The sequence below is a fragment of the Bacillus cereus genome, from assembly GCF_002577405.1.
Classification (GTDB): Bacteria; Bacillota; Bacilli; order Bacillales; family Bacillaceae_G; genus Bacillus_A; species Bacillus_A cereus_AU.
In genome coordinates, this window is the sequence record NZ_NULR01000003.1 from 287,987 (window position 1) to 400,900 (window position 112,914).

Here is a 112,914-nt window from a genome sequence, read left to right on the forward strand (position 1 = left end):
CAGTATCTAGATTCTTCCTTAAATAGATTACAGCATCTTTCCTTTTTTAAAAACCACTAAGGTGTTTGATTTTTTTATGCTTTATTATAGTATTTATACACTTTATAAGCTCTATATGCACATACGAGAAAAATTCCAATTTCGATACTGACATTAGAACTAAGCCAATTACGAAAACATCTTCTTCCATAAAACAAAAAAAGAGTCCTAAATTAATAGGATTCTTTTTTTACTTTCATTTTTCACTTATGAAATCTTACAAAATTGTCATCTTTACGTAAGGTTAGTAGATAGTTTATTTACTATTGCAATGTAATAATAAAAATATAATAAATCAGGTTTTGTTGCAATATTTTCCCATCTCTTTATGTCTTCGGAAACTTTGCAACAGAACCTGAAATATACACTTTGATAGTAACAATGATGAAGGAGAATAGAATAGAAAATGAAAATAGCAAAGAAAAGTAGGAACATACTTATAGTATTTGTTGCTATTTTGTTGACTTTATATACGTATCTGACTTTTATAAAAGAGCCCGTTATAGAAGCTGAGGCTGCTATATTAATGGATGCGCAATCAGGAAAAGTTATTTATGGTAAAAATGAAAATGTGCCCCTTGCTCCAGCAAGTATGTCAAAGATGATGACCGAGTATATTGTACTAGAGAAAATTCATAACGGTACATTAAAATGGGGCGATTCCGTCAGAATTAGTCCGAATGCTGTAAATAGCATTGGAGCTAAGATCAATGTAAGAGTTGGTAATCGTTTGACTGTTAGAGATTTATTTCATGCAATGGTAATATCGTCAGCCAATAATGCTGCTGTTGCTTTAGCTGAGCATATTTCTAAAAGTGAAGAGAACTTTACAAAGCTTATGAATGCGAAAGCAAAACAATTAAATTTATCTAATGAGACTCATTTTGTTAATGCTACAGGACTACCAAATGCTCAACATCAAGAATCAAAAATGACTGTTTTTGATGTAGCAACACTCGCACAACATTTGTTAAAAACATATCCCGAAGTTTTAGATATAACCAAGCTAACAAACTATACATTATCGTATAATGGTGCAACTATAATGACTACAAATAAGATGCTCGATACATCTAATGATGAATTGTATTTCCAAGGAATTGATGGTTTGAAAACTGGATTTACAGATGCAGCAGGATACTGTTTCACAGGAACAGCAAAACAAGGTGAAAAAAGAATGATCGCTGTTGTCATGGGAACTAACGAAGATACTAAGAGATTTATAGAAACAAAAAAATTATTTTCATATGGATTTAATAAAATTGGCTCAACTTTTTTGAATTGGCAGCACTAATCTTTAAATTATAATAAATAACTAAAATGAATTATATAGAGATGTAAAAACAAGTTATTAGTTAGTTTTATCACAATACGATGCAAATTATAAAATGGATCACTGTAAGGAGTAGATAAAATGATTAGAAAATTAATAGGTAGCTTAGTAGGAGGAGCTGTTTTTCTCTTTCTATGCATATATATTTTTTCACCTAGCATCACTGACATTGCTAAAGGTAAAGGCGATATACAAAATAATGATGGATCTATAACTATTGGATCCCCAGATACTGTGGATGTAATAGTTAATAAAAATAGGAAGCTTCCAAGTAATTATAGACCTGACGATTTAGTTGTGCCTAATGTTAAGTTTGCATTTGATGGGATTCAAGAAAAAAGTCATTTGCGAAAAGAAGCTGCTATCGCTTTGGAAAAGTTATTTGCCTTAGCGAAACAAGAAGGAATCGTATTACATGCTATATCTGGATTTCGTTCTGAAGAATATCAACAAACTGTTTATAGACGAAATGTAGAGAAACAAGGTCAAATCCAAGCTGATAAAGTTTCTGCAAAGCCAGGTCATAGCGAACATCAAACAGGGTTAACGATGGATGTTTCTGCGAATAGTGTCAATAATACACTAGAAACGCAATTCGCAAATACGATTGAAGGAAAATGGCTTAAAAACAATGCTCATCGCGCTGGCTTTATTATACGTTATTTAAAAGGAAAAGAGCACATTACAGGTTATTCATATGAACCATGGCATATTCGATACGTAGGTGACATTGCAACAGAAATATATGAAAAAGGTATCACTTTAGAAGAATATCACAATGAAAAATAACCCATTACCTTGTTAAAACTACCTTAGAAGGTATATGATGAAAAAATTATATAATGTATCCTACACCTCTGTACCTATAGAATTATCAGGTAATAAAAACAGCGCAGTGGAATTTATTCGTAAATTAACTCAAATAGTTTCCAAATGAATATAAATCTAAAATTGAGAAGTACTGATTAAACAAAAGGCTAAAGGGGATACCTTTAGCCTTTTTATACTATATTAATCTAAACCCGTTCCTATTTTAAATTTATAATTATTCAGAAACGCGGTCTAGTTTTCATTGTCCAAGCATTCTCTTAATAAACACATATACTATTTATAGTAAAGACGGTCACTAATTTATTGAGAAACCGTCATTTATATAAAAATGATAACTTCAGAAGGAAGGTAAGAAGAAATTGGAAAACGAACAACCTGAAAGAATTGAAAATCAAGTGTATTCTAATCGAGTATTAAGATCGGAATTTGATAAGAATTGGGCAACTTGTATTTCGAAAAGTGGATATGTAATATATACGGCTACGAATGACGATGCGGAAGTAGTAGTGTTACTTTCTGATGGTTCAAGAAAATTATTAATCTTTAATAAAGGTGGAAAAGTAATAGTAGGTGGTGGTGGAACGAGTCATTATAGTAAACCGCATATTGCAAGAGATATTATATAAGGTAAAAATGTTAATAAAAAGACGTTGGCAGTCCCATAATTTTTAATCCGTATATATGTGTTTCTTTTTGTAACGGAAATAAGATAAATGGGAAATGTCGTTATAAATGTAGAATCACACAACAAATCATAATACATGAAGTGTGTGTCGCTTTTAAATTAAGTCCCTTTTTTATAAAAACCAAACTTAAATCTACTGAGGGAGAATCCATTTTGATCAATCCTTTCAAAAGGGATTCTTTTTATTTATCGTAAAACTTTTGGTTATGAGGTATTTTTGAGTAAACTTTATTGTAAAGCTACAGAATACTACTAGGAGAGTAGCCCTTTTTTGCATAAGAAAAATACATAATTTGATAGAGTTAATAAAGATGTAAGCAGAGAGAGATGACCAACTTGCATCTTTTTTTATTTTTTATCAAACCAATTAAACCTTTCTATCGTTACCTTAAATATAAATAAAAAATTGAAGGAGGAATCAGTATGAAAGCATGGCAATGTATTGTGTCCATATTAGCAAGCCTTTTTTTATTAACAGCGTGTAATAGTGATCAGAAAGAAGATTCTCAAAGTAAGAAAACGGGTGGAGAAAAGGTGAGTGAAGTTAGTAGTGATAAAAACGAATCTCCTAGTTTACAAGTATTAGAGAACGATAAGGTTGGAAAATACTTAACAGATTCAAACGGAAAGACACTCTATTATTTTGCAAAAGACACATCTAAGGTAAGTAATTGTAGTGGTGACTGTGTAAAGCTTTGGCCGCCATTTGTTGCGAAAGATTTTGAAGTTCCAAAAGGATTTGATAAAAAAGACTTTGCTACGATAACAAGAGAAGATACGAAAGAAAAACAAGTAACGTATAAAGGCTATCCCCTTTACTATTTTGCTAATGATAAATCAAAAGGGGATATAAATGGACAAGGGGTTAAAGATATATGGTTTGTACTGAATAGTGAAACTACATTTAAACAGTGATGGGAAGCATGTTGAATGGGGCGCATGCCAGCAGTTATCCACCATCAATTTTCTTCGCTTTTCTCTGAATCTTGAGGTGGGAGTCTTACTGCCCGCGAATAGCGGGATAAATATTCTGCTAAAAGGAGCGACCAACGTTGTTGGTGGTTCCTTTTTCTCTATTTGGATTATATAATTAAGTTAATTTAGAATTATTAGAAATCAAAGAAAAACAATAGGGAGTGCAGGTGAGAATGAAAGAAAAAAATGATTATGAATTAATGCAATTGGTAAAAGAAAACTATCGTCCTGCATTAGAAGAAATATATGAACGATATATTAAGTTGATATATAGCTTCACTTTTAAATTTTTCCAAGGAGATGAAGACAAAACAAAAGAAGTTGTTCAATTGATTTTTTTGAAACTTTGGACAACTAAAAGTATGTATAATCCTTCAAAAGGTGATTTCGTAAATTGGATACTTACAATTACGAGGAATATATGTATTGATTATGTCCGAAAAGAAAATAAAGAACTTATGTATAGAAACTTTCATAATATTTATGATTCTGAAAAACATATGCATATAACAGATTCAGAAAATCAAATCGAGAAAAGGCTGCACAGTGTTGAAATTCAAAAGGCAAAGCAGAATTTGTCTATACCTCAAAAAAGATTAATCGACTTGCTATATTGGAAAGGTTATTCCCTTAGTGAGATTGCTAAAATGGAAGGTGAACCATTAGGAACCACTAAAAGTCGTCTTCATCAATCTTTAAAGCGATTAAAAAGATATCTAGAATAGAGGGGATAGTATGGAGAGAGAATGTGACCATTTATTATCTTACGTTACGAATACATTTGATGATAGAGAACAAAGAAAGTTTCAAGAACATTTAAAGACATGCCCGAAATGTCAAGCTGAGTATTCATCAATGCAGGAAGCTTGGGAAGCGTTACATTTCGATTTTGAAGAGAAAGAAGTACCAGCAACATTAAAAGCGGAAGTGTTTGATTTTATATTTGTTCACGAACAAACGAGTAGAGATAACATAGTAACAGCGAAATTGAAAGAATGGACGGTTTTACTAAGAAAACAATTTACACCGTTGGCAACGGTATTATTAGGAATAATGGTAGTGATTACTGTAGCAGTAACAATTGAAAATTCGCAATTAAAAATACAATCTGAAGCTAAGCATGAATTAAACAGTGATCCGATTAAAGTAATCTCTACTCGTCCATTAGTATCAAGCGATCAAAACCATGAAAATACAAAGGGCAATATATTTGTTATGCAACAAGGAGATAAGAAAAAATTAGTTGTACAAGCTGATCATTTGCCACAAGTAAAAAATTCAGAAGTGTATCAAGTTTGGTTATTAAAAGATGGAGAAAGAAAAAACGCTGGAATATTTAAACCTGATGAAACTGGTTCTGGACTTCTGACATATGAAATCTCACAAAAACAGTCCTTTGATAACATTGGTATTACAATTGAACCAGATTCGAATAGCACGAAACCTCTTGGTAAAAAAGTACTAGGGACTTAAAACATATGTTACAGTGAATTAATAGCAGTTTCCAGCATGGTCAAATCGTATGAACGTGTTGGAAAAAAGGATTGAAGGAGTGAGATTTACTTAAATATGTTACCAATACATCAGGATGGCCAGGAAATTTAGGGGGAGAATGGACAGATAATAATATGAAATATAATATAGGGCTAGAACAATCATACCAATTATATAAATAAGAGAGATACATATAAAAGGCATTTCCAATTTGGGGAAATGCCTTTTATATGTTATAGTATAATAGTGTTTTGAGATGATGTTATTTTAATATACTTCAAATTTTGTTATGTATTATTTTTATATTAAATAATCATTTAACGTATTTTTTTATATAAGGAGTAAGGATTAGAGAAATGAAAAATATAGACTTTATACTAGAAAGTGACGAGGGATTAAAACCGTCTGAACGATTAGTACTATTATTGTTAGAGAAGCATAGAATGTTATATACAAACGATCTATTGGCGCTTTCTAATTTATCATATAAAACATTAACAGATTCATTAACGGCACTTGTTTTGAAGTCGTATGTGTTAAAGGAAACAGGTAAGGGTAGAAGACAGAATTGTTATAGATTGGTATGATAAGGTTGCTAACTTTAGAGAGCTTTATACATGTTTTTTCAGATGTAAGGGTAAAATGCATTTTTGTTTTCAATTGATAAAATATATTGGGAGATACATGAATATATTTGAATTTCATTTTTATTAATGTATTTCTACCGGAACTAAAAATAAAAAAATAAAATAAACTGCATAAAAAAGAAATAAAAAAACAATCCGATTTTTAAAACGGATTGTTTTTTTATTGGAATACTATTATTTTATAAATTGAAAGGATGAATGATTATTCTACCTCACTTGTATACTTTTCAGGTAATAATTCCATTACGTTACATTTTACAAGTTCACCATTATAAGAAAGGATAACGTTCGTATTTTTTCCATAATCACTTATTAATTCTCGACACATGCCACATGGAGCAACAACCCAACATTTTTCTATATCTTCATGAGGATGTGGGTGAGCAACTGCTACAATGGTATCAAATTCATGATCACCTTCTGAAATAGATTTTCCGATTGCCATAGCTTCACCGCATACCGTTATTCTTCCAACATTCGCTTCAACATGTACTGCTGCATAAACATTTCCCGTTTTAGTTCGTACAGCTGAACCGATATGATGGCGACCATACTTATAGTTTATTTTGATTACTTTTTCAGCAGCTTTAATTAAATCAGAGTCTTCAGTGTTTAAAGGCATTACTTGTAACATGATCTCTCCCCCTTAAAATAAGCATAATACTATTATTTTGACAGAAAATTTTAATATTTAAAACGAACAATAAAGTTTAGTCAAAATGAATCATGTAATATTATTATGTAAACTATTGATTTTAAAATGAAAACGAGCAATTAAGATAACAACTGGAAGTAGCTTACGTCGATATTTATAAAAAGTGTTAGAGCATTTCTTTACATGAGGAATGCTTTTTGTTTTCACTTAAAACAAAATAACGATAAAAAAAACGTTTTAATTAATAAAAATTTATTGTAAAACGATAAAATATGTATTAAAATCAGAATAAGCAAGTGAGGTTCTTTTTATGGGAAAAGTAACAACTCGTAGAAGGTTGGAATAACAATGACGAACCTTTCTATATTGAAAAATGGAAAGGAAACAGCGATTCGATTATCCACTTTAGAGGGAATTTGTAAGGTTTTAGAATGTCAGCCTGGAGATATTTCAGAATACAAAAGTGATGAAGACAGTTAAATGTCTTGGAGGAAACTTAATATTACAATTATTAGAGGAGGTATAACTATGGAAATTAACAATTTGATTGTTGAAAATATTGATAACCCTCATGAACTGGAGAGAATGTATAGAAAAGACCCGAAAGCTTTTAAAAAATCATTCTCACACGCATGGGAACAAAATCCTGATTCTCAAGTTCTGGGTATTTGGTATGAAAGATTACATTTCAAGGAGACGGAAAATACAGGGAAAACGTCCTTGATTCAAAAAGGTTTCTTATTCATGGGCATTTTAGCTATTCTGGCCGGGATAAGCACCAGGATCATTTTCCATTTTGTCGAACAGGAAGTAATTGCTCCAATTAACCTGGCTTTTGGTATAATTCCCTTTATTGCTGCCTATTTTGTTTACAATAATACTCCGAAAAAAAGTGTTATTTATTCCATTGTTGCGTTGTTCCTAATTTCTGGGTTTTATCTTAATATGCTGCCATTAAATTATAAAGACAGTACTATCCTTGCTTATTTACACCTTCCCATATTCTTATGGGTATTGGTAGGGCTTGCATTTACAGGAAATGAATATTCAAAAGGAAGTAAAAGATTAGCCTATATTAAATTTAATTTAGAATATTGCATTCTTTACGCCAGCATGGCAGTTAGCGGAATGATACTAGCAGCATTAACCATGCAGTTATTTAGCTTTGTTGACTTGGATATAGAAGACTTCTATTTTCGTAATGTCATTTTATTTGGTGCTGCCGCTCTAGCTATTGTGGCTACATATTTGGTATCAATGAATCTTAAACTTGCTAAAAATATTACACCATATATAGCTAAAATTTTTAGTCCTTTGGTCCTGATCACATTGTTGATCTATCTTATAACGGTTATATGGGTCGGAAAAAATCCATTCTTGGACCGCAATTTCCTGATAGCCTTCAACGGAATACTCATTGGTGTATTGGCCGTTACCATATTTTCCATTACCGAGAGCGATTCAAACGAGCAAAAGAACATTTCAGATTATATAAATTTTGCCTTAATTGTTCTTGCGCTTATCATTGACAGTGTAGCTTTGTCAGCTATCGTGTTCAGACTTTCTTCTTATGGGATTACGCCTAATAGACTTGCTGTTTTAGGAGTAAACATACTTATTTGGACAAATCTAATTTGGATTATGTTCTCCTATATGCGTTTTCTACAAAACAAATCTGGACCTTGGGCAATCCAAGATGCCGTTACTAAGTATTTGCCGGTCTATGGACTTTGGGCAGCTTTCGTTATATTTACTTTTCCAATCATTTTTAATTAGAAAGATTCTGTAAATGTAATGAAAAGTTAATCTTCTATAACGTATAAAATTATTAGAGCCGATATTATACAACGTTGTGTAATATCGGCTTATTTCCATTACTAAAGTTAAAAAAGAGGATATTCAAACTAGAAGACATAATATATTGTCGCAAATGGATTCTTTAAAATATATCTATATGGATTTTTAACTTGAAAAGGGTGCTTATGTTGAAGTTTATAGTTGCTGGATTGGTGAGGAAAAGGACATTACATATTAGTCATGTAATGTCCTGTCATTTATCTATATTTATTTTATTGTGTGGAAAAACTCTTCTACAATAGTAGAAAAAGAATAACATAAACTACTATTTTATTGCAGCATACATAAAAAATTTTAATGTAAATATGGAAATGTCGTCGAATGCTATCTTTAATTGGTTAATTTATGAGATATTTTTGTGAAGGAACTTATTTTCTAAGAATAGAATTTAGTTTAATAAGAAAACGTGCCGATGGTAGTGAAAAATATGGGTTAGGGGGATTTGAAATGAGGAAACTCAAAAGAGTAAATGTTCCTAATATACCAGAGCAACAATCACAGCCTAGTCACAATCGTAGTATAAACAAAAAGAAGTTAAGACGACTTATTTTAATGGTTCTTTTTATTGCTGCGGCTACTTTGTACGTCCAATATATTTTAACGAAACAGCATGAGATAATAATAAATAAAAAAGATACGATTACAAATCAAAAGAAACAATTAGTTTCATTAAAGAAGGATCAATCGTCCTTAAAGACTAATATCGAGAATTTAACGGATAATGAAGAGGAAATTTTGAAGTTTGCGAGAAAAGAATATCAATTTTCTAAATCAAACGAAACAATTTTCGTATTACCAAAGTAAAATAATGAAACAGTTAGCCCGTAGCTAACTGTTTTTTTATTTGTGAAGAAAGTGCGGAAAAAGAAGGCGTTCAATAGCATGTTACAAGGGATAGTGACATATTTTTAGATGAAGAGTTAGAGATTTTTCCAGTTAAATGTATGGATGTTTAATTATGGAATATATGTGAAAATAAATGTTGTTAAAATTCTGATAATTTTATATAATATGTGCAAGCGGATACATTTCTTAATCAATGCTGAGTTTACCACTCATACGTCTATTAAGAAAACCGTTATCCTCGTATAGGAAAGGAAGATAGTTGTGTACGCTTCAAATACAATTTATATTGTAGGGGATGCGAAATCTCCTCAAAATAATCCAATTACAGAGAAGTTTAAAAGTTATTTTATAGCATTTGTAATCGAAAAGGATACAGGGAAAATTGTTGATGCAGATTGTTCCGCAACAATTGCATTAACATCGCAGTTCGTTAAATATTTATTCTTACATAAAAATATTAACGACCTAGAGCTATTCATGGAAATTAAAAATCGTTATTTCGGTTCATCTCAAAAGGCGCTACTTGTAGCGCTAAAAGATGCACAGAAAAAATATAATCAGATTGCTGCTTTGTCTACTCAATCATAGACAAAATCCAGCCGTAAGCATGTTCTTACGGCTGGATTTTTTATTGGACAACGAAAGGATGATCGACATGAAAATTACGGATATAAAAGTGAAGCGCCGACATGTAAAGCTTCATACTCCTTTTAAAACAGCACTTCGCACTGTAACAGAAATTGAAAGTATAGATGTATATATTCATACGGACGAAGGCATTGTTGGAAAGGGTGCCGCGGCTGCAACACCAGTTATTACAGGTGATTTTGCAAGTGGGATTGAGGAAGCGATATTAGGGCCGATTCGTTTATGTTTAATTGGTCAAGATATGATTCAATTTCAACAATTGATACAGTATATTCAAATGAGTTGTATTGGAAATACAAGTGCGAAAGCAGCGGTAGATATCGCTTTATACGATGTATATTGTCAATATCAAAACGTTCCACTTTACGCATTATTAGGCGGGAAGAAAGAAATTTATACAGATATTACAGTGAGTGTAGATGAACCTTTCATTATGGCGAAAGAGGCAAAGCAACATGTAGAAAAAGGATTTCAAACTTTAAAAATTAAAGTTGGTAAATCTGCTCATTTAGACTTAGAACGAATTGAGGCGATTCGAAATAGCGTACCCAAAAGTACGACGTTACGATTAGATGCAAATCAAGGATGGAGTCCAAAAGAGGCAGTTTCTATTATTAAAGAGATGGAAAAGCGTAATTTAAAGATAGAATTTATTGAACAACCGGTACACGCGAAGGACTGGGATGGATTAAAGTACGTGAAAGAAAATGTACAAACGCCAATTATGGCTGATGAAAGCATCTTTTCAGCAAGTGACGCCTTAAAACTCGTTCAAGGAAGGTATACAGACTTAATCAATATTAAATTAATGAAATGTGGTGGCATACGTGAAGCATGGCGTATTGCAGATATCGCAGAAGCAGCTGGGATAAAATGTATGGTTGGTAGCATGATGGAATCTTCACTTTCCGTTAGCGCTGTTGCACATTTAGCGGCAGCTCATCCTAATATTCATTATTTTGATCTTGATGCACCACTGTGGTTAATGGAGGAGCCTGAGGGAATGACGTATTCTGGTTCAAAGGTAAACCTCCATTCTACAGTGAATATTTAATCTTAGAAGAAGTGACTAGTAAACTATCTTTTAAGGAGGATATATATGAAAAAAGTAGGAACTGCATTTTTAACAACTTTATTTATTTTTTCATCGTTTACATCGGTAAATGCTGAAGAAAAAAAGGATCGTAAAGGGTTTATAGATGTATCTGCTGCAACGCTTTGGACCACGCCTGATTCATTACGACCAATCGATGCACCAAGTGCAACAAATCCAGTTGATTTATGGAAGTGGACGAAATCAATGACACTTGATGAGAAGTTATGGTTAACAAGTGCGAATAAATTAGAAACGCAAGCACTACTCGGTCAAGAAGTAACGGTTGTTGATAAGAGAGGTGGCTGGGTGAAAGTGTTAGTCCATGGTCAGCCAACACCACGAAACGAAGAAGGTTATCCGGGATGGATGCCTGAAAAACAATTAACATATAATCAGGAATTTGCTGATAAAACAAATGAACCTTTCGTATTAGTAACGAAACCGACAGCGATTTTATATATTAATCCTTCTGAAAAATATAAATCACTTGAAGTTAGCTATAATACGCGTCTGCCGCTACTTAGTGAAGATACAATTTCATACCGTGTGTTGTTGCCAAATGGTCAGAAGGCGTGGCTACGAAAAAATGATGGAACTGTTTATCGTTCTCAAAATGATATTCCGGCTCCGACGGCCGATGATTTAATCAACACAGGAAAAATGTTTTTAGGATTACCATATATATGGGCTGGTACAAGTGGTTTTGGATTTGATTGTTCTGGATTTACACATACGATTTATAAATCGCATGGAATAACTATTCCGCGAGATTCTGGACCGCAATCTAAAGCAGGAATTGCGGTTGATAAAGAAAATCTTCAAAAGGGCGATTTAATATTCTTTGCACATAATCAAGGAAAAGGTAGTGTTCATCACGTTGGGATGTATATTGGTGACGGAAATATGATTCACTCTCCAAAAGCTGAAAGATCGGTAGAAATTATACCGCTAAATACACCAGGATATATAGAAGAATACGCTGGTGCTCGTCGTTACTTACCTTAAAAAATAGAGGGGGTTTTGAAATGAAAAAAGTAGTTCGCTACTCATTAGTTAGTACTCTATTAGTTTCTTCATTTTTAGTTGGCTGTGCAAAAGAAAAAACAACTACAACGCCGAAAGATGAGAAGAAAGTATTACAGCTACTAGAAACGGGTGAAATCCCATCATTAAATTCAGGAAAAGTAACAGATGCGGTATCGTTTAACGTTTTAAATAACGTAATGGAAGGGCTATTCCGTTTATCGAAAAATGATGAAGTGATTCAAGCAGGGGCACAAAAATATGAAGTGAGTAAAGATGGAAAGACATATACGTTCCACTTACGTGATGCAAAATGGTCTAACGGAGATCCAGTAACCGCTCATGATTACGTATATGCTTGGAAGCAACTGATTAACCCAGATACAGCTTCTCAATATGCATATATTGCGTACGATGTGAAAAATGCAGAGAAAATAAATAAGAAACAGCTAGGAATAGATGAATTAGGAGTAAAAGCAAAGGATGATAAAACGTTCGTTGTAGAGCTAGAACATCCTGTACCGTATTTTACGAAACTACTCATTTTACCATCGTTCTATCCAATCAATGAAAAGTATGCGAAAGAGCAAGGTGATAAATACGGATTAGAAGCAAATAAAACGATATATAATGGGCCATTTACATTATCAGAGTGGAAGCATGAAGCTAGTTTTACAATGAAGAAAAATGATAAGTATTGGGATAAAAAAGAAGTGAAATTAGATGAAATCAACTATCAAATTGTAAAAGAAATTTCAACTGCGGTAAATTTATATGAAACTGATAAGGTAGATAGAGCTGTCATTTCCACAGAATTCGTAGATAAATATAAAAATAATAAAGAACTAAAACAATATACGGATCCAGTTATGTATTTCTTCCGATTCAATGAGAATGTGCCGATTCTACAAAATAAAAATGCACGTTTGGCGCTGAGTACAGTGTTTGATAAAAAAGGGCTCGCGACTTCATTTTTAAATGATGGTTCGGTTGCAGCGAATTATTACGTACCAAAAGGGTTTTTAAAAGGCCCAGATAAGAAAGATTTTAGAAGTACAGCAGGTGAGTTTAATAAGACGGACGTAAAACTGGCGAAAGAATATTGGGGAAAAGCAAAACAAGAGACAGGTACAAATGAAGTGACATTAGAACTATTAAACTATGACTTAGAAAACTTTAAAAAAGTAGGAGAGTACATTAAAGAGCAGCTTGAGAAAAATTTACCAGGCCTAAAAGTAAATGTGAAATTACAGCCACATACCCAAAAATTAGCACTTGAGAAGAAGAAAGAATATGAAATGTCATTATCACGCTGGTTACCTGATTATCCAGATCCGATGACATACTTAGAAGTCTTCCTTTCTGGAAGTACTGTCAATAATACAGGATATGCAAATCCAGAATACGATGCGTTAATTAAGAAGATTAAAACAGAATTAGGTAATGATGAAAAAGCACGTTGGAAAGCACTGCAAGATGCTGAAAAAATACTTCTTGATGATGCAGTAATTGCACCGGTATTCCAGCGTGGTCTATCTTACTTGCAAAAACCTTATGTGAAAGATTTATACGTACATCAATTCGGTCCAGCAACAAGTTTAAAGTGGGCAGATGTACAAAAATAAAATGGTAGAAAAACAGACTTCACAAATGTGATAGTCTGTTTTTTTCTTTTATATTCAAATGAATTATAGACATTTATTATGTTTTTTCATCTTTGATAAATAAAATTGTTACAAAAATTCCAGTGTGAAATTTATGTAGAATCTTGTATAATTAACGTGTTTCTATGGAAACATTTTCTTGCGCTATTTATATAGGATTTAATAGAACAAGGAAAGAAATACATACATGTATATAATAGATAAATAGAATGGAACATGTATAGTGAAAAAGGAGAAAAAAATGACGTGTCAAAAACAAGGGTTACAATTTAATAGCGAGAGAAAGAGGAATAGACGATGAAGATGAAACATGCTTTTGGTCCAATTATTATAGCATGTCTACTCTTTTTCATTGTCGTGCTTATTCCATCTAAAAGTTTAGTATCACTTATTAGCGATAAGAAAGTTGAAGATGCGGCAACTTCCTTACAAAAAGAAAAATTGCAAAGTGTTTTCTTACAGCAAAAAATGTTAGAGAATTCGCAGTATTTACCGATGTACGGTTCATCAGAATTTTTACGAATGGATGCATATCATCCGTCTAATTATTTTAAAGTAAATCCGGCAGGTTTTACTCCATTTTTAATAGGAACTGGCGGTACGCAAAGTTTAGCTCATATTTTAAATATGACGTCTACGATGGATGAATTAGAAGGTAAAAAGGTAGTCTTTGTTCTTTCACCACAATGGTTTACAAAAACCGGTGTATCACAAGGGGATTTTACAAATAATTTCTCCAAACAACAAGCCTATCATTTTATTTTTAATGACGAAATAAATCCTGAAATGAAGAAAAAAATTGCGAAACGTTTGCTAGATTATAAAGTTGTTCGTAAAGATGCGATATTAAGTAGTTCTCTAGAAAGTATTGTATATAACGATACAAAACATAATATAAAAGCTGGGCTAGCTAAACCGCTAGCATATATGTACCGGAATATTTTAGATCATAGAGATTTATTTAATTCCCTATTTAAGATCGAACCGATGAAAGAGAAAACAAATACGGGACTACGTTCACTTTCTTGGGAAGATGCACGTAAACAAGCGGAACAAGAAGGTAAAGCGGAATCTACAACAAATACATTCGGAATTGAAAATCCGTATTACTATAAACATAATTTCAAGAAAAAATTAAAAGGTCTAAAAAACTTTAGAGCAAATGAATCGTATGATGAATCACCAGAATATGATGACTTACAAATTGTTTTAGATCTTTTCAAAGAAAAAAATGTCGAACCACTCTTTATTTCTGTTCCTGTAAATGGACCTTGGTATGATTATGCTGGTTTCCCGAAAGAACGCCGTGATGTGTATTATAATAAGGTTCGCGAGCAAGTCGAGAAAGCTGGATACCCAGTAGTCGATTTCTCTAACCATGAATATGATAAGTATTTCTTAAAAGATACAATTCATTTAGGTTGGAAAGGTTGGATTTACTTTGATGAAGCGGTGCAGAAGTTTTATTCTGAGAAATAAAGTAGAGAAACCGGAATGGCTATTAGCCGTTCCGGTTTTTTAGTATAGAGGATTTTGGTGCGGACAATTCGGAAATGCATGTATATCTTGAATTTGTCTAAAATCATAATGTTTCATGGCGAATTGTGCTTGGTACAGGTATTCATATACATATAATTGGCCATCATGTGCTGAACATAATACACCAGAAGTTCCTTGCCCGTTAATGAAGGAAATGCCGATAGGGCGTCCAATTAAGTATGGTATTTTTTGTTGCCAGTGCATAGGAAAATCACTCCTTTTTGAGATAATATACGAAATGAATGAGTGAATTGTAGCTTATCCACATAATTATGGAGGCTTTTTATACAATTTCTAGAAGATATTAATATGAATGAATTATAAGTACGAGAAAGGAATGAATAATGAAGAAAGAGAATATTTTGGAAGAAAAATTAAATTTAATAGAGTGGTGTCAAACATTACAGCGAGTGCCTGATGATATATGGTTTCAGGCATTAAAAAAAGGTTCATGGGCAATTGCGGATGTGATTTCACATTTTATCGTTTGGGATGTGTTTATAATAAAGGATAGAATTCCATACTTTATAAGTGGACAATCTGTACCAAATGTTCCAATAGATGTTGAGGAAATGAATATGGGAGCAATTAAATATGCGAGATCTGGTATTTCAAAAGAAGAACTATTAAATCAATTTAGTGTTACTCGTAAACAATTAGTGGATGAAATTGAGCGAATTCCTACCAAATATTTTTATAATGACTACCAATTTGACACTAAAAAAGTGAAATTAAATAATTACTTTTCATCACTCATTCAGCATGATTTAAAGCATAAAGAAGAAATAATACAATTTCTAATATATAATCAAGCCTATAATAAAAACCGCTAACATTCGTAATGAATATATAGCGGTTTTTATTTATATTTTTACGCAAGATTTTTACGCTTTTTTGTCCATTTTTTTATGACGAAGTATAAAAGAATAAGTATGACGCCGCCAATTGCGAACGATTTCACATATGGTCCAGCAATATCATTAATATTCTCCCAGTTTTCGCCTAGTTTTTCACCTAAATAAATGAAAATGATAGACCAAGGGATGATTGCAAGTCCTGTTAATGTAATGAAACGTGAAATTGGCATTTTTGTAATACCAGCAGGAATTGAAATCGCATGACGTACTACTGGAATGAAGCGTGCTGTGAAAATTACACCTGTTCCATAACGATTAAACCAATCTTCAGCAGCATCGATTTGTTTTTTATGAATGAAAATATATTTTCCGTAACGTTCTAATACAGGGCGACCACCGTATCGACCAATCCAGTAAATAAAGACTTGGGCAATTACACCGCCAATTGTACCGAATATAACGGCACCTACAAATGAGATACTGCCATTTGATACTAAGTATCCCGCATAAGCAAGGACAATTTCACTTGGAATAATTTCAATCATTAGTCCAAGCATAATGCCCCAATAACCTAATCCTTCAAAAAATGTTAAAACTGAATGAATAAAACTACTTAACATTGTTGCACCTTCTAGTTTATGAATTTTTGAATAGATAAACCTTTTTGTTAATAAAGTAAAAGGTTTATCATGTGTAGATTATACCTTATTTACATAGGGGATTGCTATTTCAATTCTTTTATGTCTCTCTTAAATATTATAGTAAAGCATATAAGCTGATTTTTCATGAAGAGATAATGAAAAGATTATTAAGAATTTCTCATATATTAATGATAATAAACTGAAAATTAAGTATAATTATGTGAGCTTTTATTTATAAAAATAGGAGGAGAATATATGCAAATTAATGATCCGATTTATGGAACAATCTTTATTCGTGATAGAGAAATCCTTCGATTGATAGATACAAAAGCATTTCAAAGGTTGGCGTATATTAAACAACAAGGACATACATACTTTTTACACGAAAACGCAATACATACTAGGAAAGATCATTCAATAGGTGTATATGTATTAGTGAATAAAGTGATAGAATACCTTACAGATATTGGTGACATTCATTTATCAGAATATGAGAGGAAATTATTATCTGTTGTAGCTCTCCTACACGATGTTGGACATGGCCCATATTCGCATTGTTTTCAGCAAATATCGGGTGAAGATCATGGTGAGTGGACGGTACGAATCATTCAAGAGGACGAAGAAATACGCACGATTTTAAATCAGGCTCCTAGATTATTAGATGATGTAACGAAAGCTTTAACAGAAGATGGAGTTTTTCCAATTATAGATGAACTATTATTTAATTCATTAGGAATGGATCAATTAGATTTTTGGAATAGAGATTTATATTACTCATCGCTTGAATTAGAAGGTTTACGGATAGAAGAATTGATTACTTATATGCGTTTCATTAAAGGTAAACTTGTAATTGAAGAACCGGGAATCCCTTTAATCGAACAACTAATGAAAATGAAAGAAGGGTTATACCATAATGGATTTGGCCACCCATTTGTGGTAGGTAAAGACTTATTGTTGCAAAAAATTTTTAAAAAGATAGAAGAGAAAAATCTTTCATTCTATACTCCTGAGCTTCAAAACTTCTTTTATAAAAGAGAGAAGTTAGAAGTAGAGGGTTTTCTTCCGTTACATGATGGAATGATCTTCAATGAATTAAAGTGTTTTACAAAATCAAACGACGTAGAAATAGCAACATTAACCCAGCTATATTTTTCAACATCTAAAAGTTTAGCATTTGAAAAAGGAACAGAGGGTGACTTTAATAAGGAAAATAGCAGCTTAGCCGTAATCACTGAAAAAAAGGCGTACAGTTCATATGTGGGTGGTATTTATGTTTATAGTAGAGATGAGTTAGAAGATATTATAAAGCAATCACCTTTCATTCAAGAGATAGTAAAATTGCCAAAAAAAGAATATGCATATTCAATTTAAGTGGGTTTAAAAATAAACATGGATGAGGGGGAATGTGGATTGGAAAGAACGGCTATTTACATATATGGCAGGTAGATGCTTGTTTTCATTATCAAAAAACAGGAGCAAAATTGCTCCTGTTTTTACGGTTTCACATCTAAATTTTGTAAAAATAACGTTGCTGTTACGTAACGTTTCGCTAGCATTTGTACATAAGCGGTATGTACAGAAAGCGTGGCGATAATAATAGCGTTACGAATTGCTTCGCGTTGTTCATTATTAACTTGATCGAACTTGCTTGCAATTTTATCAGCTTTTTCTTTTACAATATTTTCAATCGTATGAATTGTATCTGTTGCATTTAGTTGTAAGCAATTCCCTTGATTTAGTTCTTCAAATAGAGAAGAGTATGCTACATATAAATGAACAGGATTGATTAAATCATCACTTCGATCAGCTGGGTCATTTACGATAAGGCGCAATAGCTTACGAATTGATTCAAAATCCAGTGCTGTTTTTAAATCTTCGACAATGAATAGTAAGGCTGCTTGTTCGATTGAGTATTTCTTCCCTTTTTGAGGGGAGCCGATCATTTCTTTTATATCTCGCTTCACCCAGTTTTGCATAGCGGTTACAGAGAAACTCGTGTTTTCAATCTGATTGCCAAGCGCAACTATTTCATTTAAAGAAAAACCGACATCCGTATCATCGATTTTAATTATTTTTTCAAAAATAGGTGAAAGTGCGGTTGTAATAAAAGCTGTAACGCTTTGTCCGCTTTCAATATCTTTTTTATGTGACTTTGCCCAAGCTTCTTGCAAAATGCTAAGAGGCTTTTTCGGATTCCATCCTCTAAGTGATAGAAGGAGTGTTGCCATTTCGTTTCGTGTGAGATGAAATGTTTCCATCTTTTCACCTCCAAAATTATAAAAAGTTCTTATGAACTTATAATATGTTTTGTTTCATTTAAAGTCAATTCCGTTTTTCTTAATTTTTCCTTTGTTATGGAATTATTGTCTTAAGTAAATAATACTTGCATATTTCGACAAAAGTTCATATAATAAGTTCATAAGAACCTTTAAAATGATTTTAAAATAAATCTATCATTCTGAATTTACTAGAAAGGTAGATTTCACATATATCTATATAAAAGGAGAATGGATATAATATGTTGAAAAAACTTGTAGCAGTAATGACAGCATTCATGGTTATCTTTGGGGCTAGTAGCTTTATGTTCGTAAATCACGCGGAAGCGAAAAGTTACAAATCTGGTAAAAAATCATATACACCAAGTTCTGGTCAAAAGTCTAAGGTGGATTTAAACAAAAAAGATTCTAATGTAAATTCACAAAAAACGACAACAGATTCAAAAACAAAAGCAACAAACACAGCGCCAAAAAGTAATAAAGGAAGCTTTATGAAAGGTTTATTACTAGGTGGTCTTGGTGGTTTACTAATGGGTAGCTTATTTGCAAATATGGGAGCTCTTGGTTCTGTATTAGCGTTTATGGTAAATATGTTAGTTATGGCTGGTATCGTAATGTTAGCAGTTCGTGCATTTAAATACTTCAAAAATCAACGTAAGAAAAAGGCAGATGAAGTTGCATGGAAACAATAAAAATTTCTGAACAAGAATTAATAAATGCGCTTTGTATATATATCGCTGAAAAAAGACAAGTTGGTCCAGAAGCGGTTTTAGTTGAACTGATGTATGATGATGACTACGGTTTCTCCGCAGAAGTAGAGGTAAATGGTCGTAAGCAAATATTAATTCAAGCAAACTTAATTGAAGCATTGCGCTTATTACTTAATCGAGAATACAACGTCAATTCATTTGCGGCAAGATTACAACTTGAATTAGACGATGAAGAAGGCATTTACGCATTAGCGAAATTTAATAACTCAGATGAGTAGCGAAAAGAGCTGTTGAGAGTACTCTCAACAGCTCTTTTTAGTATGTGCATATGTAGAAGAATAATCATGCCAAAGTTCATTCATTTTTCGTCTGCCAGCATCAATCATTGGATTAAATTGAAGCGCTGCTTTCTGACGAACGGAGTGAACAGTTTGAATGGCTTGTTGCAAGTGTTGTTCAATCGAATTAGATTTTATATTAGCGTGTTTTACAATTGAGTAGCCAGCAACTGTTCCTTGCGCCATTGCGATTTTTCCGCTTTCAATTCCTGTAATATTTCCAGCTACAAATAAGCCCGAAAGAGGGGTTTCCATTGTTTCGGAATGAAGAGGGACGTGTCCGCCTAATTCCGGGATGTAACGGAAAGGACAACCAGCTACAGCAGCAAGCTCTGCAAGCGGGTATAAACCACCTGCAATACAAACGAAGTCTGCCTCTAATATTTTTTCTGATCCATTAATAATATTCCCTATAGAATCAATGTTAGCAACGCGAACACCTTCAACTTGATCTGTTCCAATAATTTCAAGTGCGGCTTTACGGAGATGAAGTGGTGTCCCATTTATTTTCATCCCGTTATTTGGGTAGAAGGTTAACCCAGCTTTTCGAATCCAATCATATTTCATAAAGCGGCTACCTATGCGTAGAAAAGCAGAAGGAGCAAGATGAGCTGCATTTAAAAGAGAGTTTAAAACTTCTTCTGGTTCACCAGCTTTTTGGCTTAATTCACTTTTTTCAGGAAGTACAATATGATCCACTTGAATTCCAGCTAATTGCAGTTCATTTAAAATCGCAAATGACAAAATGTTAGCACCAATAATGATTCCTTTTTTCCCAACTTGCACTCGGTGAACATTTGTCATAACTTGAGCTGCTCCAATTGACATAACTCCTGGAAGTGTCCAGCCAGGAAGGGGAATAGAATACTCAGCGGCACCAGTAGCAATTAGTACAAACGGTGCTTCTAACGTACCGATATTTGTATGTACGAACCAATTACTTTCATCTTTATCTAAATTAAAGACGGAAACACCGCACTGAATATCGACTGAAAGGGATTTTGCTTCTTCGTGAAGGCGTTTTGACTCTTCTATTCCGTTCCACCATTCTCCATTAGGCTCTTGATGTAACTGTCCTAACAACCTCCCACCTGGCTTCATAAATTCATCTATAACAAGTACGTTAAGTCCAAAGCGTGCACAAGAGATGGAAGCTGATAATCCTGCTGGTCCTGCGCCAATAATAATTACATCAATCATCGTTTTTTCACCATCTCTCTCACGATATTCGGGTGCTGTTTTCCGCTTTCCACAACCATATTGTTTTCAACTACAGTTAAGCAAGCTCGTACGTTCGTTTGATTGTTTACAGTTACGCGGCATTCAGAACAATGCCCGATATTACAATAAATGCCTCGCGGACTCCCGCTATCTTCATGGACTCTTAACGTTCGAATTCCGTTTGCAAGTAAAGCGGCCGCAATCGTTTCATGTTCATATGCTTCATATTGTTGACCATTAAATTGAAACGTGATGCGCTGACTACTATTTAAACTACCTAAAATAGGGTGATGTGTAATTCTGCTCATTTACTTTCACCTACCGCTCCGAAAGTAACTGCCCGCACAGGTGGCTGATATTTTAATGGGATTTCATTAGAATTTATATCAGGATTTGCATTTTCAATCATCCGATCTATCATCATTCTACACGTGCGGCCACCGCAAAATCCCATGCCAGCACGTGTTCTTAGTTTTAATTCTCTTGCCGAGCAGTTATATTCAGCAATTGTCGATTGAAGTTGTCCGTATGTAACTTCTTCACAACGACAAACAATTAAGTTCTCTTTATTCGTCATATGTATTCCTCCTCTAGTTCGGTTTGCACAAATTATTATGCAAAAACTATGCCAATATAGAGGAGGAAAAGGATTAGTGTAATCCAAGTCTTTTTAAACGGTTATATAAAGTGGCCCTCGTTACGCCAAGTTGTTTCGCACATTCTAATTTATTCCCATTTAAAATTCGTAAAGCTCTTTCAATGACTTTTTTCTCATGTTCATCCATCTCTTCTTGTAAAGAAAGAATCGCGTTATTGTTGCTTAGTAAAAGGGAATGAGACGTTTCGTTTTCTAAAGTATCATTTGTGTGAAATGGTAAATATTCTTGTTTAATAATACCGTCCGTCGCGAATACGACGAGTCTTTCAACTACGTTACGAAGTTCGCGAATATTACCAGGCCAATTGTAATGAAGTAGTTCATGCATAATGATTGAAGGTAAGTCACGAATCGGCCTGTTATAGTTAATTGAAAAATCGTTTAAGAATGAGTATGTTAATTCAATAATATCTTCTCGTCTTTCTCGTAGTGGCGGAATATGCAAACTAACTACATTTAAGCGATAATATAAATCTTCTCGGAAAGTTCCTTTTCTCATTTCTTCTTGTAAATCACGATTTGTAGCAGCGATAATGCGGAAATCAATATTTATTTCTTTCTCTCCACCAACTCGGTAATACTTTCGTTCTTGTAGTACACGCAAAAGTTTCACTTGCATATCAAGTGGCATTTCTCCAATTTCATCAAGGAATAAAGTGCCTCCTTGTGCGAGCTCGATTTTACCTTTCTTTCCTTTACTATTTGCTCCAGAAAACGCCCCACGCTCGTAACCGAATAATTCACTTTCAAATAATGCTTCAGGGATTGCACCACAGTTGATCGAAATGAAAGGTGACTTTGCTGTCTCGCTTGCTTCATGAATTGCTTTCGCAAATACTTCTTTTCCAACACCACTTTCGCCGAGAATTAAAACAGTCGATTTTACGGAACAAACCTTTCTAGCTAATTGTATCGTTCTTTGTATAACAGGGCTTTTACCATTCATTGCAAGAAAAGGATCGGATGTATCTTTATATTTTGCTACTTCTTGTTCTAATCGGTGCATTTCATGTGACATAGTAAATAGTTTTTCATTTAAAGCGACTTGATTTGTAACATCAGTTTCAGAGACGACTGCGCCGATAATTTCATCGTTACAATAAACTGGGTTTGAATTAATTAATACGAACAAATCAGGGCGAGGCTGATGAAACTGCGCGATTATGCTTTTTCCGCTATGTAATGATTGCAAAATTTCCAAATCTTTATAATCAAAAAAACGAGTAATCGGTTGCCCGATAATTTCATTATGGTGGACTGAAAAAATCTTTTCGGCGCCATCTGTCCATGTCCGAACGCATTCTTTCTCATCGATGACTGTAACAGAAGAATCAGACGTTTCAATAACAGTGTTATAAAACGCTTGTAGTTCATTGTAATACTTATAAAGAAAAGGAATCATTTGCTTAGTAGTAATACAGCATATAGGTTCTTGGTTTTCGTTAATGATGACAACGGCTAGTTCATGAGAAAATGCGTCGATTAAAGTAGTGAAAGAATCATCTTCATATACAACTGCACAATTCCATTTTTCAGTAGGTGAATGAATGTAATAAATTTTTTCGTCTACTTGCTTGATGTGTGGACCGGAATTTTTAAGATCGATTGACAAAATTTTTATAAACTCTTTTATTGTTGGAAATGAAAATGTCATATTGCCCTCCTGTTATGTATAAAAGTTTAGACAGTGATAAAGAAATAATACACTTATTTACGATAAATTTAAAATATTTTTACAAATAAATTTATTTTATATAAATAGTTCTATATGTAGAGTTGGCACACCAATTGCATAAAAGAAAGTGAGAGATTTAGGAGAAAGGAGGAGTGCTATGTGAGACACTGTGACGTTTTAATAATAGGCGGTGGTATTATTGGATGTTCGATCGCTTATTACACTTCAAAATATGGAAGAGACGTAACAATCATTGAAAAAGGGGAATTTGTCAGCGGGACGTCTTCACGGTGTGATGGGAATATTTTGGCTATTGATAAAGACCCAGGGTTTGATAGTCAAATGTCGTTAGTAAGTCAAAAATTAGTAACGGATTTAAGTGAAGAGTTAGAGCACTCATTTGAATATAGGGCACCAGGAAGCATTCTCGTTTGTGAATCAGACGAAGAGATGGAAGCGGCGCAGCAATGGGTCAATCGGCAAAAAGAAGCTGGTTTACCGTTTCGTATGCTAGATAGACAAGACATAAGAGAGGAATCACCATTTTTTGCAGATGATTTATTAGGTGGTTTAGAATGTGCAACGGATTCGACTGTAAATCCGTACCTTCTTGCTTTTTCACTTCTCGCAGAGTCAAAAAAATTTGGTACGAAAGCTTTTAATCATACAGAAGTAAAAGAAATGAAAAGAGATATAGACGGTTCCTTTATTGTAGAAACAACAAATGGGACGTTTACTGCGAAGCAAGTGGTAAACGCGGCCGGTGTGTGGGCTCCTAAAATTGGACAGATGTTAGATGTGAATATCCCAATCGAACCGAGAAAGGGACATATTATTGTAGCTTCAAGGCAACAACACGTTGGCTGCCGTAAAGTAATGGAATTTGGTTATTTGATTTCTAAATTTGGCGGAAAACGAAAAGTGGATGCTTTAACTGAAAAGTATGGGGTGGCACTTGTATTTGAACCGACAGAAAGCCAAAATTTTTTAATTGGTAGTAGTAGAGAATTTGTGGGCTTTCATACGAAGATAAATAACGAGGTTATTAAATGTATTGCGAACAGAGCAATTCGTTTTTATCCGAAAATGGCAGATATGATGGTGATTCGTTCATATGCTGGATTACGCCCATGGACAGAAGATCATTTGCCAATTATTTCACGAGTGGAACATATCCCAAACTACTTTATTGCAGCAGGACATGAAGGTGATGGAATTAGTCTTGCGGCAGTTACTGGGAAAGTGATTGAAGAGTTATTAAATGAAAAAGAAACAATCATTCCTATTGAACCACTTCGTTTGAGTCGTTTTACAGAAAGGGTGTTAAACGGATGAGGTCACAAAGAGTCTTTACGACGATTGATACACATACTGGCGGGAATCCAACGAGGACATTAATTAGCGGACTTCCTAAGTTAATTGGAGAAACGATGGCAGAGAAGATGTTACATATGAAAAGGGAGTATGACTGGATTCGCAAATTGTTGATGAATGAGCCGCGTGGTCATGATGTAATGTCAGGAGCATTGTTAACAGATCCGTGTCACCCTGAAGCTGATATAGGTGTTATATACATAGAGACAGGTGGATATTTACCGATGTGTGGCCACGATACAATTGGTGTATGTACAGCTTTAGTCGAATCAGGTTTAATTCCAGTAGTTGAACCGGTTACTTCTTTAAAGCTAGATACACCAGCTGGCTTAGTTGAAGTAGATATTTCTGTTCAAGATGGGAAAGCGAAAGAAGTCTCCTTTTGTAACATACCAGCTTTTTTGCTGAAAAACATTACTGTAGACGTTGAAGGAATTGGAACCGTAGAGGCTGATATTGCGTATGGAGGGAATTTTTATGCCATTATTGATGCGAAATCAGTAGGTTTAGAGTTAGTACCAGAAAATGCTTCTACAATCATCGATAAGGCTATTCATATTAGAAATACGATTAATGAGAGATTTGAAATCATTCATCCAGAGTATTCGTTTATAAGTGGATTAACACATGTTGAATTTTATACAGATCCTACTCATGAAAGTGCACATGTGAAAAATACAGTTGTTGTACCACCAGGCGGGATTGATCGATCTCCATGCGGTACAGGAACATCAGCGAAGTTGGCTGTATTATACGCTCATAAAAAAATCGACATCGATGAAGAATTTGTTCATGAGAGTATTGTAGGTTCTTTATTTAAAGGGTGTGTTATGAATACAACATATGTGGAAAATATTGAAGCTGTAGTAACAAAAATTACGGGATCAGCTTGGCTTATGGGTATGCATAGATTTTTTTACAATGAAAAGGATCCACTTAAAGAAGGCTTTTTGCTAATTCCGCCGATGGAGCATGAAACGGAGGATGTAAAATGAACATTCAAAAAATGTATACAGCAGTAGATGTGCACGTAGCTGGCGAAGCATTTCGTGTAATAAAAGATGTACCATGCAAATACTACTACAGTTTAGAACATTTAAATGAACAGTTTTCTGGGGAATTAGCAGAAGAAATGCAGCTTTTATTAAATGAACCACGTGGTTTTATCGGTTTAAATGGATGTATTGTCGTTCCTTCTATTCATAAGGAAGTGGATGCAGCAGTATTGTTTTTTGATCATGAAGGATCTATTCCTCTTCATTATGGCGGTATAGTAGCGGTAATAACAATGTTATTAGAAAGTGGTTATTTAAAAAAGAGAGAGTCTGATCAATACAAAATTGAAACGTTGTCTGGAATTTTTTCAGTTCACGCCTATGTAGAGCATGATGAAGTTGTATCTGTTTCGTTTGAAAGTAAACTTTGTTATATGGTTGAGAAAGATTTGAAAATTGGTAATATAAATTACTCTCTCATACAAGCAGATAAAGTTTATGCAGTTGTAGAAAAGGATACGTATTCGCCTGAAATTTCTGTTGAAAATATATCTGAATTAAAAAAATGGGGAGAAGCTACACTTGAAGCTATACAAAAACAGTCACTTATAAAAAGACTTATTTTAGTAGATTCTTCGCAAAAAGAAAAGAATCATATAAAGTCGATCACATTTCATGAAGATAACTTTATCGTACGTTCACCAGGTTTTGTTTCTACAATTGTGTCTTATGTTCATGCTTTATTTAAAAATAATTATATAGCGGATAAACCTTTTAAAAATGAAAGTATTTTTAATAGCTTTATAATAGTGGAACAAGTGAAGAAAGAAGAATTAGGATACATTTTCCGTTTTGAAAGTAGAGGGTTTATTACAGGAATGCAGACATTTCTATTAGACCCTACGGATCCGTTTCCAGCAGGTTTCTTATTAAAATAAAATGTTAAAGGGAGAGATAAATATGCAAACAATTAAAGGTGCATTTCCAGTATTAATAACACCGATGGATGAATATCAAGAGATTAATTGGAATGGTGTAAAACAAAACGTAAACTACTTTATTGAGCAAAAAGTAGCTGGAATTATTATTAATGGAAGTACGGGAGAATTTGTTAGTTTATCAAAAGAAGAACGATTTAACATGGTAGAAACTGTTTTGAAAGAAGTTGATGGCCGTATTCCAGTCATTGTTGGAACTGCAGCGGAAACGACGAAAGAAACGATTGAATATACGAAACATGCAGAAGCGCATGGAGCGGATTGTGCATTAATTATAAACTCTTACTATTGTAAACCGAAGGAAGAGGAAATCTATTTTCATTTTAAAGAAATCTCAAACGCTGTAAATATACCAATTATGCTATACAATAACCCATTTACTTCTGGTGTTGATATGAGTACAGAGCTTATGCTTCGCATTGGTAAAGAGTGTGAAAATGTTACACATATTAAAGAATCTAGCGGAGATATTCGAAAAGCGAGAGATTTAGTAAGACAAGGCGAAGGTGCGTTTCAAGTCTTCTGCGGATCTGAAGATTTAGTTATGGAATCTTATTTAGTTGGTGCAACAGGATGGGTTTCAGTAGCTGGAAATATTGTTCCAGGTCTCGTTACGAAAATGTATGAGCATTTTCAAAATGGTGAACTAGAAAAAGCGTGGGAAATAAACGATGCTATTTTACCTCTTTGCGAGTTTCTTGAAGGATCAGGGAAATATGTACAAATCGTTAAACGTTCAATGGAATTACACGGCCAAGCTGGCGGACCTTCTCGTTATCCGCGATTAGGATTAACTGAAGAAGAAGATCAAAAGCTTCAAACGATTTTAGCAGAAATTGCAGCTCATGCAGCTGTTTAAATAAGGAGGAGAGCATGTATGTTAACGACAAACATTGAACTGAAACCAAAAGTGAAAGCGTTTTTAAATGAAGAAGTTAAAATGTTTATTAATGGTGAATTTGTTTCTTCTATGAGCGGTAAGACGTTTGAAACTTACAATCCAGCAACAGAAGATGTTCTAGCAGTAGTATGTGAAGCGCAAGAAGAAGATATTGATGTCGCAGTAAAAGCAGCAAGATCTGCATTTGAATCGGGTCCGTGGGCAGAAATGACTACTGCTGAAAGAGCGCATCTTATTTATAAATTAGCAGACTTAATTGAAGAGCATAGAGAAGAATTAGCACAGCTTGAAGCTTTAGATAACGGAAAACCATATCAAGTAGCACTGGATGATGATATTGCAGCGACAGTAGAAAACTATCGTTATTACGCGGGATGGGCTACAAAAATTATCGGGCAAACCATTCCGATTTCAAAAGACTACTTAAATTACACACGCCATGAACCTGTTGGCGTTGTAGGTCAAATTATTCCGTGGAATTTCCCGCTCGTTATGTCTTCTTGGAAAATGGGAGCTGCACTTGCGACAGGGTGTACCATTGTATTAAAACCGGCAGAGCAAACGCCTTTATCTTTATTATATACAGCGAAGCTATTTAAAGAAGCTGGTTTTCCAAACGGTGTTGTAAACTTTGTACCAGGTTTCGGCCAAGAAGCAGGAGCGGCAATTGTAAATCATCATGATATTGATAAAGTAGCTTTCACTGGTTCAACAGTTACGGGAAAATATATTATGCGCCAATCTGCAGAAACAATTAAACATGTCACATTAGAACTTGGTGGTAAGTCACCAAATATCATTTTAGAAGACGCTGACTTAGAAGAAGCAATTAACGGTGCGTTCCAAGGTATTATGTATAATCACGGACAAAATTGTAGTGCAGGATCTAGAGTATTCGTTCATCGAAAGCATTATGAAACAGTCGTAAATGAACTTGTAAAAATGGCAAATGAAGTCAAGCTTGGAGCAGGTATGGAGAAGGAAACTGAAATGGGTCCACTCGTATCTAAAAAACAACAAGAGCGAGTGCTGAATTACATTGAAGAAGGAAAAGCTGAAGGTGCAACTGTTGCAGCTGGCGGTAAACGTGCATTTGAAAAAGGTTATTTTGTACAGCCAACAGTATTCACAAATGTTACTGACGATATGACGATTGTTAAGGAAGAAATTTTTGGACCAGTTGTCGTTGTACTTCCATTTGATTCGACCGAAGAGGTAATTGAAAGAGCGAATAACTCTTCATATGGGCTTGCTGCTGGGGTATGGACACAAAATATTAAAACTGGACATCAAGTTGCCAATAAATTAAAGGCAGGAACAGTTTGGATTAATGATTATAACTTAGAAAATGCTGCTGCCCCGTTTGGTGGATATAAGCAATCTGGTATTGGGCGTGAGTTAGGCTCATATGCGCTAGATAATTATACAGAAGTGAAGAGTGTCTGGGTCAATATTAAGTGAAACTCTATTTAGTAGAAGTCTATAGCCCGTAAATAACGGAATAAATAAGAGAAGCGGACAACTGGAATGCAAGTCAAAGGTTGTCCGCTTTCTATATATAAATATTCTTTTTCAAAATACTTAAGAGGGGGACTTTGATGGAGCAGTTAGTAGAGTGGTTAGTAGGGCAAGTATGGAGTATTGGTTTAGTTATTTTCGCATTAGGGGCAGGCGTATATTTCACCATTGCGACTCGTTTTTTACAGATTCGTTATTTTAAAGAGATGATTAAGCTACTTTTTGAAGGGAAAAGCTCAGAGACTGGGATATCATCCTTCCAAGCATTTTGTTTGGCCTTATCAGGTAGGGTTGGAATAGGTAATATCGCAGGGGTAGCGACAGCTATCGCTTTTGGCGGACCTGGAGCTGTATTTTGGATGTGGGTAATGGCCCTTTTAGGAGCAGCTAGTGCATTCGTTGAATCAACATTATCTCAAGTATATAAAAGTAAAGTAGGAAATGAATACCGCGGTGGTACACCATATTTTATTGAAAAAGGTTTAAAAATGAAATGGTTTGCGGTCATTGTTGCGGTAGTTGTAACACTTTCATATGGCGTTTTATTACCAGGTATTCAATCTAGTAGTATCGCAGTTGGATTTGAAAACTCTAATGGCATTAGCAAGTATATAACTGGAATACTATTAGTTGTGCTGTTAGCAGCAATTATATTTGGGGGCGTAAAAAGAATTGCTGGTGTGTCTCAAATGTTAGTACCTTTTATGGCAATTGGATATGTAATTGTTACATGTATCATTTTAATTGCGAATATAGCAGAAATTCCAAGTATGTTTGCTTTAATTTTCTCAAGTGCATTTGGTGTAAATGAAATGTTTGGTGGTATCGTTGGTGCAGCTATTGCTTGGGGCGTAAAACGTGCTGTATTTTCAAATGTTGCTGGTGTTGGAGAAGCGACATATAGTTCGGCTGCTGCTGAAGTGTCACACCCTGCAAAACAAGGATTAGTTCAAGCGTTTTCCGTATATATTGATACAATTGTTGTATGTACAGCGACTGCTCTTATGATATTAATAACAGGTATGTATAATGTAATACCTGAAGGGAAAAGTGCTATTGTAAAAAATATAGGAAATGTGGAAGCTGGACCACTCTATACACAACAAGCAGTTGAAACTGTAATGGCAGGATTTGGTCCAATATTTATTTCAATCGCAATCTTCTTCTTCGCATTTACAACTTTGCTCGCATACTACTATATTGCAGAAACGACACTCACTTATTTAGATCGCGAATTAAAATATGGCTGGTTAAAATCAGTTTTAAAAATTGGATTTTTAATTATGGTTTATATCGGTAGTGTAGAATCAGCTTCGTTCTTATGGAACCTTGGGGATCTTGGAATAGGTAGTATGGCATGGTTAAACCTTATAGCAATCCTATTGTTAAGCAAAACCGCATTAAAAGTATTAAAAGATTATGAAACACAGAAAAAAGAAGGAAAAGATCCGGTTTTTGATCCTAAAAAAGTAGGAATTGAAGGTTTAACGATTTGGGAAGAGCGGAGTAAAGAGGTTGAAAAGAAAGGTTCTAAAGAAAAAGTGCCAGTAGATGATAGCGTTAAATTTTAAATATGTAAATTTTCGTTATTAAAAAACTGAAAATTCACTCTTTTATTAAGGTTATATACAGAATTTGTTTAGTATTAAACAGAAAGCCCTCCTTAAAATATTATTTTAAGGAGGGCTTTCTAGTTTATCCTAATTTTTATGAAAGAGTTTCAATTGTTTCATATAGTTATCCTTTCTCTAAAAAATCATATTTTAAATAATTTCATCTTAGAATTTAATTATTCCTTCTTTAAAAGTTGTTACAATGAAACAAAAGGGGGAAATGTAATGCGAAATTTAGTAATTGAAGAAATTAAGCAACTAGAAAATGATATTGAAGAGCTTTCTAAACTTTTGAAAACTGTAGTAGATGATGGGGCGTCAATTGGTTTTTTACCTCCACTTGAACAAAAAGAAGCAATGCAGTATTGGAAAACTGTATTAGCACCAGAAGTAATCTTGTTTGTCGCTAAAATAAATAATGAAGTAGCAGGAAGTGTTCAATTGCATTTAGTTACAAAGCCAAACGGGATCCATAGAGCCGAAATTTGTAAGTTAATGACTCATCCAAACTTTAGACGTAACGGCATTGGACGTTTGCTTATGCAAAAAGCAGAGGAACGAGCAAAACAAGAAAACAGGTCTCTTATAGTGCTAGATACGAGAGAAGGAGATCCTTCCAATAGACTGTACAAATCATTAGACTACCAAGAAGTTGGGAAAATACCAGGGTATGCGATTTCTCCGAATGGTGAGTTAGATGCAACGGTAATTTATTATAAAATGATTTAGTTTTTTATTGGAAAAGGAAGATAATTTAAAACAAAGTTTGATAAAACCCTATATAATAGGGTTGTTCTTTTGATCCTGTAACTTCATCTGGAATGTTCAATTAAAAGACCAGTTTGTAGAAGGCTTTAATAGGTTTTTTAGAGTTATTATTTAAATAGGGATTTTGAAGTCTTTTGGTGAATATTAAATGTTAATCTAAAAGATGGAGGTTGCTGTCATGTTGAAACTGTTTCAATATAACTGGCAAGTTCGTGATGATTGGTTTACATTGTGCGAAGACATGCCGGATGAAGAACTATTAAAGAAACGAGTCGGTGGGTTCGGCAGTATCTTACATACCTTATTTCATATTGTAGATGTGGAATATATGTGGATCTTAGGTTTGCGCGGTGAACCAGTGCCCGATGAGCCATTGTTTGAAGAGTATGTCAGTTTACAAAAAGTAAAAAATCTTTCAGCTCAATACCACGAGAAAGTGAAGCCATTTGTGACATCTTGGACAAATGAAATGGATTCTCGGAAACTTTCAGAAACTGATTTCACTGAAGAACCGATTAGCTCTAGAGACGCACCAATTAGGCGCAGAGTCACTGAATGTACACACGGAGAGATAATACGCCATGTCATCGTCCACGAAATCCACCATATCGGCCAGTTATCTATATGGGCACGTGAAATAGGAAAGGAGCCTGTTTCCGCAAATTTGAGAGGAAGAGGGCTATTCGATAATTAGACTGCCTATGCCAATTTCGCATTTAACAACGTAGTGCAAGTTCCATCTTTATTTTAACGAAAAGATAATTTTTGACCATCTAAATTATTTTAGATGGTCTTTATTTGTGAAAACGATGAAAAATATAGAAGAAAGTGCAATTATTTATAAAAAATTCGGCTTTAAATATTGTCATATTTGCTTCTTTAAGATATCCTTTTCATGAAGAGGTGGAAAACATGGAAAAAGTACTAGTTTTCGGGCATAAAAACCCAGATACAGATGCAATTTGTTCTGCAATTGCTTATGCAGAATTGAAAAAAGAATTAGGAATGAATGCTGAGCCTGTACGTTTAGGCGAAATCAGCGGTGAAACTCAATTTGCGTTAGATTATTTTAAAGTAGAAGGACCGCGTTTTGTTGAGACAGTTGCAAGCGAAGTGGACAACGTTATTTTAGTTGATCATAACGAGCGTCAACAAAGTGCTAACGATATCGAATCTGTTCGTGTGTTAGAAGTTATTGACCATCACCGTATTGCTAACTTTGAAACAAGCGATCCTATATACTACCGTTGTGAGCCAGTTGGTTGTACAGCTACAATCTTAAACAAAATGTACAAAGAAAATGGAGTTACAATTCGTAAAGAAGTTGCAGGTTTAATGTTATCTGCAATCATTTCAGATTCTTTATTATTCAAATCTCCAACTTGCACAGAGCAAGACGTAGCAGCAGCTCGTGAATTAGCTGAAATCGCTGGTGTAGATGCAGATAGCTACGGCTTAGAAATGCTAAAAGCTGGTGCTGACTTAAGCGGAAAAACAATGGAGCAATTAATCTCTCTTGACGCTAAAGAATTCCAAATGGGTAACGCGAAAGTTGAAATCGCACAAGTAAACGCTGTTGATACAAACGACGTTCTTGTACACCAAGCGGAACTTGAAAAAGTTATCTCTGCAGTAGTAGAAGAAAAAGGTTTAGACCTATTCTTATTCGTTGTAACTGATATCTTAACTAACGATTCTGTAGGTCTTGCGATTGGTAAAGCAGCAAACGTTGTTGAGAAAGCTTACAATGTATCTCTTGAAAACAACACAGCTACATTAAAAGGTGTTGTATCTCGTAAAAAACAAATCGTACCAGTACTAACAGAAGCATTCCAAGCTTAATATTATTGAATACGGATAAACAGGAAGGACAAGTAGTCAGATTGGCTGCTTGTCTTTTTTTTATAGAACTACAGATCTACTTAATAAAGGGGAATAAAAAAGGATAGCGATTGCTATCCTCCTAACCGTTTATTCATAAGATCGCTTCTTGTTTATATAAAATGTAACAATAGCAACAATAATGAAAATAGGTATTGCGTACGCTTGCCCAACAAATAATTTCCATCCCACAGAATTATAGCCGTCAGATGCTGGAATGATAATTGCGATGATACAAACAATGATATAAGCTAATAATGCTGGGAGTATATTTTTCATATTTATTCACCTCCTGCTAACAATATATTTATATATTATACTATTGAGTGGGGATTAGAAGATTAAGTGTACTTGATTTTACGAAACCTTAACAAATGAATTAAAGGATGAGGTATATGCATGTTGTATGAAATTGACTTTAGTACGGTGTGTTTATGTAATAATATATATGTTTAATCGACAGTTCTAAAAGAAACTAAACTAAATATGGGATATAATGTAATTTTATCTTTTGAGATTATTATATAGTATTTTGCAAAAAAATGTACTGAAAAATTAATATTTCATAAGTAAGATAGAAACGAGGTACGAAATAACGATGAAAAGGCTATGCATAATTCCATGCGGAAAAAAGAAAGTTTGGGATAAGTACCCAGATTACGGAAAGGCAGAGGCAAAAGACGTATATATTAGCCCGTTTGGAAAAGCATGTCAGGCGTACGCGACTGAGTTTTTTGAGAACTGGGTTATCTTATCAGCGAAGCATGGGTTTTTAAGACCAAATGATATTGTACAAGAAAACTATGATCTTGCATTTGACTCTAAAAGTAATGAGATTATTAGTATAGAACAATTACAAAAACAGATGGTTGAAAAAGATTTACTTCAGTTTGATGAAATCTTTTTACTTGCAGGAAAAAAGCATAAAAAAGTAGTGACGAAGTTATATCCAGAAGAAATCATTACATATCCGTTAGAAGGATGTAAAGGGATTGGGTATATGTTGCAGAGCTTGAAGAGGGCGGTGCAGGAAGGAAAGGAATTATAGTTTTGGTTTACTCTTTTTAATTGGTCACAAATGTGGTCACATTTTAATAATCTTTTCGAGTTCGTCAGATATTGACTTATCTATACTCGGTAACACGTGAGAGTATGATACCGAGCGTTGTTTTAATTGAGCTATGCCCCAAGCGTGATGATATTTGATGGATAATTACATTGACTAATAAAAAGAAGGACGTTTATCCTTACTGCAAGGCGTTCTTCTTTTTTATTTTATTCTTCGTCTTCAAAATCGCGTAAGCTATCCAGCAATTCTGTAAAAGATGAATAAACAGGATAAGTGGATTCTTCCATTTCCTCTTCTTCGTGGGAATTGAAGTGTTGTCAGCCCTAGAAAACGCAGGAAACATTGTAATCCGATTTCTACAGCCATTAAAAGAATGTAGGCAAAATTTTAAACGGTAAGAGCAAAAAAGACAAGCTATGAATATGATAATAAAAAAAGGAGATGTTGAATAATGGGTTACATTGTAGATATTTCGAAATGGAATGGCGATATTAACTGGGATGTAGCATCACCACAATTAGATTTCGTAATTGCACGTGTGCAAGATGGTTCAAATTATGTAGACCCTCTATATAAAAATTATGTACAAGCGATGAAAGCGAGAAATATTCCATTTGGTAACTATGCATTCTGCCGTTTCGTTTCAGTAGAAGATGCAAAAGTAGAAGCTCGTGATTTTTGGAACCGTGGAGATAAGAGTGCTACAGTTTGGGCTGCAGATGTTGAAGTTAAAACAATGGATGATATGCGAACAGGTACACAAGCTTTTATCGACGAATTACGCCGGTTGGGTGCTAAGAAAATCGGCTTATATGTTGGTCATCATATGTATGAACCTTTCGGCATGGCAAATGTGAAATGTGACTTTGTATGGATTCCGCGATATGGAGGCAATAAGCCAGCATATCCGTGTGATATTTGGCAGTACACGGATACAGGGAATGTTCCTGGCATCGGTAAATGTGATCTCAATTCACTCATAGGAAATAAACCTCTATCGTGGTTTACTGGAACAGTACAACAACCAGTGCAAGTACAAGAAAATAAACAAAATATTATCCAATCAGGAGCTTTTTCACCGTATGAAACTCCTGATGTTATGGGAGCATTGACTTCTCTAAAAATGACAGCTAAGTTCATTTTACAATCTGATGGATTAACATATTTCATTTCTGATCCAACTTCAGACACGCAACTAAATGCAATGAAAGATTATCTTGAACGTAAAAAATGGTGGTATAAGGAAATCTAGTGATTTAAGTCTGTGTATTTAGAATATCCCTTATCTAAAGAACAGCTCCACAAAGAAGATATAATCGAATTTTCTTCGGAATTTATCCTTCTATTATGTATAAAATCTATTTTCGGTTTATAGAATGATAGATTACAAGTGATTATTTTACAGAAACTTTTAAACTAGATTAGTATTCATTAAATATGATTTATCTATTCTAATTCGTAAAAACTAGACTAGTAAACATGCTCTTCTATGATTTCAAACATAGAATATAATGAATTCTATTTAGGAGGAAGTATATTCATGGGGAATCATTGTCATTGTGGACGATCGTTTTGGGATGGTTTAATGTTTGGAGGATGTAGATGCAGGAATTGTCATGAATGCAGTTGCAAAGAGAAACCGAAATGTGATTGTGATGAGTGTCGTCGTAAGGAGAAACCGAAGTGTGATTGTGAAAAGTGTCATTGTAAAGAGAAACCGAAGTGTGATTGTGAAAAGTGTCATTGTAAAGAGAAACCGAAATGCAATTGTAAACATGAAGGGTATTAGTAATAAAAAAGAGTANNTACTCTTTTTTATTACTAATTTATATTCCATCTTGAATTGATTTGGTTTCAATTTCCCATGTATCTTTCTTTTTAATTTTTATAGGTACATAAGTTCCGTTTGATGCTTGATAAAAGATATAACCATTGTTTGATTTCACATATGTTAATGGTTCACCAATGCAATCTCGCGAACAGGCTGTATTAATAAGCTCGATTAATGATAGTTCACTTGGATCGGTTTTACTCGCATCTATAACGGTATCAAGGCTCGTTTTACGGTAACCTTGTAAGTTTACATGAAAGTTCTGTTCAATTTCTCCTGTAATGCTAGTATTCATTACTTCAACTGAATTTTTCTTTTCTTGCAGAAATCCATTTTCATAAAGGAATTTTGTATATCCAAGCCATGCGATTAAAAATAGCATGATAAACATCCCAGACATTTTTAGTGTTCGAAGCCGCTTACTTACAATAGTTTCTGAGTATTTCATTCAGTCTAATCCTCCAATGTTTTTAACTTAAAGTATGCTTGGATACATATATTTAGAAGAGGATGAAGGTAACGAGCTATTGATTAAAAAAGAAAGCATCTGAAGTTAGATGCTTTCTTTTTTTAGTTTCCATTACCTGTTAGTTACTTGTTGCATAAGCGGTCTTATTTCTTTAACAGGTGGTTTTTTATCATAGGCATCAACGTAGGAAAAGTAATAATTTAAGTTCCTAAGAAGACCTTTCCCTATTTTTGCGCTTAAGAAGGGGAATACTTGTCCAGTATAATCATCGAGAGACTTACAATAGTATTTTTCATCTAAATATATACTGTATTTACATGTTAGTTCTACTAATGGATTACCTTCATCATCAAATACTTCTTTAGAATCAATAATGTCTATTAATGCAAATTTTTCATTCAGATAAACTTTCTTTTTTTTCTCGTGTTTATTTGTGAGGATAAATACGAGACCAATGGCGTTAATCAAACTATTTCCTCCTATAAAAAACGGATATTAATAAAATATATCGATATAAACTAAATGTAAAGAGGAGAGGTAAAATATCATTGCTAGAAAGTTTTATAAGCCGATTTGGTTTTTCAAATCGGCTTATTTTTATTGAAAAACTTGTGGGAATTGTTTTACGATTGCGTCTGTTATCATGTCGGCCATTTCTAATGCTTCTTTTTCAATTTTATCGTACAGTTTTACACTTGCATCAAAATCTTTATTTAGAAAGGCAAGTGCCTCTGCTTTCGTTAGTGCTAAATGTTCATAAAACATTTTTCTAAATTCTTCTTTTTCTATATGTGGGTTGATGCTGTTAAGAAACTCAACAATTTCATCACCGTTAGCGTACCATTTTTTCTCTATAGCGGCAGCTGCATTTTGATCACCAGCTTTTGCGGCTTTAACAAGATCCGCTGCAATGACTAAGTGGTCTTTAATTAAGGCACTATATTTTTTTACTGCATTCTCACCATAGAATGGTTCAAGTGATAGTCCCATATGTGTTGCGTTTTGTAGAAGCCGTCCAACTGTCACGTTAACATCTGGTAAATTAAAGACGATGCTTATAATAGCTAACCTCGTCCAAGCGACGTGTTGTTCCCATAAAGAACGCATATAACCTTTTAAAAAGTTCTCGTTTTTACTAATTCGATAATTACGTACAGATACATCAAAGTTTACATAAGGATTATGATAGGGGGAGTAATACGATTGCCAATAAGAATACATAAATAGTAACACTCCTTTGAACATGTATAACTCAAAGTATGATAAAGATTTATTTTTAGTTACGTGTCCTAGATTATTTTCAAGAATTTGATAAGTGGAAGGTTAAAAAGGGAGAAAGTTTGAAAACACACTTGTGATATATATGAATTAATCGAATATAACGTAAAAGAGGCTCTGCAAGGGAAGTTGCAGAGCCTCAAAAGGGTATTGCCGAGATGTCGGACTCGACTACGTAATATTACCATAAAATTATTTTGAATAAACCTGGTAAATCTGTCCAAATGAAAGTGAATTTTTAATAAAGTGAAAGGGAGCTGCTTCCTGCGGCAGCCCCCTTTCACTAGATAATGTTGATGAGCAAAAACTCATCTGGAGTACTTTTATAGTAACAAGTAAAATTCGATTTGTGTATTGAGAAATATGAATTGCTTTCGTGAATATAACAAATTTATATGATACTTTTTTCGATTTTAATTATTTGCTTTGGCTGAAAAAGAGGCTCTAAAATAATTATACTTGCTGATTTAGGTTGTAGGATGTATAGATGGTAATATTGAGAAAGTTTTGTGATAGTCATATTTTAAGTGATAATATTATCGTTTAAAAAGGCGAAACAGGAAATTAAATAGCGTTTTGTAAGAAAATAATGGTTGATATTTGTAATAAGATTCATATTTCCATACGTCATTATTTGGAAATTCAAGTTGTTCACTTTTAGTTTTAATTTTGCTAGAATGATTTTTCATTCCCGTGACCTCCTCAAATTATATGTACACCATTTATATATTCGATAAGGCTATATAAAATCTCTCCTTAGAACGTTTTGAATAATTCATGTTCTCCACATTCATCACTTTTATGATATATAATATAAATAGATGAAAGATAAAGAAAAGCAGGTGACTCTTTTTTGTTTACAAAAGCACAAGAACTTTTAGCGTCTTATTTCGGTTATTCGTCATTCCGAAGAGGACAAGATGAAACAATTAAAAATGTTTTAGACGGGAAAGATACAGTTTGTATTATGCCTACGGGCGGTGGTAAATCAATTTGTTATCAAATTCCCGCATTAGTATTTGAAGGAACGACGTTAGTAATATCACCTTTGATATCACTTATGAAAGATCAAGTAGATACATTAATACAAAACGGTATTTCCGCTACATATATTAATAGTTCTATTTCTATTACAGAAGCGAATCAACGAATTCAATTGGCGAAACAAGGACATTATAAGTTACTTTACGTGGCGCCTGAGCGTCTTGATTCTATGGAGTTTGTTGATCAACTTATTGATATGAAAATCCCAATGATTGCGATTGATGAGGCACACTGTATTTCGCAGTGGGGTCATGATTTCCGCCCAAGTTATTTACATATACATCGCATATTAGATTATCTTCCGGAAAAACCACTTGTTTTAGCATTAACAGCAACGGCAACACCACAAGTACGTGATGATATTTGTAACACGCTTGGAATTAATCAAGAAAATACAATTATGACAACGTTTGAGCGTGAGAACTTATCGTTTTCAGTAATTAAAGGACAAGATCGAAATGCGTATTTAGCAGATTATATTCGTCAAAATCAAAAGGAATCTGGGATTATTTATGCAGCTACAAGAAAAGTAGTCGATCAATTATATGAAGACTTAGGGAAAGCAGGAGTTTCGGTATCGAAATATCATGCTGGTATGAGCGATCACGATCGAAATGAACAGCAAGAACTCTTTTTACGAGATGAAGTCAGTGTAATGGTAGCAACATCTGCATTCGGTATGGGTATTGATAAATCAAATATTCGTTATGTTATTCATTATCAGCTGCCAAAAAATATGGAAAGTTATTATCAAGAAGCAGGACGTGCTGGTCGTGACGGATTAGATAGTGCATGTATATTGTTATATTCTTCTCAAGATGTGCAAGTACAGCGCTTTCTAATTGATCAATCAACGGGAGAATCACGTTTTTCAAATGAACTAGAAAAACTGCAAAATATGACCGATTACTGTCATACAGAACAATGTTTACAATCATTTATTTTGCAATACTTTGGAGAAGAGCCGAAGGAAGATTGTGGGCGCTGCGGTAATTGTACAGATGACCGTGAAAGTATAGATGTGACGAGAGAGTCACAAATGGTACTATCTTGTATGATTAGGACGAACCAACGATTCGGAAAACAAATGATTGCACAAGTATTAACTGGGTCGAAAAATAAGAAAGTCATTGAATTTAATTTTCATACTTTGCCAACGTACGGTCTTTTATCAAACCGTAGTGTAAAAGAAGTCAGTGAGTTTATTGAGTTTTTAATTTCAGAAGAGTTAATTGCAGTTGAGCACGGAACTTATCCGACATTAAAAGTAACAGAAAAAGGGAAAGAAGTATTACTTGGGAAAGAGAACGTTTTACGCAAAGAACGAGTAGAAACGAGACAAATTGTTCAAGATCATCCTTTATTTGAAGTGCTTCGTGATGTGCGCAAAGAAATTGCACAAGGAGAAGGTGTTCCTCCGTTCGTTATTTTCTCTGACCAAACATTAAAAGATATGTGTGCAAAAATGCCACGAAATGATTCCGAGCTTCTTACTGTAAAAGGCATTGGGGAACATAAACTTGTGAAGTACGGTTCTCACTTCTTACAAGCAGTTCAGCACTTTATTGAAGAAAATCCAAATTATGCTGAAACGATTAAGACAGAAGTTGTTACAGAGCGCAAAAAGTCTGGCAAAGCTTCAGCAAATTCTCATTTAGAAACGTATGAAATGTATAAACAAGGCATTGATTTAAGTGAGATTGCGAAAGATAGAGGTCTATCAAGACAAACGATTGAAAACCATTTAATTCGCTCTTTTGAAGATGGTATGGAAGTGAATTGGCAAAGCTTTGTTCCAGCAGAGTATGAATCTCTTATTGAAACTGCCGTACAAAATGTAGAAGGTGGTTTGAAATCTATTAAAGAACAACTTCCAAATGAAGTGAGTTACTTTATGATTCGTGCATATTTGCAAATAAGAAAGTAGAGACATATAAAGGGGATTGGGATATATGCATCATATTTTCGTGTATGGCACGTTAAGAAATGGGCAAACGAATGCTCATTATATGCAAGGTGCAACCTGTATCGCAGAAGAGGCTTGGGTGTACGGTAAGCTTTTCGATACAAATGAAGGATATCCTGCAATGATTTGCTCAAACGAGGAAAAGGTACATGGGGAAGTTTATGAAGTAAATGATGATGTTTTGCAAAAGTTAGATGAACTTGAAGAATACACAGGCAATGCAGAAACTGATTTATATGATAGAATTACGCAAACAGTATATGTTGCTGATAGAGAAATACACGCGTATGTGTATATTGCCCAGGATAAAGAGATGTTAAAGAAAATCATTGATTCTGGGGATTGGCTCGTGTATCAAAAAGTATAATTAAAGTAGCCATAGATAAAAATTGGAAAGCAGATAATGGAATCATTATCTGCTTTTTAGTGTGTTTACAGTTGGATTTCTCAAAGTGATAGAGGATAGATTATATTATCTTGATAATAGTAATAGGGCGAGAATCTATTATGTTCAATCAATAATATAATGACACAATTGACAAAACATACATCAGTGTTATAATGATACCTTGTTATCTAGGTAACAAAATATCGTTTTTTTTACGATAAGGATGTGAAATTATGAAACAAAATAATGAACAAATAAATGAAAAGAATACAAGAATTAAAGTTGAACGTGTGCAAACTGGAATTAGAATGGAAAAAAGAATGGTAAAAGTTTTGAAAGCGATGGCAGAATATCATGATATTTCACTTGGTGTTCTTCTTGAAAGAATCGTTCTACATTCTTTTGAAAACAAACCTGTGTTTAGTGATGAAAGCCTTGAAAAAGTTAAAGCTATAAAAGAAGTTTACGATATGGATTATGGCCTAGAAATAAGTCGTAAGTGGAATGATTCGGATAACTAGAATATTAATAATACCATTTAGATTTTATGTAAAAGGTTTATGAAATATAGAAATGAAAATAAAGTATCAGGAGCGATATTAAATGAAATTCAGTACATTGACTATATTTGATAATTACCCCGATCAATTATCTCGAACTCCTAGACAATTCTACAATGAGGTATTGGAGCAAGCCGTTCGAACTGAAGAAATGAATTTTGATGGGGTATGGTTTGCAGAACATCATTTCTCAGATTTTGGTATTAATCCTTCACCAGCAGTTTTGCTCGCTGCGGTATCTCAAAGAACGAATAGAATTCGCCTCGGCGTGGGTGTTTCAGTACTGCCATTACACAACCCTATAAGAGTTGCCGAAGATTATGCGATAGTTGATCTTTTATCAAACGGAAGATTAGATTTAGGGCTAGGTAGTGGATATGCACAGAAGGAATTTGATGGCTATAATATTTCATTGGAGGACAAAACTGAACGTTTTAACGAGTCTCTAGAAGTGCTGCGTAAGGCATGGTCAGGCAAGATCTTTTCTCATCAAGGGAACTTTTATCAATACAAAGACCTTAAACTTAATGTTCAGCCCATACAAGCTCCTTTTCCGCCTCATTGGATTGCAACCTCTAGTGAAACAGGTGTTAGTCATGTTGCTAGTATGGGAAACAATTTCATGGGTCTTGGGTTTAGTAAATCACGAGATGAATTAGCAAAGCTGATTGATACTTACAAGAATACGTATCTAAAGTCAGGATACGGTAATCCAGAAGAACTGGAAATCCCTGTTGCATTTCATGTTCATGTCGGTGAAACATATGCAGAGGCTGAATCTAATGCGAAAGATCCATATCAACGATTTATGAATACTCCGCGTGGGACAAATATTTCATATGAAGACCTTACACATAAATTCAATCCAGTAATAGGAAGTTCTGATGAAGTTATTAAACAAATTCAGTCCTACAGTGAAATAGGTGTTACGAATTTTATGGCAGTAATGAATTTTGGTGGACTAGAACATCATAAAGTTCTTTCATCTTTGGACTTATTTGGTAAGTATGTAATTCCTGCATGTAAGTGACAAATTAATTGGTCACTTAACTAATAAAATGAATGTATTTTTTATAAATAAATATAAAGAGAAAAAAGTTATTTTGAGGATACTTCAAAATCTTAGATCGAAGGGCATGGTTTTTTATGCCTTTATTTATTTTGGAAAATTCTCACTTATTCTATTGACTTTACGAATGGATTTTTAATAAAATTATATTTCGACTGAAAAAATTGGAACGGACAGGAGGGAATCATCAAATGAGTAACATATTTGAAGAAGAATTACAGAAAATGAAAGATATTTTATGTACGATGGATGAGCAATTAGAGCAGCTTGAAAAAATCCCAGTTTATTATGGAGAAGATTTTAAAGAGCAAATTCTTGAAAGTATGAGGGAGTCTAATAGACAAAACTTACGTATCGGTGTGCAAGAGCCGTACTTTGGAAGATTAGACTTCCAGGAGGATGGAAAAGAAGATGTTATGCCGATTTACATCGGTAAAGTAGGTGTTTCAGATAAAGATACGATGAAACCGATGGTTATTGATTGGCGAGCACCTGTTGCAAGTATGTTTTATTCATTTACCGGTGGTGAAGAATTAGCATTTTATCAATCACCTGACGGGTTAGTAGAAGGCGATGTTTATTTAAAACGAAATATTTCTATTCGAAAAAGAGAACTTGAACGTGTTGTTGATACATATGTGAAAGGAAATGAAGATGTATCGCATGCTGATGATTTTCTTCTATATCGATTAGGTGAGAATAAAGATAATAAATTGAAAGATATCGTTTCGACTATACAATCGGAGCAAAATGATATTATTCGTGCGGAAAGAAACTTACCATTATTAATTCAAGGGGTTGCAGGGAGCGGAAAGACAACAATTGCTTTACACCGCCTTGCTTTTTTAATTTATGAATACCGTGAACAACTTGAAGCGGAGAGAATGATCGTATTCGCTCCAAACAGTTTGTTTTTAGACTATATTTCGAGCGTACTTCCTGAATTGGGTGTAGGCAATATTAGTCAAACAACGTTTCCAGATTGGGCATTGCGTACGTTAGAGGGTTCGGTGAAACTAAAGCAGACAGAAGAAAAATTGAAAGAAGCCTTTTCAATTAATCGTGATGAAAAAAAGGTTATGCTAGGTAAGTTTAAAGGCACGCTTGAATTTAAGTCATTCATTGAAGAGAGAATGGTTCAATTTGAAAAAGAATTAGTACCGACGAAAGATTTTGAGGCATGGGATAAAGCAGTTATTCCAGTGGAAGACGTTAAAAAATGGATGCAAGTTGAATATAAACATTATCCATTAAAGAGAAGAAGAGAACGTTTAGTCGGCCGTATGAAGCGCTGGATTGAAATTGAACTTAAAAAGTTTGGAGAAACAAACGAGAAAAAGTTACTAAAAAAAGAAGCGACAAAGAGATTGAACACCTATATGAATTTTTGGCCAAAGATGAGCCCGCTTTCACTATACAGTTCAATGTTGAAAAGTAAAGAAATACTCGACGTATTACCTGAAGAATTAGTGCAAGAAACAGAAAAGAATTGTCGTAAAAAAGAAGTGTATGTAGAAGATTTGCCTGCTTTAATTTACATACATCATCGCATAACAGGTATTGAAATCGGACAAAAGTTTCATCACGTCGTTATTGATGAAGCGCAAGACTTCTCGCCATTCCAAGTTTATGTACTAAAAGAAATTACACTAGGTAATTCTTTCACTATATTAGGTGATTTATCGCAAGCGATTTATGATTATCAAGGAATTGAAGATTGGAACGCTTTTAAGGAAGTATTCCAAGAAACAGGTTATTATGAACTGACGAGAAGTTATCGTTCGACAAAAGAAATTATTGAATTTGCGAATGAAATAATTAAAAATGCAGAAATTCCTGTAGGGCTCGCAACGCCAGTTTTCCGTAGCGGGGAAGATGTGAAAGTAATTGGTACAGAAGATCAATTCACTGAAATTGTGAAGACATTACAATATCTACAAAATGAAGATGTGAAAACAATTGCGGTAATCGGAAGAACGGACGATGAATGCCGTGAAATGTATGAAAAATTAACGAATGCAGGATTAAAAGTGAACGTAATCGAAGCGGATCAAAGCAAATATGAAGGTGGTATTTCAGTAGTACCTGTCTATTTAGCAAAAGGTTTAGAATTTGACGCTGTATTACTAATAGATGTGGATGAAGAACATTACAAAAACACAAAACACGATGCGAAGTTATTGTATGTCGGATGTACGAGATCACTTCATGATTTATGGATTTTCTATAGTGGGGAAGCATCTCCGTTAATTAAGAAATAAAAAATTCAAGAGGACTTTCTAGTAATAAACAGAAAATCCTCTTGTTTTTCTATATAAAAATAGGGGAGAGAATGAGTATGATTACAAAAGTAATAACGAAAAGAAATTGGGAAGTCGCAAAAACCACTGGAGAAATTAATGAAGCATCTCTTAAGGATGAGGGGTTTATTCATTGTTCATTATTAGACCAAGCTTTAAAAGTAGCTCAAAAACATTTTAATCATGAAGAAGAGGTTTTATTACTTACAATAGATCCATCTCTTGTAAAAGCAGAAATAAAATATGAACTTGCTTCAAACGGTCAAGAATACCCGCATGTATATGGAGTAATCAATGTTGAGGCGATTGTAGAGGTTGTCCCATTTCCTAAAGAAAAAGGAGAATATATATTACCAAAGGTACAAAGTTAAGAATGTTATAGGTATTTAAGTTAGCTAGAAAAGCACAAATCATATAGTTTGTGCTTTTAATTATGTATTTTTTTGGTAAATAATCATTGTTTTTGTCACAACAATACTGTACGATACATAGTATAAAACATATACTGTATGACATATAGTAATGGAAATGAGGTGAATAAATGGATGCTTTATTAAATTCATTAATTACTGAGCTTAGAAGAGGGACTTTAACATTGGCGGTTTTAAGCCAATTAAGAACGCCGCAGTATGGATATTCACTTGTCCAACTATTAGAGAAATCAGGAATCGTAATCGATCAAAGTACTTTATATCCACTACTTCGCCGATTAGAAAAGCAGGAGTTAGTGACGAGTAGTTGGGATAAAACGGAGAGTAGACCTCGTAAGTATTATGTTTTAAGTGAATATGGATCAGAGATATTTTTACAATTGAAAAAGCAATGGGTAAAGGATTCGAAAGAACTTTATAACTTATTAAAGGAGGAGGATGAAAATGAGTATGATTGATATGTACGTCCATGAAGTTGCGAAGAGATTACCTGAAAAAAATCGTGAAGATATTACACTTGAACTACGGTCAACAATAGAGGATATGTTACCAGACGATTATAATGAGGAAGATGTGAAGAGCGTACTCGAAAAATTGGGAAGTCCAGTTTCATTGGCTAATGGGTACTTGGATAGACCCATGCATTTAATTGGACCACGTTATTTTGATGTATATACGACGCTATTAAAAATGATTATACCAATTGCAGCTGTTATTGCGCTCATTTCAATGGTTGCAGAAAATTTTATAGGCTATAATGGTGATCAAGCGGTATTAAATGTTATTTTACAATTGATAGGTAAAGGTATTGGGGAAATTTTTGAAGTGGGTCTCCATGTATTTTTCTGGTTAACACTTGTATTTGCTGTTTTAGAAAGAACTGATAAAGAAAAGGATCCACACCCATTAACAACAAGCTTAAAAAAATGGACACCAGATGACTTGAAAAATGTTTCGTATATCCCGAAGAAAAAGGCGATCTCAAAGTTTGAAGTTTTTGGAGGGTTAATGTGGACGGCAATATGGGCTACACTTTACTTTTATGCGAATCATCTTGTAGGCGTATATCATGGTACAGAAAATGGGCTGAAGTTTGTCGCGCCAACGTTTAATCAAGATGTATTACTTCAATATTGGCCAATCGTTGTGGTTATGATCGTTTTGGAAGTAGCAATATCTCTTTATAAGTTAGTACAGGGACAATGGACGAAAAGATTAGCAATTGGGAATGCGATTCTTCAAGTAGTCGGAGCAATCATATTCATTGTAATTGTAGTAAATCCACATTTATTTAACGAAGGATTTATTACGTATTTGGCAAATGCATTTACTACTTCCCCAGAGGAATTTAAAACGTGGTTAATTGGCGGTGGAATTTTCATTTACTCGTTATCTGCTGCGATAAATATATTTGATGGTTTCCGAAAAGCTAGTATTCGTAAGTCGTTATAAGTCTGAAATTTCGGTATAATAAAACTACTAAAAAAGATAAGCATTTTGAAAGGAAGAAAACAATGATAAGGGAAGCAACGACAAAAGATTTAGCCTTTATGTTAGATATTTATAATGATGCGATACTGAATACAACAGCTGTATATGCATATAAACCTGTGACCCTTGAAAATAGAATAGATTGGTATGAACAAAAAAGGGCTGACGGTTATCCCGTTTTTGTATACGAATTAGATAATAAAGTAGTAGGATTTGCGACATTCGGACCATTTAGAGCTTGGCCTGCCTATAAATATTCAATTGAGCATTCTGTGTATGTTGATAAGGAATATAGAAAAAATGGAATTGGGACTTCTTTAATGAAAGAACTAATAGCAATTGCACAGGAAAGAGAATATATGACCATAATTGCCGGAATTGACGCAGAAAATGAAAAAAGCATTGCTATGCACGAAAACTTTGGATTTGTTCATTCAGGCACAATTAAAAAGGCCGGTTATAAGTTCAATAGATGGCTAGACTTAGTCTTTTATCAATTGGAGCTTAACGGGCCTGAAAATCCTACTGAGAAATAGATATATCAGTTATGCGAAATGAATTTTTTAAAAGATAGTGTGAAGAACTTTCATACTATCTTTTTCTTATTGTATTCAACAATATCATTTAACAAATAAAGGGTTTTTACATTCTATATCGAATTTTCACGGGGGTGATAAAACGATATAGAAAGAGGAATGAAGATGGAAACTGTCATACGAAAAATAAAAGAAATACAAACTGGCCAAGTCGGAATACTCGTTTATTCAACAAAGAATGGAAATATAGTTGCTTCCCATAACAATGAGCTATATGTTCCGTTAGCATCAGCAGCAAAAGTAGCAATTGGATTTGTAGTAGCAAAAATGGTAAAGGACAAACAAATTAGTTGGAATGATACACTTCATCACATTAAGTTTAATCCAAATGAGGATAGTGAGCAGTTATATCCTCATATACAGGGAAGAAATACATTAACACTTAATAAAGCGGTTGAAGTGATGATAGCTTGTCACGACAGTTATATTGCTAAGTCAATTGTTATGTATTGCGGAGGATGGGATACTGTCAGAGAATATATTTCAACATACTTTTCGAAGATTCATATACAGGAAAATCCTAGAGATGAGCAAAATGTAGGAGAGTTAAATCAACTTCTTTCACTTTTAGTACATATATTTCAAGGTTACAAATCAGAACCAGTAGCATGGGAGCCAATTATTAACGGAATGGTAAGACAGCAAGGCGAATATGAAGGAATACCTTCATATCATTTAGCTCATATGACAGGTGGATTGCCTACAGCTACAATAAATATTGGTATAATAGGAATGTTTAACGAATTCCCGTTTCTTTATGTTATTGGTGGGAAAGATTTACCTAATCGACGTGAAAATAAAGAGGTAGATGAAGAGTTTGCAGCAGCTTTGAAGCACATTTACAAAGAATATATTCAAAACATGCTAGAGGTGAACAATTGAAGAGAAACTTAAAAACTTCAACGATTATCATTTTAATTGTAACAATTATTGCTCTTGAAGTTGGAATCGCACTATATGATTACAATTTGTCATTAGATACAATTTACTTTGCCGCGATTCTTATTTGCATTGTATTGCTTTTTGGTACACGTATTTCTGAAGATAAAGAAAATACATCGAAACAGAGACGGAGAAAAACTGCTCTTATATTTTGGCCATCTATTTTATTGTCAATCGCTTGTTTTGCAGTTGTAAGTTACGTAAGAACAGGCTATGTCTCTATACCAGGGATAATTGGCTTTACATGCTTTATTACATACGGAGGATTTGTATTTATAAGTATTTTAAAGCGAAGAAATAAAAATTAAATGTAGCTTACTAAGCTGGAAGGATGGTATATATGAAACATATAGAGAGTGGTACTCGCAATGAAGGAGAATACATAAAAAATAAAGTAATTCAATATAACATGTCCATCTTAACAGAGGAAGTAAAACAACAGATGGAACAAGTAAGTTTTGTAGTGAAAGATGAAGAAGGGAAAATTTTTGGTGGTGTAACAGGAACGATGTATTTTTATCATCTTCATATCGATTTTTTATGGGTTGATGAATCAGTTCGCCATGATGGATACGGCAGTCAATTGTTACATAAAATCGAAGAAATTGCGAAGGAAAAAGGGTGTAGATTAATATTATTAGATTCATTTAGTTTCCAAGCGCCAGTGTTTTACAAAAAGCATGGCTACAGAGAATATGGTGTTGTTGAAAATCACCCGAAAGGTCATAGTCAACACTTTTTTGAAAAGAGATTATAATAATATTATGTAGACTAGATGACGGGAGTATTAAAATGTACACTTATAAATTGCAACATGAACAACCGATCTGTGTAGAAAAAATAAAAACACTTTATGATTCTGTCGGTTGGTGGCCAGAAAGAAAAGAAATAGATATTGAAAAAATGTTAAAGAATAGTATAGCAATTGGAGTATGGAAAGAAAATAAATTAATTGGATTTGCTAGAGTCGTTTCTGATGGTGTTTTTCGCGCGTACATAGAAGATGTTGTTGTACATGAAAGTGTAAGAAATAACGGCATTGGAGAGAAGATGCTTACAATGTTACTTGAAGAAATATCTCATATTCATATTGTTAGTCTATTTTGCGGAGAGAAACTAATACAGTTTTATGGTGAACAGCAATTTCAAGCGACGAAGCAAATTGTGATGCACCGTAATCAAATTGTGAAAGAATAAGAGGTGTCAGTAAGAATGAATACAACGAGAGAGTATTGTTTATCAAAAAGAAAAGCGACAGAAGATTCTCCAGATGGCTGGAGTGCCACTTGCATGAGGCTCAATAATAAAATATTTGCGATATTGAATCATGAAGAAGGTGAAAAAGCTGCGATTACATTAAAATGCGATCCAGAACTTGCGTTAAGAATACGAGAAGATTACCCAGAAACAATTATTCCAGGGTATCATATGAATAAAAAACATTGGAATACCGTGTATATACATAAGGGTGTAGAACAGGAGCAAATTAATAAGATGATTGATTGGTCGTATGATTTAGTACTACAATCATTTTCAAAGAAAAAGCAGCAAGAGTTAATGGATGAAATGCAAAGTGAAGTCGACAATAAGTAGCTAGTAAAATGATATTAATTTACTAGCTATTTATTGTTTCAATATATTTATTAGGAGATTTTGAAATGAGTATGCAACGAAACAGATTAATATATGCAATTTTTACTATCATCGTAATTATTTTAGGTCTCAGTTCCAGAAAGTTTGCTTTCGCGTTACCTGATTTATTAAATGAGTACTTAGGTGATGCTTTATGGGCATTAATGATTTTCATGGGATTTGGATTTTTGTTTCCTAAAATAGAAACGAAGAAATTAGCTTTTATTAGTTTGCTATTTTGCTATGGAATTGAACTGAGCCAATTGTACCATGCGGCTTGGATAGATAACATTCGTGCAACGACTTTAGGTGGACTTGTATTAGGGTACGGATTTTTGTGGAGTGATTTAGTGGCTTATACAATTGGTGTTGGGATAGGAATACTTTGTGAATTGATGTTACAAAAGAAATAAGAGGTTTGTAAAAGGGGCCCTTTATGAAAAAAATAATATTAATTGGTTCTGGTGGTTCAGGAAAATCTACATTAGCAAAGCAGTTAGGAAATAAACTAAATATTAAGGTGTATCATCTTGATGCACTATTTTGGAAACCGAATTGGCAAGGTGTTCCGAGAGATGAACAAATAACAGTTCAAAACAACTTAGTTAAAGGTGAGAAGTGGATTATTGATGGCAATTACGGTGGGACGATGGATATAAGACTTAAGGCAGCTGATACAATTATCTTTCTTGATATTCATAGAACAATTTGTGTTTATCGTGCTTTTAAAAGAATGATTCAATATAGAAATAAAACAAGACCAGATATGGGCGCGGGATGTGAAGAAAGATTTGATTTGCAATTTTTTAAATGGATATGGGAATATCCTAAGACGAAAAGACCTGCAATTTTAACAAAACTAGATCAATTAAGTAAGAACAAAAAAGTTATTATTTTAAAATCTCCAAATGAGGTTCAACGATTCTTAACAGAAGTAAGGTAAGGGTTGCTGTATTAGAAATTAAACTATGTTCCATTTTGAAATGGGGGATAATAATGAAAGAAATCATTCGCTCAATTGATTCTTATATGGTGAAAATCCCGGCAGGAGAAATAATATTAAGAGATGATCGAATTAAACAGCAATGGAATGTTCAAATTAAACCATTTCTTCTTGCAAAGTATGTTGTAACGATGGAAACATATTATGCTTTTACGAATAGTACGGCAAATGATTATAAACATAGCAACAAGCCAATTGTAAATATGTCATGGAATGATGCAATCGCTTTTTGTAATTTACTTTCAAAAAAAGCAGGATTAAAAGAGTATTATTTTATTAGTGATGGCGGTCAAATGGTTAGTTGTAATTTAGATTCGAACGGCTACCGATTACCTTCTGAGGCTGAGTGGCAATATGCATGTAAAGCAGGGACTACTGGATACATATATGGAGAACTTAATAAGATAGCTTGGTATAATGAAAACTCAGGTGGACAAATTCATGAGGTCGGTAAAAAAGAACCAAATGCATGGGGACTATATGATATGTTGGGGAACGTTTGGGAATGGTGCTATGATTTGTATGATGAAAAAGTGTACGGATCGTACCGGATTTTTCGAGGTGGTAGTTGGGCGGAAGCAGCCAGAGGTTGCGGAGCTACTTGTCGCCGTCGTAGCCATCCTACATTTCATATAGATGATCTTGGATTTAGGCTTGCTAGGTCAATTTAACAGAAAAATGATATATGAAAGTTGGCTTATATGTTGGCGATCATATGTATACGCCTTTTGGTATGGCGAATGTAAAGAGTGACTTTGTATGGATTCCTCGTTATGGTGGTAATAAACCAGTATATTCTTGTGATATTTGGCAGTACACGGAAACAGGAAATGTACCTGGCATCGGTAAGTGTGACCTGAATTCTCTTATAGGTAATAAGTCACTGTCTAGGTTTACTGAATCAGTACAAGAGCAAGTGCGAGCAACTAAGCAAAATATAATCCAATCAGGAGCTTTTTCAAGGGAGTACATTGAAGATGTTATGGGAGCATTAACATCATTAAAAATGACAGCTCAATTCATTTTACAACCAGATGGATTAGCATATTTTATTTCTGATCCAACTTCAGATGCTCAATTAAATGCGATGAAGAAGTACCTTGATCGTAGAGATTGGTGGTATGAGTATTTGAAATAAAACAAAAGGATAGTTTAATCAAAAATAACAGCCGACTCAATATAAATACGTCGGCTGTTATTCTTTTAACTATGACAACAACTCCTCTACTCTGACGCTATCTATTAACAGTGCTTTTAATGAAGGAGCTATTTTAATTGTCTCTTCAATATCTAAATCTCCAAAATCCACTGTATATAATCCGAATCCTTCTTTTCCAGCTACATATAGTAGTGCTTTTCCACCTTCATCATCACCAATTGCTAGTGAATTTGGTATATATTTTTGAATATCATGTGCTTCATTCATCTCTATGCAATCAGTTGGGCTCCAAATACGTATGTAAAGTTCATTTTGTACATTAATCTCTGCATTTGTACAATGTTAAATTACTTCTAAATAATCTAATGGTACATCTATTGATGAGAATTTTTGTAATTCTTGAATAGCCTCTTTACTCGCTGGTGATTCATAAGCTTCTAATGTGAAGGCCTCATTTAATCTTTCTAGAATATTCATTAATAATCAATCCTTTCATACTTTACTATTAGTTTATCAAGCATTTTATATTGCTGTTCTAAAGTTTCTGAAATGTTTTCTTTAGAAAATCCTGCGAGTTCAAAAGCAGATACTAGATTCTGATTCAGAAAAACAAGTACAAAAGGGTATTATATGAATCCATAATGTAGATGCATATAATACCCTTTTTATTACGTCAATACTTTTGTCATAAGAATATGAGGAATACCATCTTCCATAAACATATCAGAAGAAGTTTGATAGCCTAATTTCCCATAAAATCCTTCCGCTTGTGTTTGACCATGTAATTTCACTTTTGTTGCATCTTTGTTTCGGGCAATCTCTTCTAATGCTTGAATAATTACTTTACCTAGTCCATATTTACGATAGTCTTTTAAAATACAAATTCTTTCTAGTTTACCGATTCCATCAACAAAACGTATACGGCCAGTTCCTACAGGGAGTTCATTATGAAAAACTAAAATATGTTTACATTCTTCATCAATTTGATCAAATGTATCGAATTCATCTGCAAGAGGAACACCTTGTTCTTTTACAAATACTTCTTTTCGAATATGAAAGGCAGTTTCTAAATCTGTAAGTTCTGTTATGAGTTGGGATTGCAAAATGTTCAGTCCTTTCTAGTGCGATATGAATGTGTTTTCATAGTATATCATATTGTAACGTAATAGTAGAAAAAGGCTGACTTTTATAAGTCAGCCTTTTAACTCTTTTATGCCGTTTTCTGTTCCAATAATCGCTTTACTCGTCATATCTATAAACAATCCTGTTTCAACTACACCAGTAATCATTTTTAATTGATCGTGTAAATTGGTAGGATTAGATATATGATTAGGGAATACACAATCGATAATCATGTTATTGTTATCCGTAATAAATGTATTGTTATTTTTTAAACGTAATGTTGTTTGACACCCTAAAGATTGAATTTTATTTTCAGTTTGTTTCCATGAAAAAGGTGTGATTTCAACAGGTAGCGGAAATGCACCTAAATATGTAACGATTTTCGATTCATCAGCTATAATTATTAGTTCTTTAGAGGAGGAGGCAACGATTTTTTCGCGAAGTAATGCACCACCGCCGCCTTTTATTAGCTGTAAATTTGAATCAATTTCATCAGCTCCATCGATTGTAAGATCCAGAGTTTGTATGTCATTTAAGGAAATTAGCGGGATGTTTAGTTGCTGTGCTAATATTTCGGTTTCTTTTGATGTAGGTACAGCTTGAATGGATAAACCTTTTTGTACACGTTTTCCTAACTTTTGTATCGTCCAATATACAGTTGAGCCTGTACCAAGCCCAACTTTCATTCCATCTTGTACAAAATCAGCGGCGTATTCGCCAGCGAGCTGTTTTAAATTCATCATTTTACTCCGCCGGACGTGGTCCAGCATCAAGACCTGAATTTTCAACTGTAAGTACCGGACGAACGACTATGTCTTTATGTACGCGCATTTGACACGATAAGCGTAAATGATCTTCAATTCCTTTTTCCGTAATCGCATTTTTTTCATTTGCGCTTGCTTCCAAGAAATCACCCGCTATAATTTCTACTCTACAAGTTGTGCAACGTGCTTTTCCGCCGCAACGATGGAGAATATGTACACCGTTATCTTCAATAGCTAATACTAACTTTGTTCCTTCTGTCACATCAAAAGTTCCAGCACCTTCAATTGTTAATTTTGGCAAATTTGTTCCTCCTCACGTAAAATTGTACATAACATATTTATGACCGCGAATTATTGAACATAAACATTTTTTTTATAAGCCCCGTAACTTTTTCGTTTAATCAATCGTTTATTAAGTAAGCGCTGAAAAGGAGTGGTTATTTTGTGCACAAAAATAACTCAGGTTTTAAATAATCATATCGATATGAATCATTCAAATATAAATTTTTTAATTGAAAATCATGCAGAGTTAAAAAGATACTGTATGTTTTTAACGAAAAACAAATGGGACGGTGAAGACCTCGCCCAAGAAACAGTTTGTAAAGTTCTTCAAAAATACGGTAATAAAGATATTTGTATGACGCTTCTATATAAAATGGCCAGAAATAGTTGGTTAGACCAGATGAAGTCGAAATCAGTTCATGAAAAAATAAAGGAACAAATTACTTTTGAAGAACCACACGAGAAAATTGCTGATTTGCATGAAATGGTAGGAAAAATGTTATTTTCATTAAATGTAAAACAATCCGCAATTTTATTATTAAAGGATGTTTTTCAATATAGTATCGCTGATATTGCTAAAGTATGTTCTGTATCAGAAGGAGCAGTGAAAGCTTCTTTATTTAGGAGTAGAAATAGATTGAAAACTGTAAGTGAAGAAGGAATTGAGATAGTCGAATACACAGATGATATTGAAATTGTAGTAACATCTATTCGTGAAGAAAGGCCGGAATTGTTAACAAAGCTTCTTCCGACAATAGATTTTACTAAGTTACCATCTAAACAGCCAGTCTTATTATTTAATGCGAAAAAGCCTTCTTCCTACAGTTGTATGCTTTGCGCGGCATAACAATTATTGGAGGGATTAAAAATGAATACAATTCCATACGTCGTAGAACAAACGAAATTAGGAGAACGTTCCTATGATATATATTCAAGGTTATTAAAAGACCGCATTATAATGATCGGTTCAGAAATTAACGATCAAGTAGCGAGTAGTGTAGTGGCGCAATTATTATTTTTAGAAGCAGAAGACGCGGAGAAAGACATATTCCTGTATATTAATAGTCCTGGCGGTTCAACGACAGCAGGTTTTGCGATATTAGATACGATGAATCTAATTAAACCGGATGTGCAAACACTTTGTATGGGATTTGCGGCGTCATTTGGTGCATTGCTATTATTAGCAGGTGCAAAAGGAAAACGGTTTGCGCTCCCTAACAGTGAAATTATGATTCATCAGCCGCTCGGTGGTGCACAAGGGCAGGCAACTGAAATCGAAATAACAGCAAAAAGAATATTAAAGTTGAAGCATGATATTAATCAAATGATTGCAGATAAAACAGGGCAACCAATTGAAAGAGTAGCACATGATACAGAAAGAGATTATTTTATGACGCCAGAAGAGGCGAAGGAATATGGTATTGTTGATGCAGTCATTGAGAAAAAATAAAGCAAAATAGGCTAGAGAATATCCCAAATTCTCTAGCCTATTTTTTAATCTTTTATCCAGTCATCAACTAAAGTTTGATTCTTTTTAATCCATTTTCGTGCAGCTTCTTCCGGATCTTTCGTTTTATTTAACATGACCATTAACGTACCAAGCTGTTCATCGTTCATTTTCCATTTATCAAAGTATTTTACAATATCGGGATGATCTTTTTCGAAACCTTTACGAACAGAGTAATAAATGTCGTCTTTTTCACCATATACTTTCTTAGGGTCTTTTAAATATTTTAAGTCAAATTCTGAAAAGCCCCAATGCGGATTCCAAAGCGTAACTGCGATTGGTTTCTTTTTCGTATATGCCTTCTTTAGTTCGCTCATCATCGCAGCTTCTGAAGATTGGACAAGTTTTAATTTTATTTCATATGCCTTCATTGCTTTATCCGTTAAATTCATAAGGCTACTACCAGGTTCGATTCCGACAATTTTATTATCTAGTTCATCTTTGTGAGCGTTTAAATCTTCGATGCTGTTTATGTTTTTCATATAAGAAGGGACGACCAAACCAAGACCAGTGCCTTCATACCATTTTGATTTTAAGACAATGTCATCTTTATAACGATCATTTAGCGGTTTATCCGTAACAGGAAGCCATACTTCTAAATTAGCATCAACATCACCACGGGCGACACCAGTCCAAATCGCAGCTTTTTCTAAATACATGAGCTCAACTTTATAACCTTTTTCTTCTAATAAAACCTTCCACATGTTTGCAGTTGCAATATTTTCTTTCCAACTTGTTACACCAAGTTTAATTTTCCCTTTCGAATTTGCATTTGTTGCATTACATGAAGTGAAAATCATAGTAATAAATAATGCAAGGCATATAAGCCATATGTTCTTTCTCATTGAAAACCTCCCAAAAAACTTTTGCCTTTTTAAATACATGTATAAGTAAGCATTCTTATTATGAACGGAAACGAGAATTTTAAAGAAATCTTATGAATGTCATTTTTATCCCGCGTTAACGGGCAGTACAACTCCCACCTCAAAATTCGACTGGAGCAAAGCAGTTAGGTGGGAGATCAACTGCCTGTAAAATAACGATTGGTGAAGGTTAATAATCAGTGGGGGATGAACATCCCACACTGATTAAAGTTTCACTTTATGTAATATTTCTTTGTAAAATCGCAACACTATGTGAATAGATGGGTAGAAAAGGAGTAGTGACATGGATAATACAAAGGTGCGTGTTGAAAATGTAACAAAAGTATTTGGGAAACATCCGCAAAGAGCCCTTGCCTTATTAAAAGAAGGGAAAAGCAAATCAGAAATTTTGAAAGAGACAGGAATGAACGTTGGTGTGAAAAAGGCAACGTTTGAAGTGTACTCTGGAGAAATTTTCGTTATTATGGGGTTGTCAGGTAGCGGGAAATCTACGTTAGTTCGTATGCTAAACCAATTAATTAAACCAACCGCAGGTCATATATACATAGATGGTGAAGACATCGCAACGATGGGGAAAGAAGAATTACGAAGAGTGAGAAGAACGAAGATGAGCATGGTGTTTCAAAAGTTCGCTTTATTTCCGCACCGTACAGTAATACAAAACGTTGCGTACGGGTTAGAAATTCAAGGAGTTCCAGTAGAGGAACGAGAAAATAAGGCGTTAGAATCGCTACAGTTAGTAGGACTCGATCATCATAAAGATAATTACCCAAGTCAACTTAGTGGTGGTATGCAGCAGCGTGTTGGAATCGCAAGGGCACTAACGAATAATCCAGATGTATTACTAATGGACGAGTCATTTAGTGCATTAGATCCACTTATTCGAAAAGAAATGCAAGATGAATTGTTAGAGTTACAAGATAAAATGGAAAAAACAATTATATTTATTACACACGATTTAGATGAAGCACTTCGAATTGGAGATCGTATTGCATTAATGAAAGATGGAGAAATCGTTCAAATTGGAACGCCGGAAGAGATAATGATGAGCCCTGCTAATGAATTTGTAGAGAAGTTCGTTGCGGACGTTAATTTAGGAAAAGTAATTACCGCGGAATCTATATTAAAACGACCGGAGACTTTATTAATTGACCGTGGGCCGCGTGTAGCACTTCAAATTATGAGGAACGCTGGTGTTTCTACAGTATATGTTGTAAACAAAAAGTATGAGTTTTTAGGTATATTAACCGCAGATGATGCGAGTAAAGCAGTACAAAAACAGTGGCCGATTGCTGATTTATTACTTAACGATATTCCGCATGTTTATTTAGATACTTTACTTGAGGAAACGTATGCAAAAATGGCGGAGATGAAATATCCGTTACCCGTAATTGATGAGAAGAAAAGACTAAGAGGAATTATTAAACGTGAAAGTGTCATTCAAGCTCTTGCAGGTAACATTGAGGAAGAGGTGAAGGATGATGAATAATATACCGCGTATTCCATTAGGAGAATGGGTTGATTCATTTGTTGCGAGTTTATATGAGCACTTTGAAGGCTTGTTCCGAGGATTCTCTTATATTATTGGTGGATTCGTTGATTTACTCACTAATTTTTTAACAATAATACCAGCCATATTGATGATTATTATCTTGTGTTTCCTTATTTGGTATACAACGAGAAAATTATCTTTAGTCATTTTTACGCTTATCGGATTATTATTTATTTTAAATATTAACTACTGGGCACAAACGATGCAAACATTAGCACTCGTACTTACTTCCGTTATTATTTCTATTATTGTCGGAATTCCAATTGGGATATTAGCATCTCAAAATGAACGTTTCTCAAAATTTTTAAAACCGACTTTAGATTTTATGCAAACAATGCCCGCGTTCGTTTATTTAATACCGGCCATTACGTTTTTTGGTGTCGGTGTTGTTCCTGGTATTATTGCTTCAGTGATTTTTGCAATGCCACCGACAATTCGTTTTACTGACCTAGGAATTAGACAAGTTCCAGAGGATTTAATTGAAGCAGCGAATGCATTTGGTTCAACCGCATCACAAAAACTATTTAAAGTGCAATTACCGCTCGCAACTGGAACAATTATGGCAGGTGTAAATCAAAGTATTATGCTTTCATTATCAATGGTCGTAACAGCATCACTTGTAGGAGCACCAGGTCTTGGAGTCGATGTGTACCGTTCTGTTACACAAGTAAATATCGGAATGGGATTTGAGGCGGGACTAGCCATCGTCGTGATTGCGATTATATTAGACCGCATTACACAAGGATTTCATCAAAAAAGAAGATAAAAAGAAAACACACTTTATTATACAAAGTGTGTTTTTTTGTTCGGAAAAATTACATACGAACAATAACAGAACCGCCAGCTGGTGCGCAAACTTGATTTTGCTGTTGTTCCATTGATTTTATTAAATGATTATTCTCTTCGATTAATGAGATTAATTTCGCTAATTGGCTTTCAAGGCTTGCAATGCGCTGCATCATATACTGAGAATCATAATGCAGTGTATTCCTTGCAGCGTGGGGCGAGTAAACATATTGTTGATTTAGATTTGGATTCCAATGAGGATGCATTTGAATCGTTCCTCCTTCAATGAATTACTGTTCTTTCTTATAGTAAATGCCTATGTATATGTAATGGTGACTTAAAAATCCTTTCAAATGAAGAGGATTATGTAGGGGGAATGGAAAAGTAATAAAGTACATATTTTGGAAATTTTTAAGCGGGAAAGCAAATATATTAGGAGATAGTAACGTTCATGTAAATGGATATTATATGAGGAGAAATTATGAGAGGAGATGCAATTTTGGCTAATAATACAAAAAGAAATGACGCAATGACAATCGGTATCGCTATAGGTATTGTAATCGGTGTAGTACCTAGTTTATTTACTGATAATTTAGTAATCGGAATTGTCATTGGAATTTGTATAGGGATTATTGTGTTGAAGAAATAATCAATTGTAAATTTGAAATATGAAATTTGATTGGATCGTATATGATTTTAATGAGGAAATTGCTAACTCAAGAGATTGAATTTTCGGAATATAAAACCTGTTTTTCCTTTTTTTATGATATTATATATGAAAAGGATGGTGATGGATATGTCAATAAACAATCAAGCAGATAAAAACTGTTTCATTTGCGAAAAACATAAAGGAAACATTAAAGTTCCAGGCGGTGCTATTTATGAAGACGATCTCATATACGTTGGACATGTCCATTGGGAAAAGGAAGAAACATATCTTGGTTACGTAATGATTGATATAAAAAGACATGTACCTGGTCTAGCTGAATTAACTGAAGATGAGGCAAAAGCATTCGGACTCATAACAAGCAGAGTAAGTAAAACGCTAAAAGAAAGCGAAGGTGCAGAACATATTTACACATTTGTTTCAGGAAATGGTGTACCACATATGCATATGCACATTATACCGCGTTATCCGAATACACCAAAAGAGTTTTGGTCACCGACTGAGGTAGCAAATTGGACTGGGGCACCATATGGAAATTCAAATGAAATTAAAAAACTATGCGAAAGAATACGAAAGTATATGGTAGATGAGTATGCATACAACAAATAATACAAAATATTCATGGGTTGGAAATATAGAAATGTGTTTAGGAGAAATTTCAGTTAAACATTATGGTGATATCGTGCTCGGTAAATACGGTGGTAATATAAGTGCCGGAGCGAAAAAGAATGAAGATGGTGCGTTAGTTTGGTCAAGTGGTGACTGGGAATTCGCTGTTATATTAGACGGACACAATAGCGCAGAAAGTGTTGAACTAGTAGTAAATACAATCGAAAAAGAATATGAAAATATAAAAGCGATTATGAAAGAATCAATTGAAACAGTATTTCAATCTGTTGAAAATCATTTACTTACGATTTTTCAATCACAGTCATTTAAAGAAGAATGTGAAAAAATTAAAGGTGAGACAGCTTGTTTAATCTGTGTAAGAAAAGATAATTTTATATGGTGGCTATCTATTGGCGATTGTCTAGTGTATGTATTTCATGAAGAATTACATAAATTAGGACAATATACATTAAATCAACGTCATTTTTACGAGTGGATTGGTAATGTTAATACATTTGATTTACCTGTTCCTTGCTATTCATCAGGAATTCGTGAATTACGTACTGGAAAGAATCGAATTGTAATGGTGACAGATGGGGTATTAGAGTGTGGGGAAAGACGATATGAAACTCATAGAAATCTATATAGTGATATGAATAGAAATAATAAAACACTTAAAGAAAATATTCGCAATATTTTAGAACACGTTCATCATCAATTAGGGCGAGATAGTGCCACAATTATTAGTTGGGATATTGAAAACAAAGGGAATGCTACGTATCCGAGTGATCAGCCGGAGAAAATCCAAACGATTAAGTAAAGGAGGATACCTCTGTGTTTCATGTGAAAGTCATTGTAGTAGTTTTATGGATTCTATTCTTAGTTGTTTTAGAAAATATAGTGAGAAAAAAGATGAATATACCGAAACAAAAAGGATGGAATAATAAATATGTAAACAAATCTCATAAATGGGGAAACAGAATTATTATTTATTCTTATATAGTGGTTATTATTATATGTTCTTCTCTTTCAAACCCCCTATACATGAGCTTTCTACCTTTTCTGTTTTTAATTACGTTATATAGTTTTGATGCATATATGGAATGGAAATATGACAGGGAATCGAGGGAGTTCTTGATGTCCTTAGGTGGGGCTGTATCGTTAATGATAACAGGGCTGATTCTATATTTTTTTATTTAATACGTATTAATTACAGCCCTATAGCAATGTCATATAATAAGCAATTAAAGGGAGAGTAGAAATGAAAAGTCCTCGATTACGTGCAGAAGCAATGATTTTAAATGAAGATCATTCTAAAGTACTTGTTCAATGTGACGAGAACAAATCATTTTACCGTTTTCCAGGTGGCTCCATCGAATTTGGTGAAACGGCAAAAAAAGCAATAGCACGAGAACTATGGGAAGAATATAATTTAAAAGTTTTTGTTCAAGAATTAGCAGTTGTAAACGAGAATATTTTTGAATGGAACGGAGAAAAGGGACATCACTGTACATTAATACATTGGGGAACTGTTCGAGAAGTAGTTACAAATGAAATAAGGCACAAAGAGCATGAGAATATTATTTTAATCTGGAAAAGTATAGAGGAATTAAAGGCAAAGCCAACATACTCTGAAGGAATCTTAAGTTATTTAGAAGAGAATAACCGTAATATAGTCCACTTTATTTTAGATAATTCAATGGGGTAATAGGAGGAATGTTAATGGGAACTTCTACTTTTTGGATTATAAGTATTGTTTTTTGTATAGCTGTCTATTTTTTTGATAAGTTTTTAAGAAAAAAATTAAATATGCCAAAGATAGGTTTTTGGGGATATAAAAAACATGTAAATAGTTTACATAAAAAATTGGAAATAGGACTACTTTTTATTTATTTAATAACTAGCTTTATTTTTATCTTTAAATTCGAAAGTGTTAATATTGCTTATGTCATTTTCACTTATTTAGGGGGTACGTTGATCTTAAGAGCATGGATGGAATGGAAGTATGATAGAGAATCGAAAGATTATATATTTTCACTAATTGGAGTATTTACATTTGTTTTTATGACTTCGATGTTATTTTACTTCGTTCCACCTGCTGCATAAAAAATGAAAGGGATATAAGGGGGATGAATTAGGTTGGATTTAGATGTGATTTTAAAACGGATGCATGAAAAATATAAAGAGCAATCACTTATAATAATAGGCATTGATGGCTGTGGCTGGAAAAAGTGCGCTAGCCAATAAAATAAAAAGTAACCATTTATCTGCTAGGTGATAAATGGTTACTTTTCGTGTGAAAAATTACTATGTTATTAATCCTTAACTTTATTTAATATGCATTTAATGAAATTTGTTTTATCCTCTGCGTACTTATGTTTATCATTAGGATTAGCTTGTGAAAGTTGGATCTTTAACTGTTCATACTGTATACGAGAAGTTTTATTATCTATTAAGTAATCTCTGAATTTTAATTGTTCCATTAAATATTTATTCCCTTGTTCATACATATGAATTTGATGAGTTCTTGGTTCACCTTTATTGAAATAGTACCTTTCGGGTAATACATCTTTTCTATATGTATAGTGTAATTGTTTTAGACTCGGAATACACTTTAGACCATTTTTGAAATCTTTTAATTCAATCGCTATATCAATAATAGGCTTTGCGCTTAAATATGGAATGGAGGTACTGCCAATATGGTGTATTGCTAAAATATATTCGCCAATTTGTTCCTTGATTAATTGTTTCTCTTTTATAAACTCATTTTCCCATTCTTCGGTCCACGGAACTAAAAATACTTTACCATATGGTAACCCCAACATTTGATTAGCACCCCCGGTACATAATTTCCTAATAAAATTAGTTACATTTTCTTAAAACTCCTCAAAACAAGAAATTCCCACAATCTCCACGGAAAAATCTTCTTCGCAAAAATCATAAACTTTACACCTTTTCCAATTGGATATCGTAGATTAGTACGCTTAGATTCTGCAATTTTAACTATTTTTTGGGCAACATCTATTGGATTACCAAATGTATCGCTGCCACTATTAATATGTTTTTGTATTTTATCCATATATTCCTTATAAGGAGAGGTCGTATCAGATTGGTTTTCAGCTAGTTGTTTACCAACTTCCCAAATGTTCGTGTTATAAGAACCTGGTTCGATTAAAGCAACATCTATTCCGAAAGGTTTTACTTCTAAGCGAAGCGATTCACTCCAGCCTTCTAATGCATATTTTGAAGATACATAAGGGGATAAACCAGGGAATCCGACTTGACCGCTAATACTGCTTATATTAATGATTTTCCCGCTTTTTTGTTTACGCATATAAGGTAAGACAAGTTGTGTGATGGATATAGCTCCAAAAAAATTCGTTTCAAATTGCTTACGGTATTCTTCTACTGGAATTTCTTCTACAAAGCCTCCAGTTGCATATCCTGCATTATTAATGAGAAGGTCTACTCTATTTATTTTCTTTAAAAATAATTGAAAGTTATGTATAGAGCTTTGATCTGTTACATCTAATTGTTGAACTTTTATATTTTGTTGTAAATTGAGTTTAGTAGCTTGAGATAGTAAGTTTGCTTGTTTTTCAAGGTTTCGCATTGTAGCAATGACTATATAGTCTTTTTTCGCAAGTTCAAGTGTAGTTAATAGTCCGAATCCACTTGAAGCCCCTGTAATAACCGCGATTTTTTTATTCATTTGTCGCTCGCTTTCTTTTTCTTTTATCATAACGAGTTGTAAGGAGAAAATCTATTAATCTTACATATTGTTTCTATATATATTCGTTTTATTTCTATATTTCAGGAACTTATTTATTATTAAAGTGCTTATTGATTCTTAATTTGCATATGTATGGAATTGTTTTGAAAGAAGGGAATTGTACCGCATCACCGTATATAGAGTAGAGAGTATATTATAAAAGTTGATGAAATGGAGGAAGAAAAATGGTCCATGCGAAAGATGTATTAGCAGATCAGTTATTAGCAAATGCGAATGATCCGAGTTGGTATATTCCATTTTCAGATGCAGTTAAGGATTTATCTGAGAGAGAAGCTTTCTGGAAACCAAATGAAGAGAGTAATTGTATAGCTGAAATTGTACAGCATTTACTGTATTGGAACTCGACGTGGCAAAAAAGGTACAAAGAATCAAATGTTAATGCTGTACCCGCTATTGGAGATAATAACAAAAGTTTTATGTTATCGAATAATCAAACATTTGAAGAGTTAAGAGAAAAGTTATTAGAGAAACTGTTACAATGGCAAAATCTCATAAATGAAGAAAAGATTGAAAGTGATGTAGTTGGATTTCCTGTTTCTGCAAAGTGGTGGGAAGTGCTAGCTAATGTAACAACCCATAATGCATATCATATTGGACAAATTATTTACATTCGGAAATTACAGAAGAGTTTTGATAATGAATAAAGAAATGATTTTTTTATTAAGGGAACAATATGGGATATTCTCATTGGAGAATTCCCGTTTACAGTGAATGGGAAAGACCAGTCTTAAAATGACTGGTCTTTCTAACGGCTAAAGCAATATTAACAAAAGAAATTTAGAAAAACTACTATTCTTTCATATCTTTTAATCTAAGGGAGAATAGTGGTTTTGAGACATCTTCATTAGTTTAATTGAAATGCCCCGTCACTACTTGATTTCAATTGCTGAAGTTATATCATTCCAATCTGCAGCTAAATTAGCAGTTTTACCATACCATTCAGAATGTCTAAAGAAGACACCTTTTCCATATCCTTGTGTTGAAGTATGCTCCCAAAGCGTCGTTGAATAACTTGCAGAAGGTGATGCTGTACTTACAGAGGAAATTCTGTCGTTCCAGCTAGATGGTAAGTTTTTAAACCCGCTGCTCCAGTAAATATATTGTCCGCCTTTATTTTGATGTTCATAAAAATCAGTACTACCAGCACCACTACCTAAAGAATTAATTTGATTTTTAAGTATTTTTTTATCCTTTTCAATAAAAGCATTCATTGTTTCTCTGCTAGTAAAACCATAAGCTAACCAATCTCCATTTTCATTTTGCTTAGGTAAAACCATTGTAATTTGGATGTCTTTTTTTGCTTGATCACTTAATTTTGCAAATGTACTAACATTTTTTTCATCCACTTTTAAATAATCGAATGATTTAATTGTATTCTCCTTTTCTGCAGCACTTACGACTCCTAATCCTCCAGTTAATGCAAAACCCGCTACTAATGTGCTTGCTACTAATTTCTTCAACATATAACCATCCCTTTTTGTTTAGATTTTTGTACAGGTGAATCTTGTACAAGTTAAAATGTATTCTAATTCTGAAGTTTTGTAAATATTCTGAAGTTTTAGAAATAATAGGCAGAATATTTACAGTTTTACATCTTTTCTTTAGAAAAAATGGTTATTGGAATGATATAATAAGCGAATACATTGCTTTTCTTGGATGATAAAATGTTTTAGGAGAGGTGTCATTGAAATATTTTACAAGAGATTGGTATAAAGAAATGTAAGTATCTGGATTTTTAATTTTCTCAGAAACATTAGATGAATGGGAAGAGATTTTGCGAGAGAGCGAAAAGGTGGGAATGGATTATAAGCAAAGTTTGAAAGAAGATTTATTAAAGTTCCTTCCTAAGTCACTACATCGATATATTCATGACAACACAATTAATTCAGAATATCCATCAGAAAAATTAAAGAAACTTATGCTTAAGTGAACAGAGGATTATAAGAAAAAGATGAATGATTTAGAACAAGATTATACAGAACATAAACCAAATCCAATTTGAAAAAAGTTTAATTAAATTGGATTTGGTTCTTTTTAATAAGTTTCTTTGTTGGATGTTGCACTTGTTCTGACAGGAACTAATTCAACTTTTGTTTAATGTTAATAAAAACTATTTACGAGAAGGGAGGTACATAAGAATTATTTGGTTATGGTGTTTGACATAGCACCAATTGAGGATAATGCTTCATTCACAGGTACGTTCATAGTTGAAGAGTCTATATAGAATGAATTTAATGCCTCAATATAGAAATATTCGTTTTCTTTAACTGTATAACCGTTCTGGTTTAAACTGAATAACGCGTTTGAGATAGCATGAAATTTTTTATTGTCCGTCAAACTTACCCAATTTTGGCCGATCATTCCTTTAATATAAGTTTCCGTGTCAGAATTACTATTTGAAAAGCTTGAAGAACTATTTCCGTTTGCTGCACCAGTTGATGGCTGGAGCGCACCTTTTATTTCGCCTGAAGATGAAATAATTGTTTGTTTAATAGTTGGCTCGATTTTACTTTCTACTTGTGCAAGTGTACGCCCAGATTCTGTTCCAGACATAATTTGTGACTTATCCAACGTATCTAGTAATTGTAGTGTATCTTTTCCTGGTTGAGCACCTAGTTCTCGATCAATATTTATATTCATTGCTACAATATCAAAAGTTTTTAAATACACCTCATATGTTGGGAATTCTGTATTACTTAAATATACATTTAATGTACTTAGAAAGCCTAATTTAGGAAGTAACTCGCTATATTTCTTATTATAGTTTGCATAAAAATCAACCAAATACAGATATTGTTCACTAGTTTTCAATTTAGAAAAATCATCATTCATCTTAACAGTAAGGTAATCAAAGTCTTCGGAAGATGTATGTCTATATTCTCGGATGTATTTGTTGGAACTTAAGTATTCATCTCTGTCTTTCTCAGTTGGTTTCGTTTTCTTTGTCTCTTCTTTTACAGTAGTATCACTTTTATCAGCACTAGGAGAGCAAGCAGCTGTCGCCAGTAATAAAATCGATACGCTTAATAAATACTTTTTCATGTTTTTCCCCATTCCCTTAATTAAAAATAATTCAAATTTAGATTATTTTACCATGAATAAATGAAAAGAGCCTTCTTTTGTCAAGGGTTAGTGAAATTCAATCATCATAATTTTATTTAGCATTTCATACGTAAATCTCCCTGAATTTTAAAAATTCTTCAGTTAAATGTTAACATATACCTTTGATAGCTAGTTAGACTTGTCCGTTAGTGTAATAAGAAAAACAAGTTATAGATAATTACGATGCACCTTTTTAATAAACGGTACATCTTTGTTTCAAATCAAAACTATTAAATAAGAAATGGAAAGATGTTAATATTGGAATTTGATTAGTCAATGAGAAGCTGTTAAATTGGTAAGGCCTAATAAAACTATATGAAACATCAATAAAACAGCAGTGGTTCAGATGGAATACATTGTAAAACGGAAAAAACGTGCATATAATTGAACTAGAAATTAAGTTTCTGAATTTTCAATAACGGTGGTGGTAATATGTTCACTGAAGAACGTAGAGAGAAAATTTTGGAATTACTTAAAATAGAAGGAAGAGTAATCGCAAAGGACCTTGCGGAAAGATTCGATATGTCTATTGATTCTATAAGAAGAGACCTGTCAATAATGGAGAAAGACCGGTTATTAAAAAGAACGCATGGTGGTGCCATTGAACTTGCGCGAGTGAGAAACTTAGCTGTGGAACCAGCTAAACGTTATAGTCATAGTTCAGTATATGAGGACGCAATCGCCAAAATTGCTGCATCTTATATACAAGAAGGTGATTCAATTTTTATCGGCGGGACTTCTATTCATTATGCAATGTTAAAATATTTACCGGAAATATCATTTACAGTTATCACGAATTCTATAGAAATAGCTAGTAAGTTACGGAAATGTAAGAACATTGATACGTATTTAATAGGTGGCAAGGTAAAATCTTCAGGGAATATTACGGATACACTTGCCTCAGAAGCAATTAGTAGTTTTTCTATTGATCTTTATTTTTCTACAGGTGGTGGTATTTCATTGAAAGGTATAAGTACTACAACACCAGAGGTTGCCTATTTCAGCAAAAAAGTAAGTGAAATTGCACGTAGAAATATTTGCTTAGCTCCTCATAACAAACTTGGTGTGGAGTGCTTTATAAAAGGGGAGTCATTAAATGAAATTAATCTTATTATAACGGATGAAGAGGCAAGCAAGGAATTAATTCAAGTGTTTGAGAAACAGGGTAAGAAAGTAATAATAGCGGAGTCTACTCAATTTGAAAGGAGTTTACAATGATTATAAAAGAGCAAGAGTTTCATATAAATGGATTAGTTTATACAATTCGTTCAGCGGTTAAGACAGATGCTGATCAGTTGTCGAAAATACGAATACAGATTGATGGAGAAACTGAAAATATGGATAGAGAAGCTGGGGAAGGATTTATTGATATGAAGGGATTTCAGGAAATAATAAAAATAGATAGTGAAGAAATGAAGAATCTCTTTTTAGTTATAGAAGTACAGAATCGAATCGTTGGATTTTCAAGATGCGAAGGATCTAATTTGAAGAGATTATCTCATAAAGTCGAGTTTGGCGTTTGTATATTAAGAGAGTTTTGGGGATATGGGATGGGTAAGAACTTATTACAGCAATCAATTAACTGGGCTGACAAAAATAAAGTGAAAAAGATATCACTACAAGTGTTAGAGACAAATGAGAAAGCTATTAATCTGTATAAAAAATTAGGTTTTGAAGTAGAAGGTGTTCTAAAAAATGATAAAAGACTGTCGGATGGTAAGTATTATAATACGGTAGTAATGGGAAGGTTTACTAATACATTTCATAAAAGAGGTGAAGTGGAATGTTTTACAGAAGGAAGTACTATGTAGTAAAAAATGAATTTATAGAAATATTTAATGACCATTTCAGCAATACTAATTTACCTAATCAATTAAAATATGGTTCTCGTTTAATAGGACGTTGGATGAAAGATAATAATGATGGTACGACTGAAATATTTGCCATATGGGAATATGATAGTTATGAAAAGTATGAAGAAATTGAATCGAAAATTAGAAATGACGAGAAGCATGTTAAAAGAATACATGATTGGTATGAAAAACATGGCGGGAAGGAATATGTTTTACAGGAGTACATATTAGAGTTAAAAAATGAAGAGGTACTATGTACTGTGAAATGATGGGGATGAAGCCTAATGGAAATCAGAACAAAATTATATATTAGTTTAGCATCCACGATTTTATTTGCAATAGCGGTGATAGTTTTCTTTATAAATAACAATCCACAAAAGTGGTTGTGGTTATGTATTCTCTTTGGAGCCATTATACAAAATATAGTTCTACTAAAAAAGAGCAAAGAGTATCATTAAGATATTCGCATTTAAACATATTCGCGTTGTCTTTCTAGTTTTTATTAAAAACGCTTTTATCCACTATTTGTTCTGGCATTATCAGAAAGAATAGAAGATATTCCGTATTTCATACAACATTTTTGTGAGCAAAAGAAATGGAATGTGTAATTTCCAAAGAGTATTTGTAACGAATTCGCACCGTATAAATGGCCAGGGAGTATTCGAGAATTATTAAATGTATTAGAACGTATTTACATTTTGTCGCAAGGACGGGAAATAAGCGAAAAATAAATATTACAAGCGATGATGGGAAATTAGAAATAACTCAAGTTACAAACAGAAAATTGTACCCAGTAGTACATTTTGTCCCGCATTAACGGGCAGTAAGATTCCCACCTTAAAATGCGGTGAATGTGAAGGAATTAGCTGGGAAATCAACTGCCCATAAAAGCCCGATTAGTTGAACTTTATAAGCGAATGCAAAAATTTAGGATATAAAAGTAGATTTTTGTAATCTGCTTTTTCTTTTTGTGCTCAAGTTCTGTCGGAATGTGCGGTTGCCAGGGAAATAATAGAATAATTAGAAAAAAGATTTCCTGAAGGAGAGTTGAAAGTGAAGTATATTGAAATTGGTATCGGGAATAGATGGTTTGTTCGAACAGAGACCGAAAATATAGATGGTACTGAATTTGAGGAAAAAGGAATTGTGAAACCAATTTATTTTGAATCATTTTATGTCCGTGTTTGGTTTCGGAAAACATGTTTTATTTTTGATACGAAAGAGGGCTTTAAGAAAGTAAGGAAAAGTAGAGATGAGTATAAGTTTATTGTTGGAATTGTGAGTAGGTTAAAACAATAGAATAAAACAGGGGGTGTTCTTATAATTAGAATTACCACATATATACTCGCGATCATTGTAATGGGCTATTCTATTTATAGTTGGAATGATGATTCAAAGCAAAGCATGCTTATTTTACAAGTACTGTTAGGTGTTATGCTTGCTGGTATGGGGATACAACACCTTAAGAAGGATGAAAAAGAAAATAAGAATATGGGGCGTTTGCTTTTACTTACATCGTTATTTTGTATCATTATATCACTCATAAAATATTTAAAATAAACCGTTACTGTAACATATTGAGTAACGGTTTATTTTTTTGAAGTTTTCTGATTGAAAATTTCAGTAGCTGTTTGGTATATTTTCTTATCAATACAAAATTTTTCTGTTATCCAATAATTAAGTTGAGAAAGGCTAAGGATATGTTCTCTTTTCTTATCTTCGAAATACAGTTTTAGTGCATCACCATTAATTGAAGCCATCAATATAGCCGAAGATTTGAATTATAATAGGAGGGTGGATGCTATGCCAATGTCGTTATACTATGCAAAAATCCGTGAGAAATTAGGACATGAACTTATTTTCATGCCGAGTGTAGCTGCTGTTATAAAAAATAAGCAGGGTGATATTTTATTTCAATATCCTGGAGGAGAATACTGGAGTTTGCCAGCTGGAGCAATTGAACTTGGAGAGACTCCAGAAGAAGCAATAGTTAGAGAAGTTTGGGAAGAAACAGGATTAAAAGTGCAAGTAAAACAAGAAAAAGGGGTATTTGGAGGGAGAGAGTTCCGTCATACATATTCGAATGGAGATCAAGTAGAATATATTGTTGTTGTATTTGAGTGTAAAGTTATCGGTGGTGAGTTGAAATCGATAGATGGTGAATCTTTAAAACTAAAATATTTCCCTTTATCTGAAAAGCCACCTTTAGCATTACCATACCCAGATAAAATATTTTTATAGACGATACAATAGCACACTTATGTAAATGAGTGTGCTATTTATATAATCCTGTCGTATACATTTCCGTTAGTGTATACACTATTTCTTCTAGTTCTATTTCCTTATTATTTTGCACAATTGTCCAAAGAAACATTTCATTCATCGCGAACCAAGCGCGTGCTACAATCTCTTTATTTAATTCCAGCTGCGCCAATCCACTTTCTTGAGAGCAAGTAATATCCCGCATAATACTTTTTATAAAGCGTTCGCGAATCTCATCCCATTTTTGATGTATTTCTTTTGATAATCCTATCGCTTCTTCTACAACTTGTAAGATAGCCCGTTCTTCTTCAGCTAATTGTAAGAATGCTCTAACTTGATTTTGAATCAAATTATGTGCTTCTGCTTTTGATTGAGGGAAAAAAGAGCGCTCAGCAATATCATAAAAGCGATTCATGACATCTTCCATTAAAACGATAAGGAGAGCATCTTTGTTTTTAAAGTATACATATGCTGTTCCATAACCAGTTTCTGCATGTTTAATAATTTGCGTGATTGTCGTTTTCTGAAATCCATTTTTAATAAAAATAGTGTAACCGGAGTGTAATAGCTTCTTTTTCGTTTCTAAGGAGCGGTGTTTTCTTGTTGAAAGAGTAGAATTTTCCAAAGAATCACCTCTTTATACTGAAATATCTGAAAATATAACTGTATTGTAAAAGAAGTTTGTATATAAAGTCAACTGACATAATATCATTGACGTTATATCAACTAAGATGATATATTTCAATTAGTTAGAATAAAAAGAAAATTAAAAGAAGGTGACACCATGTATAAAGAACCATTTCAACCAACTTATGAGTATGCGCTTGAATGTGATAAACATGATGAACTGAAAGATTTTCAAACTGAATTTTATAAAAAAGAAGGAACAATATATTTAGATGGAAACTCATTAGGGCTGCTTTCGAAAAGAGCAGAGAAATCGTTGCTTACGTTGCTAGATTCATGGAAAGAGTTTGGTATTGATGGCTGGACAGAAGGAGAGCATCCGTGGTTTTTCCTTTCAGAGAAATTAGGTGAATTAACAGCACCTCTTATCGGAGCTTTACCAGAAGAAACGATTGTAACCGGTTCCACAACTGCAAATATACACCAAGTTATTGCAACTTTTTATGAGCCGAAAGGTATACGTACAAAAATTCTTGCGGATGAGTTAACATTCCCGTCAGATATATATGCACTTCAGAGCCAAATTCGTTTAAAAGGCTTAGATCCAGATGAGCATTTAGTACGAGTGAAAAGCCGAGATGGTAGAACACTTTCTGAAGATGATATTATTCAGGCAATGACAGATGATATCGCTTTAATTTTATTACCTTCTGTTTTATATAGAAGTGGACAAATTCTTGATATGAAACGTTTAACAGAAGAAGCACATAAACGCGGTATTCATATTGGCTTTGATTTATGTCATTCAATTGGTTCTATTCCGCACCATTTTAATGAGTGGGATGTTGATTTCGCTGTATGGTGTAATTATAAATATTTAAATGCTGGCCCTGGTGGCGTTGCGGGATTATATGTAAATAAAAAACACTTTAATAGACTCCCAGGATTGTCTGGTTGGTTTAGTTCTAGAAAAGATAAGCAATTTGATATGGAGCATATATTAACAGCGGCTGATCACGCAGGTGCTTATCAAATTGGTACACCTCACGTATTAAGTACAGCGCCGTTAGTCGGTTCTCTGGAAATTTTTAAAGAAGCTGGTATTGAGAAGTTACGTGAAAAATCACTTCATATTACGAGATACATGCTAGATTTAATTGATTATGAATTAAAAGATTTCGGATTTACAATTGGAAATCCGTTAGAGGATGAAAAACGAGGCGGGCATATTTATTTAGAGCACACTGAAGCAGCGCGCATATGTAAAGCGTTAAAAGCGAATGGAGTAATTCCTGATTTTCGGGCGCCAAACGGTGTGAGACTTGCGCCAGTAGCCTTATATAATACGTACGAGGAAGTATGGAATTCTGTTCGGATTTTAAAGGAAATTATGAAAGAAGAAGAATATAAGCAGTTTGAAAATAAGCGAGAGGTTGTGGCGTAAGCATGAAACCATCACAGTGGATTGATATTTCGCAACCGCTAAATAATGAAATCGCGACTTGGCCAGGTGATACACCATTCTCGTATGAGGTTTCATGGTCCAAAGAAGAGAGTGGCTCAGTAAATGTCGGAAAGTTAACGATGAGTATTCATACAGGTACTCATATTGATGCACCTTTTCACTTTGATAATGAGGGTAAGAAAGTAATAGATTTAGATGTCCAAGTATATGTCGGACCTGCGCGGATCATTGATGTTTCAAATCTTGAAAGCATAGGGAAAAAGGAATTAGAATGCTTTAATTTAGAAGGTGTAGAACGATTGTTGTTACGCACATCTTCACATGGTAAAGCAAATGAATTCCCAGATGTAATTCCGCATTTACGCGCTGATATTGCACCGTTTCTTTCAGATAAGGGTATTCGTTTAATCGGGGTGGACGTACCATCAGTTGATCCATTAGATGATAAAGAATTAGCAGCACACCATCAATTATTTAAACACGGAATTCACATTTTAGAAAATGTCGTACTAGATCACGTAACAGACGGTGATTATGAATTAATAGCATTACCACTTGCATTAACAGATGCAGATGGTAGTCCAGTTCGAGCAGTGATTAGACCAATATAAGTAGAAACATAAAAAAGGGGCGTTTGGCTAATATGAAAGAAAACGAAAAGGTAATAATGGAAAAAGGAATTCATACGGACTTTAAAGAGAATATGACGTACGGGGAATATTTACAATTAGATAGTTTACTATCTTCTCAAAAGAGATTATCAGACCACCATGATGAAATGTTATTTATCGTTATTCACCAAGCAAGTGAGCTTTGGATGAAACTAATTTTACATGAACTGAATGCGGCAATTGAATCAATTAAGCAAAATAAATTACAACCAGCTTTTAAAATGTTAGCACGTGTATCAAAAATTCAGTCTCAAATTATTCAATCTTGGGATATTCTTGCGACGTTAACACCATCAGAATATATTGAGTTTCGTGATTCACTCGGTCAAGCTTCAGGTTTTCAATCGTATCAATATCGTATGATTGAGTATGCACTTGGCTATAAAACGCCACATGCATTAAAAATTTATGAAAAGGATCCAGAATTACACGCTCGTCTTCATAAAGCGCTACATGCACCAAGTTTGTATGATGTGGCAATTCAAGCACTTGTAAAAGAAGGATTCCAAATTCATAAAGATGTGTTAAATCGTGATATTACGCAGCCTTACGAAGAAGATGCAACAGTAGAAGCAGCTTGGATAGAAGTGTATGCGGACGTGAAGAAATATTGGGATCTATATCAGCTTGCTGAAAAATTAATCGATATTGAGGACTGGCTACAACAATGGCGTTTCCGTCATATGAAAACGGTAGAACGAATTATCGGACATAAAATGGGAACAGGTGGCTCTTCTGGTGTATCATATTTAAAACGAGTACTTGATCAACAGTTCTTCCCAGAGCTTTGGAATGTTCGTACGAAATTATAAAAATAAACCTGTCAGTTTGGCTGACAGGTTTATTTTTATATTCGAGCACAATTATGTATTCAGTGAATGAAAAAGATATAATAAATTAAATAACTATTTAATTGGAGGTAAAGTTTTTGGATTTCAAGCAACTAGAAAATAAATTCGAAAAGAAAAAAGTGAATACATTTCTTGTTTATCAAAAAGGTGAGTTAACAACTGAGTATTATAAAACATTAGAATGTGAAAGTAACTTATATAAAATAAATTCGATTACAAAAAGTATTGTATCTATATTAATTGGTATCTCAATTGATAAAGGATATATAAATAGTGTACATACATCGATTACGGAGTGGATTGAAAATGTACCGGAGGAAAAGAGTGATTTGACGCTTTATCACTTATTAACGATGACTACGGGTGAGAATTGGAAAGAGTTCGGAAATGGAGTAGTATTCCCTAATGATTTTGTTGAATCAGATAACTGGGTAAGGTACATTTTAGAAAAGCCGCTTATTGAAAAAATAGGTACGAGAATGAATTATAATTCAGGTTCTTCTCACTTACTTAGTTACATCATTCAACAAGCTACCGGAATGTCTACGAAGCAGTTTGCGAAAAGATATTTATTTGAGCCATTAGCTATTAGCGAATATGAGTGGCAACAAGACCCACAAGGTATATATGTCGGCGGATTCGGTATGAAAATGAAATCTAAAGATTTATTAAAGTTAGGTATATTATGTTTACAAAATGGATATTGGCAGGGGAATGAAATAGTATCATCGAAATGGATAAAAGAATCGAGTAAAGCTCTATTTGAAACGTATGAGCACGTTGGGGCATATGGATTTCACTGGTGGATATTAAATAACGAAAGATTTCACATACCGTATTGTATATATTTTGCTATGGGATATGGAGGACAATACATTGTTATCATTCCGCAGTTAGAACTTGTCGCTGTAATGAGCAGTCATATGCCAAAACGTGGACTCGTTCCATTAAAATTATTTATTGAGCATGTGCAACAAAATTCCCATTATATATAAGGAGGGGGGAATATGTTATGAACAGTGCTAAAATGATAGCGGTATTTAGACTTTGTTTAAGCCTTTTAGCGTTTAGTGCACTGATTACTCAATTTGTTACGAGGGCACAAGTAAAACCGTTTAATCCAACTAATTTTTTTAGTTTCTTCACTATTGAAAGTAACATCTTAGTTGCATTCATCCTACTTTTAAGCAGCATTGGAACAGCTACATTTGGTCGATCAGAGCAGTTTGGAGTTCTTCGCGGTGCAGCTACAGTATACATACTAACAACAGGTCTTATTTATTTTTTGTTGTTAAGGGGTTTAGAGGAATCACTTCAAACACCGATTCCTTGGGTAAATACAGTGCTGCACTACATCATGCCACTTGCAATGATATTAGATTGGGTTATAAATTCACCTACGAAGACCATTACATGGAAACAGGCTGCGAGTTGGCTCATTTTCCCACTTTTATATGTAGTCTATAGCCTAATACGCGGTCCATTCGTGAATTGGTACCCATATCCGTTTTTAGATCCGAGAATAGGTGGGTATGATAGAGTATTTTTATATAGTATAGGGATAGCCGTTGTAATTGGTGTTATTTGTGGACTGGTAAAAATTCTAGCATACAAGAAAATGAAATACTAGCATGTCTTGAATGTGTATATAAAGAAACCTCTGTCTGTAAGTAAAGACGGAGGTTTCTTTAATTTAACTTGCGAAAATCCGATTGGTGTAGGTTCATAATCATCTGGGATAGAAGCTCACATTGTTTTAAGTTTTATTCTACCGATTAGTCTTTTGAAACGACATCTTTATAAATTTCTCTGTCTTCGTATCAAACTCTACATCAACAAAAACACCATATTCTTTTCCATTTTCACGTAGCCATAATTTAAACTTTTCAACTGTTACTTGAACTGTTTTTGGTTTTCTACCTATATGAAGATAATCAACAATCTCCGCTTTTGGGTATTGTTCTTTCGTCTTTTCTACAGCAAGTTTCCCCCATTTCGCATAAGGCGGCTGTGCGTGAACAATTGATGACCCCGTATATATATTTGAACATGTTGTTAATAAAAAAATGACGAGTGCGATACGCTTTAAGAATTGCTTCATAATAAACTCCTTTTATTCTTTTTGTATATTGTTTACATATTCTTTCAACGATATAAGCTTGGATTTTTTTGTCTTCTTTACATAAAAGCGATGGTTTTACAAAACATAACCAAGAAATCATTTCCGTAATTAAGGAGGGAAATCTATGCGTAAAAAAGCTATTTTTAAAATAGCAGTTTTACTTGCGTTCATAGGACTATCTTTGATGGTCAGTAGTATACAACTGAAAAATGTAGAAGCCTTTTCGAATCAAGTCATTCAAAGAGGAGCATCTGGTGAAGATGTCATTGAACTGCAATCTCGTTTGAAATATAACGGATTTTATACAGGGAAAGTAGATGGTGTTTTCGGATGGGGTACATACTGGGCACTTCGGAATTTTCAGGAGAAATTTGGACTACCTGTTGATGGTTTAGCGGGTGCTGCAACGAAGCAAAAACTTGTTAAAGCAACGAAGTATGACAAATCGACCGCTAATAAAGGTACTACAACGAATAAAGGAAATAGCAGTGGTACTGCACAAGAAAATAAACCACCACAAAGTAAAGGGACAAATGTTCCAAATGGTTATTCTCAAAATGACATACAGCTTATGGCAAACGCGGTATATGGAGAGTCACGTGGGGAACCGTACTTAGGACAAGTTGCAGTAGCAGCGGTTATATTAAATCGTGTTACAAGTGCATCATTCCCAAATACTATATCAGGTGTAATCTTTGAGCCAAGAGCTTTTACAGCAGTAGCAGATGGACAAATATATTTAACACCAAATGAAACAGCGAAAAAAGCTGTACTCGATGCGATTAATGGATGGGATCCAACAGGTAATGCTTTATATTATTTCAACCCAGATACGGCAACAAGTAAATGGATTTGGAGTCGTCCACAAATTAAAAAAATCGGTAAACATATTTTCTGTAAATAGAGCGGAGGTGGAAACATGTTACGAGGTATTATCATTGTTTTATTAACAGTCGGTGTAGTTGGAACAGGATATTGGGGCTATAAAGAGCATCAAGAGAAAAATGCGGTTTTAATTCGAGCGGAAAACAGTTATCAACGTGCATTTCATGATTTAGCATACGAGGTTGATTTGTTACACGATAAAATTGGGACAACGCTTGCAATGAATTCGCGTACATCTTTATCACCAGCATTAGCGGATGTGTGGCGTTTAACATCTGAAGCTCGTTCTGATGTAGGTCAACTGCCATTAACATTAATGCCGTTTAATAAAACAGAAGAATTTTTAGCGAATATCGGTGATTTTAGTTACCGTGCAGCCATTCGTGATTTAGAAAAAGAACCGTTAAATGATCAAGAGTATAAAACTTTACAAACTTTATATTCGAACGCAGGTGATATTCAAGATGAGCTAAGAAAAGTACAGCATCTTGCTTTGAAAAATAATTTACGATGGATGGATGTGGAACTGGCCCTTGCTTCAAATCGTGATCCAGCAGATAACACAATTATTGACGGATTTAAAACAGTTGAAAAGAATGTAACATCCTATTCATCTACAAATTTTGGACCGACATTTACAAGTGCGCAAAAAAATAAAAAAGGTGGATTTGAAGCAGGAGGAAAAGCAATTTCTGAAGATGAAGCAGTAAAAATCGCAAAATCATTTTTGAATTTAAAAGGAAATGAAAAAGTAGATGTCGAGAAAAGTGGAAAAGGTGCAAAAGAGTCTTTCTACAGTGTGAAAATTAAAGACCCAGCAACGAATAATGAGTATTATATGGATATTACAGGAAAAGGTGGATATCCAATTTGGGTAATGAATAATCGAGAAATTAAAGAACAGAAAATTAGTTTAAATGATGCCGGAAGTAAAGGGTTGACGTTTTTAAAGGATCATAAGTTTAATAATATGGAGCTTTATGATAGTTCTCAGTATGACAATATCGGTGTATTTACGTATGTAGTAAATGAGAATGGCGTACGTATTTATCCGGAAGCAATTCAAATGAAAATTGCTTTAGATGACGGTTCCATCGTAGGATTTTCTGCAAAAGAATATTTGGCATCACATCAAAAACGAACAATTCCATCTGCAAAGCTTACTGCTGCAGAGGCAAGAAAGAAAATAAACCCTGATGTAAAAGTGATGGAGGAGCGAAAAGCTGTAGTCGTAAATGACTTGCATAACGAAGTACTTTGCTATGAATTTGTGGGTACTTTAGGGAAAGATACGTATCAAATTTTTATTAACGCAAATAATGGAGCAGAGGAAAAAGTGAAGAAAATGCAATCCGTTGAAAAAATTTATGATTAAACTTTAATAGTAAAGTGGTGAAAATAATGAAAATCCTAATATATATGTTGATGCTTTGCTTTATTATAACTGGATGCAGCATTGGCAAAAAAGACAATCCAAACGAAAAGCCAGAACAAAAAAATGTTTCAACAAAAAATGTTAATTATACGAACAAATCAAATAAGCCAAATGAAAAAGCAGCGGACCATTTAGCATCTTTAGCTGCAAGTGTACCTGGAGTAAATGATGCAACAGCAGTAGTAGTTGGCAAATATGCTGTTGTCGGTATTGATGTAAAAGCAAAACTAGATAGAACTCGTGTAGAATCAATTAAATACTCTGTTGCAGAAAGTTTAAAAAATGATCCTGATGGTGCAAACGCAGTAGTTGTAGCGGATATTGATACGTACGAACGTCTTAAGGAAATTGGAAAACAAATCAAAAAAGGTAACACGGGAGAAGGTATACTAGAAGAATTAGCAGCAATTGTTGGCCGAGTAATGCCGCAAGTTCCAAATGATATGATTGAAAATCGAGAAACGAATCCAATTAAAGATAATGACAAGCAATTACCAAAAGATGAAGAACAAGAACTAAGAAAAGAACAGGATGACCAATCAAATAATCACTTGAATAAGTAAAATGAGCCTCGTACTACATTGTGCGAGGCTTATTTTATCATATCATTAAATATTCAGTTTATTTATAAGGAAATATATGGTTTAATTATGTATAGGAGGGACAACTGTTATGATGAAAAAAAGCGCATGTATATTATGTAGTTTATGCCTCAGTTTCAGTATGACAGCGTGTGAACAGACGAAAGAAGTGAAACAGCAAACAGCAACTTCTTCTACTGTGATGGAAAGTCAGAAGAAAGAATCTATCAATATAAATCATTTCTCGAAAATAGATGAAGGAATGACTTATGCTGAAGTGAAGGATTTAATCGGTTTTGAAGGGAATTTACTTATAGAAGAAGGGGTAGAACATTCTACACAAATTAAACAAATTTTTGCTTGGAAGGGAACCGACCCAAATTCATTTGCTGAAATTATATTTTTAGATGGGAAAGTTCATTCTAAAGTGCAGCAAGGTTTAAGCTAATTAGTTGAAAAATGGGAGAGTTGATCATGAACATACATACTGGGGAAATTCAATTAGTTCCGTATAAGGAGACGTATAAAGAAATTATACAATCATTTACTTTACCAAGTGAACAAGTTCAATTCACATCAGATCCAGGGGGATTATTGGAAAAAGCAAAAAGTGATCGTACAAAAAATGTAATCGTTATTTTAGATTATAACGGTGTACCTGTTGGTCTTTTTGCATTACAAACAGGTGATAGAGTACAGGAGTTCACAGAAAATGAAGACGCTTTACTTTTAACATCCTTTTCTATAAATTACGATAAACAAAGAAAAGGATATGCTGAAAAGTCACTGGCGTTATTACAAGAGTTTGTAAAACGTTATTTTCCAATAAAAAATGAAGTTGTACTTGCTGTAAATGAAAAGAATATTCCTGCACAAAATTTATATGAAAAAGTTGGTTTCCAAGATAAAGGCTTTAGAAGAATGGGACCAATTGGCCAACAAATAATAATGCATTTACCTATAATGAAATAATAAGATGAAAAACTTGCTATTGAATAATCATGTAGTAAGTTTTTTTATTATAACGATTTTTGATGTAAAATATATTTGTCTAAAATGAAATTGTTAAGTCTATTTAAAGATGAGGGGTAATGATATGACAATTTATATTGCACTGCTAAGGGGAATCAATGTAGGTGGACATAAAGTAATCAAAATGGCTGATCTGAAAAAAGTGTTTGAATCAATAGGATTAAAACAAGTAAAAACATATATACAAAGCGGTAATATCGTGTTCGAATCTGAGGAAGATATAAACTTTCTAAAGGGACGAATACAATCTGAAATTAAAAACGTTTTTGATTTTGATGTTCCAGTTATGCTAAGAACATATGATGAATTTGTAAATATTATAAAAAGGTGTCCTTATGAAGCTAATTCATTGCTAAAAGGAGAAAGTATATACGTTGCTTTCTTAGCGAATGAACTTTCTGAAAAAGAAAAAGATCAGTTGCTTATGCAAAAAAATGAGACTGAAGATTGTTATATACATGAAAAAGTTGTGTATTTATCTTTCAAAAATAGCATTCGGAATTCTAAATTAATGAACCAGTTTCAGAAGTTACATACACCAGCTACAGTATGGAATTGGCGGACTGTGAATAAGTTAAAGGCGATAGTAGAGAGTATGCAACTATAAAAAGAAGAGGTTTCCTATAGACAGAAAACCTCTTCTTTTTATTTATATTGTTTCGCGACAATGAGTTCAATGATAGGATAAATAAAGAATGAAGAGCACAGTGCGATAAAAAGAGGGAAGTTTTTAACCCCATCTAAATTAGCTCCCATAGAAAATCCTTCAGAGAAGAGTAAGATAAGGAACATTACAACTACGAGCGTAAAATACGCAATTTTAGAGCTTTTATATGTAATTTGTTGCCCCATTTCATCCTGACTTTCTTCTGATACACCGTGGGGATCTCCCCATGTAATCTGATTGATGAGGTAGCTAATTATTATAGCGCTAGTGAAAATTGTGCCACCTAAAATCTCACCTTCAGCGATGTATTTATAAACTCCATGTATAAGCACTGCAAGTAATGATAAAACGATTGTTATTAAAATGAATTTTTTGCGATTCATATGAGAAATGACACCTCCATTGTTGTAAAAAACTCTTTACAATTATAGTATAAAATTGGAAAAGTTGCATGTCAAATATTTTTTACATGCATGGTGAAGGTATATAATATTTTGTTTTAAAGATAAATAAAAAATTACATTACATCTGAATGTAAAAGAATGGGCTCGCATATATTGGGAAGGGATGTCAGATTAAACTAGGGGGTAGTTATGTCTATTCTTTTAAAAGCGGGTGCAGATGCAGGAAATAACGGTCTGAAATTAATGGTGAAAGGGCAAGATCCTATTTTTATTCCGAGTATTTATTCTTTATATATAGGAGAACCTACAGGATTGTTAGAAGAGGGCGATGTTTCGTTATCAGAATTAGAAAATCACATTGATGTGACCATTAGTTCTCCATCACTAATGTTAAATAATGTACGGTACATCGTTGGAGAAAAAGTAATTCAAGATCAATTAAAAGGTACTGAGGTAGAGAAGAAATCGAATAAGTCGACAGATGAGTTAATGGTTATTACAATTCTATCAGGTTTAGCGGTAAGTGCTATGCGTCAAAGCCCAACTTCCGGTCATATTAATATTCGATATGATTTATCGGTCGCTCTTCCTATGCAGCTTATTACACAAGAAATAGCTGCGGAAAACGCGAAACGTTATATGGGCAATCATAAGGTTGTTTTCCATTATCCGAACGGACGTGATGTGACAGTTAATATTTCTATCGAGTTTTGTAAATGTCTACCTGAAGGTGCTTCTGGGACGTGGGGCATTGTATATGATGAAGAAGGAAATGTTGTGAAGCATAAAATAGAATGTGAACAAAACAAAGTTTCTGAAATTGATTTTGTAGATAAAACGTTACTATCTTTTGATATAGGTGCTGGAACGACAGAAGAAGTTGTATCGTTAGGGGTAAACTTTAGACCTCAATTAAGTAAGGGCTTATCTTATGGGGTGAAAGAAACATTACTACAAGTTATTACAAGGTGGAACCGGAAATATCCGACAAAGACGATTGATAGTATTACAGAATTTAATCAAATTTATTTAAATGATAAACACCCGAGAAATGCATCATTAGTTGAGGAATCACAACCAGCACTCTTAGGTTTGGCAGCTCGTGTCGCAACCGATATTATAAATAAAATTGATGATATGAAAGACGATCCATACGTATTTATTTATGGCGGGGGCGCAGTAATTATTAAAAACAGTTTAAAGATGATTTTAAAACAAAAAGGACGATTAAAAAATGTAATCTTCGTAGATAATCCATTATTTACAAATGCACGAGGATTATTAGTCTACACTTGTTCGCCAAAATATAGAGAGCATAAGCAAAAAGAGTTAGGGTTTACAAACTTAACGATAAGTTAGTTGGTGGAAGTATGCGATCTAGGCGATATAAACGTGGTGATCGAGTAAAAATCAATATTCATAAATCAGTATCACCTGAAATGCTTGCATGGCTTAATAAACAATCAAACCCAACTAATTTCTTTTTCTTTGCTGCACAGCAACTATTTAAACAAGTGGGAGATATCGATGTGTCAAAAGCTTTACCCAGTAGCCATGTTTTCTCATTATATGTGGAGCCATCGTCCTTATTAAAGATCGAAGTAAATCCTTTTAAAAACGTACCACTAGAAGCAAACAAACCCACCGAGAGCGTAAAAAAAAGATCATGGGAATCTGTCGATCAATTAGATTGTCCGTTTTTTTAGACATAGAAAAATATAGGTAACGCTCATCACTATACATACGAATAAAGTGATGGGCTTTTGTTTGTGTGAAGCCATTTCAATAAATAGAAGGGGCACAATATAATTTGTGCCCCTTCTATTTATTGATTTTATTTACATTTTGGATGTATGTTTTGTAACTGCTTGAATTATGTTTTCCCAGTCATCAGGGTGATTTTCATGTCCTGCTCCCTCAAGAGTTAATAATTCTGAATTTGGAATTTCATCAATCAGTGCAAGACCATGTTCAAATGGGAGTGCTGTATCATCTGTTCCATGAATTACTAACGTAGGAGTTTTTATCGAATGAAGTATACCTTCATAAGCATCATCACCTTGAAGTAAAGCGTGATTAAACATACTTAATAGATTGTTAGCTCGTTCTATTTCTTGTTTTACTTGTTTATAGACCCTGTTTTCATCAAATGTTCGTTTGGATCCACATAATAGACGAGATCCTGAAACTAAATACTCTGTGACAGCATTTTGATTTGCCCAATCTATATTTTTACCATTTACGTGATGTGTTAAAATCCTTTCATCCATTGGGGGTAAATCACGAGTGTTGTTATCAGATCCTATTACACTTGTAGCTAACAAAGTTAACGTTAAAATTCTTTCAGGATGTTTTACAGCGGCAATTTGAGCAATCATACCACCTAATGACATACCAAATAGATGTGCTCTATCAATATGATACGCATCTAGTACCCCAGTTGCATCTTCAGCCATGTCTGTTACTGTATAATTTGAAGTTCCAGGTTCGTATGTAACAGAGCGTCCTACATCACGGTTATCAAAGCGAATAACAAATTTCCCTGTATTAGCCAACCGTTCACAAAACTCTTCATCCCAGTAAACCATGGAACACGTAGCTCCCATAATTAATAAAATAGCAGGATTATTAGGATTACCAAAGCTTTCTGTACATATATCAATACCGTTTATTTTGATTAACTTTGCGCTCATAGTATTCTCTCCATTCTTTTGAGTTTAATTACAAATACAATTTTGAGAGGTTCTAAGATGTACACAAGATTGTTTTGGAACTCATAATGTTAATTAGTAGCGTAGCATAAAACCTCCCAAAAATAAGTTTATTATCATTCAAGACGAAAAATTTTGAGAAATAATTGTGTGTTATTAAAATAAACAGCAAAGAGGAGAGGTAATGGAAACTATATCTCTCCGAAAGAATCATCCTCTAAAATAAAAAATTGATATAACTCTGCTAGTTCTACAAGTTCCATCCTTCTTTCTTTACTCATCACAGTACCTGTCGGGTTCTGAAAAGTGGGATTCACATATGTTTTATGGGGGAATCTTGCTGTTAATTATATCTGTTGTAATGGAACAGCCAAATCTAGATGTATTAACATTTTGGAATGTGCAATGGCCAATTTTATATCTCATATTTATAGGATCTATCGGTGAACACGGTTTATATTACTGGCTTTTATCAAAAATAAATCCTATATTTCCATCGACTTGGTTGTATGTGTCACCATTAATCGCTGTTATTGCAGGTTATTTTGTATTAGGAGAACCATTAAACCCTGCAATGGGAATAGGTGCTTGTTTCATATTGATTGGTGTGTTTTTAGCAAATCGTTCCACGCTCAGAACTTATTTCAAACAAGGACGGTTATTAGAGAAGGAAATGTAATCGGACAAAGAAACAGCCCTGTAAATTACAGGGCTGTTTGAAATTTATTAATGATACGCATTGACTTTATTTACTAGAAAGCCGTAAAATTATTAAGCTAAAGTGAACTGTAAAAAGAGGGGAGTTATTATAGAAATGAACTGGAATGAAGTAAAAGAAAAAATTCGACCACAAATTTCAAAACCATCATATGAAACTTGGCTTACTAATACGACTGTTTATTTAGAAGATGATATATTAACAATTTACTGTCCTCATGAATTTGCACGTGATTGGTTAGAATCACATTATAAAGAATTAATATTTAATACATTAAGAGAAATGTTTCATACAACGTTTGAAATTCAGTTTGATGTATTCATAGACGAACCATCTAAAGCGAAAGATACTCCAATAGATAGAATTAATATTTGGGATGAAGTAAAGAAAGCATTAAGACCTAAACTAGCAGAGAAAACATTTATGAAATGGATTAGAAATACAAATGCTATTATTGAAGATAATAAATTAATAATCTTTTGTGAAGATGTGTTTCATCGTGATTTGCTTGAAGGGGAGTATAAGAGTTTAATTTCAAGTACCGTACAGAAACTTACAAACGATGAATATCAAATTTGGTTCGAAATAGAATCAAACGCTACTTCTATAGCACAGATTCATCACATGCAAAATAACCAACTCACTTCCGGACAAGAGGAATCAAAAACAATTTGGAATAAAATAAAAGATAAAATCCAAGTAATCATTTCAAGACCTTCATTTGAAACATGGGTCAAAGAAACGACAGCCAGAATAAATGAAGATTCATTGATCATTTATTTTGAAAACGAATTCCAACAAAAGTGGGTTGAACAGTCTTATAAAGATTTAATTTCGCAAATAGCCAAAGAAGTAACTGGAAATACATATGACCTTCAATTTGAATTAAAATCAAATACAAATGGAACCAATAATAATGAAAAATCAAAATCAACTATTGAAAATACCACTTCCGAATTAGGGGAGCAGTTCAAAGTTTCTAATGATCATTTAAAATATAATGATGTAGATGATAGCAATAAACGCATTCAAGCCTTAGAAGAAAAAATAATGAACTTGGAAAAAGTCATTGGTACATTAGTGGGAAAATTAGAGGTAGTAGAATCAAAAACACAGTTGGAAAAATAACCAACTGTGTTTTTATACTTAATTCGCTTTTTTTATAAAACCTTTATAATGACGTTTCACAAGCTGACTTTCTAAAGTCTTCATTGTCTCTAGTGCTACACCGACGATGATAAGTAAGCTTGTACCACCAATTTGTGCAGAAGGTGGTAATGCAGCAACCTTTGTAAATACGAGCGGCAATATAGAAATTGCGCCTAAGAAAATTGCACCGATAAATGTTAGTCTGTATAAAATTTTAGTTACATATTGTTCTGTTGATTTACCAGGACGAATCCCCGGAACATAACCGTTTTGTTTTTTCAAATTCTCAGCCATCTGTTCAGGGTTTACTTGAATAAATGCGTAGAAATATGTAAAAGCAACGATAAGGCCAACATAAAGCGCCATTCCAATTGGATGTGCGAAATCAAAATTCGTAATTATCCATTTTGATACGCCTGAATCAGGGAAGAGTTGCGCAATTGTACGCGGCGTCATTAAAAATGCGGAAGCAAAGATAACGGGAATAACACCAGCACTATTTACTTTAAGAGGTAAATGAGTGTTTTTTGCTCCTTGATATTGATTGTTTCCTGATACAGCTTTTGCATATTGAATCGGTATTTTACGAACCGCTTGTTGGATGTAAATAACACCTACAACTATCGCTAAAATTACGAGTCCAATTAAAACCATTTTTACGATATGCATAAATAACTGATCGCCTGCGTTTTGGAATTGTTGCAAATAAATTTGATTAGCGACATTCGGAATCGCCGCAACAAGTCCTGCGAAGATAATCATCGAAATACCATTACCAACACCTTTAGCAGTGATTTGTTCACCTAACCAAAGTAAAAATGCAGTACCTGCAGTTAATACTGTCGCAATAAATAAGTATGTAGTCCAGCTTTGATCTGTTATTAATTGTCCACCTGCTATATTATTAAAACCATAAGACATCCCAATGGATTGTATGAATGCGAGAATGATTGTAAAGTATCGAGTAAATTGAGCTGATTTCTTACGGCCCATTTCTCCTTGCTTTGCCCATTCTGAAAATTTAGGTATAACGTCCATTTGTAGTAATTGTACTATGATGGAAGCTGTAATATATGGTGTAATACCTACAGCAAAGATCGAGAAGTGTTGCAGTGCTCCTCCGCCAAATACGTTCAGCATACCTAAAACATTGGCTTGATCTTGTACTTTTAATACCTCTGCGTTAGTATGAGGAACTGGAATAAACGTGCCAATTCGAAAAACAATTAGCATCGCTAGTGTAAAAAGAATTTTGTTTCTTATCTCAGCTACTCTCATGAAATTTGAAATCGTACGAAACATTATGTCGCCTCCTATATTTTTATCAGTTCAAAACTGATTATTATACCCTAATGAAGTAACCACAAACCTCCTTCCGCATTAAATTCATTTGACAAATGGATTTTCATACATTTTGTAGTTTTCACGGATATAAAAATATAAGGTGTTAAATAAAGCGATCTATAAACTTTTCGTAATCATTCAATACCCATAATATATCGAATAAATTAACAAATGTACATACATACGCATGAAAAATGAATGAATAGGGGCATTTTTTACATTTATTTAATGATAAATTGAAAGAACAATGCTTTTAATTATTACATTTCTATTAAGTTGCTAGGACGATGAAAGAGATTTTTTATTTAGAGTTAAAATAAAATTTTTTCATACCTATAACTTCTACAAATTTAGTAATGTAGCAAAGATGAGTTAAACATGACTTCTAATTTCAAAGAGTTGAAATCCGCATATATTCGAGTCGCAACTAATAAATATGGAGCGAATACAGCCATATATTAATACATTGTGAAAACAGCTAATGTCCTTTTAAGGATATTAACTGTTTGTTACGTAACTATGTATTAGTGAAAATAAACTTACTAAGCAATGATTAGGCTGGGTATTTTTAATAAGTTGCGACAAATATATAAGGTTTAAAGTCTATAAAAACAGAAAATTAATAATGTATTGACCTCTTCTTATCAAGATCCGGAGCAGGTATTAACTTATATGGAAGCACATGATAATCATACATTATGGGATAAACGTTCCTGCGTTAAGTTCATTAGTTTTAAAAACAGAGAAACCGATTAAATAAATGCCAAAAGCGGAGTGAAGGTTGTTTTCACTTCGCTTTTAAATTTAAAACAGTATAATTTCACATACTGTAATTATATTACAATTTAATAAACAAAAAGAGAAGAACTCACCAAGGTTCTTCTCTTTTTTATGTGTAATTATGGTTTCCATAATTGTAAATATAAGAGTTTTTGAAAATAGCAAAAGGTAAGACGGTGAACCGATTTACAAAGTAACAAGAAAATGACAAAACTGTAAGAATGCATGAATGTTTGTAAGAAAGTTCGATGTTTTCCTTTTTCTTTAAGTATTAATTTACTGGATATGCATTAGAACCGAGATAACGTTCTTTTATAATTTGAAGATGATGAAGCTCATGACCAGCGATGATGTATGCTAATGCACGAACTGTAACTTCAGATTTGTTCGCATTTCCTCTTTGTAACCAAGTGTCTTTATCTAAACTTCTAAGTAAATGCACGGTAGATTGGCGAACAACTATTAGATTCTCAAGAAGATCTTGCATAGATTGCTTATCAAAAGCAGCTTTAAGAACATACATATCATCGTTATAGCCTGGAAGTTCTGCTGTCTCGCCTCGAGCAATAGATAACAAGCGATACGCCATAATACGTTCTGTATCTGCTATATGACCGAATACTTCTTTTATACTCCATTTAGTAGGAGCATATCGGAAAAGCCCCTTGCTATCAGAAATCTCTTTTAATAAAAGATTCGTTTCCTTTATTTGTTGTTCTAGAATATGTATGATATTTCCGTCTGATACCAAGTTAATATACGTTGCATAATAGGAGTTATATTCACTTGCCTTTGGTCTAATTTGCATACGAATCATCCTTTATATTTAATCTTTAAGTACAACTTATCACAAAAGAGTTTTGAATTAATCTGAAAGTTCGAAATTACAATTAAAAAATTTACCTACTACCTTAGTCGAAATAGTGTACTTTCACATCAATTAACAAACAGAAAAAGGACTTTTGATTTAACTCTTAGAATATCGTTCTATTACGAGTACTTTGATATTAATTGTTTTTTTGATTATTTTTGATGATAACGAGGAAATATAGAAAGGTTGTGAATTTATTTGATGGGTTATAAAGCTATGCTGTTTGATTTAGATGATACGTTACTTAATAGGGATATGGCAGTAGATAAATTGTTTTTATTTGTTTTAGAAAAGTGTTATGAGGATGTTAGTGATACAGTTAAAAACAATATGTTACAGAAATTCAAAGAATACGATAAAAGGGAATACGGCATGAGTGATAAAACGATAGTTTTAGAATCATTGTTTGATGAATTCCCGCCGAAGTATAGATTACCACGCAATTACATCCAAGATTTTTGGAATGAAAAATTCCCTAAATGTTTTTCGATAGACCAAAATACTATTCATTTCTTAAATCATATAAAAAAGCACTTTGAAGTTGGAATTATAACAAATGGCTCAACTCAAAGGCAAAAGGCTAAAATAATTAACACGAATTTAAACAATTACTTTGATACGATCATTATTTCTGAAGAAGTGGGATTTAGTAAACCTGATAAACGTATATTCGAACTAGCATTAAATAAGCTAAATTTACAGCCGGAAAATACTTTATTTGTTGGGGATGACTTAGAAAAGGATATTGCTGGTCCTCAAAATGCAAATATAAAAGGTGTGTGGTTTAACCCTCAGAAAATCAAGAATACTACCAAAATACAACCATATGCCGAGATTAACACTTTGGATAGCTTGTTAAGTTATGTTACGCCACAATATTTTTTTAACAAGTAAAATTAATTTCATCGACCGTATTAGTAATAAAATACAATAAAAAATAGAGGCGATTTTAATAACTGCGGCTAATTTAATCTATGGTTAATACGAAGTTTTGTAAAAAAATTTTACTCATACTGTGTAAATTATAAAGAGGTGGGACTATGGAAATAAAGACAGTGGTAATTGACGGAATAAATATTGCGGTCATAAGAAATGATAAGGTACTAATATCCGATGTTCAAACTGCACTGGATCTTATGGCAACAGTTCAATATGAGGTAGATGCGAAACATATTATCATCCATAAATCTTTAATAAGTGAAGATTTCTTTGATTTAAAAACACGTCTTGCGGGTGATATTCTTCAAAAGTTTATAAACTACAAGGTAAAGTTTGCTATCATTGGAGATTTCTCTATGTATACTAGTAAAAGCTTAAAGGATTTTATTTATGAATGTAATAAAGGTAGAGATATTTTTTACTTAGCAACTGAACAACAAGCAATTGAAAAATTAAGTACATTGAAGTAATAATAATACCCCAATAAAATCTCCCTCTTTTTCATATCGCTTATTATTTACAACATATAAGAACTGATGTTTGTGGTAAACTGAGAAATGAGTAAAGGGGGAGTTTTCTTGAACAATTTTAATGATACAATCCGAAATTTAAACAATATAGTTTACAAACCTAACAATTTAATAATTACGAATCTAAAAGAAGAAAAGCAAAACGCAGAATATGCAGGATGTATATTTCACTTAAATAACAAAACCATTCGTTTTAGAAAATCAAAAATTACTCCTAATAAAATTGGTCAATTTGTTTCTTTTTGGGAGAAAGATGACAATATGCAAAATCAAGCATTTTCTTATGAAGCTGCTCCTGACTTATTAGTTATTACTTGTATAGATGATAATAAACTAGGACAATTTATTTTCCCTATAGAGATACTTCTTAAGGAAAAAATCTTGAGAACACAAAATCAAAAAGGCAAGATGGCTATGAGGATTTATCCTATATGGGATAACCCTGTCAGCAATCAAGCTAAAAAGAGCCAAATGTGGCAACTTCAATATTTTGTTGATTTCAGTGATAATAATAAATTGCCAATAGAAAAATTATTGAATTTGTATTCATAGCTTTTGATTGGATCCAAAAAGAAGCAATCCTTTTGTATCACGGATTATAAAAAAGGTATTTGTAATGGTTAATTCTTATATTTTACTATCTTGTGAATCAAAATTTTTGTACCGGTACAATTAAATAAAAGGTACATTGTTACAGCACAACATTAAATATACAATCATCATATACTATTTTTACTTATACTTTTTAAGGGGTGCTGTATATGACAAGTTTACAAGATCAGCTTTTCACAAGATTAAACCTTGAAAAACGTAATGACGTAACGTTTGAAGCGTTAAATACAATACTCTATGCATTTGCACACACTATTCCATTTGAGAATTTAGATGTTATAGCAGGTAATACAAACATAATTTCTAAAGAAAGCTTACAGAAGAAAATCTTAACTAACTCTCGCGGTGGACTATGTTATGAATTAAATACTCTTTTTTACTATTTTTTAAAAGATTGTGGTTATGATGTACAACTAGCATTAGGTACCGTATATAAAAATGATATAAACGCTTGGGCACTTGAAGATGGACATATAACAATTATTTTAAATTATGATAATGCACAATATTTAATTGATGTAGGTATAGCTTCGTTGGTACCTCTCGCACCAATACCATTTAATGATGGGTTTGTTTCTTCTAAAAATGGCTCGTACCGAGTGAGACAAAAAGATACGAGTAAAGGAAACTATATTTTAGAAAGAAGCGATACTAACGGCGAGTGGAAAGTTTGTCATGCTTTTTATAATCGTATGATTGATGAAACAGTAGTAAATGACGTCCAAAGAAGAGTAATAGAAGATGAGAAATCTATTTTTAATAAAGGACCAATTGCAGTCAAATTGACGGATTTCGGTCATATTTCTTTAACAAATACAAATATAACTGAAATTAATTGTGGTCAAAAAACGAAGCGTAGTATTACAGAGAATCAATATAGAGAGTTGTTATATACTTTATTTACTATTGAGTTGTAAATATCAAAATAGCCGGTTCTTATTCAGAATCGGCTATTTTAATTATTTTTGGTTTAAATGGTTTTCGTCTAATATGTTTCGGAAACTGCGGTATAGTTAGTGTTTTTAACGTTTCTGCAGCTTCTTCATATGTATGAAAAACTGGTTCTTTTCCATTGTCTCCTTGCAAAACTAGTCCTTCATCCCGGATTACATACGGCATAAAACTACTCCTTCTAGTAAAGAATTATGTTTTTTTGCAACAGAATGATACGATTTAAAGTTTGATTTTCTTAATAGATATAATACACTAGAACAGTATAAAAAAGTATATACAATGAATATTAGATGTAAAGGAAGATTATTATGTCAGTAATTGATAAATTGAAACTTAATAAGTATACAAATATGGTTGTTATTAATGAGCCAAGTGATTATGATATTTTTACAGGTAAAGAAACTACATTTTCAAAAGAACATGATGCTGTTTTTATTTTTGTAGAAACGCTTGATGAGATGGTAGAGCATACAAATTTCATTATTAAAAATGAAGAGTTGTTACTTGAAAAAGGTTATGTGTTTTTTGCATATCCGAAAAAAGGAAATGCTCGTTATAGTACTTTTATTCACCGTGATGAGATGTTTCCAGCATTACATGTTGGTGAAGACGGATATGTAGGAAAAAGCGATATTAAATTTGCGCGCATGGTAAGTATGGATGACGTCTTTACTGTTGTAGGTTTGAAGCGTGAGAAGAAAAAAGAGAAGAAAACACCCGCTGCGAGTCAATGCGTTGCTGATTATGCAAATCGAATTAAAGATGTTGAAGCATTGCTAACTAATCATCCAAATGAGCTTAAATTTTATCAAAGTTTAACTCCTGGATATCAAAAAGATTGGGCACGTAATCTTTTTTCTGTAAAACAAGAAAAAACGCGTGAAAAACGTCTAGAAAAAATGATTGAGGTTCTTTCACAAGGTTATAAAACAATTGATTTATTCCGCAAAAAGAAAAAATAAGATTAGGAAAGTCACAATGATGCAACAATTAATTGTGATGAGTACATTTAAAAAAGGATTCATTCCTTTATACTAAGGAATGTTCTTACATAATTAGCAAAAGAGAAAAGGTGTTTGAAATGAAATCGTATATTGTAGTTGGAGCGGGAATTTTAGGAGCGTCTACTGCTTATCATCTTGCTAAGGCTGGTGAAAACGTTACTATCGTGGATCGCCAACAATTAGGTCAAGCAACTGATGCAGCAGCAGGTATTGTCTGTCCATGGCTTTCACAACGTCGTAATAAAGCATGGTATAAAATCGTTAAAGGCGGTGCACGTTACTATTCTTCGTTAATTCAGCAATTAGAAGAAGACGGTGAAACGAATACAGGATATAGCCGTGTAGGTGCAATTAGTTTACATACTGACGAGAAAAAGTTAGATCAAATGGAAGAGCGGGCTTATAAACGACGTGAAGATGCCCCAGAAATCGGTGAGATCACTCGCTTATCAGCTGAAGAAACGAAAAAATTATTCCCGGCATTATCGGAAGAATATAGTTCTGTTCACATTAGTGGTGCTGCACGAGTAAATGGAAGATTATTACGCAACGCATTAATAAGCGCTGCGAAAAAACATGGTGCAACTTTTATAAAAGGAGATGCCATATTAGTCCGTGAAGAGAATCATATTACTGGAGTTAAAGTAAACGATGAAACAATTTTAGCAGAAAAGGTTATTGTAACTGCAGGCGCATGGGCAAACGAAGTCTTGAACCCATTAGGAATTAATTTCTTAGTTACGTTCCAAAAAGGACAAATTGTTCATTTACAAATGGAAAATACAGCAACAGAAAATATGCCAGTTGTTATGCCGCCAAATGATCAATACATCTTAACGTTTGACGATGGGCGTGTCGTAATTGGTGCAACACATGAAAATGATACTGGTTTTGATCATCGTGTAACGGCTGGTGGTTTAAATGAAGTATTCCATAAAGCGTTAACAGTTGCGCCTGGATTAGAAAATGGGACAATGCTTGAAACGAGAGTTGGATTTAGACCATTTACACCAGGATTCTTACCTGTTATTGGGCCACTTCCTAACTTTGAAGGGATACTCGTTGCAAACGGATTAGGTGCTTCAGGTTTAACTGCTGGTCCATACTTAGGTTCAGAACTTGCTAAACTGGCGTTAGGACAACCAATTGAATTAGATTTAAATGATTATGATGTTGCTGGAGCAATTGAATAATAAAAAAGATTAGGAGCGAATCCTAATCTTTTTTATTATTAGCTAATTACTATATGGAGTGGGGGTTCTTTTGAATAAGAACACCACTGATAAAATAATGATTACAGCCTTTAAACTGCCCCAATATGGATAAACAGCATAATCTGTTAAACTAGCATATTGAAAAATGTTCTCTAAACCGAAAATCCCAATCATGACTGATAAAAGAAATGAAGCTGATTCAAACGTCCCATTGCGATAGAGGGTAAATAAATACACTGCGAAAATTAGTGGTAAGATGATTTGTAGTACGATTGTCATAGTTCATCCCCTAGATTATTTATAATTATATTATATAAAAAATTGTAATAAAAAGGAATATCAGTTGTTTGATACTAATAGAACTACTCTAATCATATTCTTCTATAAAAAAGCATAAAAAGGGGTGTAAAGTTAATTGACAAAAGTTAAAGTTAGTTTACGACCCATTGTTCATAATATAAATTTACCGACCGTGATAAAAACAACTATACTCCCAGGCGATTCAACTGAAAGACTATTTATTGCAACCCAATTAGGAGAGATTTTTCATATAGGAGACGGAGCTATAAAGACATTTTTAGATATTCGTCACAGGATTATTAAATTAGGTACATTTGAAGAAGGTGTTTCTAGTAGTGGATATGATGAACGAGGATTGCTAGGTCTAGCGTTTCATCCACAATTTCATCAAAACGGTTTATTTTATCTTCATTATTCAGTAGCTGGAACTCAAGGACCGGGCGCGCTTTCTGAACAATTTAAACCGAATCCTTGTGACCCTAAAACTTTAAACTTAAAGTGGGTAAATAGAGATACTCAATATGATCATATCGATACAGTTGAGGAATGGATTTTACAGTCATATAGTCAACCTCAAAAACGAAGAACATTACTTAATATAAGAAGACCATTTTTTAATCATAACGGAGTCAATAGTTTAAACTTTTCACCGGAAACTGGAAAACTTGTTTTTACAAATGGAGATGGTGGATCGGGTTATGATCCATTTAATTTAAGCCAGGATGATTTAGAAATAGCGGGTAAAATAATTGAAATTGATATAAGTAAAAATACATTCATAAATAATCCTCCAGTAGTTACACGCTTTAATGAACTTCCTTTATCTATGCAAGAAACACTTACAGTAATTGCAAAAGGAGTTCGTAATATAACAGGCATTTCATTTCAACGGTTTTATAATCAATATGTAAAATATGCTGGAAACGTCGGACAGGATATTGTAGAGTCTATTTTTTCGTTTGTTCATTATAAACCAATCCCAGTTACCGAACTCGTTCAAACGTATTTAATGAGATCTACTCCTAATCAAGAAGGATTTATTAACTTTGGTTGGCGAGGATGGGAAGGAGATTTGCCCACCTCTTTTATAAAACACTGTTCTGAAAATCCGACTTTGGATGAGAGAACGATGGCTTATTATGATGAAACAATACAAACATCAGTGAGTCGTATACAGCCTCTAATTAGTTATTTTCATAAAGATTCAAGACCAGATAAATTTGGAGGAACTGCACTTACAGGAGTCCAGCCATATATGGGAATTGCAATCCCGAATTTAACAGGTAGCGTTGTGTTTACTGATCTCGCCAAGAAAGAAGAATCTCAATCTCCAGTTAAAGGTGTTTTAGCTTATACTAGAGCAGATATAAACGGTAAACGTAATGATTTTCAAGTTATTGAAACCACTTATGATTTTGGGTCTCAATCAGCTTATCACGTTAGTTTGGGAACAAACTTAGATCAAAGTAGATTATATTTAGGCGTTTACGGTTCTATGAAAGTTACTGATTTTAACAAAGGTACTATTTTTGAAATTGTTCCTTGATACGATATAAACTCGCAGTCTACATTTTTCAAAATGCACGATCTTTTGTCCCCCTAAAAATACTTCTATGTATAAACGACTATTGTATAGTGATCGGTAACCAGCAGAAAGTAACACATAAACAAAAAGTGTATGAATAATATAGTGAGTGATGAATTAGGTATCTTTAGGGGGGATTTTGATGAATCGATTTGTCCGTTATTGGTATCAACTGATGATAGAGCAGGATGCGTACTTTGTTCATAAAAGAAAGTTGTCCCTTGTAAATAAGTTAGTAATTACAGCTTTAATGAGTGCACTGGCTACCATGTTTCAAGCAGCAGGGAACTTAATTCCCGGTATAGGATTATTCATTAGTCCATTTGCGACGTTACCGGTTTTTTTTGCTATTTGTTATTCTATTCGTGAGGGAATACTCTCTTATGTTTTAACTATTTTCCTTCTATTTATTATTCAACCAAGCGAACTATTTGTTTTCCCTTTTACTACTGGCTTATTAGGTATAGCGTTAGGAATATCTTTTTTACAATTGAAGAGGAGAATATGGGTGGTTTCTTTTTCGGCGATATGCCTACTTATAGGTATTATGATCGTTCTCGATATTTTCCGTTTTCCAGTACTCGGCCCTACTGTTCATACAACAATGGATTTGAAAATTATTTCATTAATATTTATACTGAGCTTTCTATACTGCTGGATCTATGCAGGTCTTTGTAAAATAATGATGAATAGATTATATAAAGTATTGTATTAATAATGTCATAAAATATTTTTGAACAAATATACGTGTGATGCCATACAAGTTTAAAAAGAATCCGTAAATATGATAAGGCTACTGTGTAGTACAAAATACATTTACAATCTAAACTTTTCTCGGATATTTTCATAGATTGGAGAATTAATTCATGACTAATGTTGCGATTAGAAGGCCGAATTCGAATGATATAGATGAACTATACTTATTTTTCCGTATAGTCATTACGAATACATATAAAGACGAAGGGTTATCACAATTAGTAGATGACATAGAAAATGAAATTAACTCGAAAAAGCAATATTTAAAAAATGATTTTGATAGTAATGGAGAAAATCGTTACTTTTTATTAGCGATAGATACAAATAACGATAAAATCATTGGAACAATTGAAATTGGTCCAGCAAGTACATTGATTAATAGTTGTACAAGCGGTGTACTTAAGGATTTGTATGAAATAGGAACTGTATTTATCCTTCCTGAGTATCAAAGAAAGGGTATAGGGAGTTTATTACTAAATGCGATGTATCTTACATTACTTAGTAGAGGAATAACAGAATATTGTTTAGATAGTGGATACAAAAAAACGCAAAGTATATGGACGAAAAAGTTTGGAAAGCCTAGTTATGTACTAAAGGATTACTGGGGAGAATCAAACAATCATATGATTTGGAAAAAGAGTTTGCATGATATACCTATAATATTTGGATTATAAAATGAAATATACTGTAGAACATAGCTTTTCTTACATACTTATGCTATTATTTATCTTTATAATAAAAGAGGACGTGAATGAACTTGATTAAAATTAATATCCCTGAAGCAGATGTTTCAATTACTGAACGTAAACAAGTTATTAAAGGAGACGAGCCAATCATTACTCCAATTAATGGTTTTATTGATTTCCACTTGTTCCCTAGAGATAAAGGCGGCATTTTTATGTTTTACAATATTAATGACGAACTTCTTTTCGTAGGAAAAGCTCGTAAAATTAGACAACGTATTAAAAAGCATTTTGAAGACAATGTTTCACCAATCAAAAACTATCGTGATGAAGTATACCGCATTGATGCATGTATCGTAGAAGATCCAACAGAAAGAGAAATTTACGAAACATATATTATCAATGAATATAAAGCAAAATATAACGTTGATAAAGTATTCTACAAATAATCAACAGCAAATAAAAAACAATCCTAGCAAATACGCTAGGATTGTTTTTTATATTCAAATCGTACTATTATGGACATGTTCGGAATTTAAAAAGTTGAATAAAATTGACAATGAATATCATTTTTATTTAATATGAAGTCGACACATTTAATTGAACATGGTTTTTGTAAAGAAAGTCTACTATTTTATAATAGTAATAGATTTTTATTAGGGTGTCAGTTTCAAGAACTATGACTGATTCTTTTATGAATTTAAACGTAGGAAGGGATAAAGTAAAAATGAACTGGAAAAAAGGCGGATTATGGATTATTATTTTTTTCATAGTAAAAGGTACGATTTCGACACTTTTAATTGTTACAGGTGCTAAATATTTTGATTTATCATATATGCAAATTTTAGTACTAATACTGATTTTATTGCTAATCTCTCTAGTAGGTCGTAAATTCCTTTATAGACATAAACAAACCAAAAAACAAAAAGAGATAAATATATAATAAAGCCCCAGAGACCTTTGGATTTCTGGGGTTTTACTTCGACAGTCTTTTTTATTAAACTAACCAGCAGTTTAGTTGTACAAGAAATACTACTATTTGGTATTGGTTAGTCAAACTTAAACAAACTAGTGGATCAAACCTATTTGTTGGTTCATCTTAGCTTTATTCTTCATATTTTTCTCCTTTTTTAAAATGATTAGCAGCAATGAAACAAAAGACACCTATAAATAAAAGTACAATTCCAAGTGTTTTATGTTTTCCTTCAAAGAAAGGGATATCTGAAATAACATTTGTCATACATAACCCGAAAAACACAAGGATAGGTCCCGCCCAAAGTAATACATTTCCGAATTTTGTATGTTTCCACATGTAAACCATCCTCATTCTATTTCACATATATATCCACAAGATATACGTAAATTCCAAAGAGAAATGCACTTTTTTTCATAACGAAAATTCAATCTTCATATATTGGTACAAGCAAATGCGAAAGGAGACAATCATGAATTGGTTAGAGGCCTTTATTTTAGGTATAATTCAAGGTTTAACAGAGTTTTTACCAATAAGTAGTACAGGGCATCTTTATTTAGGAAGACATTTGTTTCAATTAGATGAAGCAGGGTTGTTTTTAGATACGATGCTACATATTGGGACTTTGCTTGCGGTGTTTATTTATTACAAAAAAGAATTTATATACTTAATTAAAAATCCATTTTCAAAGCTGATGTTATTACTTATCGTAGGGACGATACCTGCTGTTGTGATTGGATTATTATTTAAAGACTTCTTTGAAGACATTTCAAAAACAGGTATAACGATTGGTTGGGAATTTTTAGTAACCGGTTTCTTTCTTTACATGGCAGATAAACAAAGAAATGGTCGTAAAAAAATGGATGACATTACATATAAAGACGCATTAATTATTGGTTCATTTCAAGCGGCAGCTATTTTCCCAGCAATTTCTCGTTCTGGTATGACAATCGTCGCTGCATTATGGAGAAAGCTAGACCGTGAAACAGCTGCTTATTTTTCTTTTTTATTATCAACGCCAGCTATTGTCGGAGCTATCATCTTGCAATTGGCAGATGTTTTTCAAGGAAAAGCAGAATCTATTTCTGGTACATCTTTAATTGTCGGAACGTTATCAGCAGCGTTCTTTGGATACATAGCAGTTTCATGGATGATTCAATATTTAAAACATCATTCATTAAAAGTATTCGCGTATTATGTATGGGGATTAGGTATTTTAATATTAACGTTGCAATTTACTCGTGTGTTTTAAAATAATTAAGAAGCTAATTACTTAAGATCCTGTTTTCATTTGTATACAACAGGATCTCTTTTTATTAAGGGGGAAAATATGTTTAATAAGGCGATTGTTATTGGTGGCAGTATGGCAGGAAAACTCGCAGCAAAGGTATTATCTAATACTTTTGAAGAAGTAATCATTTTAGAGGCTGGAGAAAAATGGGACGGAATAAGTCATCGGAAAAGAGTTCCACAAAGTAATCATCCGCATGTGTTATTAAAAGGCGGCGAAGAAGCACTTGAGGAATTGTTCCCTAATATTACTAACGAATTAATCAAATCAGGTAGCATCGTAAATAACTTTACTCTTGATTTAAAATGGCATCAATTTGGTCTATGGAAACAACCTTTCAAAGGTGAAATACATATGATTCAACAAAGCCGTGCCCTGTTAGAATCACATATACAAAAACGAATTGAACAAGTTTCAAATGTTATTACGAAGTATGACATGTCGGTTGAGGAATTACTAGTAGATGAAAAACTTAATAAAGTATATGGAATAAATGCTAAATGTTTGAAGACAGGAATGAAAGAAGAATTTCACGCAGATATTGTTGTTGATGCAAGTGGATTTGGTTCGAAAAGTATAAAGTGGTTACAAGCATACAATATCGAAGTAATAGAAGAGAAAGTGCGAATTGATTTATTTTACGCAACTAGATTGTTTAAACTCAAAGAAAATGAGGAGCTAGACTGCTGTAATATTCTAATGTCGCCAAGTTTCCCTGAAAACCCTTACGGTGTTCTAATTCAAACAATTGAAGATAATCGTTATTTTGTTACTTTTAGTGGATATGCAAATGAGAAAGCGCCACAAACAGATGAAGAATTTTATAATTTTGCTGAAAACCTGTTAATTCCTAATGTAACAGATTTCTTAAATAGAGCTGACGCAATTACGGATATTAAAACGTACAAAATTCCTTATCAAGTACGTCGGCGATTTGATCTAGTAAATAATTTACCAGAAGGATTTTTAGTTATTGGGGATGCACAATGTCGTTTTGATCCTGTTTTCGGTCAAGGTGTTTCAGTTGCAGCTATGGAAGCTTATCAGTTGCAATTACTTCTGCAAGGTAGGACAAAACTTGATAAAACATTTACGCAACAATTTTATAAAAAGGCCGCTAACATAATAGAAACCCCTTGGGATATGACAACAACGGAAATATCACGTCACCCTAAGCTGAAGAGAGAGTTAACTAGTAAACAAAAATTTCAGTTATGGTATACGAAACAAATATATCGACTATCTGCAAGTGATTCTGACGTGTATATTCGATTAGTACGAGTGATGAATTTAATTCGTAGTCCATTTCATCTATTTCATCCGAAAGTGCTACTTACTGTATTACTTAATCGAAAGAAATAGCAGGAAAATAATTGATTAAAAAAGAATGTATAACATTTAGTAAATTAAGAAGGAGTAAGTGCTATGAAAATATACATAGAACAACTAAAGAAACGTGATGCTGAGGATTTATTTAAGTTTGAACTTACGAATAAATCTTTTTTTGAAACAATGGTACCAAATCGTGGTTCAAAATATTATGATTTTGAATATTTTCAAATACTACTAAACGATTTGTTAATAGAACAAGCAGATGGAAATTCTTATTTTTATCTAATTCATAATGAAGAAAAAGAAATTGTAGGACGAATAAATTTAGTAGATATAGATACGGAAACTCGAATCAGTTCATTAGGTTATCGAGTTGGAGAAAAGTTTACTAAAAAAGGCGTTGCAACCGCAGCTGTAAAATTAATTTTAGACGTAGCGAAAAATAATGAAATTAATGAGGTTCATGCTAAAACAACGATTAATAATCTCGCATCACAAATTGTACTAGAAAAAAGCGGGTTTTCTTATAAAAATGAAGCAGATACAACTTCTGTAGTATTAAACGGAGAACATGTAAATTTCGTACATTATATTTGGAGAAATACTTCATGTTCAAAATAATAGGGGGGACTTATTCATGAATGATTTACGTTATCCAATTGGCCAATTTACATACAAACATCCTATAACTGAAGAAATGATTGATACATGGATTCAAGAAATTGAGGATTTACCTAATGAATTAACAAAGGCAATTAAAGATTTAGATCAGAAGCAGTTAGATACGCCATATCGCGTCGGTGGATGGACGGTTCGTCAAGTTGTTCATCACGTTGTGGATAGTCATATGAATAGCTACATACGCTTTAAATTAGCACTTACAGAAAAGAATCCAACTATTAAACCGTATAAAGAGGAAAAGTGGGCAGAGTTACCGGATTCAAAGTTACCAGTAGATGTTTCACTAGTAATGCTAGATTCATTACATAAAAGATGGGTTAACCTTCTATATTCTTTAGAACTTGAAGATTTAGAAAAGACATTTAATCATCCTGAAACTGGTGAAACAAAACTTGCTGCTGCTATTGGACTATATGCATGGCACGGACGTCATCATACAGCTCATATAACTTCACTAAGAAAGCGACTAAATTGGTAACATGGAGATTACTTTAGAGAAGGCGACAGAAATTGATGCAAAAGTTATATTTCAAATGCAAATAGACTCATTTAGGCCTTTATTAAATAAATATAAAGACTATGAAACAAATCCAGCAAATGAATCTGTTGAAAAAACTATTTCAAGAATTAATAATACCGATGGTGGCTACTATAAAATAAAAGTGGATTCGGATCTTGTTGGAGCAATATGTATATCACATAAAGAAGAGAAATCTAGATTTTGGATTAGTCCCATGTTTATTCTTCCAAACTATCAAGGAAGAGGAATTGCTCAAAAGATACTTACTTTAATCGAAGGAATGTTTCCTGAAGCGATAAGTTGGGAACTTGCTACTATTTTAGAAGAAGAGAGAAATTGTTTTTTATATGAAAAGATGGATTATAAAAGAATAGAAGTTATAAAGAAATTAAATGATAAAACTACACTTATTTATTACAAAAAAGAAAGGTAAAGCACTTGAAATACGCTTTACCTTTTTATGTTATTTCAGATTAAATATACAAAATCAATGCATATTCTTCCAAAATACTCGGGTTAGTAATTTCAGATATGAATAAAAATGCACAAAAGACTATTTCGTCGTATATGATACTAACGCTTTTTGAATGCTTATAATGCTATCGTCACCTTTAAAATCTTTCGTAATTGGCGCACTCAAACTAGAAACCCATATTTTTAGCTCTGCATCTAAATCAAAATGCCCAGCCGTTTCAATACTAAATTGTGTAATGCTTTTATAAGGGATAGAATGGTATTCTGTTTTCTTACCAGTTACTCCTTGTTTATCTACTAAAATAAGACGGCGATTTGTAAATACGATTAAATCACGAATTAATTTATAGGCATGCTCAACTTTTTCATCATCTAGCATAATCTTTTCTAAATCACGTTCAACGCTTTCTGTACTCGCATTTGATGCGTTTCCTAAAATACCACTAAATAAACCCATATAAAATTCCTCCTTTATTATCTGTGGAATGAGTTACTTACATTGTACCATGTTACTTACTAAGAAATTATGACATTACTTTAGTAGTTTCTGGTTATTATTGCAATTATATTATACAACCTCATCCTAACATCTTATGCTAATATGAAATTAAGAAAACAGAAGTAGAGGTATTAAGCATGAAGAATATCGGTTTAGTATTAGAAGGCGGCGGGATGAAAGGATTATATACGGCAGGAGTACTCGAATATTTCATGGAAAAGGACTTATTTTTTCCATATGTAGTCGGTGTATCTGCTGGAGCCTGTATGGGAGCAACCTATTTGTCACGCCAACAAGGGAGAAATAAGAAAGTAAATACAGAGCTAGTATCAGATCACAGATATATATCTTATCGAAACTTAATTCGAAAACGTGAATTATTTGGAATGGATTTTTTATTTGATGAAGTTCCTAATAAAATTGTCCCGTTTGATTTTCAAACTTTCCTAAACTCTAATGAACAGTTTGTAATTGGAACGACTGATTGTAATTCAGGACAGGCTGTTTATTATAATAAAAAGGAACATGGAAATGATATTTTAAAAATCATTCGTGCATCAAGCTCTGTTCCGTTTATAGCACCTGCTGTAGAATACGATAATCGGAAATTGTTAGATGGAGGAATAATAGATCCTATACCAGTTTTAAAAGCACAACATGATGGTTATCAAAAAAACGTCGTTATTATGACAAAACCAGAAGGATACGAGAAGCAGCGGAATAAATTCTCTGGACTTGCTAAAATTTTATATAGAAAATATCCGAAAATCGCAGAACATTTAATAGAGCATTATCGTTTTTATAACGAAACCGTATCTTATATGAATCAAAAAGAACAAAAAGATAATTTTTATGTCATTCAACCAAGTGTACAGCTTCCAACAAGCGGAATAGAAAGAAATAAGGAAAAGCTCGTTAATTTATATAATCTTGGCTATAAAGATGCCCATAATCATTTTGAAAATTTATTGAATTGGATAGAGAAATAAAGGGGTGGAACGTTGATATTAGGAAAAAAGGTTATTTTTAATGAATTGCAGAAAATGCATAGTCCACTACATAAACCGTTTCCTTATCGTGCTACAGGAAAATTACAGCGAGACTTAAACAGTAAATTTACCGAAGATGACTGTATAAACGCTGATTTTAATTATTATTGGATGCATACAGCAGGAACTTTAAGTTCTGTACTAAATGAAAACGAAGAGAATATTACGGTTCAATAAATAAAGTGGCTGCGAAAATCGTTTTTTGAATGGTTTCCGCAATATCGTTTTCTAGAAACAGAAATTGTGAAGTATCCCATTTTGTATAGAGATTTCATGAATTATGAGAAGGTCCGGAAACTGTTACTTTATTACCTTACTGAATAAAAGTGGAGACGTACAGGTTACATTACTTGTGCGTTTTTTCGTTCATAAAATATACACTATTAACAACTTGTTTATATAGGAATTCTAATGAGAAAAAAGAATTACATATAGAATGATGTAAGGAAGGAGAGGTTTGGTAGCTGTTTTCCTTTAAATTAATGCCCAACTTAAATATTTTGAGTAAAATCCGCTTCTTAATGGTATTATCAAATATCAAGGAAAAAAATTCAGAAATGAAGAAGGGACAGGATTAATATGGAAAACGTATCAAATGTAGATAAAGTAGAATCAATAAAATCTTTACAGTCAACAATCCGTAAACTTGAAAAGGCCTTATCACAGATGACTCAAAAAGGCTCAAACACTACTTTAGTGAAAAAAAGACTCAAAGCAGCTAGTATCGGCTTAGCTATGTTAGAAAGTGTTTGGAATCAAGAAACTCATCATTATACTCAGGAAGATTTAGTAGAAGCTCGAAATGTTCTTATTGGTTTGCTACCATCAATTGAAAAGATTTATGATAAATCAAAGCCTGGGAGTCCTCAAAGAACGCTTTTAGAAAGAAGAATAAAATCGTTGGAACTTTCTATTCAAGCAATTGATAATTTTTCTAATAAATAACTCCTCTAAACACATAACTTTCGACTATTTTTATATAGGAATTCTAATGAGAAGAAAGAACTACATATAGAATACTACAAAGGGGGAAGAGGAGTGACTTCAATAATTAGTCCTAAGTTAGAGGAACTTAATAAACAATTAAAAAACGGAAACGAGAAAGCTTTTTATACTTTTTTGCATGAAATAAGTTCAAATAATGCCCACTAATAGAACAATGTCCTGTAGATAATCAGTATAAGCTTATAACGTATATATGGTTAGGTGACCGAAAAACCGAAAACGTTTATGTATTCGGTAGTTTTCCTGGTTGGGATCTGTCTGTAAATCAATTACAACGGTTGTTACAGACGGATATTTGGTATCAAACGTTTAGGACGGATAAGAGTTTTATTTCAACTTACTATTTTACAGTAAACGATTTTTTCGAAAATGATTGGATAAAGCGTAGTGAACAGTACCAACTAGACCGATTTAATGGAAATACATTTGGAGAAGGTGCCCATAAAGCGTCTGTGTTAAACATAGGTATGGAAGTGCAGTATAGCAGTCGTTTTCCTTCAAATCATTATCCATCTGGAAAAATTGAAACATATTCTTTTCATAGTTCGATTCTAGATAACACACGTAAAATTCATATTTATACGCCTCATGATTATTCTCACACTTCACATCTTCAAGAACTTCTCATTGTATTTGATGGAAATTCATTCATTAATGACCTTTCAATCGCAAGCACACTCAATTATTTAATTAACGAAAAAGAAATCCCGTCTTGTATTGTTGTTGCTATAGATCATGTTGATCGGCTAGAAGAGCTAACTTATAACGATAAAATGAATACATTTTTAACGGAGGAATTACTTCCGTGGATTCAAACTAAGTATCACGTATATCAAGAAGAGAGGCATACAATCATTGCTGGTTTCAGTCTTGGTGGCTTAGCAGCTTTTTATGCAGCGCTTCAAAATCCACATATTTTCGGGAATGTGTTGTCAATGTCTGGATCCGTACACTGGAAAAAGGATGGTTTTGAAAAAGAAATTCCTTGGACTGAGTATCAGATTCTATTTAATAATTTAAACGCATATCATCTTAAATTTTATATAGCAGCAGGAGAACTTGAAAATGAACCTCTTTTAACGGCTAATAGACGCCTGTATGAAACTTTAAAAGGAAAGGGATACCAAATTACTTATGAAGAGTTTCAAGGTGGTCATGACAGTGTTTGGTGGCGCGAAAAGTTGTTTGATGGATTAAGAGCATTAAAACATACAAAAACAACGCTGTAAAATAGAAGGAGGATTGAATCTATGAATCAAGAAGAACTAGATAAAAAATTAAAAAAACAAGAAATTTTAGTGAAAGATGAGAAAGTTTGGTCCTATACGTATGAGGATCATATTAGTTCTATCGTTAAACAAGCAGAGAAGAAAGGAGCTTTTGATAATTTACCTGGTAAAGGGAAACCTCTTAATCTTGATAAAGATCTTTCATACAATCCTGACAAGCAACTGTATAGAACTTTGAAAAATAATCATGTTTTGCCTAAATGGATAGAACTTTCAAAGGAAATTGATGTTTTAAAAGAAAGTCTAAAAGAAACAACAAATACAACAGAAGCAGCGTATTTAATTCAAACTATTAATAAAAAGGTTTCAGAACATAATTTAATTTGTCCGCCAAGTGCGCAAAAAACGAGGGTGAAAACGGATTTTTAACACTTTTCAATTAAGCTAGCTCTTACTATATAATTAAGTAAGGCATTTTCAACTTATTATTATAGGGAGGCAAATGTGGTGAAGAATACGTATCAACTTCAAATTCCGAAAGAACTAGAACAGTATCGTAGTAATTTAGAAGAAAGTGTAAAACCGTATATTAAAGTGTCTGGAACACAAGCAGAGACAACTCTTTTTGAAAGTAAGTTTGGTGGATATCCGTATTTACCTACCAATCAAGAACATCCTAAAGACTCAACAGGACAACCTATGATGCTTCTTGCGCAGTTAAACTTTGAAGAAATGCCGCATATTGAATTTATGCCTCAACACGGAATGTTACAGTTTTTCGTAAGTGCTGATGATGAGCTTTTTGGAGCAGATTTTGATCATCCAACAAGCCAAAAAGACTTTCGAATTATTTATCATTCTACAATTACAGAAGATTTAACTACGGTTATTACTGATTTTAGTTATTTAAACACTTTAGAATTAGAGGACTTTATCATACCCGAAGCAGCAAAACTAAATTTTGAATTGGATTATCAACCAGTAACATCAAGAGATTATCGATTTGAAAAGATTTTTAACGATAACATTGATTGGGAAGAAACTGTTGATAAAGAAAACAATACAGAATTAGGCGAACTGTATGATGATTTATGTGAAGATCAAGGGCATAAAATTGGAGGTTATCCATTTTTCACACAGACAGATCCAAGGGAATGGGAAGAAAAATACCAACAACATGATATATTATTGCTGCAAATCGATACAGACAATTCATTAAATATTATGTGGGGAGATTCTGGTGTTGCTAATTTCTTTATACGTAAGGAAGATTTGTTGAACCTAGATTTTTCCAATGTTATTTACAATTGGGACTGTTACTAAAAAAACTAAAATGAATTACTAGCAAGCTAAAAAATCTTCCTGAAGTTTAGGAGGATTTTTTTATATTAAAAATAAGCGTTATGTTAACTAATATATAGAAAGACGAGTACAATAAAAGTCAAGCGTAAATAAAAGAAATAACAACAAAAATATAAAACTGTAAAAAGTGTGTAATTAGCAATAAATCTATAAAGTAAAACATAAAATGAAATTTATAATGTATATTTTCTATAGAAAAAATTATTTCGCATGAAAATTTTCTTGCCGCTCTAAATTATTTTTGATTCGGTAAATGATAATTTATAACCAATTAAAATTTGCTGTGATTAATTTATAGCAAATAAACGATAAAAACGGTATAAATTCATTTAGATAAGATTTTATATGAATCTCATTGGAAATCTCTGTTTCGTCTCATTAAGTATAGTTTACTTGGTTTTTGATACGTGAAATCACTTTGTTTCTGTAACTGCCTATAATATATATTATGTCAACTAAATAAAAGTAATAAACTTATTATATATTAGTTGTAGGTTTTTGTATGCTTCCCTTTTCTTTTTCTTTGTTTGTACGTGAATTAGTTCTTTGTTATTAAATCAATGCCATTCGATTGCTTTGATATTTATAATTCATTTGTACTTATAAATGTTTTTTATTTAAACAACAAAAAGCAACTTGTTTTAAATAAAAACAAGTTGCTTTAAGGTTAATCATTAGCAGGTTTTATACATTAGTTTGTTGCAACAATTGCTTCGATTAATAATTTGTCTTGAATTAATCCGTTAACTTTTGTGGCTGAACTTGCTGGTGGCTTGTTTGTATTGATGTATACTAAGCAAGTATTTTTCTAATTCTTACATATTAACCTATACAATTATTCTTTTTTTGAAAAATAATGTATTTACGCTTTAAATACAACCCTTTATCTTTATAAATCCACTCCGAGAACTTATTAACATTCTTTTTACCACTTAGGTATATACGATATTGTTTTTCTTTGTCGACAAAACTTGATTGGAATTTATTATTCTTAAGGATACTTTTAAAAGAATTCATAAAATTATATGATCCTCCAACAAAGCTAACAAAATACTTATGAGAGTTTACATGACCATCCCCATCAAAATACCCACGAACAAAATGATGTAGATATTCTTCTGGTACAAAAGGAAATTCAATGTTAAATGATTTACATGGCATAATTCCGTGTATGTTCATAAGATCATCTTTTATTGTTTTACTATTAATGTTTAGCATATATACGCCTGTTTTGTTGTTTTGGTAAAGTGGCTGATTTGTGTTTAGTTCTTTTTTTATATCTTCTAAAATGTCACTTTCTTTTTGTGATATACTGACACATTGGTTTTCTTTTTGTATAACGCCGTCAGCTGCTATAAACCCTAATATATAAGCCATGTTGTTTGACCACGTTTTAAAATAATCTTCTTTTATGTCATACTTTCTCTTCCAACTCCCTATAGCGCGTCTTGGAACGTTATTTTCTGTTAAAACCATACGTATATACCTAGCAGACACATTAGCAAGTATGGCGATTTCTGAGGTGCTCTTCCCTTCTGCATACAGATGAATGATTTCAGATTTTGATAGTTTACATTTTGAATTCTTTTTTCCCTGTATTTGCACTGGCATCCTCTTCTTCCTTTTGTTAATTAGAGACATATTTTCTTCTATAACATATAACAAAACATACGTTCTTTGTTGCATATAAAAAGAAATTTACTAAATTAAAACAATTTACATTTACTTTATATTGGTTTTATCTGCTGCTGAATAAACTTCATTTTATATATACGAATAATAAATTTGATGGAATTATGAAATGTAATGCATTAAAGATGAAAGGTAAAATGATATAGTTTACACTACAAATAACCACAATAACTACATACGTAGATTGTTAAACGTAAAAAGGAGAAATAATGAAAAAGAAATATGAAAATCAAATCCATACTGATATGAGTTTTAAACCGAAAGATATTATAGGTTTAATGGCTGATTACTTTAAAATAAAATCTAAGCTGCGTCCTTTAAAGAATTTACCTATTGTTTTATCGAATACAGATAATGAATCTTTAGAGAGTGTGACATGGTTTGGGCACTCTGCTGCTCTTTTAAAAATAGAAGGTAAAAAACTGTTATTAGATCCGATGCTTGGAGATGCCTCTTCCCCATTTCCTGTCTTTAATAGTAAACGTTATAGTGGTGCGTTTTCTTTAGAACGTGAAGACCTTCAAGAAATTGATGCGATTATCATTTCTCATAATCACTATGACCATTTAAATTATAAAAGTATCATGGAGTTAAAAGATCGTGCAAAGCACTTTTATGTTCCAACTGGAGTTGCACGTTATCTAATTAAATGGGGTGTCTCACCTAATAAAATTAGTGAACATAATTGGTGGGATGAAATTTCGTTTGATAATATTAAATTAGTTTGTACACCTGCAAGGCATTTCTCAGGACGTAGTATGACAGATAGAGATTGTTCGTTATGGTGTTCATGGGTTGTCCTTGGACAAGAAACTAAAGTCTTCTTTAGTGGCGATAGTGGATACGCTCCTCACTTTAAGGAAATTGGCGATAAATACGGTCCATTCGATCTTACTTTAATGGAATGTGGGCAATACGATACGAGATGGTCTGCTATTCACATGTTACCGGAAGAAACTGTTAAGGCACATATAGACGTTAAAGGAGATTTACTTGTTCCTATTCATTGGGGTGCTTTTACATTGGCATTACATGAATGGAGTGATCCGGTAGAACGTGTTACGAAAGAAGCCAGACGTTTAGGAGTTAAAATCGCAACGCCGCAAATTGGTGAATCTATTACGTTAAAATCTTCAGACTATCCTTCATCAGCTTGGTGGAGAGAAATTTAATTATAAATATAAAAAGAGCGAACCTTCTTTTAAGGAATTCGCCCTTTTTTGTATTTAAGCTTATTTCACTGTATTTGCTTTCCCACTATCTAAAACTCTACTTGTCGGCACAGAGGTGATATCAATGATTGTATTCGCACTCTTATCAGTCAGTTCAATGAGTTCGTTTTCGTGCTTTATTTTATTTAAATCCCACACCATTCCATGAAACTCATTATGCTGTCCACTTACCCTTATAATACTTTTTGTTTTATTGGAAGGCTGTATTTGAAGGTTTGTAAATTGATTCCCACTAATCTCATTAGGGGTAGTTACTTGACTATCCATATAAATCATATTTACACAGTCCTCTAAAGAAAAGTTCATAAAACGGTTTGCGTTTATCCAAGCATGTCCAGCACTTGGTTTTTTTGCTACTAATTTTAGCCCTGTTTCCATTCCTGCTACTTTAATGTTTTCGAAGTTAATAAATGAGATTTCATTTTCTTGTCCACCAGAGTACAAAGAAATTCCTATACCTTTATTCGTTTCAGTCCAATTAATAATATTTATATCTTTTATTTGTGTTTTGTTCCAAG

General features: G+C 33.2%; 131 protein-coding genes and 13 pseudogenes (1 of these 144 running past the window's edge). 107 read left to right on the forward strand and 37 right to left on the reverse strand.

Going from position 1 to position 112,914, the window contains the following annotated elements:
- Positions 1–445: 445 nt before the first annotated feature.
- From COC96_RS06360 to COC96_RS06395, 8 genes and pseudogenes are all read left to right on the forward strand, one after another.
- The gene (locus tag COC96_RS06360; protein ID WP_098768515.1) at positions 446–1,333 is read left to right on the forward strand and encodes a D-alanyl-D-alanine carboxypeptidase family protein; all 888 of its coding nucleotides are present in this window, start codon (positions 446–448) and stop codon (positions 1,331–1,333) included.
- Positions 1,334–1,453: 120 nt separating this feature from the next.
- Positions 1,454–2,161, forward strand: coding sequence for a M15 family metallopeptidase (locus COC96_RS06365; RefSeq protein WP_098266446.1), 708 nt, complete (start codon positions 1,454–1,456; stop codon positions 2,159–2,161).
- 401 nt (positions 2,162–2,562) lie between these two features.
- Entirely contained in the window at positions 2,563–2,829 is a 267-nt protein-coding gene (locus COC96_RS06370) for a hypothetical protein (protein ID WP_098266447.1), read from the forward strand.
- Positions 2,830–3,311: 482 nt separating this feature from the next.
- Positions 3,312–3,803: a COG4315 family predicted lipoprotein gene (locus tag COC96_RS06375; RefSeq protein WP_098266448.1), complete on the forward strand. Its 492-nt coding sequence runs from the start codon at positions 3,312–3,314 to the stop codon at positions 3,801–3,803.
- A 233-nt stretch (positions 3,804–4,036) separates the two neighbouring features.
- Positions 4,037–4,588 (forward strand): RNA polymerase sigma factor, encoded by a 552-nt coding sequence (locus tag COC96_RS06380; RefSeq protein WP_098266449.1) that lies wholly within the window; start codon positions 4,037–4,039, stop codon positions 4,586–4,588.
- 10 nt (positions 4,589–4,598) lie between these two features.
- The gene (locus COC96_RS06385; RefSeq protein WP_098768516.1) at positions 4,599–5,336 is read left to right on the forward strand and encodes an anti-sigma factor; all 738 of its coding nucleotides are present in this window, start codon (positions 4,599–4,601) and stop codon (positions 5,334–5,336) included.
- 21 nt (positions 5,337–5,357) lie between these two features.
- Positions 5,358–5,539, forward strand: a pseudogene (locus COC96_RS06390) (invasion protein); the annotation flags it as partial.
- Between the two features lie 174 nt (positions 5,540–5,713).
- Positions 5,714–5,944, forward strand: coding sequence for a hypothetical protein (locus tag COC96_RS06395; protein WP_097903728.1), 231 nt, complete (start codon positions 5,714–5,716; stop codon positions 5,942–5,944).
- Between the two features lie 262 nt (positions 5,945–6,206).
- Here the strand turns inward: COC96_RS06395 and COC96_RS06400 are convergent, their stop codons facing one another.
- Entirely contained in the window at positions 6,207–6,638 is a 432-nt protein-coding gene (locus COC96_RS06400; protein WP_098266451.1) for a cytidine deaminase, read from the reverse strand.
- A gap of 369 nt (positions 6,639–7,007) precedes the next feature.
- On the opposite strand from COC96_RS06400, the gene COC96_RS06405 reads away from it, so the two are divergent.
- The 8 genes from COC96_RS06405 to dltD all read left to right on the forward strand — a co-directional run bounded on the left by COC96_RS06405 (position 7,008) and on the right by dltD (position 15,272).
- Positions 7,008–7,139 (forward strand): helix-turn-helix domain-containing protein, encoded by a 132-nt coding sequence (locus COC96_RS06405; RefSeq protein ID WP_098266452.1) that lies wholly within the window; start codon positions 7,008–7,010, stop codon positions 7,137–7,139.
- 48 nt (positions 7,140–7,187) lie between these two features.
- Entirely contained in the window at positions 7,188–8,435 is a 1,248-nt protein-coding gene (locus COC96_RS06410; RefSeq protein ID WP_098768517.1) for a DUF4153 domain-containing protein, read from the forward strand.
- Between the two features lie 528 nt (positions 8,436–8,963).
- Entirely contained in the window at positions 8,964–9,320 is a 357-nt protein-coding gene (locus COC96_RS06415; RefSeq protein ID WP_097903725.1) for an FtsB family cell division protein, read from the forward strand.
- 303 nt (positions 9,321–9,623) lie between these two features.
- On the forward strand, positions 9,624–9,950 hold the full coding sequence (locus COC96_RS06420) for a DUF3870 domain-containing protein (protein WP_098266454.1): 327 nt from the start codon (positions 9,624–9,626) through the stop codon (positions 9,948–9,950).
- 67 nt (positions 9,951–10,017) lie between these two features.
- Positions 10,018–11,064 (forward strand): dipeptide epimerase, encoded by a 1,047-nt coding sequence (locus COC96_RS06425; RefSeq protein ID WP_098266455.1) that lies wholly within the window; start codon positions 10,018–10,020, stop codon positions 11,062–11,064.
- Positions 11,065–11,109: 45 nt separating this feature from the next.
- Positions 11,110–12,111, forward strand: coding sequence for a C40 family peptidase (locus tag COC96_RS06430; RefSeq protein WP_098768518.1), 1,002 nt, complete (start codon positions 11,110–11,112; stop codon positions 12,109–12,111).
- 20 nt (positions 12,112–12,131) lie between these two features.
- Positions 12,132–13,754, forward strand: a complete 1,623-nt coding sequence (locus tag COC96_RS06435) for a peptide ABC transporter substrate-binding protein (protein WP_098768519.1) — start codon at positions 12,132–12,134, stop codon at positions 13,752–13,754.
- A 336-nt stretch (positions 13,755–14,090) separates the two neighbouring features.
- Complete coding sequence (gene dltD / locus COC96_RS06440; RefSeq protein ID WP_098266458.1) at positions 14,091–15,272, forward strand: D-alanyl-lipoteichoic acid biosynthesis protein DltD; 1,182 nt, start codon at positions 14,091–14,093, stop codon at positions 15,270–15,272.
- A 39-nt stretch (positions 15,273–15,311) separates the two neighbouring features.
- Here the strand turns inward: dltD and COC96_RS06445 are convergent, their stop codons facing one another.
- Positions 15,312–15,536: a hypothetical protein gene (locus COC96_RS06445; protein WP_088229221.1), complete on the reverse strand. Its 225-nt coding sequence runs from the start codon at positions 15,534–15,536 to the stop codon at positions 15,312–15,314.
- Between the two features lie 140 nt (positions 15,537–15,676).
- Between COC96_RS06445 and COC96_RS06450 the strand changes: the two genes are divergently transcribed.
- Positions 15,677–16,165, forward strand: coding sequence for a hypothetical protein (locus COC96_RS06450; RefSeq protein ID WP_098266459.1), 489 nt, complete (start codon positions 15,677–15,679; stop codon positions 16,163–16,165).
- A gap of 38 nt (positions 16,166–16,203) precedes the next feature.
- Here COC96_RS06450 and COC96_RS06455 read toward each other — a convergent pair whose 3' ends face one another.
- Positions 16,204–16,809 (reverse strand): DedA family protein, encoded by a 606-nt coding sequence (locus COC96_RS06455; RefSeq protein ID WP_088229223.1) that lies wholly within the window; start codon positions 16,807–16,809, stop codon positions 16,204–16,206.
- Positions 16,810–17,085: 276 nt separating this feature from the next.
- Between COC96_RS06455 and COC96_RS06460 the strand changes: the two genes are divergently transcribed.
- On the forward strand, positions 17,086–18,201 hold the full coding sequence (locus tag COC96_RS06460) for an HD domain-containing protein (protein WP_098768520.1): 1,116 nt from the start codon (positions 17,086–17,088) through the stop codon (positions 18,199–18,201).
- A gap of 122 nt (positions 18,202–18,323) precedes the next feature.
- On the opposite strand, the gene COC96_RS06465 is transcribed toward COC96_RS06460, so the two are convergent.
- Positions 18,324–19,088 carry a DUF1836 domain-containing protein gene (locus tag COC96_RS06465; protein WP_098266462.1) on the reverse strand — a complete coding sequence of 255 codons (765 nt, stop codon included), beginning with the start codon at positions 19,086–19,088 and terminating at the stop codon, positions 18,324–18,326.
- 260 nt (positions 19,089–19,348) lie between these two features.
- Between COC96_RS06465 and COC96_RS06470 the strand changes: the two genes are divergently transcribed.
- Both COC96_RS06470 and COC96_RS06475 read left to right on the forward strand, forming a co-directional pair.
- Positions 19,349–19,798: a hypothetical protein gene (locus tag COC96_RS06470; RefSeq protein WP_088229225.1), complete on the forward strand. Its 450-nt coding sequence runs from the start codon at positions 19,349–19,351 to the stop codon at positions 19,796–19,798.
- Entirely contained in the window at positions 19,786–20,094 is a 309-nt protein-coding gene (locus COC96_RS06475; RefSeq protein ID WP_098266463.1) for a YxcD family protein, read from the forward strand. The genes COC96_RS06470 and COC96_RS06475 overlap by 13 nt, the downstream gene beginning before the upstream one ends.
- A gap of 24 nt (positions 20,095–20,118) precedes the next feature.
- Here COC96_RS06475 and COC96_RS06480 read toward each other — a convergent pair whose 3' ends face one another.
- The 4 genes from COC96_RS06480 to COC96_RS06495 all read right to left on the reverse strand — a co-directional run bounded on the left by COC96_RS06480 (position 20,119) and on the right by COC96_RS06495 (position 23,687).
- Positions 20,119–21,354, reverse strand: a complete 1,236-nt coding sequence (locus COC96_RS06480; protein WP_098768521.1) for an NAD(P)/FAD-dependent oxidoreductase — start codon at positions 21,352–21,354, stop codon at positions 20,119–20,121.
- Entirely contained in the window at positions 21,351–21,683 is a 333-nt protein-coding gene (locus COC96_RS06485; protein WP_098266465.1) for a (2Fe-2S)-binding protein, read from the reverse strand. Before COC96_RS06485 ends, COC96_RS06480 begins: the two co-directional genes overlap by 4 nt.
- The gene (locus tag COC96_RS06490) at positions 21,680–21,952 is read right to left on the reverse strand and encodes a (2Fe-2S)-binding protein (RefSeq protein ID WP_000182288.1); all 273 of its coding nucleotides are present in this window, start codon (positions 21,950–21,952) and stop codon (positions 21,680–21,682) included. The genes COC96_RS06485 and COC96_RS06490 overlap by 4 nt, the downstream gene beginning before the upstream one ends.
- A 73-nt stretch (positions 21,953–22,025) precedes the next feature.
- Positions 22,026–23,687, reverse strand: coding sequence for a sigma-54 interaction domain-containing protein (locus COC96_RS06495; protein ID WP_098266467.1), 1,662 nt, complete (start codon positions 23,685–23,687; stop codon positions 22,026–22,028).
- Between the two features lie 180 nt (positions 23,688–23,867).
- On the opposite strand from COC96_RS06495, the gene COC96_RS06500 reads away from it, so the two are divergent.
- The 9 genes from COC96_RS06500 (at position 23,868) to ppaC (ending at position 33,717) form a co-directional block, all read left to right on the forward strand.
- Positions 23,868–25,043: an NAD(P)/FAD-dependent oxidoreductase gene (locus COC96_RS06500; RefSeq protein WP_098266468.1), complete on the forward strand. Its 1,176-nt coding sequence runs from the start codon at positions 23,868–23,870 to the stop codon at positions 25,041–25,043.
- Positions 25,040–26,077 (forward strand): proline racemase family protein, encoded by a 1,038-nt coding sequence (locus tag COC96_RS06505; protein ID WP_097903708.1) that lies wholly within the window; start codon positions 25,040–25,042, stop codon positions 26,075–26,077. Before COC96_RS06500 ends, COC96_RS06505 begins: the two co-directional genes overlap by 4 nt.
- Positions 26,074–27,015, forward strand: a complete 942-nt coding sequence (locus tag COC96_RS06510) for a proline racemase family protein (protein WP_098266470.1) — start codon at positions 26,074–26,076, stop codon at positions 27,013–27,015. The genes COC96_RS06505 and COC96_RS06510 overlap by 4 nt, the downstream gene beginning before the upstream one ends.
- A 22-nt stretch (positions 27,016–27,037) precedes the next feature.
- Positions 27,038–27,934 (forward strand): 4-hydroxy-tetrahydrodipicolinate synthase, encoded by an 897-nt coding sequence (gene dapA / locus COC96_RS06515; protein ID WP_098266471.1) that lies wholly within the window; start codon positions 27,038–27,040, stop codon positions 27,932–27,934.
- 18 nt (positions 27,935–27,952) lie between these two features.
- A complete protein-coding gene (locus COC96_RS06520; protein ID WP_098266472.1) occupies positions 27,953–29,437 on the forward strand; it encodes an aldehyde dehydrogenase family protein in 1,485 nt (494 codons plus the stop codon).
- 137 nt (positions 29,438–29,574) lie between these two features.
- Complete coding sequence (locus COC96_RS06525; RefSeq protein WP_098768522.1) at positions 29,575–31,065, forward strand: alanine/glycine:cation symporter family protein; 1,491 nt, start codon at positions 29,575–29,577, stop codon at positions 31,063–31,065.
- Between the two features lie 267 nt (positions 31,066–31,332).
- The gene (locus COC96_RS06530) at positions 31,333–31,836 is read left to right on the forward strand and encodes a GNAT family N-acetyltransferase (RefSeq protein WP_098768523.1); all 504 of its coding nucleotides are present in this window, start codon (positions 31,333–31,335) and stop codon (positions 31,834–31,836) included.
- Positions 31,837–32,053: 217 nt separating this feature from the next.
- A complete protein-coding gene (locus COC96_RS06535; protein ID WP_098768524.1) occupies positions 32,054–32,569 on the forward strand; it encodes a DinB family protein in 516 nt (171 codons plus the stop codon).
- A gap of 218 nt (positions 32,570–32,787) precedes the next feature.
- Entirely contained in the window at positions 32,788–33,717 is a 930-nt protein-coding gene (gene ppaC / locus COC96_RS06540) for a manganese-dependent inorganic pyrophosphatase (RefSeq protein WP_000416871.1), read from the forward strand.
- Positions 33,718–33,846: 129 nt separating this feature from the next.
- Here the strand turns inward: ppaC and COC96_RS06545 are convergent, their stop codons facing one another.
- The gene (locus COC96_RS06545) at positions 33,847–34,035 is read right to left on the reverse strand and encodes a DUF4017 family protein (RefSeq protein ID WP_097903700.1); all 189 of its coding nucleotides are present in this window, start codon (positions 34,033–34,035) and stop codon (positions 33,847–33,849) included.
- Positions 34,036–34,354: 319 nt separating this feature from the next.
- On the opposite strand from COC96_RS06545, the gene COC96_RS06550 reads away from it, so the two are divergent.
- A complete protein-coding gene (locus COC96_RS06550; protein ID WP_098768525.1) occupies positions 34,355–34,804 on the forward strand; it encodes a DUF6884 domain-containing protein in 450 nt (149 codons plus the stop codon).
- A gap of 227 nt (positions 34,805–35,031) precedes the next feature.
- Here the strand turns inward: COC96_RS06550 and COC96_RS06555 are convergent.
- Positions 35,032–35,136 (reverse strand): annotated as a pseudogene (locus COC96_RS06555) (SMI1/KNR4 family protein); the annotation flags it as partial.
- A gap of 140 nt (positions 35,137–35,276) precedes the next feature.
- On the opposite strand from COC96_RS06555, the gene COC96_RS06560 reads away from it, so the two are divergent.
- On the forward strand, positions 35,277–36,077 hold the full coding sequence (locus COC96_RS06560; protein WP_098266476.1) for a GH25 family lysozyme: 801 nt from the start codon (positions 35,277–35,279) through the stop codon (positions 36,075–36,077).
- A 574-nt stretch (positions 36,078–36,651) separates the two neighbouring features.
- Here COC96_RS06560 and COC96_RS06570 read toward each other — a convergent pair.
- The 3 genes from COC96_RS06570 to COC96_RS06580 all read right to left on the reverse strand — a co-directional run bounded on the left by COC96_RS06570 (position 36,652) and on the right by COC96_RS06580 (position 38,346).
- A complete protein-coding gene (locus tag COC96_RS06570) occupies positions 36,652–37,104 on the reverse strand; it encodes a hypothetical protein (protein ID WP_098768526.1) in 453 nt (150 codons plus the stop codon).
- A 132-nt stretch (positions 37,105–37,236) separates the two neighbouring features.
- Positions 37,237–37,593 carry a cytoplasmic protein gene (locus tag COC96_RS06575; protein WP_098266478.1) on the reverse strand — a complete coding sequence of 119 codons (357 nt, stop codon included), beginning with the start codon at positions 37,591–37,593 and terminating at the stop codon, positions 37,237–37,239.
- 129 nt (positions 37,594–37,722) lie between these two features.
- Positions 37,723–38,346: an acetylglutamate kinase gene (locus COC96_RS06580; RefSeq protein WP_142339961.1), complete on the reverse strand. Its 624-nt coding sequence runs from the start codon at positions 38,344–38,346 to the stop codon at positions 37,723–37,725.
- A gap of 910 nt (positions 38,347–39,256) precedes the next feature.
- On the opposite strand from COC96_RS06580, the gene recQ reads away from it, so the two are divergent.
- The 18 genes and pseudogenes from recQ to COC96_RS06670 form a co-directional block, all read left to right on the forward strand.
- Positions 39,257–41,374, forward strand: a complete 2,118-nt coding sequence (gene recQ / locus COC96_RS06585) for a DNA helicase RecQ (RefSeq protein ID WP_098768528.1) — start codon at positions 39,257–39,259, stop codon at positions 41,372–41,374.
- Between the two features lie 25 nt (positions 41,375–41,399).
- Positions 41,400–41,780 carry a gamma-glutamylcyclotransferase family protein gene (locus tag COC96_RS06590; protein WP_098768529.1) on the forward strand — a complete coding sequence of 127 codons (381 nt, stop codon included), beginning with the start codon at positions 41,400–41,402 and terminating at the stop codon, positions 41,778–41,780.
- Between the two features lie 254 nt (positions 41,781–42,034).
- Complete coding sequence (locus COC96_RS06595; protein WP_098266483.1) at positions 42,035–42,322, forward strand: hypothetical protein; 288 nt, start codon at positions 42,035–42,037, stop codon at positions 42,320–42,322.
- Between the two features lie 82 nt (positions 42,323–42,404).
- Positions 42,405–43,391 carry an LLM class flavin-dependent oxidoreductase gene (locus tag COC96_RS06600; RefSeq protein WP_098768530.1) on the forward strand — a complete coding sequence of 329 codons (987 nt, stop codon included), beginning with the start codon at positions 42,405–42,407 and terminating at the stop codon, positions 43,389–43,391.
- Between the two features lie 230 nt (positions 43,392–43,621).
- Positions 43,622–45,691, forward strand: coding sequence for a HelD family protein (locus tag COC96_RS06605; protein ID WP_098768531.1), 2,070 nt, complete (start codon positions 43,622–43,624; stop codon positions 45,689–45,691).
- A gap of 77 nt (positions 45,692–45,768) precedes the next feature.
- On the forward strand, positions 45,769–46,101 hold the full coding sequence (locus COC96_RS06610; protein WP_098266486.1) for a DUF952 domain-containing protein: 333 nt from the start codon (positions 45,769–45,771) through the stop codon (positions 46,099–46,101).
- Positions 46,102–46,271: 170 nt separating this feature from the next.
- On the forward strand, positions 46,272–46,619 hold the full coding sequence (locus COC96_RS06615) for a PadR family transcriptional regulator (protein WP_098266487.1): 348 nt from the start codon (positions 46,272–46,274) through the stop codon (positions 46,617–46,619).
- Positions 46,606–47,613 (forward strand): HAAS signaling domain-containing protein, encoded by a 1,008-nt coding sequence (locus tag COC96_RS06620; RefSeq protein ID WP_098768532.1) that lies wholly within the window; start codon positions 46,606–46,608, stop codon positions 47,611–47,613. Before COC96_RS06615 ends, COC96_RS06620 begins: the two co-directional genes overlap by 14 nt.
- 62 nt (positions 47,614–47,675) lie before the next feature.
- The gene (locus COC96_RS06625; protein WP_098768533.1) at positions 47,676–48,188 is read left to right on the forward strand and encodes a GNAT family N-acetyltransferase; all 513 of its coding nucleotides are present in this window, start codon (positions 47,676–47,678) and stop codon (positions 48,186–48,188) included.
- Positions 48,189–48,353: 165 nt separating this feature from the next.
- Positions 48,354–49,130, forward strand: a complete 777-nt coding sequence (locus tag COC96_RS06630) for a serine hydrolase (protein WP_098768534.1) — start codon at positions 48,354–48,356, stop codon at positions 49,128–49,130.
- Positions 49,127–49,498: a hypothetical protein gene (locus tag COC96_RS06635; protein ID WP_098768535.1), complete on the forward strand. Its 372-nt coding sequence runs from the start codon at positions 49,127–49,129 to the stop codon at positions 49,496–49,498. The genes COC96_RS06630 and COC96_RS06635 overlap by 4 nt, the downstream gene beginning before the upstream one ends.
- 32 nt (positions 49,499–49,530) lie before the next feature.
- Positions 49,531–49,947 (forward strand): GNAT family N-acetyltransferase, encoded by a 417-nt coding sequence (locus COC96_RS06640; RefSeq protein WP_098266492.1) that lies wholly within the window; start codon positions 49,531–49,533, stop codon positions 49,945–49,947.
- Positions 49,948–49,982: 35 nt separating this feature from the next.
- Positions 49,983–50,387 (forward strand): GNAT family N-acetyltransferase, encoded by a 405-nt coding sequence (locus tag COC96_RS06645; protein WP_098768536.1) that lies wholly within the window; start codon positions 49,983–49,985, stop codon positions 50,385–50,387.
- A 15-nt stretch (positions 50,388–50,402) separates the two neighbouring features.
- Entirely contained in the window at positions 50,403–50,783 is a 381-nt protein-coding gene (locus COC96_RS06650; protein ID WP_142339962.1) for an MmcQ/YjbR family DNA-binding protein, read from the forward strand.
- Between the two features lie 65 nt (positions 50,784–50,848).
- On the forward strand, positions 50,849–51,235 hold the full coding sequence (locus COC96_RS06655; RefSeq protein WP_098768538.1) for a ribosomal maturation YjgA family protein: 387 nt from the start codon (positions 50,849–50,851) through the stop codon (positions 51,233–51,235).
- A 23-nt stretch (positions 51,236–51,258) separates the two neighbouring features.
- Entirely contained in the window at positions 51,259–51,765 is a 507-nt protein-coding gene (locus COC96_RS06660) for a DNA topology modulation protein (RefSeq protein WP_098768539.1), read from the forward strand.
- A 53-nt stretch (positions 51,766–51,818) separates the two neighbouring features.
- Positions 51,819–52,496 carry a formylglycine-generating enzyme family protein gene (locus COC96_RS06665; RefSeq protein WP_098266497.1) on the forward strand — a complete coding sequence of 226 codons (678 nt, stop codon included), beginning with the start codon at positions 51,819–51,821 and terminating at the stop codon, positions 52,494–52,496.
- Between the two features lie 17 nt (positions 52,497–52,513).
- Positions 52,514–52,963: pseudogene (locus tag COC96_RS06670) on the forward strand (N-acetylmuramoyl-L-alanine amidase C-terminal domain-containing protein); the annotation flags it as partial.
- A 69-nt stretch (positions 52,964–53,032) separates the two neighbouring features.
- Here the strand turns inward: COC96_RS06670 and COC96_RS27940 are convergent.
- The 4 genes and pseudogenes from COC96_RS27940 to COC96_RS06690 form a co-directional block, all read right to left on the reverse strand.
- Positions 53,033–53,461 (reverse strand): annotated as a pseudogene (locus tag COC96_RS27940) (SMI1/KNR4 family protein).
- Between the two features lie 191 nt (positions 53,462–53,652).
- Positions 53,653–54,087: a GNAT family N-acetyltransferase gene (locus tag COC96_RS06680; protein WP_098768541.1), complete on the reverse strand. Its 435-nt coding sequence runs from the start codon at positions 54,085–54,087 to the stop codon at positions 53,653–53,655.
- Between the two features lie 90 nt (positions 54,088–54,177).
- Entirely contained in the window at positions 54,178–54,846 is a 669-nt protein-coding gene (gene rpiA, locus COC96_RS06685) for a ribose 5-phosphate isomerase A (RefSeq protein WP_098768594.1), read from the reverse strand.
- Positions 54,847–54,850: 4 nt separating this feature from the next.
- Positions 54,851–55,171, reverse strand: a complete 321-nt coding sequence (locus COC96_RS06690; protein WP_098768542.1) for a 2Fe-2S iron-sulfur cluster-binding protein — start codon at positions 55,169–55,171, stop codon at positions 54,851–54,853.
- Positions 55,172–55,312: 141 nt separating this feature from the next.
- On the opposite strand from COC96_RS06690, the gene COC96_RS06695 reads away from it, so the two are divergent.
- Positions 55,313–55,999 carry an RNA polymerase subunit sigma-70 gene (locus COC96_RS06695; protein WP_098768543.1) on the forward strand — a complete coding sequence of 229 codons (687 nt, stop codon included), beginning with the start codon at positions 55,313–55,315 and terminating at the stop codon, positions 55,997–55,999.
- Positions 56,000–56,020: 21 nt separating this feature from the next.
- Positions 56,021–56,602, forward strand: a complete 582-nt coding sequence (gene clpP / locus COC96_RS06700) for an ATP-dependent Clp endopeptidase proteolytic subunit ClpP (protein WP_098768544.1) — start codon at positions 56,021–56,023, stop codon at positions 56,600–56,602.
- A gap of 44 nt (positions 56,603–56,646) precedes the next feature.
- Here the strand turns inward: clpP and COC96_RS06705 are convergent, their stop codons facing one another.
- Positions 56,647–57,504 (reverse strand): glycine betaine ABC transporter substrate-binding protein, encoded by an 858-nt coding sequence (locus COC96_RS06705; protein ID WP_098768545.1) that lies wholly within the window; start codon positions 57,502–57,504, stop codon positions 56,647–56,649.
- 322 nt (positions 57,505–57,826) lie between these two features.
- Here COC96_RS06705 and COC96_RS06715 point away from each other — a divergent pair, with 322 nt between their 5' ends.
- Positions 57,827–59,032 carry a quaternary amine ABC transporter ATP-binding protein gene (locus tag COC96_RS06715; RefSeq protein WP_098266506.1) on the forward strand — a complete coding sequence of 402 codons (1,206 nt, stop codon included), beginning with the start codon at positions 57,827–57,829 and terminating at the stop codon, positions 59,030–59,032.
- Positions 59,025–59,861, forward strand: a complete 837-nt coding sequence (locus tag COC96_RS06720; RefSeq protein WP_098266583.1) for an ABC transporter permease — start codon at positions 59,025–59,027, stop codon at positions 59,859–59,861. Before COC96_RS06715 ends, COC96_RS06720 begins: the two co-directional genes overlap by 8 nt.
- A gap of 49 nt (positions 59,862–59,910) precedes the next feature.
- Here the strand turns inward: COC96_RS06720 and COC96_RS27120 are convergent, their stop codons facing one another.
- On the reverse strand, positions 59,911–60,147 hold the full coding sequence (locus COC96_RS27120; RefSeq protein ID WP_000553349.1) for a hypothetical protein: 237 nt from the start codon (positions 60,145–60,147) through the stop codon (positions 59,911–59,913).
- Between the two features lie 215 nt (positions 60,148–60,362).
- Here COC96_RS27120 and COC96_RS06730 point away from each other — a divergent pair, with 215 nt between their 5' ends.
- The 7 genes and pseudogenes from COC96_RS06730 to COC96_RS27125 form a co-directional block, all read left to right on the forward strand.
- Entirely contained in the window at positions 60,363–60,530 is a 168-nt protein-coding gene (locus tag COC96_RS06730; protein ID WP_098266507.1) for a septum formation initiator, read from the forward strand.
- Positions 60,531–60,656: 126 nt separating this feature from the next.
- Complete coding sequence (locus COC96_RS06735) at positions 60,657–61,157, forward strand: HIT family protein (RefSeq protein WP_142339963.1); 501 nt, start codon at positions 60,657–60,659, stop codon at positions 61,155–61,157.
- The gene (locus COC96_RS06740; RefSeq protein WP_098266509.1) at positions 61,135–61,977 is read left to right on the forward strand and encodes a PP2C family serine/threonine-protein phosphatase; all 843 of its coding nucleotides are present in this window, start codon (positions 61,135–61,137) and stop codon (positions 61,975–61,977) included. The genes COC96_RS06735 and COC96_RS06740 overlap by 23 nt, the downstream gene beginning before the upstream one ends.
- A gap of 23 nt (positions 61,978–62,000) precedes the next feature.
- Positions 62,001–62,357 (forward strand): DUF4181 domain-containing protein, encoded by a 357-nt coding sequence (locus tag COC96_RS06745; RefSeq protein WP_176538835.1) that lies wholly within the window; start codon positions 62,001–62,003, stop codon positions 62,355–62,357.
- A 61-nt stretch (positions 62,358–62,418) separates the two neighbouring features.
- The gene (locus COC96_RS06750; protein WP_098768546.1) at positions 62,419–62,865 is read left to right on the forward strand and encodes an NUDIX domain-containing protein; all 447 of its coding nucleotides are present in this window, start codon (positions 62,419–62,421) and stop codon (positions 62,863–62,865) included.
- 14 nt (positions 62,866–62,879) lie between these two features.
- Positions 62,880–63,263 carry a DUF4181 domain-containing protein gene (locus COC96_RS06755; RefSeq protein ID WP_098266511.1) on the forward strand — a complete coding sequence of 128 codons (384 nt, stop codon included), beginning with the start codon at positions 62,880–62,882 and terminating at the stop codon, positions 63,261–63,263.
- 33 nt (positions 63,264–63,296) lie between these two features.
- Positions 63,297–63,417: pseudogene (locus COC96_RS27125) on the forward strand (uridine kinase); the annotation flags it as partial.
- 55 nt (positions 63,418–63,472) lie between these two features.
- On the opposite strand, the gene COC96_RS06760 reads toward COC96_RS27125, so the two are convergent.
- Complete coding sequence (locus COC96_RS06760; RefSeq protein ID WP_098266512.1) at positions 63,473–63,982, reverse strand: GrpB family protein; 510 nt, start codon at positions 63,980–63,982, stop codon at positions 63,473–63,475.
- 41 nt (positions 63,983–64,023) lie between these two features.
- A complete protein-coding gene (locus COC96_RS06765) occupies positions 64,024–64,869 on the reverse strand; it encodes an oxidoreductase (protein WP_218937646.1) in 846 nt (281 codons plus the stop codon).
- Between the two features lie 245 nt (positions 64,870–65,114).
- Here COC96_RS06765 and COC96_RS06770 point away from each other — a divergent pair, with 245 nt between their 5' ends.
- Entirely contained in the window at positions 65,115–65,594 is a 480-nt protein-coding gene (locus tag COC96_RS06770; protein WP_097903659.1) for a DinB family protein, read from the forward strand.
- A gap of 225 nt (positions 65,595–65,819) precedes the next feature.
- Here COC96_RS06770 and COC96_RS06775 read toward each other — a convergent pair whose 3' ends face one another.
- Positions 65,820–66,413 carry a hypothetical protein gene (locus COC96_RS06775; RefSeq protein WP_098768548.1) on the reverse strand — a complete coding sequence of 198 codons (594 nt, stop codon included), beginning with the start codon at positions 66,411–66,413 and terminating at the stop codon, positions 65,820–65,822.
- Positions 66,414–66,688: 275 nt separating this feature from the next.
- Here COC96_RS06775 and COC96_RS06780 point away from each other — a divergent pair.
- Positions 66,689–66,877 (forward strand): annotated as a pseudogene (locus tag COC96_RS06780) (DUF4085 family protein); the annotation flags it as partial.
- 212 nt (positions 66,878–67,089) lie between these two features.
- Here COC96_RS06780 and COC96_RS06785 read toward each other — a convergent pair.
- Positions 67,090–67,992: a hypothetical protein gene (locus tag COC96_RS06785; protein ID WP_098768549.1), complete on the reverse strand. Its 903-nt coding sequence runs from the start codon at positions 67,990–67,992 to the stop codon at positions 67,090–67,092.
- A gap of 492 nt (positions 67,993–68,484) precedes the next feature.
- Here COC96_RS06785 and COC96_RS06790 point away from each other — a divergent pair, with 492 nt between their 5' ends.
- The 6 genes and pseudogenes from COC96_RS06790 to COC96_RS06820 all read left to right on the forward strand — a co-directional run bounded on the left by COC96_RS06790 (position 68,485) and on the right by COC96_RS06820 (position 71,465).
- Complete coding sequence (locus COC96_RS06790) at positions 68,485–69,270, forward strand: DeoR/GlpR family DNA-binding transcription regulator (RefSeq protein WP_098768550.1); 786 nt, start codon at positions 68,485–68,487, stop codon at positions 69,268–69,270.
- Positions 69,267–69,863, forward strand: coding sequence for a GNAT family N-acetyltransferase (locus COC96_RS06795; protein WP_098768551.1), 597 nt, complete (start codon positions 69,267–69,269; stop codon positions 69,861–69,863). The genes COC96_RS06790 and COC96_RS06795 overlap by 4 nt, the downstream gene beginning before the upstream one ends.
- Positions 69,836–70,174, forward strand: coding sequence for an NIPSNAP family protein (locus tag COC96_RS06800; RefSeq protein ID WP_098768552.1), 339 nt, complete (start codon positions 69,836–69,838; stop codon positions 70,172–70,174). The genes COC96_RS06795 and COC96_RS06800 overlap by 28 nt, the downstream gene beginning before the upstream one ends.
- A 246-nt stretch (positions 70,175–70,420) precedes the next feature.
- Positions 70,421–70,633: pseudogene (locus COC96_RS28450) on the forward strand (sigma-54-dependent Fis family transcriptional regulator); the annotation flags it as partial.
- A 325-nt stretch (positions 70,634–70,958) separates the two neighbouring features.
- Positions 70,959–71,204 (forward strand): DUF3977 family protein, encoded by a 246-nt coding sequence (locus tag COC96_RS06815; protein WP_098768553.1) that lies wholly within the window; start codon positions 70,959–70,961, stop codon positions 71,202–71,204.
- A 21-nt stretch (positions 71,205–71,225) separates the two neighbouring features.
- Positions 71,226–71,465 (forward strand): DUF3953 domain-containing protein, encoded by a 240-nt coding sequence (locus COC96_RS06820; protein ID WP_098768554.1) that lies wholly within the window; start codon positions 71,226–71,228, stop codon positions 71,463–71,465.
- Between the two features lie 29 nt (positions 71,466–71,494).
- Here the strand turns inward: COC96_RS06820 and COC96_RS28455 are convergent.
- Positions 71,495–71,690 (reverse strand): annotated as a pseudogene (locus tag COC96_RS28455) (hypothetical protein); the annotation flags it as partial.
- Between the two features lie 18 nt (positions 71,691–71,708).
- On the opposite strand from COC96_RS28455, the gene COC96_RS06825 reads away from it, so the two are divergent.
- Positions 71,709–72,146: an NUDIX domain-containing protein gene (locus tag COC96_RS06825; RefSeq protein WP_098768555.1), complete on the forward strand. Its 438-nt coding sequence runs from the start codon at positions 71,709–71,711 to the stop codon at positions 72,144–72,146.
- A 34-nt stretch (positions 72,147–72,180) separates the two neighbouring features.
- On the opposite strand, the gene COC96_RS06830 is transcribed toward COC96_RS06825, so the two are convergent.
- Complete coding sequence (locus tag COC96_RS06830) at positions 72,181–72,792, reverse strand: TetR/AcrR family transcriptional regulator (RefSeq protein WP_098266526.1); 612 nt, start codon at positions 72,790–72,792, stop codon at positions 72,181–72,183.
- Between the two features lie 159 nt (positions 72,793–72,951).
- On the opposite strand from COC96_RS06830, the gene kynU reads away from it, so the two are divergent.
- The 5 genes from kynU (at position 72,952) to COC96_RS06855 (ending at position 77,411) form a co-directional block, all read left to right on the forward strand.
- Positions 72,952–74,238: a kynureninase gene (gene kynU / locus COC96_RS06835; RefSeq protein WP_098768556.1), complete on the forward strand. Its 1,287-nt coding sequence runs from the start codon at positions 72,952–72,954 to the stop codon at positions 74,236–74,238.
- Positions 74,239–74,240: 2 nt separating this feature from the next.
- Complete coding sequence (gene kynB / locus COC96_RS06840; RefSeq protein WP_098768557.1) at positions 74,241–74,870, forward strand: arylformamidase; 630 nt, start codon at positions 74,241–74,243, stop codon at positions 74,868–74,870.
- A 32-nt stretch (positions 74,871–74,902) separates the two neighbouring features.
- Positions 74,903–75,742 carry a tryptophan 2,3-dioxygenase gene (gene kynA / locus COC96_RS06845; RefSeq protein ID WP_098768558.1) on the forward strand — a complete coding sequence of 280 codons (840 nt, stop codon included), beginning with the start codon at positions 74,903–74,905 and terminating at the stop codon, positions 75,740–75,742.
- 116 nt (positions 75,743–75,858) lie between these two features.
- On the forward strand, positions 75,859–76,776 hold the full coding sequence (locus COC96_RS06850; RefSeq protein WP_098266529.1) for a serine hydrolase domain-containing protein: 918 nt from the start codon (positions 75,859–75,861) through the stop codon (positions 76,774–76,776).
- Positions 76,777–76,793: 17 nt separating this feature from the next.
- Positions 76,794–77,411 (forward strand): Pr6Pr family membrane protein, encoded by a 618-nt coding sequence (locus COC96_RS06855; RefSeq protein WP_098768559.1) that lies wholly within the window; start codon positions 76,794–76,796, stop codon positions 77,409–77,411.
- Positions 77,412–77,549: 138 nt separating this feature from the next.
- Here COC96_RS06855 and COC96_RS06860 read toward each other — a convergent pair whose 3' ends face one another.
- Entirely contained in the window at positions 77,550–77,882 is a 333-nt protein-coding gene (locus COC96_RS06860) for a DUF3889 domain-containing protein (protein ID WP_098266531.1), read from the reverse strand.
- 145 nt (positions 77,883–78,027) lie between these two features.
- On the opposite strand from COC96_RS06860, the gene sleB reads away from it, so the two are divergent.
- From sleB to COC96_RS06890, 6 genes are all read left to right on the forward strand, one after another.
- Positions 78,028–78,807 carry a spore cortex-lytic enzyme gene (gene sleB, locus COC96_RS06865; RefSeq protein ID WP_098768560.1) on the forward strand — a complete coding sequence of 260 codons (780 nt, stop codon included), beginning with the start codon at positions 78,028–78,030 and terminating at the stop codon, positions 78,805–78,807.
- Between the two features lie 15 nt (positions 78,808–78,822).
- Positions 78,823–80,163, forward strand: coding sequence for a germination protein YpeB (ypeB, locus tag COC96_RS06870; protein WP_098768561.1), 1,341 nt, complete (start codon positions 78,823–78,825; stop codon positions 80,161–80,163).
- A gap of 26 nt (positions 80,164–80,189) precedes the next feature.
- Positions 80,190–80,786: a YhcN/YlaJ family sporulation lipoprotein gene (locus tag COC96_RS06875; RefSeq protein ID WP_088229301.1), complete on the forward strand. Its 597-nt coding sequence runs from the start codon at positions 80,190–80,192 to the stop codon at positions 80,784–80,786.
- A 109-nt stretch (positions 80,787–80,895) separates the two neighbouring features.
- Positions 80,896–81,252, forward strand: a complete 357-nt coding sequence (locus COC96_RS06880) for a hypothetical protein (RefSeq protein ID WP_098768562.1) — start codon at positions 80,896–80,898, stop codon at positions 81,250–81,252.
- 26 nt (positions 81,253–81,278) lie between these two features.
- Positions 81,279–81,776 (forward strand): GNAT family N-acetyltransferase, encoded by a 498-nt coding sequence (locus tag COC96_RS06885; RefSeq protein WP_098768563.1) that lies wholly within the window; start codon positions 81,279–81,281, stop codon positions 81,774–81,776.
- 124 nt (positions 81,777–81,900) lie between these two features.
- Positions 81,901–82,443, forward strand: a complete 543-nt coding sequence (locus COC96_RS06890; RefSeq protein ID WP_098768564.1) for a DUF1697 domain-containing protein — start codon at positions 81,901–81,903, stop codon at positions 82,441–82,443.
- 38 nt (positions 82,444–82,481) lie between these two features.
- Here COC96_RS06890 and COC96_RS06895 read toward each other — a convergent pair whose 3' ends face one another.
- Positions 82,482–82,886, reverse strand: a complete 405-nt coding sequence (locus tag COC96_RS06895) for a hypothetical protein (RefSeq protein WP_098266537.1) — start codon at positions 82,884–82,886, stop codon at positions 82,482–82,484.
- Between the two features lie 210 nt (positions 82,887–83,096).
- Here COC96_RS06895 and COC96_RS06900 point away from each other — a divergent pair, with 210 nt between their 5' ends.
- On the forward strand, positions 83,097–84,266 hold the full coding sequence (locus COC96_RS06900; RefSeq protein WP_098266538.1) for a ParM/StbA family protein: 1,170 nt from the start codon (positions 83,097–83,099) through the stop codon (positions 84,264–84,266).
- Positions 84,267–84,277: 11 nt separating this feature from the next.
- Positions 84,278–84,613, forward strand: coding sequence for a hypothetical protein (locus COC96_RS06905; protein WP_098266539.1), 336 nt, complete (start codon positions 84,278–84,280; stop codon positions 84,611–84,613).
- A gap of 132 nt (positions 84,614–84,745) precedes the next feature.
- Here the strand turns inward: COC96_RS06905 and COC96_RS06910 are convergent, their stop codons facing one another.
- Both COC96_RS06910 and COC96_RS28460 read right to left on the reverse strand, forming a co-directional pair.
- Positions 84,746–85,600 (reverse strand): alpha/beta fold hydrolase, encoded by an 855-nt coding sequence (locus COC96_RS06910; protein WP_098768565.1) that lies wholly within the window; start codon positions 85,598–85,600, stop codon positions 84,746–84,748.
- Between the two features lie 212 nt (positions 85,601–85,812).
- A pseudogene (locus COC96_RS28460) lies at positions 85,813–85,950 on the reverse strand (PLP-dependent aminotransferase family protein); the annotation flags it as partial.
- Here COC96_RS28460 and COC96_RS06915 point away from each other — a divergent pair.
- Both COC96_RS06915 and COC96_RS06920 read left to right on the forward strand, forming a co-directional pair.
- Positions 85,938–86,297: pseudogene (locus tag COC96_RS06915) on the forward strand (EamA family transporter); the annotation flags it as partial. The pseudogenes COC96_RS28460 and COC96_RS06915 overlap by 13 nt on opposite strands.
- Before the next feature lie 129 nt (positions 86,298–86,426).
- Positions 86,427–87,464, forward strand: a complete 1,038-nt coding sequence (locus COC96_RS06920) for a DnaA N-terminal domain-containing protein (RefSeq protein WP_098768596.1) — start codon at positions 86,427–86,429, stop codon at positions 87,462–87,464.
- Between the two features lie 18 nt (positions 87,465–87,482).
- On the opposite strand, the gene secY is transcribed toward COC96_RS06920, so the two are convergent.
- Both secY and COC96_RS06930 read right to left on the reverse strand, forming a co-directional pair.
- A complete protein-coding gene (gene secY, locus COC96_RS06925; RefSeq protein ID WP_088229307.1) occupies positions 87,483–88,787 on the reverse strand; it encodes a preprotein translocase subunit SecY in 1,305 nt (434 codons plus the stop codon).
- Positions 88,788–89,880: 1,093 nt separating this feature from the next.
- Entirely contained in the window at positions 89,881–90,417 is a 537-nt protein-coding gene (locus COC96_RS06930) for a DinB family protein (protein ID WP_141536148.1), read from the reverse strand.
- 264 nt (positions 90,418–90,681) lie between these two features.
- On the opposite strand from COC96_RS06930, the gene COC96_RS06935 reads away from it, so the two are divergent.
- The 4 genes from COC96_RS06935 (at position 90,682) to COC96_RS06950 (ending at position 93,478) form a co-directional block, all read left to right on the forward strand.
- Complete coding sequence (locus COC96_RS06935; RefSeq protein ID WP_141536149.1) at positions 90,682–91,374, forward strand: HAD family hydrolase; 693 nt, start codon at positions 90,682–90,684, stop codon at positions 91,372–91,374.
- 146 nt (positions 91,375–91,520) lie between these two features.
- Positions 91,521–91,889 (forward strand): DUF4180 domain-containing protein, encoded by a 369-nt coding sequence (locus tag COC96_RS06940; protein WP_098266545.1) that lies wholly within the window; start codon positions 91,521–91,523, stop codon positions 91,887–91,889.
- A gap of 87 nt (positions 91,890–91,976) precedes the next feature.
- The gene (locus tag COC96_RS06945; protein ID WP_098266546.1) at positions 91,977–92,501 is read left to right on the forward strand and encodes a MepB family protein; all 525 of its coding nucleotides are present in this window, start codon (positions 91,977–91,979) and stop codon (positions 92,499–92,501) included.
- Positions 92,502–92,710: 209 nt separating this feature from the next.
- Entirely contained in the window at positions 92,711–93,478 is a 768-nt protein-coding gene (locus COC96_RS06950; RefSeq protein WP_098266547.1) for an arylamine N-acetyltransferase family protein, read from the forward strand.
- A 19-nt stretch (positions 93,479–93,497) separates the two neighbouring features.
- Here COC96_RS06950 and COC96_RS06955 read toward each other — a convergent pair whose 3' ends face one another.
- On the reverse strand, positions 93,498–93,680 hold the full coding sequence (locus tag COC96_RS06955) for a hypothetical protein (RefSeq protein ID WP_002032339.1): 183 nt from the start codon (positions 93,678–93,680) through the stop codon (positions 93,498–93,500).
- Positions 93,681–93,823: 143 nt separating this feature from the next.
- Between COC96_RS06955 and COC96_RS06960 the strand changes: the two genes are divergently transcribed.
- Both COC96_RS06960 and COC96_RS06965 read left to right on the forward strand, forming a co-directional pair.
- Positions 93,824–94,477: a YdeI/OmpD-associated family protein gene (locus tag COC96_RS06960; RefSeq protein WP_098768566.1), complete on the forward strand. Its 654-nt coding sequence runs from the start codon at positions 93,824–93,826 to the stop codon at positions 94,475–94,477.
- A gap of 119 nt (positions 94,478–94,596) precedes the next feature.
- A complete protein-coding gene (locus COC96_RS06965) occupies positions 94,597–95,712 on the forward strand; it encodes an NAD(P)/FAD-dependent oxidoreductase (protein ID WP_098768597.1) in 1,116 nt (371 codons plus the stop codon).
- A gap of 42 nt (positions 95,713–95,754) precedes the next feature.
- On the opposite strand, the gene COC96_RS06970 is transcribed toward COC96_RS06965, so the two are convergent.
- Complete coding sequence (locus tag COC96_RS06970) at positions 95,755–96,012, reverse strand: hypothetical protein (RefSeq protein WP_098768567.1); 258 nt, start codon at positions 96,010–96,012, stop codon at positions 95,755–95,757.
- 136 nt (positions 96,013–96,148) lie between these two features.
- On the opposite strand from COC96_RS06970, the gene COC96_RS06975 reads away from it, so the two are divergent.
- The 5 genes from COC96_RS06975 to COC96_RS06995 all read left to right on the forward strand — a co-directional run bounded on the left by COC96_RS06975 (position 96,149) and on the right by COC96_RS06995 (position 100,000).
- A complete protein-coding gene (locus COC96_RS06975) occupies positions 96,149–97,579 on the forward strand; it encodes a PQQ-dependent sugar dehydrogenase (RefSeq protein ID WP_098768568.1) in 1,431 nt (476 codons plus the stop codon).
- A 181-nt stretch (positions 97,580–97,760) separates the two neighbouring features.
- Positions 97,761–98,333 carry a hypothetical protein gene (locus tag COC96_RS06980; protein ID WP_098768569.1) on the forward strand — a complete coding sequence of 191 codons (573 nt, stop codon included), beginning with the start codon at positions 97,761–97,763 and terminating at the stop codon, positions 98,331–98,333.
- A 151-nt stretch (positions 98,334–98,484) separates the two neighbouring features.
- Complete coding sequence (locus COC96_RS06985; protein WP_098768570.1) at positions 98,485–99,048, forward strand: GNAT family N-acetyltransferase; 564 nt, start codon at positions 98,485–98,487, stop codon at positions 99,046–99,048.
- A gap of 77 nt (positions 99,049–99,125) precedes the next feature.
- Positions 99,126–99,506 carry a nucleotide excision repair endonuclease gene (locus COC96_RS06990; protein WP_097903618.1) on the forward strand — a complete coding sequence of 127 codons (381 nt, stop codon included), beginning with the start codon at positions 99,126–99,128 and terminating at the stop codon, positions 99,504–99,506.
- 278 nt (positions 99,507–99,784) lie between these two features.
- On the forward strand, positions 99,785–100,000 hold the full coding sequence (locus COC96_RS06995) for a hypothetical protein (protein ID WP_097903850.1): 216 nt from the start codon (positions 99,785–99,787) through the stop codon (positions 99,998–100,000).
- 162 nt (positions 100,001–100,162) lie between these two features.
- Here the strand turns inward: COC96_RS06995 and COC96_RS07000 are convergent, their stop codons facing one another.
- On the reverse strand, positions 100,163–100,369 hold the full coding sequence (locus COC96_RS07000) for a hypothetical protein (RefSeq protein WP_098266553.1): 207 nt from the start codon (positions 100,367–100,369) through the stop codon (positions 100,163–100,165).
- 133 nt (positions 100,370–100,502) lie between these two features.
- Between COC96_RS07000 and COC96_RS07005 the strand changes: the two genes are divergently transcribed.
- The 5 genes and pseudogenes from COC96_RS07005 to COC96_RS07025 form a co-directional block, all read left to right on the forward strand.
- Positions 100,503–101,282 (forward strand): undecaprenyl-diphosphate phosphatase, encoded by a 780-nt coding sequence (locus COC96_RS07005; RefSeq protein WP_098266554.1) that lies wholly within the window; start codon positions 100,503–100,505, stop codon positions 101,280–101,282.
- A 78-nt stretch (positions 101,283–101,360) separates the two neighbouring features.
- Positions 101,361–102,683 carry an NAD(P)/FAD-dependent oxidoreductase gene (locus tag COC96_RS07010; protein WP_098768571.1) on the forward strand — a complete coding sequence of 441 codons (1,323 nt, stop codon included), beginning with the start codon at positions 101,361–101,363 and terminating at the stop codon, positions 102,681–102,683.
- A 63-nt stretch (positions 102,684–102,746) separates the two neighbouring features.
- Positions 102,747–103,274: a GNAT family N-acetyltransferase gene (locus COC96_RS07015; RefSeq protein WP_098266556.1), complete on the forward strand. Its 528-nt coding sequence runs from the start codon at positions 102,747–102,749 to the stop codon at positions 103,272–103,274.
- Positions 103,275–103,290: 16 nt separating this feature from the next.
- Positions 103,291–103,812, forward strand: coding sequence for a YfiT family bacillithiol transferase (locus tag COC96_RS07020; protein WP_097903614.1), 522 nt, complete (start codon positions 103,291–103,293; stop codon positions 103,810–103,812).
- Position 103,813: 1 nt separating this feature from the next.
- A pseudogene (locus COC96_RS07025) lies at positions 103,814–104,287 on the forward strand (GNAT family N-acetyltransferase); the annotation flags it as partial.
- Between the two features lie 120 nt (positions 104,288–104,407).
- On the opposite strand, the gene COC96_RS07030 reads toward COC96_RS07025, so the two are convergent.
- Positions 104,408–104,785, reverse strand: coding sequence for a PH domain-containing protein (locus COC96_RS07030; RefSeq protein WP_098266558.1), 378 nt, complete (start codon positions 104,783–104,785; stop codon positions 104,408–104,410).
- Positions 104,786–104,964: 179 nt separating this feature from the next.
- On the opposite strand from COC96_RS07030, the gene COC96_RS07035 reads away from it, so the two are divergent.
- The 6 genes and pseudogenes from COC96_RS07035 to COC96_RS07055 all read left to right on the forward strand — a co-directional run bounded on the left by COC96_RS07035 (position 104,965) and on the right by COC96_RS07055 (position 109,433).
- Positions 104,965–105,816 carry a patatin-like phospholipase family protein gene (locus COC96_RS07035; RefSeq protein ID WP_098266559.1) on the forward strand — a complete coding sequence of 284 codons (852 nt, stop codon included), beginning with the start codon at positions 104,965–104,967 and terminating at the stop codon, positions 105,814–105,816.
- 12 nt (positions 105,817–105,828) lie between these two features.
- A pseudogene (locus tag COC96_RS07040) lies at positions 105,829–106,200 on the forward strand (YxiJ-like family protein).
- A 255-nt stretch (positions 106,201–106,455) separates the two neighbouring features.
- Entirely contained in the window at positions 106,456–106,821 is a 366-nt protein-coding gene (locus COC96_RS07045; RefSeq protein ID WP_098266561.1) for a hypothetical protein, read from the forward strand.
- Between the two features lie 93 nt (positions 106,822–106,914).
- Positions 106,915–108,110 (forward strand): annotated as a pseudogene (locus COC96_RS27945) (alpha/beta hydrolase-fold protein).
- Between the two features lie 21 nt (positions 108,111–108,131).
- A complete protein-coding gene (locus tag COC96_RS27950; RefSeq protein ID WP_142339964.1) occupies positions 108,132–108,539 on the forward strand; it encodes a J-domain-containing protein in 408 nt (135 codons plus the stop codon).
- 78 nt (positions 108,540–108,617) lie between these two features.
- Positions 108,618–109,433, forward strand: a complete 816-nt coding sequence (locus COC96_RS07055; RefSeq protein WP_098768573.1) for a YwqG family protein — start codon at positions 108,618–108,620, stop codon at positions 109,431–109,433.
- Between the two features lie 861 nt (positions 109,434–110,294).
- On the opposite strand, the gene COC96_RS07060 is transcribed toward COC96_RS07055, so the two are convergent.
- Entirely contained in the window at positions 110,295–111,077 is a 783-nt protein-coding gene (locus COC96_RS07060; RefSeq protein WP_098768598.1) for an LAGLIDADG family homing endonuclease, read from the reverse strand.
- 296 nt (positions 111,078–111,373) lie between these two features.
- On the opposite strand from COC96_RS07060, the gene COC96_RS07065 reads away from it, so the two are divergent.
- Entirely contained in the window at positions 111,374–112,336 is a 963-nt protein-coding gene (locus COC96_RS07065) for an MBL fold metallo-hydrolase (RefSeq protein WP_098266566.1), read from the forward strand.
- Between the two features lie 60 nt (positions 112,337–112,396).
- On the opposite strand, the gene COC96_RS07070 is transcribed toward COC96_RS07065, so the two are convergent.
- On the reverse strand, positions 112,397–112,914 hold the 3' portion of the coding sequence (locus COC96_RS07070) for a hypothetical protein (RefSeq protein ID WP_098266567.1). 406 nt of this gene lie beyond the right edge of the window; the window shows 518 of its 924 coding nt (coding positions 407–924); the start codon falls outside the window, past its right edge — the gene reads right to left on this strand; it ends in the stop codon at positions 112,397–112,399.

What these genes read in the sequence shown, in the direction of transcription:
- COC96_RS06360 (WP_098768515.1), top strand. Translation starts at nt 446, where the DNA reads ATGAAAATAGCAAAGAAAAGTAGGAACATACTTATAGTATTTGTTGCT.
- COC96_RS06365 (WP_098266446.1), top strand. Translation starts at nt 1,454, where the DNA reads ATGATTAGAAAATTAATAGGTAGCTTAGTAGGAGGAGCTGTTTTTCTC.
- COC96_RS06375 (WP_098266448.1), top strand. Translation starts at nt 3,312, where the DNA reads ATGAAAGCATGGCAATGTATTGTGTCCATATTAGCAAGCCTTTTTTTA.
- COC96_RS06380 (WP_098266449.1), top strand. Translation starts at nt 4,037, where the DNA reads ATGAAAGAAAAAAATGATTATGAATTAATGCAATTGGTAAAAGAAAAC.
- COC96_RS06385 (WP_098768516.1), top strand. Translation starts at nt 4,599, where the DNA reads ATGGAGAGAGAATGTGACCATTTATTATCTTACGTTACGAATACATTT.
- COC96_RS06395 (WP_097903728.1), top strand. Translation starts at nt 5,714, where the DNA reads ATGAAAAATATAGACTTTATACTAGAAAGTGACGAGGGATTAAAACCG.
- COC96_RS06400 (WP_098266451.1), bottom strand. Translation starts at nt 6,638, where the DNA reads ATGTTACAAGTAATGCCTTTAAACACTGAAGACTCTGATTTAATTAAA.
- COC96_RS06405 (WP_098266452.1), top strand. Translation starts at nt 7,008, where the DNA reads ATGACGAACCTTTCTATATTGAAAAATGGAAAGGAAACAGCGATTCGA.
- COC96_RS06410 (WP_098768517.1), top strand. Translation starts at nt 7,188, where the DNA reads ATGGAAATTAACAATTTGATTGTTGAAAATATTGATAACCCTCATGAA.
- COC96_RS06415 (WP_097903725.1), top strand. Translation starts at nt 8,964, where the DNA reads ATGAGGAAACTCAAAAGAGTAAATGTTCCTAATATACCAGAGCAACAA.
- COC96_RS06425 (WP_098266455.1), top strand. Translation starts at nt 10,018, where the DNA reads ATGAAAATTACGGATATAAAAGTGAAGCGCCGACATGTAAAGCTTCAT.
- COC96_RS06430 (WP_098768518.1), top strand. Translation starts at nt 11,110, where the DNA reads ATGAAAAAAGTAGGAACTGCATTTTTAACAACTTTATTTATTTTTTCA.
- COC96_RS06435 (WP_098768519.1), top strand. Translation starts at nt 12,132, where the DNA reads ATGAAAAAAGTAGTTCGCTACTCATTAGTTAGTACTCTATTAGTTTCT.
- dltD (WP_098266458.1), top strand. Translation starts at nt 14,091, where the DNA reads ATGAAGATGAAACATGCTTTTGGTCCAATTATTATAGCATGTCTACTC.
- COC96_RS06445 (WP_088229221.1), bottom strand. Translation starts at nt 15,536, where the DNA reads ATGCACTGGCAACAAAAAATACCATACTTAATTGGACGCCCTATCGGC.
- COC96_RS06450 (WP_098266459.1), top strand. Translation starts at nt 15,677, where the DNA reads ATGAAGAAAGAGAATATTTTGGAAGAAAAATTAAATTTAATAGAGTGG.
- COC96_RS06455 (WP_088229223.1), bottom strand. Translation starts at nt 16,809, where the DNA reads ATGTTAAGTAGTTTTATTCATTCAGTTTTAACATTTTTTGAAGGATTA.
- COC96_RS06460 (WP_098768520.1), top strand. Translation starts at nt 17,086, where the DNA reads ATGCAAATTAATGATCCGATTTATGGAACAATCTTTATTCGTGATAGA.
- COC96_RS06465 (WP_098266462.1), bottom strand. Translation starts at nt 19,088, where the DNA reads ATGGAAACATTTCATCTCACACGAAACGAAATGGCAACACTCCTTCTA.
- COC96_RS06470 (WP_088229225.1), top strand. Translation starts at nt 19,349, where the DNA reads ATGTTGAAAAAACTTGTAGCAGTAATGACAGCATTCATGGTTATCTTT.
- COC96_RS06475 (WP_098266463.1), top strand. Translation starts at nt 19,786, where the DNA reads ATGGAAACAATAAAAATTTCTGAACAAGAATTAATAAATGCGCTTTGT.
- COC96_RS06480 (WP_098768521.1), bottom strand. Translation starts at nt 21,354, where the DNA reads ATGATTGATGTAATTATTATTGGCGCAGGACCAGCAGGATTATCAGCT.
- COC96_RS06485 (WP_098266465.1), bottom strand. Translation starts at nt 21,683, where the DNA reads ATGAGCAGAATTACACATCACCCTATTTTAGGTAGTTTAAATAGTAGT.
- COC96_RS06490 (WP_000182288.1), bottom strand. Translation starts at nt 21,952, where the DNA reads ATGACGAATAAAGAGAACTTAATTGTTTGTCGTTGTGAAGAAGTTACA.
- COC96_RS06495 (WP_098266467.1), bottom strand. Translation starts at nt 23,687, where the DNA reads ATGACATTTTCATTTCCAACAATAAAAGAGTTTATAAAAATTTTGTCA.
- COC96_RS06505 (WP_097903708.1), top strand. Translation starts at nt 25,040, where the DNA reads ATGAGGTCACAAAGAGTCTTTACGACGATTGATACACATACTGGCGGG.
- COC96_RS06510 (WP_098266470.1), top strand. Translation starts at nt 26,074, where the DNA reads ATGAACATTCAAAAAATGTATACAGCAGTAGATGTGCACGTAGCTGGC.
- dapA (WP_098266471.1), top strand. Translation starts at nt 27,038, where the DNA reads ATGCAAACAATTAAAGGTGCATTTCCAGTATTAATAACACCGATGGAT.
- COC96_RS06520 (WP_098266472.1), top strand. Translation starts at nt 27,953, where the DNA reads ATGTTAACGACAAACATTGAACTGAAACCAAAAGTGAAAGCGTTTTTA.
- COC96_RS06525 (WP_098768522.1), top strand. Translation starts at nt 29,575, where the DNA reads ATGGAGCAGTTAGTAGAGTGGTTAGTAGGGCAAGTATGGAGTATTGGT.
- COC96_RS06530 (WP_098768523.1), top strand. Translation starts at nt 31,333, where the DNA reads ATGCGAAATTTAGTAATTGAAGAAATTAAGCAACTAGAAAATGATATT.
- COC96_RS06535 (WP_098768524.1), top strand. Translation starts at nt 32,054, where the DNA reads ATGTTGAAACTGTTTCAATATAACTGGCAAGTTCGTGATGATTGGTTT.
- ppaC (WP_000416871.1), top strand. Translation starts at nt 32,788, where the DNA reads ATGGAAAAAGTACTAGTTTTCGGGCATAAAAACCCAGATACAGATGCA.
- COC96_RS06545 (WP_097903700.1), bottom strand. Translation starts at nt 34,035, where the DNA reads ATGAAAAATATACTCCCAGCATTATTAGCTTATATCATTGTTTGTATC.
- COC96_RS06550 (WP_098768525.1), top strand. Translation starts at nt 34,355, where the DNA reads ATGAAAAGGCTATGCATAATTCCATGCGGAAAAAAGAAAGTTTGGGAT.
- COC96_RS06560 (WP_098266476.1), top strand. Translation starts at nt 35,277, where the DNA reads ATGGGTTACATTGTAGATATTTCGAAATGGAATGGCGATATTAACTGG.
- COC96_RS06570 (WP_098768526.1), bottom strand. Translation starts at nt 37,104, where the DNA reads ATGAAATACTCAGAAACTATTGTAAGTAAGCGGCTTCGAACACTAAAA.
- COC96_RS06580 (WP_142339961.1), bottom strand. Translation starts at nt 38,346, where the DNA reads ATGTATTCTTATTGGCAATCGTATTACTCCCCCTATCATAATCCTTAT.
- COC96_RS06590 (WP_098768529.1), top strand. Translation starts at nt 41,400, where the DNA reads ATGCATCATATTTTCGTGTATGGCACGTTAAGAAATGGGCAAACGAAT.
- COC96_RS06595 (WP_098266483.1), top strand. Translation starts at nt 42,035, where the DNA reads ATGAAACAAAATAATGAACAAATAAATGAAAAGAATACAAGAATTAAA.
- COC96_RS06600 (WP_098768530.1), top strand. Translation starts at nt 42,405, where the DNA reads ATGAAATTCAGTACATTGACTATATTTGATAATTACCCCGATCAATTA.
- COC96_RS06605 (WP_098768531.1), top strand. Translation starts at nt 43,622, where the DNA reads ATGAGTAACATATTTGAAGAAGAATTACAGAAAATGAAAGATATTTTA.
- COC96_RS06610 (WP_098266486.1), top strand. Translation starts at nt 45,769, where the DNA reads ATGATTACAAAAGTAATAACGAAAAGAAATTGGGAAGTCGCAAAAACC.
- COC96_RS06615 (WP_098266487.1), top strand. Translation starts at nt 46,272, where the DNA reads ATGGATGCTTTATTAAATTCATTAATTACTGAGCTTAGAAGAGGGACT.
- COC96_RS06620 (WP_098768532.1), top strand. Translation starts at nt 46,606, where the DNA reads ATGAGTATGATTGATATGTACGTCCATGAAGTTGCGAAGAGATTACCT.
- COC96_RS06625 (WP_098768533.1), top strand. Translation starts at nt 47,676, where the DNA reads ATGATAAGGGAAGCAACGACAAAAGATTTAGCCTTTATGTTAGATATT.
- COC96_RS06630 (WP_098768534.1), top strand. Translation starts at nt 48,354, where the DNA reads ATGGAAACTGTCATACGAAAAATAAAAGAAATACAAACTGGCCAAGTC.
- COC96_RS06640 (WP_098266492.1), top strand. Translation starts at nt 49,531, where the DNA reads ATGAAACATATAGAGAGTGGTACTCGCAATGAAGGAGAATACATAAAA.
- COC96_RS06645 (WP_098768536.1), top strand. Translation starts at nt 49,983, where the DNA reads ATGTACACTTATAAATTGCAACATGAACAACCGATCTGTGTAGAAAAA.
- COC96_RS06650 (WP_142339962.1), top strand. Translation starts at nt 50,403, where the DNA reads ATGAATACAACGAGAGAGTATTGTTTATCAAAAAGAAAAGCGACAGAA.
- COC96_RS06655 (WP_098768538.1), top strand. Translation starts at nt 50,849, where the DNA reads ATGAGTATGCAACGAAACAGATTAATATATGCAATTTTTACTATCATC.
- COC96_RS06660 (WP_098768539.1), top strand. Translation starts at nt 51,259, where the DNA reads ATGAAAAAAATAATATTAATTGGTTCTGGTGGTTCAGGAAAATCTACA.
- COC96_RS06665 (WP_098266497.1), top strand. Translation starts at nt 51,819, where the DNA reads ATGAAAGAAATCATTCGCTCAATTGATTCTTATATGGTGAAAATCCCG.
- rpiA (WP_098768594.1), bottom strand. Translation starts at nt 54,846, where the DNA reads ATGAATTTAAAACAGCTCGCTGGCGAATACGCCGCTGATTTTGTACAA.
- clpP (WP_098768544.1), top strand. Translation starts at nt 56,021, where the DNA reads ATGAATACAATTCCATACGTCGTAGAACAAACGAAATTAGGAGAACGT.
- COC96_RS06705 (WP_098768545.1), bottom strand. Translation starts at nt 57,504, where the DNA reads ATGAGAAAGAACATATGGCTTATATGCCTTGCATTATTTATTACTATG.
- COC96_RS06715 (WP_098266506.1), top strand. Translation starts at nt 57,827, where the DNA reads ATGGATAATACAAAGGTGCGTGTTGAAAATGTAACAAAAGTATTTGGG.
- COC96_RS06720 (WP_098266583.1), top strand. Translation starts at nt 59,025, where the DNA reads ATGAATAATATACCGCGTATTCCATTAGGAGAATGGGTTGATTCATTT.
- COC96_RS27120 (WP_000553349.1), bottom strand. Translation starts at nt 60,147, where the DNA reads ATGCATCCTCATTGGAATCCAAATCTAAATCAACAATATGTTTACTCG.
- COC96_RS06730 (WP_098266507.1), top strand. Translation starts at nt 60,363, where the DNA reads ATGAGAGGAGATGCAATTTTGGCTAATAATACAAAAAGAAATGACGCA.
- COC96_RS06735 (WP_142339963.1), top strand. Translation starts at nt 60,657, where the DNA reads ATGAAAAGGATGGTGATGGATATGTCAATAAACAATCAAGCAGATAAA.
- COC96_RS06740 (WP_098266509.1), top strand. Translation starts at nt 61,135, where the DNA reads ATGAGTATGCATACAACAAATAATACAAAATATTCATGGGTTGGAAAT.
- COC96_RS06750 (WP_098768546.1), top strand. Translation starts at nt 62,419, where the DNA reads ATGAAAAGTCCTCGATTACGTGCAGAAGCAATGATTTTAAATGAAGAT.
- COC96_RS06755 (WP_098266511.1), top strand. Translation starts at nt 62,880, where the DNA reads ATGGGAACTTCTACTTTTTGGATTATAAGTATTGTTTTTTGTATAGCT.
- COC96_RS06760 (WP_098266512.1), bottom strand. Translation starts at nt 63,982, where the DNA reads ATGTTGGGGTTACCATATGGTAAAGTATTTTTAGTTCCGTGGACCGAA.
- COC96_RS06765 (WP_218937646.1), bottom strand. Translation starts at nt 64,869, where the DNA reads ATGAATAAAAAAATCGCGGTTATTACAGGGGCTTCAAGTGGATTCGGA.
- COC96_RS06770 (WP_097903659.1), top strand. Translation starts at nt 65,115, where the DNA reads ATGGTCCATGCGAAAGATGTATTAGCAGATCAGTTATTAGCAAATGCG.
- COC96_RS06775 (WP_098768548.1), bottom strand. Translation starts at nt 66,413, where the DNA reads ATGTTGAAGAAATTAGTAGCAAGCACATTAGTAGCGGGTTTTGCATTA.
- COC96_RS06785 (WP_098768549.1), bottom strand. Translation starts at nt 67,992, where the DNA reads ATGAAAAAGTATTTATTAAGCGTATCGATTTTATTACTGGCGACAGCT.
- COC96_RS06790 (WP_098768550.1), top strand. Translation starts at nt 68,485, where the DNA reads ATGTTCACTGAAGAACGTAGAGAGAAAATTTTGGAATTACTTAAAATA.
- COC96_RS06795 (WP_098768551.1), top strand. Translation starts at nt 69,267, where the DNA reads ATGATTATAAAAGAGCAAGAGTTTCATATAAATGGATTAGTTTATACA.
- COC96_RS06800 (WP_098768552.1), top strand. Translation starts at nt 69,836, where the DNA reads ATGTTTTACAGAAGGAAGTACTATGTAGTAAAAAATGAATTTATAGAA.
- COC96_RS06825 (WP_098768555.1), top strand. Translation starts at nt 71,709, where the DNA reads ATGCCAATGTCGTTATACTATGCAAAAATCCGTGAGAAATTAGGACAT.
- kynU (WP_098768556.1), top strand. Translation starts at nt 72,952, where the DNA reads ATGTATAAAGAACCATTTCAACCAACTTATGAGTATGCGCTTGAATGT.
- kynB (WP_098768557.1), top strand. Translation starts at nt 74,241, where the DNA reads ATGAAACCATCACAGTGGATTGATATTTCGCAACCGCTAAATAATGAA.
- kynA (WP_098768558.1), top strand. Translation starts at nt 74,903, where the DNA reads ATGAAAGAAAACGAAAAGGTAATAATGGAAAAAGGAATTCATACGGAC.
- COC96_RS06855 (WP_098768559.1), top strand. Translation starts at nt 76,794, where the DNA reads ATGAACAGTGCTAAAATGATAGCGGTATTTAGACTTTGTTTAAGCCTT.
- COC96_RS06860 (WP_098266531.1), bottom strand. Translation starts at nt 77,882, where the DNA reads ATGAAGCAATTCTTAAAGCGTATCGCACTCGTCATTTTTTTATTAACA.
- sleB (WP_098768560.1), top strand. Translation starts at nt 78,028, where the DNA reads ATGCGTAAAAAAGCTATTTTTAAAATAGCAGTTTTACTTGCGTTCATA.
- ypeB (WP_098768561.1), top strand. Translation starts at nt 78,823, where the DNA reads ATGTTACGAGGTATTATCATTGTTTTATTAACAGTCGGTGTAGTTGGA.
- COC96_RS06875 (WP_088229301.1), top strand. Translation starts at nt 80,190, where the DNA reads ATGAAAATCCTAATATATATGTTGATGCTTTGCTTTATTATAACTGGA.
- COC96_RS06880 (WP_098768562.1), top strand. Translation starts at nt 80,896, where the DNA reads ATGATGAAAAAAAGCGCATGTATATTATGTAGTTTATGCCTCAGTTTC.
- COC96_RS06885 (WP_098768563.1), top strand. Translation starts at nt 81,279, where the DNA reads ATGAACATACATACTGGGGAAATTCAATTAGTTCCGTATAAGGAGACG.
- COC96_RS06890 (WP_098768564.1), top strand. Translation starts at nt 81,901, where the DNA reads ATGACAATTTATATTGCACTGCTAAGGGGAATCAATGTAGGTGGACAT.
- COC96_RS06895 (WP_098266537.1), bottom strand. Translation starts at nt 82,886, where the DNA reads ATGAATCGCAAAAAATTCATTTTAATAACAATCGTTTTATCATTACTT.
- COC96_RS06900 (WP_098266538.1), top strand. Translation starts at nt 83,097, where the DNA reads ATGTCTATTCTTTTAAAAGCGGGTGCAGATGCAGGAAATAACGGTCTG.
- COC96_RS06905 (WP_098266539.1), top strand. Translation starts at nt 84,278, where the DNA reads ATGCGATCTAGGCGATATAAACGTGGTGATCGAGTAAAAATCAATATT.
- COC96_RS06910 (WP_098768565.1), bottom strand. Translation starts at nt 85,600, where the DNA reads ATGAGCGCAAAGTTAATCAAAATAAACGGTATTGATATATGTACAGAA.
- secY (WP_088229307.1), bottom strand. Translation starts at nt 88,787, where the DNA reads ATGTTTCGTACGATTTCAAATTTCATGAGAGTAGCTGAGATAAGAAAC.
- COC96_RS06930 (WP_141536148.1), bottom strand. Translation starts at nt 90,417, where the DNA reads ATGCAAATTAGACCAAAGGCAAGTGAATATAACTCCTATTATGCAACG.
- COC96_RS06935 (WP_141536149.1), top strand. Translation starts at nt 90,682, where the DNA reads ATGGGTTATAAAGCTATGCTGTTTGATTTAGATGATACGTTACTTAAT.
- COC96_RS06940 (WP_098266545.1), top strand. Translation starts at nt 91,521, where the DNA reads ATGGAAATAAAGACAGTGGTAATTGACGGAATAAATATTGCGGTCATA.
- COC96_RS06945 (WP_098266546.1), top strand. Translation starts at nt 91,977, where the DNA reads ATGAGTAAAGGGGGAGTTTTCTTGAACAATTTTAATGATACAATCCGA.
- COC96_RS06950 (WP_098266547.1), top strand. Translation starts at nt 92,711, where the DNA reads ATGACAAGTTTACAAGATCAGCTTTTCACAAGATTAAACCTTGAAAAA.
- COC96_RS06955 (WP_002032339.1), bottom strand. Translation starts at nt 93,680, where the DNA reads ATGCCGTATGTAATCCGGGATGAAGGACTAGTTTTGCAAGGAGACAAT.
- COC96_RS06960 (WP_098768566.1), top strand. Translation starts at nt 93,824, where the DNA reads ATGTCAGTAATTGATAAATTGAAACTTAATAAGTATACAAATATGGTT.
- COC96_RS06965 (WP_098768597.1), top strand. Translation starts at nt 94,597, where the DNA reads ATGAAATCGTATATTGTAGTTGGAGCGGGAATTTTAGGAGCGTCTACT.
- COC96_RS06970 (WP_098768567.1), bottom strand. Translation starts at nt 96,012, where the DNA reads ATGACAATCGTACTACAAATCATCTTACCACTAATTTTCGCAGTGTAT.
- COC96_RS06980 (WP_098768569.1), top strand. Translation starts at nt 97,761, where the DNA reads ATGAATCGATTTGTCCGTTATTGGTATCAACTGATGATAGAGCAGGAT.
- COC96_RS06985 (WP_098768570.1), top strand. Translation starts at nt 98,485, where the DNA reads ATGACTAATGTTGCGATTAGAAGGCCGAATTCGAATGATATAGATGAA.
- COC96_RS06990 (WP_097903618.1), top strand. Translation starts at nt 99,126, where the DNA reads ATGAACTTGATTAAAATTAATATCCCTGAAGCAGATGTTTCAATTACT.
- COC96_RS06995 (WP_097903850.1), top strand. Translation starts at nt 99,785, where the DNA reads ATGAACTGGAAAAAAGGCGGATTATGGATTATTATTTTTTTCATAGTA.
- COC96_RS07000 (WP_098266553.1), bottom strand. Translation starts at nt 100,369, where the DNA reads ATGTGGAAACATACAAAATTCGGAAATGTATTACTTTGGGCGGGACCT.
- COC96_RS07005 (WP_098266554.1), top strand. Translation starts at nt 100,503, where the DNA reads ATGAATTGGTTAGAGGCCTTTATTTTAGGTATAATTCAAGGTTTAACA.
- COC96_RS07010 (WP_098768571.1), top strand. Translation starts at nt 101,361, where the DNA reads ATGTTTAATAAGGCGATTGTTATTGGTGGCAGTATGGCAGGAAAACTC.
- COC96_RS07015 (WP_098266556.1), top strand. Translation starts at nt 102,747, where the DNA reads ATGAAAATATACATAGAACAACTAAAGAAACGTGATGCTGAGGATTTA.
- COC96_RS07020 (WP_097903614.1), top strand. Translation starts at nt 103,291, where the DNA reads ATGAATGATTTACGTTATCCAATTGGCCAATTTACATACAAACATCCT.
- COC96_RS07030 (WP_098266558.1), bottom strand. Translation starts at nt 104,785, where the DNA reads ATGGGTTTATTTAGTGGTATTTTAGGAAACGCATCAAATGCGAGTACA.
- COC96_RS07035 (WP_098266559.1), top strand. Translation starts at nt 104,965, where the DNA reads ATGAAGAATATCGGTTTAGTATTAGAAGGCGGCGGGATGAAAGGATTA.
- COC96_RS07045 (WP_098266561.1), top strand. Translation starts at nt 106,456, where the DNA reads ATGGAAAACGTATCAAATGTAGATAAAGTAGAATCAATAAAATCTTTA.
- COC96_RS27950 (WP_142339964.1), top strand. Translation starts at nt 108,132, where the DNA reads ATGAATCAAGAAGAACTAGATAAAAAATTAAAAAAACAAGAAATTTTA.
- COC96_RS07065 (WP_098266566.1), top strand. Translation starts at nt 111,374, where the DNA reads ATGAAAAAGAAATATGAAAATCAAATCCATACTGATATGAGTTTTAAA.